The following is an 86600-nucleotide window of genomic DNA, read 5'->3' as shown; positions in this document are numbered from 1 at the left end:
TGTCGCCGGCTGCCCGGACGCCCCCTCCCGCGAAGCGAGAGGGGGCGTCGTGCAACGGGGGAAGCGGCGTAAGCCGCTCAGGGGGAGTTACGCCAATGCAGGCCAGTCGATGTAGCCCTGGGCGCCGCCGCCGTAGTAGGCCTCGTGCGGGGCCACGGCCAGCTCCTTGCCGTGGCGCAGGCGGGCCACCAGATCGGGGTTGGCGATGAAGGGGCGGCCGATGGCCACGGTGTCGATCAGGCCCTTGGCGCGGCGGTCCATGGCCAGTTCCAGGTCATAGCCGTTGTTGCCCATGTAGGCGCCGTCAAAGAGCTTGCGCAGCGCGTCCAGGTCCACGCCGGGCGGCAGTTCGCGCGAGCCGCCGGTGGCGCCTTCCACGACGTGCAGGTAGGCCAGGCCGAAGCGGTTGAGCTGGGGGATGAGGTAGCCGTAGAGGGCCATCACGTCGCTGTCCAGCGGCGTGTTGCCGGCGTTGGGCGTGACGGGCGACAGGCGGATGCCCACGCGGTCGGCGCCCCAGACCTTGGCCACGGTGTCGGTGACTTCCAGCGTCAGGCGGGCGCGGTTTTCGATGCTGCCGCCATAGGCGTCGCTGCGGTGGTTGGTGGAGTCGCGCAGGAACTGGTCGAGCAGGTAGCCGTTGGCCGAGTGCACTTCCACGCCGTCAAAGCCTGCACGCTTGGCGCATTCGGCCGCATGGCGGTATTGCTCGACGATGCCGGGGATTTCGCTGGTTTCCAGGGCGCGGGGCATGGACACCTCGGCTACGCCGTTGGGCGTGAAGGTGACGCCTTCGGCCTTGATGGCAGAGGGGGCGACAGGGGCCACGCCACCGGGCTGCAGGTCCACGTGCGAGTAGCGGCCCACGTGCCACAGCTGGGCCACGATCTTGCCGCCGGCCGCATGTACGGCGTCGGTGACCTTCTTCCAGCCGGCGACCTGTTCCTCGGTCCAGATGCCGGGGGTCAGGTTGTAGCCGCGGCCCTGGGCCGAGATGTTGACGGCTTCGCTGATCAACAGGCCTGCGCTGGCACGCTGGGCGTAGTAGGTGGCGTGCAGTTCGGTGGGCACGCCGTCGTCACCGGCGCGGCTGCGGGTCAGCGGGGCCATGACGAAGCGGTTGGCGAGCGACAGGCCGCCCAGTTGGGTGGGGGAGAACAGATCGGTGTGAAGGCTGTGGTCGGTCATGGTGTGCAGTAGTGGTGGTTGAACAAAAAAGAAGTGGGATAAGTAAGAGGTGTAGGTTTTAAAGTTGACCAGTCGTCTACAAAAAAGACAAATAAAAAGCGGCGGCCAAGCCTGCTCAGCCCAGCAGCCGCTTCGTGGAAACAAGGGCTGCGGCAAAGGGCTCCTCATGCCGGCCCAGCTTGGACAGCAGGGAGGCGCCCAGCCACAGCTGGTACAGCGATTCGGCCAGCGCTGGCGCGTCCAGGTCGGATGTGATGGAGCCGTCGGCCTGGCCGGCGCGCACGCAGTCGGTCAGCCGGGTGATGATGGCGTCGGTGCCGGTGCGCAGCACCGAGCGCATGTCGTCGGACAGGTCGCAGACCTCGGGGCCCAGCTTGACCACGAGGCACTGGCCTCCTGCATGGGCCGAGCACTGGTTCTGCGTCCAATGGCGGAAGTAGGTCATCAGCCGGGAGATGGCCGGATCGGGCGTCTCCATGAGCGCATCGATCTTGGCCAGGTACTCGTCGAAGTACTCCTGCAGCAGGGCCTGGCCGAACTCTTCCTTGGACTTGAAGTAGTAGTAGAAGGAGCCCTTGGGCACGCCCGCAGCCGCAACGACCTCGGCCAGGCCGACGGCCGTATAGCCTTTCTGGGTCATCAACGCCTTGGCCACATCAAGGATGTGCTGGCGTGTTTCCTGTGCGGGTTTCTTCATGGGATCGAAGTCTAACGCAAAAACCGACCAGTCGTCTACAAACTTTGTTCCCGCGTCATTCCGGCGGTCGCAAGGCCTGTGCCGTGTCGGGCAAGTCACCCGGCCGGATGATGCGCGCAAGGCCCATCCTGTCGCTCAGAAAGTCGATCAAGGCCCGGGCGGCGCCGGACTGGAAGCGGTTGGGCATGTACAGCATGAACATGCGGCCCTGGTTGATGCTGAATTCGTAGTCCTGCATGGCCAGCACGACGCGGCCATCCTCCACCTGGCGGCGCACCATGTAGTCGGGCACCAGCCCCACGCCCAGGCCGCCGGTGATGCAGTCGCACAGGAAAGGGTAGCTGCGCGACATCAGCGTGGGCGTGATGTCCAGCTCCTCCAGCGGCTGGCCGTTCCGCGCAATCTGCAGGCGCACCTTGCCGCTTTCGCCGCCCGATGTGATGAGCGGCGTGCGCGACAGCTCGGACGGTGTCTCCGGCAGGCGGTGGCTGCGCAGCCAGTCGCTGGAGGCGCACAGGCTGTAGCGCACCGGCCCCATGTCGCGCGCCACCAGCATGGGCGGCGGGTCGGACATGACGCGGATCGCGATGTCCACGCTGTCCTTGAGCAGGTTGTCGATGAAGTTCTCCAGGCGGATGTCCAGCACCACCTGCGGATGGGCGCGCTTGAACTCGATCAGCCACGGCGCCATGACCAGGTGGCCGTAGCCGGTGGGCACGCTCAGCCCGATCTTTCCCGAGATGTCGTCCGTGCTGCTTTGGGCCAGTTCGCGCACCAGCTCGGTCTCGTTGAGGATGTTGCGCGCATGACGATAGATGCGCTGGCCGACCTCGGTGGCCTCCACGCCCTGGGGCGTTCTGCGCAGCAGCGATGCGCCCAGGGACTTCTCCAGCCGGGCCAGGTGGTAGCTCACGTTGGCCCGCGACATGTTCAAGAACTTTGCCGCCTGGCTCAGGTTTCCGTGTTCGATGATCTGGACAAGGATGTTGAATGCCAGGAGATCCATGCGCTGCAGTCCAAGGGGGTGTCAATATTGTTTGACATGATGTCAACCGCCGCCGCCATTGTCAAAGAGGGTGCGCTGGGCAGAATGGGCCAGCCAGAACACATAAGCATTCAAGGAGACAAGATGGCAGGCATCACAAAAAGACAGGCGTTGGCCAAGGGCATGGCGCTGGGCGCCATCGGCGTGGCTGCGTTCGCATCGCTGTGCGGCGCGGCGCAGGCCAATACCGATACCGGCGCCTGGCCCGACAGGCCGATTCGCCTGGTCGTTCCCTTCCCGCCGGGCGGACCCACCGATGGCGCGGCGCGCGTCTACGCCGAGGCGCTGGCGCGCCAGCTGGGCCAGCCCGTGGTGATAGAGAACAAGCCCGGCGCATCGGGCGCGGTGGCGGCAGGCCAGTTCCGCACGGCAGCGCCTGACGGCTATACGCTGATGATGATGGTCACGCCCACCATCATGGCGCCGCATTTCTTCAAGAACGTCAAGTTCCACCCGGCCACGGATTTCGCCCCGGTCACCAAGATCTACGACCTGCCCAATGTGATTGCGGTCAATGCGCAGTCGCTGCCCAAGGTGACGGACCTCAAATCGCTGTTCCAGTACGCCAAGGCGCAGCCCGCCACGCTGGACTACACCAGCTCCGGGGCGGGCAGCTCGGGCCACCTGAGCATGGAGCTGATGAAATCCGCCAAGCTGCACACCATGCAGCACGTGGCCTACAAGGGCAGCGCGCCCGCCATGAACGACACGCTGGGCGGCGTGGTGCCGGTGATCTATGCGGACATGGTGTCTGCGCTGCCCCATATCCGCAGCGGTCGGCTGAGGGCCCTGGCGGTGGGCACGCCGCAGCGCGTGAAGGCGCTGGACGGCGTGCAGACCATGGCCGAGCAGGGCTTTGGCGGCTATGAGGCATCGTCCTGGGGCGGCCTGGTGGCACCCAGGGACACACCGCGCGCCATCATCGACAAACTCAGCGCCACCTCGCGCCAGCTGCTGGCCACCGACGAGGTGCGCGACCGTTTCGAGAAGATCGGCGTGGCGGCCGCCTACCTCAACCCCCAGGACACCGAGGGCCTGATCCGCAGCGACTACACCCGCTGGGGCGAGGTGGTGCGTACCAACGGCCTGGGCGCGGAGTGAGCCCATGGCCATGAGTCCTATTCCTGCGCAATCCATGTTCCGGCCCCTGCGGGCCGTGCGTTCCCTGGCCGATGTGGAGGCCATCGAAAGCCAACCCATGGCCGGGCTGATCACGGCGCAAACGGTCTACGACCTGTTTTGCAACTCCGCGCGCGAGCACGGCCAGGGCAGGGCGCTGAGCTTTCTGCCCCAGGCCGGCAGCGTGGATGATGCCCGGCACCTGAGCTATGCCGAACTGCTGGGCAAGATCCACCAGACGGCCAACGCCCTGCATGCGCTGGGCATGGGCGCCAGCGACACGGTGGCCATCCTGCTGCCCGGCTGCATGGAGTACCACTTTGCGCTGTGGGGCGGCGAGGCGGCGGGCATCGTGCAGCCCATCAATCCGCTGCTGAGTGCCGAGAAGATCTCTGCCCTGATGCGGACCACGGGCGCGCGCTTTCTGATCGCCTGGGCGGACGAGGACGATGCCGGCATCCGCGAGAAAGTCACGGCGCTGGATGCGGACCTGGCGCATGTGCTCTGGGTCTCGCATGAAGGCCGGGTTCCCCAGGGGGATGGACAGCGCTGGCCCGCCAGCGATCTGAACGCCGCCCTGGCCGCCCAGCCCTCCGACCGGTTGGTGAGCGGGCGCCAGCCCCAGGCCGGCGACGTGGCGGCCTACTTTCATACCGGGGGCACCACGGGTGCGCCCAAGATCGCCGTGCAAACGCATGGCGCCCAGGTCTACACCGCCTGGGCCAGCGTGCAGATGCAGGGCCTGAACACGGCCGACCGCACCATCAACGGCTACCCGCTGTTCCATGTGGCGGGCGTGCTGCCGGGCTCGCTGGCCTGCTTCTCGGCCGGGGCCCACGTCATCATTCCGACCACGGGGCTGTTTCGCAACAAGGCCGTGATTGCCGGCTTCTGGCGCATGGCGGCACAGTGGAAGCCCACGCTGATGTCGGCCGTGCCCACGGTGCTGGCCGCGCTGGTGGAGGTGCCGCTGCTGGGGGCCGATGTGTCCTCCATCCGCTACTTCCGCACGGGCGCCGCGCCGCTGTCGCCCGAGGTGGCGGCGCGCTTCAAGGCGCACAGCGGCTTCCATGTGCACGAGAGCCTGGGCATGACCGAGATGACGGGCATCTCCACCATCACGCCGCCCGGCCTGCACGCAGCGGCCGGACATGTGGGCCTGCGCCTGCCGTTTGCGCGCCTGGCCGTGCGCCGCATGGGGCCGGACGGCAGGCCATCGGACCAGGAAGCGGCGGCCGGCGAAACCGGCATGGTGGTGTTCCAGTCGCCCAATCTGTTTTCCGGCTACCTGGCCGGCATCGAGCCGTCCAGCTACCTCACCGATGACGGCTGGCTGATCACGGGCGACCTGGGCTCGGTCGGCGACGATGGCCTGCTGCGGCTGCGCGGGCGTTCCAAGGACGTGATCATCCGCAGCGGCCACAACATCGATCCGCAGGTGATAGAGCAGGCGCTGGAGCGCCATCCCGCCGTCAAGGCCTGCGCCGCCGTGGGCGCGCCCGATGCCTATGCGGGCGAGGTGCCTGTGGCCTTTGTCGCGCTCCACCCCGGCGCCCAAGCCGATGAGACCGAACTGCTGGCCTTTGCCGCAGCCGGCGTGGACGAAGCGCCTGCGCGCCCGCGCTATGTGCGCATCATCGATGCGCTCCCCACCACCAACGTGGGCAAGGTCTACAAGCCGCGCCTGCGCAGCATGGCTGCGGAAATCTACGCCCGCACCCTGGTGGCCCAGGCGCATGAGCGCATGGGCCTGCCGCTGCCGCCCGCGGCCAGCACCACGCATGCGGAAGGCGAGGGCTTTGTGCTGCGCCCGGCCAAGGCGCACGACAGGCGCCCCTGGGAGCAGGCCGCCGAGGCGCTGGCCTTCACGGGCGAGCCGGTGCGCATCGAGGATGCCGCCTGAACGCTGGGCCGGACCCCATTGCAGCCACTTGGTGAACTGCGCCGGAGCGGTGCGCAATGCGCATAGAATGCAAACCATTCGCATTCAATAATCAATGCGGCGACATGCGGCCGCACCCCACTGCCCAAGCACGTTCATGCCGTCGGCCCGTTGTGGCGCCGATGGCTGTTTTTTTTGTCCATTGAGGAAGCTGCAATGAAGAAACACTGGATTCTTGTCTCCGCACTCCTGGCCGCCAGCGGCGCCAGCCAGGCCCACCAGATCTGGCTGGAACAGCCGGCCGGCGAAACCGCCGTGATCCGCTTTGGCGAGTTTGGCGACAACCTGCGCGAGACATCGCCGGGCCTGCTCGACAAGTTCGGCAAGCCCGTGGCCACCCTGGTGTCTGCCCAGGGCGAGAAGGCCGCCGACGGCCGCAAGACCGGCACCGGCTTTGCGCTGCCCTTCAAGGCCGGCCAGGGCGAAAGCATCGTGGCCGAGGATGCCGGCTATCCGCTGTACACCAGCAAGAAGGGCGAGCAGGAACTGCGCAACTGGTACCACCCGGCCGCGCGCCTGATCACCGGCTTTGCCGCCCAGGCCCCGCGCCTGACGCTGGATGTGGTGCCCTCGGGCAAGGCCGGCGAATTCAAGGTTATCTACAAGGGCCAGCCCCTGCCCAAGGCCAAGGTGGTGCTGACCGTGCAATCGGGCTGGAGCAAGGAAGCCCATGCCGACGAGCAGGGCCTGGTGCAGTTCGACATGCCCTGGAAGGGCACCTACGTGGCCGAAGCCACGCACGACGAGCGCAGCGGCGGTGAGCGCACCGGCCCGAACGGCGCAGAAAAATACGACGGTGTGCACTACGTGACCTCGGTCACCTACGTCAAGCCTGATGGCGTCGCCGCCATCCCGGCCGGCCCTGCAGCCAAGCCCAACAAATAGGCACTGCGGCAGGCACTGCGGTCCTGCACGGTCCGCACCGGCCGGTGCGGGGCACCGGTTTCCATGGCGTCCGGGCCTGCAGGCATACGGGCGCGACGCCAGCCACCAGGCAGTGCTCAGGGCAGGAACGGTGACGACAGCAGCCGCAAGCCGATGGAAAACCACCGCTCCTGCGTGCTGCTGCCCGCGCGGTTGCCGTAGGTGGCATCGACCTGCACATGATTGGGAACCAGCCAGTAGCGCAGGCCCATCTGGTAGAACGGCTTGCCCTGGTTCTGGCCGAATGTCTCGGCAATCAGCCAGGTGCTCTGGCTCAATTGGGCCTCGGTGGCCAGGCCCCAGGTCATGAGGTTGCGATGCGCCTGCGCCGTGCGCAGCCAGCCCACGTTGGTGTGGAAGAACAGCCGGTCATCGCGCAGCGAGAACGTGACGGGCACATAGGCGTACAGGTCTCCCCGGCCCTGGCCCTCGTCATTCGGATGCCGCGCATTGCCCACGGCCAGGCCCCAGCCCCAGCCATTGGGCTGCAGTTCCTTGAACAGGGTCTTGCCCTGGATCACCACATCCGTGGTCCGGCTGCTGCCGTCCTCTCGCGTGCGTGCCGCGCCCAGCGTCAGCTCCAGATTGCCCGTGAAATTGCAGGCCGGCTGGGCCCAGAACTCCGTGCTGTCCTTCTTGGACTTGACCCAGCTTTCCAGCTGGCAGGACTTGGCATCGACGATGCGGGCATCATCCGTGATCATGGGCCGGGCTGCATGGGCCGGGCTGGTGCCGAGACAGGCTGCCAGGCCCAGGGCTGCCGCCGTCCAAAGGGAGTGGGAATTGCGCATGGCCCGCCATCCTAAAGCCGAAAAATGACGCCACCAGAACATTGCTGTGCCAGGAGCGCCACAACAACGGCTGTGCACGGATTTCCCCCATATGGCCCATATGGCCCTATATGCCCTTATATGGCTGGCACATCGAGGCACAGACGCAGACCCGCCATCTGCCCGGGCATGTTGGCCAGCGGCAGCTGAAGCTCCGTCAGCAGCATGGCCTGCTGCATGGGATGCTGAAACGGATAGAACGCCGCCGCACCGCCACGGATGCGCCACTCGTGCGGGCTGGCCTGCAGCCGGGTGAACGTGGCAACCGCCAACGCCGCCACTCCCCAGGGATTGGAGGCCGCGCGGTTGAGCTGCCCATCGCCAAACTGCGTCAGGCACACATCACCGGACAGATCGCGCTGGGGAACTGCGTCCCCGCTGGAGAAATCAGGCCGCTCCAGCCCATCGCACAGCTCCACATGCTCTTCAATCTGGTGCTCGGCGCTGTAGCGAAAGCGCTGCACGGTGTGCCAGCCGATGCGGCGCTCCACGATGTTGCCGTGCAGGTCGTACTGGAAGCGCAGGTCTTGGTAGACAGCGAGCCGGTTGGTGGGCACCTGTTCGCGTTCGTTGCTGGTGCCGCCGCTGCTGAGGTCTCCACCACGGTTGGGGTTGAGCAGGTTGCCTGCGGGGTCGAATGCGAAGGTTTCCAGGTTCCGGCCCGAGGTGGGCGATCCGCCGGCAGCATTTTTCTGGGCGGCAAGGATGCGGCCCAGGGCGTCGTAACGGTACTGGCTGTCGCCGCGCAGGCCGTCGCGCGTGGCGACGAGGTTGCCTGTGGGGTCGTACTGGTACAGGCGGGCGATGCGCTGGCCGGACCGAGCTTGTCAATTCATTTATGCACTGAAATAACAGTGCATGGCCAGGGATTTATGTAATTCTTCTGAAGAATAAAAATAAGGTCATTTTTTATTGTAAAATGAAAGCTGTTCTTTAATGTGAAATATATTTCAAAATTTCATTGTGGCGACATATTTTACTGAAAATAAAATTACTTTTTCAATAAAATATAATTAAGATCTGCTCCATATTTCTGCAAGGCCACCATTTTTTGCATGGGTCGTTATCTTGAAAAGACCATTATTATCGTGGTGATAATGGTATTCTATATCATCTGCCCATCCTGATGCATAGGCTGTTTCTTTAGATGGCAGATTATCAATGGCTTCTATTATATTTATGGAATAATTATTATTTCTTCCAACAATTATACTGACTAAGCTTCCGTCTTTTTCTTTGGATAAATACCCGTAACCATTAAGTCGTGGAAGATTCTTTACAGAATCTTTATATGGAAGGTCAATGTGATGTACATTGGCGATATCTGATGATAAATATTCCCCATATAAACTTGTGGATATAAAGTTGCAAGACTTTTCCTTCGGGGCAATGATTATTGTTGGATGATTATTATTAAATGCTGTTGAGAAATTGCCTTTTTCGATGGCTTCAAAAGGAGAATCATATTTTTTCTTCAGAAGCTTTGGTGAATTGAACCCGTCTATTTCTGAACGATAAGGAATCGGATTAAAAAAATCACCTTTTGAATAACGCCATTCATCGACTTTTGGAAATGATTCAATATGTGCATTTTGTGAAATATTATTAGATGCGTCTTTAAAATTGATCAATAATGTATCTAGGATTTTCTTTATATCTGCGCGTTCATTTATCATTTAAATTTCCTTATAAGCAACAGCAGGAAAAGGCTGCTTTCCAACTACCATTTTCAAGTCGTCGCCCTATATCCTCTAGGGCAGCCTCAACATTGCCTCCTCGCTTTTCAACACCTTTCAGTATCTGGTATATCAGTTTATCGTTCATATCACTGTGCACGTGAGGCCCGGCATGATAGTTTCCCGTGCTGATGCTCGCCGCTTTGCCTGGATGGTTGGCCATCGCAGTCTGAGATGGATTTGTTCCCCATAATCTGGCGCCATTGGATGCGCTGTCTATTCCAATATTATTTCGGCCTAAAATATCTCTGGAATTCTGGACGTGCCTATTTTTTTTGCAATTTTCCTGAACAATATGATGCGGGGTTTGACCTGGTTGAAGTGGGCGACCAGAGTTTCTAAGGTTTCGTCCCAATTTTGCTGCTGTTAAGCCAAGTATGTCCGCCCATATTTGTGGGTTTACGGCAAATATATAAAAATTGGACCCCCCAGCCAACCCAATCGGATCCTGATGCACAAACCTCCCCACCACAGGATCGTAGTACCTGAACCGGTTGTAGTGCAGCCCCGTCTCGCCGTCAAAGTACTGTCCCTGGAACCGTAGCGGTTGTTCCACCAGCGCCAGGCTTTGTACCTCACCCTGGGCGGCCAGGGCCAGCGGGCGCTGGTCGTGGGTGAACACCGCTGCATCGTCCGTGCCGGTGCGCAGGTACTGCAACTGCTGGGTCTGGCCCCAGACCTTGTAGCTGGCGGCCCAGACGATGCGGCCGGCTTCGTCGGTGAGTTCCTGGGGGGCGCCGATCTGGTCGCAGTGGTAGTAGTAGGTGGCGAAGCTGGCTTTGTCCGCTTCTGCCTGTGCGTTGCGGTTTTCCTCGCTCTTCCATTCCGACTCCAGCTTGGCCAGGGGCACGAAGCTGTCGGGCTCGTAGAGGTATTCGCTCAGGCGTGAGCCACGGATTTCTCCGGCGAGCAGGTCGCCGTCGTAGAGGAAGGTGGTGCGCCCGAAGGCATCGTGCTTGTCGATGCGCCGGCCCAGCGCGTCGTAGCGGTAACGCGTGGTCTGGACGGTGGCGGCAGGCTCTGGCTGCGCATTCGATCCGGCGATCTTCGGTTCGGGCCTGTCGTGGTAGCGCGTGACCGTGGATTCGAGCATCTGGTGCTCGGCGCTGTAGCGAAAGCGCTGCACGGTGTGCCAGCCGATGCGGCGCTCCACGATGTTGCCGTGCAGGTCGTACTGGAAGCGCAGGTCCTGGTAGACGGCGAGCCGGTTGGTGGGCACCTGTTCGCGTTCGTTGCTGGTGCCGCCGCTGCTGAGGTCTCCACCACGGTTGGGGTTGAGCAGGTTGCCTGCGGGGTCGAATGCGAAGGTTTCCAGGTTCCGGCCCGAGGTGGGCGATCCGCCGGCAGCATTTTTCTGGGCGGCAAGGATGCGGCCCAGGGCGTCGTAACGGTACTGGCTGTCGCCGCGCAGGCCGTCGCGCGTGGCGACGAGGTTACCTGTGGGGTCGTACTGGTACAGGCGGGCGATGCGCTGGCCGGAGGGCAGGGGAGTGTCCCGGTCCCAGAGGGCCTGGGGTGAAGGCCTGCCGGGCTGACCTTGGAGTGCGCCTTGCTGGCTGACCTTGTGCGAGGTGAGGCGGCCCATGGGGTCCCAGCCATAGCGGCTGGTCAGCGTGCCTTGGGTGCGTTCGATTTCCTGGTGCAGGGCGTCGCGTTCGATGTCGCTGAGCACTTGGCCGTCGGCGAGGATCTGGTGCAGGTGGCCCGAGCCGTAGTAGAGCCATTGGACGTGGCGGCCCCCGGGCAGCCAGCAGTCCGTGCGGTTGCTCAGCGCGTCGTAGGCGTGCCGATAGCTGTAGGTCGCCAGCGCCTGCTCGTCTGCACTGGGCGCCATATGTACCTGGGTCTCTTCCACCAGCCGCGATAGAGCGTCGTAGGCGAAGCGCACATGTGCATCGGGGTTGCTGGCATGCAGCATGCGGCCCAGCAGGTCGTAGCCATAGGTGGTGGTTCCTCCGTCTCCATTACCTGCCGCGTCGCTGCCCACGTGGATCTTGGCGACAAGGCGGCCCAGCACATCCCTGCGAAACAGCGTGCGCTTGGGCAGGGCTGCGTCGGGCCGTGGATCGTAGGGCGTGTCCGGGGGCTGGTGGGCATCGCGCTCGTGCAGTTCGGTCAGTTCGCTGGCGGCGTTGTAGCGGTAGCGCTGTATGCGGCCGTCAAAACCGGTTTCCTCGATCAGGTTGTCTGCGGCGTCGTAGGTGAAGCTGGTGACGGCGCCGTTTTCGTTCTGCAGGGCGATGAGCCTGCCCACGGCGTCATAGCGGTAGCGCAGCGTGCCGCCCAGCGCATCGCGGCGCTCCACGGGCTGGTCCAGGCCGTTGTAGGTGTAGCGGGTGATGGCGCCTTGCGGGTCGGTGTAGGAAAGCAGGTTGCTCTGGGGGTCGTAGGCATAGTGATGTTCGGAACCATCAGCGCCCCACATCCTGCGCAGGCGCCCCAGCGCGTCGTGAAGGTAGCGGGTGGTCTGGCCCAGGGCGTCGGTGGAGGCCACGAGGTTGCCCAGGATGTCCCACGCATAGCGCGTGACCTGGCCCGAGCAGTCGGTGTAGGCCACGAGCTGTCCGGCTTCGTCCCACTGCAGATGGCGGGTTTTGCCCAGCGCGTCTTCTATGGCGACGGGCAGGCCGCGCGTGTCGTATTTCCAGCGCGTGGCGTGGCCGAGCGGGTCCAGGCGCTCGACCAGATTACCCTGGGCGTCGTAGGCCTGCCGCCAGACATGGCCCAGCGCGTCGGTGACTTCTTCGGGCAGGTTGAGCTGGTTGTACTTGAGGCGGGTGGTGGCACCTGATGCGTCCGTGACGGCCAGCAGGTTGCCCTGGCCGTCGAATTGCCAGCGGGTGATGCGGCCCATGGCGTCCCGCGCCTGTTGCGGGTTGCCGGCGGCGTCCATGCGCGTCTCGGATCGGACGGGCTGGCCATCCGGCCCGGGTTCGACGATGGCGATGACCTCATGCCGGGCGTTGTATTCGTAACTGCTGCGCCGGCCCAGGGCGTCGGTGACATGGGTGGTGCGGCGGCCCAGGTCGTAGTCGAAGCGGGTGTCCAGCGTGCCGGGCTCGTCGGTCCAGGTCCGCACGACGCGGCCGCCCGCGTCAAGCCGGCTCCATTCCTGGTGGTAGGTGAAACCGGTGCGGCTGCTGTAGGCCACCATCAGGTGCTGGCGATAGCGATAGTGCGCCACGCCGCCCATGGCATCCGTGGCGGACTGGAGGTTGGCGTGGGCGTCATCCGGGACGTTGCCATCCGTCCCATAGGCATAGCGTGCCAGCAGGCCGCCGACCTGTTCCACGCCGTCGATCACACGGGATTCCAGGTGGATCTCCTGCAGGAGCGGGCCGGAGGGTCCCTGGTCTTCACTCCAGGTGAAGCGCAGCTTGCGGCCAGCGCTGTCGGTCAGTCCCAGCGGGCGGGGCGCGCGGCCATCGATGCCTGTGGCGGTGTAGGCCGGGTAGTGAAGGGTGATGGTGTTGCCATTGCGGTCCACCAGGTGCACCAGTGGCAGACGCCATTGACCGGTGGCCGGGGGGGCGAACAGGTGCCGGGTGCCATCGGCGCTTTCAACGCTCCAGCCGCCTTGCTGGTGGTGGGTGACGGTGATTTTTTCGCGCGGGTCGAAGTGGCTGGTCCCGGCGGCAATCACGGGCAGCTGTATGCGGCGCCCGCGGGCGTCGTAGTAGTGCACCGCATCGTGGACCAGCACCAGTTCGGTGGACAGGGGCGTGCTCCATCCCCATCCAAGCCAGCCAGGACGGCGGTCGCTGGAGCGGTAGTACCGCTGCCAGGTCAGGGCCATGGGGCCGGGCAATTCGAAATCCGTGTCGCGCAGGATCTTGGTGCCTGTGGCAAAGATCACGGGATGGCATGTGCCCAGCTCGCAGGTCGGTGGCGTGGCAATGCTTCCCTTGGAGGCGTTATCGATGATGTTGCCCTGCGTGTTGGGATTGACGCTGTTGTCCGTGCGCTTTGCCACGGGGTTGCGGCGCGATTTGGCGCGCTGGGCGATCTTGCCCAGGACAAAGCCAATGGTGATGGCGACCACGCCATCGGCGATAACTTCGGCGATCTGGTCGATTTTTTCGTCGGTCAGCGGCGGTGTCAGCAGCTCCTGGATTTCCTGGGCGAGTTCGGCGACTTGCTCGGCCGCCTGGGCCATGGCGGCCCCTCCGACGACGAGGTTGACGCCGGGAATGAGCTTGCCTACGAGTTTGAGGGCGGGCCCGATCAGCGCGCTGGGATCGGTCAGGCTTTCTCCAAGGGCCGACAGCTGGCTGGAGAAGGCGCCCGGCAGCTTTTCGATCACCTTCTGCGCCAATTGGTCATACGGCCCGGGCAGCGCCTTCATGGCAAGGCGCATGGCCCAGCCAGGATTGATGACCATGGCGTTGCTTTTGGTCGTGTCGAAGGACCGCACGCTGCCCCGGCTCTCGAACTTGGTATCGCTGCTGTAGCTGGTGGGCTCGGCCGCGCCGCCGACAACGCCGGAACGCACGCCCGCGATACCACCGAGCTTGTCGGGTGTGGCGGGTATGGACTCGAAGCGGCTGCCGGCAACGGCCACGGGGTGCCCATCGATCTTGAGCGTGGCCGTGCCGTTCTTCAGGCCCGGGCCATGGGCCATGTTGAGGATGGGAACCGGTGGTCCCTGGGGCTTGGGAAAGACGGGGTTGATCGGGCCAGGAATCATGGCCGGATTGCGGCCTTCGTGTATGGCTCGGCGGTCGTTGACGTAGGTGGCCATGGATGGACTCAGGACTCTTGGGAAATGGAGGATTGGCGCCGCCCGGCTGCGGAAGATCTTCCTGCCGTGCGGGCATGGCGATTCCAGGTGGCGCTCCAGGCGGCCACGCGGGTGTTCAGCCCGGTGACCGTGAGCAGGCCTGCGTGGCCTGCCAGAGGCGACGGCATGACGGGGTGCGTCAGCCACTGGCGCATCTCATGGAACAGGCTGAGCATGAGAGGCGCCCAGGCCGCGCCCATTTGACCAAGCAGTGCTGCCGGGTCCGGGGCTTGCGGCAGGCCACCCTGTGACGCCAGCGCCGCGGAGAGGCTGGCCAGCTCTGCGCCCCGCCACGACGAGCCATCCATGTCTGACCAATAGGAGTGCAGGGCGTTGACCGGCATGTGCGCTGCCTTCAGCGCACCGTGGCTGGCCTCGATCAGTGCGCGGCCATCGGGCAGGGTGTCGCTGTCCAGGCGTGAGCGTGGCTCGTCTGCAAAGAATGGTGGATAGACCGTGACGAAATCTGCAGTGGCCGGCTTGCGGGACAGCCGTACAAAGGCTGCGCCTTCCGAGGCAATGAAGCCTTCGCAGACGCCGTTGACCTTGGCCCAGCGACGCTGGTAGAGCACGTCCGCGATCTCCGTGTCCACGAAGCTGTCCACTCCGCCGATGATCACTTCGGGCACCGAGGGGTTGTCGTGCATGAAACGATAGGCCTGCGACAGCGCATCGGCGCCTGCCACTGCGCCGCCCGGGTAGACCTTGATGGGCAGGAACTCTGCGGCGAGGTCCAGTGCTCGGGGAAGCTCCAGTGCGAATCGGCCGGCGTCTATCCAGCCCGGCAGTTCAGGCAAGGAGTCGGGCAGTGCCACGAAGAGGGGGATGGGCCGCTGCAGCGGCCAGCCTGCGGCAGGCGCCGGCTGGCCGCGCAACGCTTCGTGCAGGGCAGGGGCTGCGAGCCGGATCAGGCGTTCCGTTCCTTTGCAGGCTGCATCAATGGCTTGCACCCGGGATACGGTGGCACGGTGCTCGGCCTGGCCGGTAATGGCCTGCCGGGTAAAGCTCGACTGGCGAGCAAAGAAGCCGCAGCCGGTCTGCCAGGCCCGGGTCCCGATGGGGGTGCATGCACCAGTGGCCGCGATGACGAGAGGGTTCATGGTTGTGCCCTGCCGATGTTGAATGCCGCACGTTCGATCACGGAGGCCGTGCTGCAGGCCAGGGCCTGAACGACGGCCAGATCGTCGGCCTCGATCCACAGCGCTGCGCCCACGCGTGAGAGGTGCTCCAGATAGAGCAGGTGGCGCAAGGGCGCGCCTACCATGGCCACGGCCTCCTGCAGAACCACTTGCGTGCGGGGGCGTCCGAGACGCAGGGCCGGCCCTGACAGAGGAAGTGCGGCCAAAGCGGCGTCGATGGTGGCGGAGCGGCCCGATGCCTCGTGACCCAAGTCAAAGGCAATGTCGGCGGGTTCTCCTGTGAGCAGGGCCGTGGCGTCAGCCAGGGTGCGGCATGCCTCTTCGTCGTCCCAGGCCGTATGGGCAGCGAGCTGGCGAAGCAGGGGAACGTCTCCCACAAGTGAGGCCGCATATACCTGCAGTCCCCAGGGCATTTGGGGATGCCGGCCTTCCCGCAAGGCGCTTGCCAGCGCATGTCCATCCCTGGCGGCCAGCAGGGCCAAGGCCACGGTGGAATGCGGCATCCGGGCCAAAAGAGTGCGTGCCACAGGCGTTTCCTGCCGGCTGCCCATGAGCGCCAGCGCCAGCAAGGCGGCCTGCGCATCGCTGTCTTGTTGCGTGGCTGCGATGGCCTTGGTTTCATCGCCACGCCCGGTGCATCGCCAATCACACAGGGCCGTCAGGCCGCCCGGCAGACCGGATGTCCATGCAGAGATGGCTTGTGAGAATTCGTCGCTGACAGCCGGCCGGGAAATTGCGAGGCGCTGGAGCAACTGTGCCAATGGCGCGCTCTGCCTGTGCTGTCCCTGGGAGAGCAGCCAGGTGAAGTATTCGGCGACGGTGTTGTCGAAGCAAAACCGCATGGCGTTAAATACCGCGTTCGGCTGGGCCTGGAGATGGGCTCCCAGCGTTCGCTCCAGCCCATCGTGAATGTGCTTGCGTTGCAGGTGCAGGGCTTGCAGGCAGGCCAGCGCGAAGATGCGGGAGGGCTCATCCAGGATTTCAGCGCCAGCTGTTTCGATGGCCTGCTGGCAGGCATGGTCCAGCTCGGGTGCGTGCATCAGGTGCTGCTTCAGGCCGCTCAGCGCCTGCACGATGCTGTCGTCGAACACGGCAAATGCGTCGGGGCGCGACGCGGGACGCTGCAGCAAATGGGAGCGGCGCCAGTACTGGGTTACCAGGGTCCGGGCCATGCGCGCTGCCGGCGGGGCCGACACAGGAATGTCGATGGCTCTGGGAATGGGAAGGTCGATGACGGTCATGATGAAAAGAGCCTGGCAGCCCCCTCGGAAAGAGAATGCATGGGGGACAATGCGCCCCAGGAGGAACCCAAGCGATGCTGGACAATCTGACGCCGTTTGCTGCGGAAATACTGCCGGGACATGGCGCCGACGGCACCCTGTGCTCCACCGTGGTGATCAAGGCCACGCTGGATTTCGAAGGGCGCGCGGTGGCCCAGGGCAATGCAGTACCTGTGTTTCGCGGCGATGAGTTCTTTGGCGCGGAGGGACCCATGGGTGTGGTACGCCACGAGGCCGATATCGCTCCGCTCAAGTCTCGGGTGGATGTGCTGTTCAACGGCTATGCCTACGCTCCTGGTGGCAAGCCCGCTGCCCACTTCGATGCGGGTCTGGCCGTGGGCGGTGAAAGCCGCGTCATAAGAGTCTTTGGCAAGCGGGTCTGGCGCCGACGCCTGGGAGTGCTGCCCCTGGCACAGGAGGTGGAGCCCGCCTTGAAAGTCCCTGTTACCTATAACCTTGCCTTCGGGGGAGCGGATGCCGAAAAGCCGGAGGTATTCCACGGAGCCAATCCGATCGGAGCAGGCTTCAGTGCAGGACTGCCCCGGGAGGGCGAGCCCATGCATCAGCTCGAATGGCCTGACGATCCGGTTCGCTCTGCAGTCGACCGGGTTTCGCCGGCCGGCTTCGGCTGCATAGGCCGTAGTTGGTTGCCGCGTCGCGCCCTCTGGGGCAGCTATACGGGCAAGGAGGTTGACGCATCGCCAGGCCTTCTCACGCGCATGCCGGCTTCGTTTGATCCCGCCGCGTGGAATTGCGCCCATCCCCGGATGCAGTTCAGGCGCGAGCAGGTGCAGCCAGGAACGAAGATCGCCTGGATGAACCTGAGCGCGCAGGGCATGGGCACTACCGTCGTGCCTGCGATCCGGCCGCAACTGAGCTGGGTGCTCCGCGGTGAACGTGGCACTGCACGCCCGGAATTCGACACGCTGATCATCGAGCCCGAGCATGGGCACCTGATCCTCATATGGCGACACACGCTTGCCGCGCATGTGCTCAGTGGTCTTGAAAGTGTTCAGATCCATCTCTGAGCCAGCCTTCAATTGATGCGGACTTCGGCCGCGTCCAGATCAAGCAGATCCCGCGCATCTTGCTCAATCGTTAATGCCACCAGGCGAGCAAGCCCCTGGGCCGTGAGTTTCAGCGTGGCCTGCCCGCAGGCCAGCGTGATGCAGTCCTGCGACTGTAGGTGGATGCTCCTTTGTCCCCATGGCGCCGTGGGTGCGGGTGAGAGCACTGCGGTGATCGTGGCACGCCCCGTCGGCTGGACTGCCAGCAAAACCTCGTCTCCCGGAACCAGAACCGGCAGCAGCACGCCCGCAGGCGCTTGCACCGAAAGTGCGGGATCGTGCGTGTACGCCACCAGATAGAGGTCTTGCCCCAGTACCTCGACGACCTGCCCGGCCAGGAGCTGTACGTTGGACGGCAGGCGTTGCGCCTCATCGACGTCGGATGGCTTGGCAGGAAGGCGTTTTTGTGCGATTGCCATGGGATTTCCTTCAAGCGGGGTTGATGTGGCTGTCAGGGGAGGAAACGGTCACCTTGGAGCTGCCGCTGATGGAGATCGTCTGTCCGTTGACCTGCACGGTGCCGTCGCTGGTCATGCGCAACACGGCCTTGCCGCACTTGATTTCGATGGCGTCACCCACGGTGATGGCCATTTCCTTGCCTACCGTGATCGTCTGCACCTCGCCCACGGTGGTGGCGGAGTTCTTGCCGACCGTCGCCGTATGGTTGTCGGCCGTGTCGTCGGTGCGGTTCTTGCCCACGCTGGTGGACTGGTTCTGACCCACTGAAACACTGCGGTTCATGAGCACCGTCGTGCTCTGGCTCAGCCCCACATTCACCACCATGGCCGCGCCCACGTTGACGTTGTAGGCGGCGCCGATGTTCACCATCTTGGCCAGGCCCACGTTCTGCATGTAGGCCAGTCCGATGGTCTCTGTCTTGAAGCTGCCCACCTTGATCGACCAGTTGTTGCCGATCTTGTCCTTCTCGTTGCGGCCTATGGTCTTGCTGCGGTTCTTGCCGATGGAGATGTTCTCGTCGATGCCAACGTCTTCATTGCGGTTGTCGCCGATGCTGATCTTCTCGTCGTGGTCCACCCGCTCCGTGCGGTTGTTGTGCACGGTGATGGTCTCGTCGCGGTCCACGGTCTCGGTGCGGTCGCGGTGGATGACGCTGGTCTCGTCCCGGTCGATGGTCTTGCGCCGGTCGTTGCCCACCCATTTGTCCTCGTCGTTCTCGACTTCGGTGAGCTGGTCCTTCTGCGCGTGCAGCCAAAGCTGCTCTTGCCCAGCCTTGTCCTCGAAGCGGATGGCGTTGGCGTCGCCCTGGCCGTTCTTCGTGCCCGCGCCCGGGGCGCCGCCCTTGCTCGACCGGGTCTTGATGCCCGATTGCGTGGCGTTGGCCGGCAGTGCCCAGGGCGGCATGTTGGCCGCGTTGTATACGCAGCCCATGACGATGGGGTGGTCAGGATCCCCGTTGAGGAAGTCCACGATGACTTCCATGCCGATGCGCGGGATGTGCACGGCGCCAAAGCCCGGCCCGGCCCAGCTGGTGGCCACGCGCATCCAGCAGCTGGAGTTCTCGTTCATGCCGCCGATGCGGTCCCAGTGGAACTGCACCTTGACGCGGCCGTACTGGTCGCACCAGATCTCTTCGCCTGCGGGGCCCACGACGACGGCGGTCTGCGGGCCCGTGGTACGTGGTTTGGCGGTGATGCGCTGGGGCTTGAAGGGAAGGCTGGTGGGCTGGGCCTGGAGCACGAATTTCTGCACCGAGCCTTCGCCGCTGCCGCCGTCGCTGACGCGCGGGTTCTCCTCGAAGGCATAGTCGACCGCCGTGACCAGGTAGGCCTGGTTCTGGTCGCCGCGCGGATAGTTGTCCAGCGTGAAGGTGTAGCCCGGCGCCATGGCGCGGTGGTTGGAGCGGCCCTGCACCGTGCTCTGGCGCGTGAGGCTTTGCTGCAGGCGCACGCGGATGTAGTCCTCGCCGTCGCCGGTCTCGGTGTAGCCGCCCGGCCATTCGTAGATCTCGTAGGCGTCGTGCGCGTGGCCGGGCGGGTTGCGGCGCATGTTGGACAGCTCGGCGCGGGGCTTCTTGAAGTCGTAGTCGTCGTTGTAGTGCCGGCCAGGCTTGACGCGCTGGTGCAGTTCCCAGGCGTGTATGCATTCCTCGCGCGCCACGGCGGCCTTGCCCGGCGGGTGGAAGGGGATGACGGCACCGCCCTGCAGCGGGTCGTGCGAGGCGATGACATCGTCGCCCAATGTCAGCACATGCTGGCCCGCGCTGTGCTGGTGGTAGTAGCAGATGCCCTCGTGCTCCATGAGGCGCGAGACGAACTGGAAGTCCGTCTCGTTGTACTGCACGCAGTACTCCCAGGTGCGGTAGGAGCGCGTCAGGCGCTGCTGCATGGGGTGGCCGTAGATGCCCAGGACCTCGTTGATGATGTCCGGCACGGTTTTGTTCTGGAAGATGCGGAAGTCGCTGCGGCGCGTGGCCAGCCACAGCCAGGGCGACAGGCGTGCGCGGTACAGGAAGTTGCGGTGCTCGTCCTGGCCGCGCATGCCAAAGGCAGTGACCAGGCCGTCGATGTAGCGCTTGCCGCCGTCCTGGGTCTCCACCACCACGGTGGCGCCCTTGCCCAGCAGGGCCTTGGGGTCGATGCTGTCGTCCTCGCTGAGCAGGTCGATCTCCAGGGCGAACAGATGGCTGATTTCCTCGCGACCCTGCAGCCGGCGCAGCTGCAGCTGGTCTGCCAGGGGGGTGTTGATGGTGACTCTGCGTGTCATGGTGTCGGATCTCGCGGTGCTTGGGGTGGAAGAGGGGTCGGGGCTTCAGGCCTGGATGGCAGGGCCTGGGTGCGCCGGTCGATGAAGGGCTTGCATGGGGTGGCTGGAAGGTCCTTTGCTGCTATCGGGCTGCGTACACCAGTCCCGGACGGGCGCCGTCGGCGTCATCCTGGGCGCCATCCATGACAGGGGCGCTGTCGAAGGACTGGCCCAGCGCAACGAACTGGTAGTTGCCGCGCCGGTCGGTGAAAACCGCCAGGCCGTCCGGCGTCAGGGCTACGTTGAACCAGTCGTTGTCTGTTCCGGGCTGGTCCGGGTCCAGCGTGCGGGATTGGCTCCGGGCCAGCACGCTGCCGGCCAGGCTTGCCTGGTTCAACACCCGGGTCTGCCGGCCATCCGCGCCATACAGCCGCAGCTCCCCGGTGGCTTCGACCTTAACTGGCGTAGCGAGGGCAGCCCGCATCTGGTCGGTGCTGGACGAGCAGCCCGCTGCCGGCGCGCTGGCAGCCATGACTGCACAAGTCACGAAACGGGCGGGGTTCAGGTGCGGTGGCATGGCGGCAAGGGCTTGTGGGTCTAGCGCGACGCCTGCGCGGTGCGGCTGCGATCCAGGTGGAGCACGGCGGCGTCCAGCAGCGGGTCGCCACCGGCCTGGATGGAGGCGGTGAAGGCCGCGTCCACGGGCACGCGCAGGCGCGGGGTCACGCCTTGGGCCTGTGCGGCGGGGTTGTTGCCGCCAGCGGGGCCGGTTTCTGCGAGCAGGGGGACTTGCACGATGAAGCCGGCCGGCAGGTGCACGCGCGTGGCGGGGCCGGTGGCGCCAGCCGTGGCGCTGGTGGCGACGATGTCGGCACGTTGGCTGTGCTGCAGCCAGGCGGCGAACAGTTCGCAGGGGCCTGCGCAGCCCGGGCCGGTGAGCACGGCGATGGGGGCCGTGAAGGGCGTGCCCGAGGCGGCCAGCGGCAGCTGGGCCGGCAGGCCCAGGCCGCCACGGCTGCGCCAGACGCGGGCGGCGGGGTCGAACAGGCGCTGGGCGGCGTCCTGCATGCGCAGCGGCTTGTCGCGTGTGTAGAGCGAGGCCAGCATGTGGGGCAGCAGCTGGTAGGCGTCGTCGCCCCGGTGGGCGCGCAGGTCGATGACCAGGCCCGTGACCCTGGCCTGGCTGGCGGCGGCCAGGGCGCCCTCCCAGCGGCTGAGCTGGCCGGTGGCGCCGTCGGCAAAGCTGTCGAGGGCGATGTAGGCCAGGTTGCCGCCCTGGGCGCTGCGCAGCAGGAAGGAGGCGAGGGCGGGCTCGGCCGCAGGCAGGGCCGTGGTTGCGGCGGGGGCGGCGTCCAGGCGCAGGGTTTGCTCCTGGCTGGCCGAGGGTGTGCCCGCTGCGGTGCGCAGGCTCAGCGTGGCGGGCGTGCCCAGGTCCAGTGCCAGCAGGTCGGCGCGGCGGGCGTCGGCACCGGCGCGCAGCGAGGCGGGGGCAATGCGGTCCAGGTAGCGGGTCGGGCTTTCCCCTTCGATGGCGAGGATGTCGCTGCCGGGCTGCAGGCCCGCCTTGGCGGCGGCAGAGCCTGGCGCCACGCCGGTGATGGCGATGCGGCCGTCCTCGCGCAGCCAGGTGCGCGGCATGGGCAGGTTGACGCTGCCGCGTGCCAGCAGCTGCGGGGACAGGCCCCGGTCTGTGCGGGCAGGCCAGGCCTGGCCGCCGGGCAGCAGAACGCGGTACTGGCCGTCGCCCAGGCGCTGGCCCATTTCTGCCAGGGCCTGGGCCTGCGCGGCGCTGTCGCCGCGCTCGGCGGCGGTCTGCAGGCGCTGGCCGTAGTCGGCACGCAGCTTGCCGGCATCAAAGCCGCTGGCAGAGGCCAGCGGGTGGCGCTCGGCAATGAGGCCGATAAGGGCCTGGGCCGCATCGCCCGCGCCCAGGCGGGACAGGTCGATGTCCTGCGCGGGCTGGACGGCGTGGAAGGCCAGGGCGATTTCCCGGGCGCGGTCGAAGCGCAGGCCCTGCGGCTCCAGCGTGACCACGGTGTAGCCGCGCGGCAGGGTGACCATGGGATCGTCGGCGGTGAACAGGCGCCCGTCGGCGCCAAAGCCGGAAGGGAAGCGCTGCGTGGCATCGCTGGCCCAGACCAGCAGCTTGCCGCCCGTGGGCTCCAGGATGTCGCCGCTTTGGCGCGGCCATTCGGTGCGCACCGAGCTGGCGCGCAGCATGGCGTGCTGCTCTATGGCGTCCAGGCTGCGCCGGCCCGCGCGCTGGGGCACGTCGGCATGGACGGACAGGGCGAAGATGCGCACGCCCCGGCCCCCGGGGCGGGCACGGCCGGTGGACAGGTCATAGGTCGTGCCGTCGGGGTCGCCGGGCAGTTCGATGGCCACGCCGGTGCTGTCGCCGCGCGGCAGGGCCAGCCATTGCGACTTGGCCGGCGCCACATGGGCGGCCTGGCGCTGCACGAGGTACGGCCCCTGGTCCATGAGCGCGACCACGGCCTGGCCGCGCCGGGCGCTGTCCGTCCAGGCGTCGCCCAGCACGGCCATGACGCGGCGTGGGCCGCCCTGGTCGTCCTGCACGGGGGCGGCGCCGGAGGGCGGCGACTGTGTCGCCTCGGGCTGGGCCTGGTTGCGGTCCCACCAGGCACGGGCCTCGTTGGCGGCACCGGTGGCCGCGTTGGTGGCCGTGCTGGCCGCGCTGCGGCCGGCCTCCAGCGCCTGCTGGCCGGCCGTGGCGGCGCCCGAGGCCCGCTGCACGGTGTCGGCCGCCTGGCCGATGGCGCCCAGGTCCAGCGCCTGCGCAGCCGGGGCGGCCAGCAGCGCGGCTGCGATCACGGCCGTGGCGGCGCGTGGCAGGCGGTGCCTTCTCATGCCGGCTCCGCAGCGCGGGTGCGCACGTCCAGCGTGAAGTCGTCGCCGCTGGCGCCGGCATGCAGGCTTTGCAGTTCCTGGCCTTGCACGGTGGCCTGCAGGAAGTGGGTAGCCATGCGCGGCAGCAGGTTCTGGGTAAGGATGCCGTCCACCATGCGCGCGCCCGATTCGACCTCGCTGCAGCGGCGGCGCACCAGGTCCACGGCGGCTTCATCGAAGCTGAACTGCGCGCCGTGGCGTTCCTCGATGCGCCGCTGGATGCGCAGCATCTGCAGCCGGATGATCTGCTCCAGCATGGCGTCGGAGATGGGGTAGTAGGGCACCACCGTCAGGCGGCCCAGCAGCGCGGCAGGGAAGGTCTGCAGCAGCGGCTGGCGCACGGCCTGGGCCAGGCCTTCGGGCGTGGGCGCCAGGTCCGGGTCGCGGCACATGCTGGCGATCAGGTCCGAGCCCACGTTGGAGGTCAGGATGATGACGGTGTTCTTGAAGTCGATGTAGCGGCCCTCGCCGTCTTCCATCCAGCCTTTGTCGAAGACCTGGAAGAACATCTCGTGCACGTCGGAGTGGGCCTTCTCGATTTCGTCGAGCAGGACCACGCTGTAGGGGCGGCGGCGCACGGCCTCGGTGAGCACGCCGCCTTCGCCGTAGCCCACGTAGCCGGGCGGCGCGCCCTTGAGGGTGGAGACGGTGTGCGCCTCCTGGAACTCGCTCATGTTGATGGTGATGAGGTTTTGCTCGCCGCCATACAGGGCTTCGGCCAGGGAGAGGGCGGTTTCCGTCTTGCCCACGCCCGAGGGGCCGGCTAGCAGGAACACGCCGATGGGCTTGCCCGGATCGTCCAGCCGCGCGCGCGAGGTCTGGATGCGGCGCGTGATGGCCTCCAGGCCGTGGCGCTGGCCGATGACGCGCTTCTCCAGCGTGTCTGCCAGCGAGAGCACGGACTGCACCTCGTCGCGCACCATGCGGCCCACGGGAATGCCGGTCCACTCGGCCACGACGGCGGCGACCACGCCGGCATCGACCACGGGCTGCAGCAGCGGGGAATCGCCCTGCAGCTCGGCGAACTGGCGGCGCAGCGCTTCCAGCGAGGCCACGCTGGGGGGCTCGGCAGGTTCGGTTGAGGTGGCTTCGGCGGCCGTTTCCGGTGCCGCAGCGGACGGGTCTGCGGCGGCGCCGGTGGAGAAGACGGGCGACTTCAGGCCCATGAGGGCGGCCTCGGTTTCCAGGATGCGGCGGGCCAGCGCGCTTTCCTGGCCAAAGCGTTCGGCCAGCGTGGCCTGGCGCTCGCGCAGGCCGGCCAGGTCGGTTTCCAGCGCCTGCAGGCGCTCGGCCGTGGGCAGGCCGAGGGCGGCCTCGCGCAGCAGCACTTCCTGCTCTACGCCCAGGGCCTCGATGCGGCGCTGCACGGCTTCCAGCTGGGCGGGCGTGGCATGCAGGGCCATGGCCACGCGCGAGCAGGCCGTGTCCAGCAGGCTGACGGCCTTGTCGGGCAGCTGGCGCGAGGGAATGTAGCGGTGCGACAGGCTGACGGCCGCGGCCACGGCGTCGGCCGCAATGCGCACCTGGTGGTGGTTTTCCAGCTTGGCGGCCACGCCGCGCAGCATGTCCACGGCGCGGGGCTCGTCGGGCTCGTGCACCTGCACCAGCTGGAAGCGGCGGGTCAGGGCCGGGTCTTTTTCAATGTATTTCTTGTACTCGGCCCAGGTGGTGGCGCCGATGGTGCGCAGCGTGCCGCGCGCCAGGGCGGGCTTGAGCAGGTTGGCGGCATCGCCCGTGCCGGCCTGGCCGCCCGCGCCCACCAGGGTGTGGACTTCGTCGATGAAGAGCACGATGGGCGTGGTGCTGGACTGCACGGCGTCCAGCAGGCCGCGCAAGCGGTTCTCGAATTCGCCCTTCATGCTGGCGCCGGCCTGCAGCAGGCCGACGTCCAGCACGCGCAGCTCCACGCCCTGCAGCGGCGGCGGCACATCGCCCTGGGCGATGCGCAGGGCCAGGCCCTCGACCACGGCGGTCTTGCCCACGCCGGCCTCGCCCACCAGGATGGGGTTGTTCTGGCGGCGGCGCAGCAGGATGTCCACCATCTGGCGCACTTCGTCATCGCGGCCCGTGACGGGGTCCAGTTCGCCCGCCTTGGCGCGGGCCGTCAGGTCCACCGTGTACTGCTGCAGCGCACCGCCCTGGCCGGGTGCGGCGCCCGTGGCCTGGCTCGCTTCGCCTGGCGTGCCTTCCAGCCCGCTGCCATCGGCCGCGCGCATGCGTGCCTCGGGCGAGTCGGGCAGCAGGCGGGCGAAGGCGTCGCTGAGCGCGGGCTCGGAGATCTTGTCGAATTCGCGCGAGATGGAGCGCAGCTCATTGGCCAGCGAGCGCGTGCGCACCATGCCCGACAGCAGATAGGCGCTGCGGATCTGGCTGTCGTTGAACATCAGCGTGGCATAGACCCAGCCGCGCTCGATGGCGGTCTCTATGTGCACGGAGAAGTCGCTGATCGAGGTGGCGCCGCGCGGCAGCTGGTCCAGGCGGCGCACCACATCGGCGGCCAGGCGGTCGGAGGCGATGTCGAAGTGGCGCAGGATGCGGATCAGGTCGCAATCGTTTTCCTGCAGCAGCTGGTGCAGCCAGTGCACCAGCTCCACATAGGGATTGCCGCGCAGCTTGCAGAACACGGTGGCGCCTTCCAGCGACTTGAACAGCAGCGGGTTGAGCTTGCCGAAGAGGGATTGGCGGCTGATTTCTGTCATGGGTCTTGGGTGCGGAAAAAGAGTGGATGAATGGGGGCCGGGCATGCCGGCTAGCGGCGGGGGCGGACTTCGACCTTGTGGCCCTTGGCCTGGCACTGCGCCAGCAGCCGGTCGACCCAGGCGCGTTCGACGAGGAAGCTGCTGCCGGTGATTTCCTGCGCCGTTTCACGGACGTCGGCGGCGAGGTGGATGGCCTTGGCTTCGGACAAGGCATCGCCATCCCATTGCGCTTCATCCGGCGATGGTTTGGCGGTGAAGCGGCGCTGTCCCAGATTGGCGATCTGGCCGCCTTCCAGCCAGACCATCCAGACCGACGAGCGCGCAGGGACTGCGCTGCGGTTGTGCTGTTGCACGAAGCAAAAGCGCTGGAGGGCTGAAGGCTTTCCGGGGCCAGTCGATGCCTGGCGGCTCTTCAAATAGATACGCAGGGCGGCTGGAGAAGGAATCAGGGATTGCGCCGGACGCGAGAAATCGGAAGCCCGCCCGCTTTCAGGCGCTGCCAGCAAAGGCAGGGCCGATCCCGCCAGGGTGGCCAGCAGACACCTTGCGAGCAGGCGACGGCCTTGCCTGACACGGCATGGGCCGGGAAAGCGGTTGCGTCCGATATGCGGCATGCGGCTATCGGGCAGGAGTCACTTTGATGGTGCGGCCCTTGGCCTTGCACTGCGCCAGCAGCATGTCCACCCAGGCGCGTTCGACGAGGAAGCTGCTGCCGTAGATTTCCTGGGCCGTTTCCCGCACGTCGGTCGCGAGCTTGATGGATTTCATTCTTGCCAGGCTTTCACCATCCGCTTTGGCGTCTTCTTTCGTCAGCGTTTTGGGCGAATAGAGATGCCAGCCCATATTGACGATCTCGCCGCCATTGAGCCAGACCATCCACACGTTCGGCTCGGGATCGGACGGATGGTCGGGACGCTGCTGCACGAAGCAAAAGGTATTGCTCTGGCGGGCTCTTTGGGTTTCCCAGACTTCATCCTTGAACTTCAGGTATTGCCGCAGCGCAGTCATGGACGCGACTCTTTCCTGCGCAGGCCGAGAGTAGTCGGCAGCCGTCGGCTGGGTTTGCTGGCTGCTGATTTCAGCCGGCGATGCTGGTGGCGGCGATGATTCGGAGGCTTGGGCACCTATCAAGCAGGCGCTCACTGCAATGGCAATGGCAAGGCTGGCCATTGGGAAATGGCGATGCGGTTTCAAAGCGCTTGATCCGGTATGGGTTGGTGACATGGAGTGCCCTCCTTGGTTTTCGATGTGTTTGGGGATCAGTCGCGTTTGCGCAGCCGGGAATGTGTGTAGAACATGTTTCTAGCCAGCGCGGCGTGCTGAATGAAGTCGGCACCGGGAGAGCTGGATTTCGCAGTTCTCCAGGCGAACAGGCCTGTGGGGGTAGGGTCTGGCGGCACCGCGCCGGTGGCAACGTCCAGGGCCGCCTGCACAAAGTCCAGATAGGCCTTGCGTTTGGGATGCAGGCCGTTGTTGGCGTTGTCCACATAGTCGCGGAGGTTCTTGGCAATGTCGGGACCCAGCTTCGGATAGACGTTGAAGCCATGGAATTGGACCGATCCCCGGTCATCCGCCATGACGATGTCCTCGACGCTGGTGGCACCGCGGGCCATGAAGTCTTCAGGCTTTCCGCTTTTCAAGCGGTTCTCGATGACTCGGCGCATCCATTGCATTCCGGTTTTCACGTTGTCGAGATTCCAGGCCAGTGAGGTGTCGCCCGGCGAGACGCTTTCCGCCAGGAACAGCCTTGCCAGCATCCCCTCCGTCGTGCTCTCTGCAGGCAGCGAAATGCTCTTCTCCACCTGCACGGTGATGGCTGCGGGCATGACGCTGAGCCCGCTTCCCTGCACCGCCACGATGCTGAGCTTGGTGAGCCCGGGCTGCTGCGCCACGAAGTCGAATTGCCAGCTGTCGGCGCGGGCGTTGTGTACGGGGGGCTGGGCCGCAAGAATGCTGGGCGCATCGATCCTTGCACCCAGCTTGTAGGTCTTGGCGACGGCCTCGATCTTGACGCGCAGGCGGTTGCCTTCGACCAGCGTCAGCGTGGAAGGAACCGGTGCGTTGTGCGGGAACTTGATCTGTACGGTGGGCATGTGTGCGAGGAGGGAAGTGGTGATTCAGTGGTTCGGTGATTCAGTGGCTCGAGGACTGGGGCCGGGGCCGGGGCGCCGGCCCCGCACGGGCTGGCGGCGCTGGCGCAGCCAGGCTTCGGGGTCCAGGCGGAAGTCGCGCGCGTCCTGTGCGGGCTCGGCGTGGGTGAGCCAGGTGGTCCAGCCCAGCTGGGTGCTGCTGCCCAGCCGGGCGGCAGGCACTTCCTGGCGGCGCAGCACCAGCACATAGTCCCAGGCGTATTCGATGCCCAGGTAGTTGCGCACCCAGTCCACCAGGGTCTGGAACAGTGCGGCCTGGGGCAGCAGCTGCCGGTATTGCTCCAGGCCCAGCGGGCCGAGCACCAGGCGGAACTTGCTTTGCGCATCGGGCACGCGCGAGCCCACGACGGCATCCACTCCCAGGCGCGAGTTGCAGGGGCGGCTTTGCAGCCGGGTCTGCTGCCCGGGTTCCAGCTCCAGGTGGTGCAGGCAGTTTTCTTCCAGCCGCACGGGGATCTGGAAGTAGTGCGACAGGGCCTGGCACAGGCCTTCGGGATTGCGTGTCCAGCGGGTCAGGTGGCCGGCCATGAAGCGCTTGGCGTGGTCGGGCACGTCGTCGCGTGTGCGCTGGCTGGGCAGGCCGGTGCCGATGAAGCTGTCTATGTAGCGGCCGAAGGGGTCCTCGCCGGGGCGGTCCAGCGATGCCGTGGGCTGGGCGTCCGACCAGGCGCGGAACAGCAGCAGCAGCATGCGGTGGTGAAAGATGTCGGAAAAACGCGCCAGCGTGGCGTCGTCATGCTGGCGCAGGCGCTCGCGCACGTATTCGGTGATGTGCGTGGGCAGCGGTCCGTTGGGGCCGTAGAGGCCGAAGTTCCAGACCGTCATGCGCTCGGGCTCGCCGGCGCGCGAGGGCAGGATCTCGGCGATGGTGGCGGGCGCGAAGGCCAGCGACGGGTCCTGGCCCAGGCGCAGCGGTTCGTCCTTGGGGCGCGTGGCCTGGCCCAGGCGCGGCAGGCCGGGGTGGCGCGCCTGCAGGTAGCGCAGGCTGTGCATCAGGTCGAACTGGTAGGGCCTGGCGCTCAGGCGCTGCCAGAACAGGCGCGCCCGAGCGTCCTCGGACGCGTTCGCCTGCACGGTGGGCAGCTCCGAGTCCTGATCGGGCACCGGCTGGGCAAGGGGAGCGTGCGCGGCGTTGCTCATATGCCGGGCCGTTGTCCGGGGCGTGGCGCCCAGTGCGCGACGGGGCCGCGCTGGCGAGAGTGCAGCTGCAGCTCGGTGAAGCTGTTGACGCCCACGTGGCGGGCAAAGAACCGCTCCAGCATGTTGGCCAGGGGCCATGGGCTGACACCGGCCATGGCCGGCTCGTCCACGCTCAGGTGCACGCCCACGCCGCGCCCGTAGACGAGCTGGCGGTGCTGGGGCAGGCGGCGCGTGATGGGCTCGATGCGCATGCCCTGGATGGCGGCGATCTGTCCGGCCAGCTGGTGGTTGCCCAGGTCCAGGTACAGGCGCAGCAGCTCCTGCAGCGTGGCGGCGCCTTCCTCGTCGGACAGGTCGGTCATGGCCAGGTAGTTCAGGCTCAGGTGGGAGATCAGCCGCCAGGTGAGGCCGCCATCGGCCACGGCCGGTATAGGGGCGCTGGGGCCGGCGATGACGCGGGCCCAGTCCACCGGTGCCGACTCCTGAAGGGCAAAGTCGCCGCCCGGCTGGTTGACGCGCATGAGCAGGGGCAGGTCGCGGTTGGTGCACAGGGTATGCATGGACAGCTGCTTGAGCTCGTCGGAGAACGGCGCCTCGCGCTGGTCCACCAGCGAGATGAAGACTTCCGAGCCCAGATACTGCGTGCGCGGGCCGCTGCGCAGGCTGCGTTCGGAAAACAGCCGGGGCTCGCGCCGCGTGGTGAAGTAGGCCTGCTCGGTGGAGTGCAGGCCGTGAGTGGAGGCGTACAGCGGCGCAAATTCACGGTCCTGCGTCTTGCCTTCGTGGTGGCCGGTGACGGCCTGCACGCCGTAGACCTCGAAGTCCAGCGGCCGCATGCGGTCGGCAACGACGTGGTATTCGTGCACGTTGGAGGCCACGTGCAGGCGGTCCGCCGTGTACTCGAACAGGTTGATGGCCGGAATGCAGTGCATCAGCAGCTTGGCCGCGTCGATCTGCGGCTCCAGCGTGGGCGCGGCGCGGCGCAGCAGCAGCGTGATGCCCACGCCGTCGTGGGCAATGCGGCGCATGCTGCGGGACAGGCCGTTGATCGAGAAGAACCGCTGCCGCGCGGGAAACGCGAAGTACTCGTGCAGCAGCCGGTGGCCCTGGAAGGCGCGGTGCGAATAGGGAATCAGGGCCTGTTCGCTGTCATGGCCCTCGGCGCGCAGCGCATCGGGCGGGAGCACGTCCCAGACCTGGCGCGGGTCCTGCGGGTGGTGGACCACGATGGCCAGCGTCTGCGTGTGGATGAGCTCCTGCAGATGGGAAGCGACGACGTCGCCCGCATGGATATACACCCACAGCTGGTCCAGCGCCACCTGCATGCACTGCGAGGCATCCAGCGTGGCCAGCTGCAGCCGCAGGTGGCCGCCGGCCTCGCCCAGCTGGGGCACCAGCGCATGGGGCAGGTCCAGCGCCGGGCCGCCCAGGCGGGCCTGGCGTATCTCCAGCGGCCACAGCGTCAGCGGCCCGCCGGTGCGGAAATCGCAGATGGTCTGCTCTTCCTGCACCTTGTGGGTGCGCAGCACGCTGCCCGAGGGCAGGGTGAATCCATCGACCAGGTTGCCTTCCTTGGCACTGGGCTTGAGCTGGACCACCACCATGGATGGCGTGGGCGCCAGGTAATGGGGGCAGACCATTTCCAGCATGCGCTGGGACAGGCGCGGGAACTCCGCGTCCATCTTCAGCTGGATGCGTGCGCTCAGAAAGCTGAAGCCCTCCAGCAGGCGCTCCACATAGGGGTCGGCCACATCGGTGTCGTGCAGCGAAAGACGGCCCGCGACCTTGGGAAAGGCGGCAGCGAACTCGGCGCCCAGCTCGCGCAGATAGGCCAGTTCGCGGTTGTAGTACTCGACGAGGCGGGGATTCATGGTGTGTGTGGCGGCGTCCGGGCTCAGGCCCTGAGGTTTTGCAGCGAGACCTGGCCCGTCTCCAGGTCCAGGCTGGTCTTGAGCAGCAGCTCCAGCGGATAGGGCATGGACCAGAACTGGCAGCGGATCTCGAACTGCAGCGTGTTGTGGTGGTTGAGCTGCTCGGTGGAGGCCAGCAGCGTCACGGCCAGCGTCTTGGGCAGGATGCGCGGCTCGAAGGCCAGGATGCTTTCGCGGATGCTGCGTTCCACATGGCCCCAGTCCAGCTCGGACAGCAGCTGGCCGGCCAGCGGCGGCATGCCGTAGTTGATGACCGAGCGCTGCACATGCTCCAGCCCCTCCATCTCCACGTGGTCCCAGGCATCACGCGCATTGAGCAGCCAGCCCAGGTCGCGCAGCAGGGCCTCGCGCAGGCGGGATTCGTTCACGAAGACCGCATCGGGCCGCTCGGTGCGCAGATGGGGCTCATGGTCGGTCAGCCGGTCCAGCAGGGCGGGCTGCAGCCGGTCCTTGGCTGCGGTCGCCTGGTTCTGGCGCGTGCGCAGCGTGGGCATGGGGTTGAGGGGACTGGGGCGCATGGCTTGTTTCTTCAGGAACCGGCCGGCCGGGCAGCCGCCAGGGGGTTCACGGGCTCCTTCGCCTTCAACGCCGGGTCTTGGCGGCAGGCGGAAAGAGGGCGTGAACGGGCAGAGAAGATCTGAACGATCTGCTCCTTGTCATCGGTGGACACCTTCATGCAGGCGCAGCCATAGCCGTGGCTGCCATGGCCGGTACGCACCCAGTCACGGTTGGCAAAGCGGGGCCAGTCACCCTGGGCCTGATGGCCGCCCTGCACGCCAACGGTCCAGTCGGTATCGCGATCGGTCAACGAGGCATTGGCGGGCGTGGGGTTGTCGAACCAGCCGCAGCGCAGGGCATTGGCCGGGCCGTGGCTGGAGGCCGATGCAGGGCACGGGCCCAGACACAGCAAGGCAGCCAGCAGCAAGAACGGGCAGCGCAGGGCTTGCGGGGACGCGGGGGCGACTGTTCCGTGCATGGCTTGCTCCGTCATCGCGTGGCGGTGTCCAGCGCCAGCTGGCGCACCTGCAGCATGGGAAAGTCCTCGGAGTCGGTGACCCAGGTGCGCTGGCCGTGGCCGGCGACGTGGCCTGCGGATTCGTCAGGATCGGAGGCATCTGTGTCCAGCGGGCTCCACTGCGTGCGGCGCGACATGCGGACGGCGTCGTCATCGCCGGGCGCCAGCGGATAGCGCGCAGGCATGAAGCCCTGCAGCGCGCCGCCCTCGCGCAGCGTGACCTCGCAGGGCAGCCAGATCAGGTCGCGCAGGTCCTGCACGGGCTCGAATCCGATCTGTGCAATGGCGTCGAAGGGCAGCCAGTAGTAGCTGCCGTGGGCCAGCAGCTCGCACACGGGCCCCAGGCGGGTATCGCTGTCGGCCAGCCATTCGAAGCGGTGCTCGCCCATGTGGCCGGCCGTGGCGGGCGCCTCGTCCAGGGCGCGGGCGCGCAGGTCCTGGGCGGCCGCTCCTTCATGGGCCAGGGCGTCGATCAGGCAGGCCAGCCATTGCGCGGGCTCGCCCATGAGAAAGGGCTTTTTCTTGCCGGCGAAGACCTCGGCGCGCAGCACCTCGCAGCGGATGGCCTCGCGGTAGGCGCGCGCCATGGGCTCGCACGAAGGGTCGAGCTGCGCGCACAGCTGCAACTGCTCCAGCGCCTTTTGCCATTCGCCCAGCACGCACAGCAGCTGGAAGTAGTAGACGCGCAGGGGCGCCGAGGCCGGGGCTTGGCGGATCTGGTCCTTCAGGGCCTTGAGTTGCTCGTCCAGGGAAAGCTGTGAGGTGAAGCTGGGCAGGGGCATGGTGAAAACGCAGGAAAAAGAGAGGGGCGGGGTGCGGCTGCGCCCCGGTCAGTCGTCGTAGGAGCGGCAGCCCCAGCGCACGGCGTCGGGCGCCTCGCCGGCCACATGGCCGATGACGATGCGCGGTGGCGTCTCGTCCAGTCCCTTTCTGAGCGGCATGGCGCGTGCGTACTGGGCGGGCAGTTCGCCGAAACCTTCCAGGTTCCAGCTGCTGCGCACCTGCGGCCGGGCCTTGGTGCGCTGGACCAGCGCCTGCAGGCTGCCCGTGGCGCGCGCCGCGACAATGCTGCCGCTGCCGCCGCGCACGGTGATGGAGGACACCTGCGTGCCATCGATCTCCAGCGGCGTGGCAAACAGGTAGAGCAGGTCCAGGCTTTCGCCGGGCGCGCGGTCCACCACGGTCACGCCCTGCGCGCGCAGGCGCTGGGCCAGCGCTTCGTCGCGGCCATCGGGAAACTCGATGCGGCAATGCAGGGCGTCGGTGAACAGGGTGGTGATGTCCGCTGCCGTGGCAGGTGCGGCTTGCACCGTGGCGCAGGCCGTGCCGGCCAGCAGCAGGGTGAAGAAAGCTTTGGAACAGGCGTTCATGGCGTGGCTCAATGGGCGCATCAGGCGCATCAGGGATGGCGGTAGATCTTGAAAGCGGGCTTGTGGGTGCGGTAGCCGGGGCCTGCCCAGAAGCCGTTCTGCTTGAAGTCCGAGATCCAGACGCTTCCGTCGAACATCTGCATGTGGCCGGCGGGCGATGAGGTGAAGCCCTGCATCACGGCCACATCGCCTTTCTTGTAGCCACCTTCGGGCATGGCGTCGTAGCGTGTGAAGCCGGCGGCCACCAGGCTGGTGCCGTAGTCCTTGGCATCGCGCGTGCGCTGCAGTGCGATGCCGCCAGCGCCGATCGCATCGCGCACATAGCGCGCGCAGTAGCCGGCCGAACTGGCGCGGGCATTGGTCTGCAGGGTGGCGACGGCGTTGTCTACATTCCAGGGCATGAAAAGCCTCTCTGAGTTGGGTCCTGGAGGGGAAAGCTTCTCCAGGCCTGTTTCTTGTTATGGGGCCTGGCCCTGGTGCGAGCGTGTCGGCACCAGGAGCCAGGTGGGCGGACAGTCTTACTTCGCGCCCTGCTTCACGGAAGGCAGCTTGGACACCAGGCGCAGCGACACCGTCAGGCCTTCCAGCTGGTAGTGGGGGCGCAGGAAGAACTTGGAGGTGTAGTAGCCGGGGTTGCCCTCGACTTCCTGCACTTGCACCTCGGCGGCGGCCAGGGGCTTGCGGGCCTTGGTTTCCTGCGAGGAGTTGGCCGGGTCGCCGTCCACGTAGTTCATGATCCAGTCGTTGAGCCAGCGCTCCATGTCGGTGCGCTCGCGGAAGGAGCCGATCTTGTCGCGCACGATGCACTTGAGGTAGTGCGCGAAGCGGCAGCAGGCGAACATGTAGGGCAGGCGCGCCGACAGGTTGGCATTGGCCGTGGCGTCGGAGTCGTAGTACTCGGCGGGCTTGGCCAGCGACTGGGCGCCGATGAAGGCGGCCACGTCCGAGTTCTTGCGGTGCACCAGGGGCATGAAGCCGTTCTTGGCGAGCTCAGCCTCGCGGCGGTCGCTGATGGCGATTTCCGTGGGGCACTTCATGTCCACGCCACCATCGTCGGTGGGGAAGGTGTGGGCCGGCAGGTTGTCCACCGCGCCGCCCGATTCCACGCCGCGGATGGAGGTGCACCAGCCGTAGTACTTGAACGAGCGGTTGATGTTGACCGCCATGGCGTAGGCCGAGTTGGCCCAGCAGTACTTGCCGTGGTCGCCGCTGTCGGTTTCTTCCTCGAAATCGAATTCATCGACCGGGTTGGTGCGCGCGCCGTAGGGCAGGCGTGCCAGGAAGCGGGGCATGGCCAGGCCGATGTACTTGGCGTCGTCGGACTCGCGCAGGCTGCGCCAGGCGGCGTACTCGGTGTTGGTGAAGATCTTGGTCAGGTCGCGCGGGTTGGCCAGCTCCTGCCAGGATTCCATCTGCATGATGGCGGGCGCCGCGCCCGAGATGAAGGGGCAGTGGGCCGCGGCGGCCACCTTGGCCATTTCACCGAGCAGCTCCACGTCCGGCGGGCTGTGGTCGAAGTGATAGTCGCCCACCAGGCAGCCGAAGGGCTCGCCGCCGAACTGGCCGTACTCCTCTTCGTACACCTTCTTGAAGACGGGGCTCTGGTCCCAGCCCACGCCCTTGAAGCGGCGCATGTTGCGGTGCAGCTCCTTCTTGGAGATGTTCATGACGCGGATCTTGAGCATCTCGTCCACCTCGGTGTTGGTCACCAGGTGGTGCAGGCCGCGCCAGGCGCCTTCGAGCTTCTGGTAGTCGTCGTGGTGGATGATGCGGTTGATCTGCTCGGACAGCTTGCGGTCGATCTCGGCAATGATGGCCTGCACCGTCTGGTAGGCATCGTTGGACAGCGTGATCGCCGAGCCCAGGGCCTGCTGGGCCAGCGTCTGCACGGCCGCTTCCACGGCTTCGCGGGCCTGCTCGGTCTTGGGCTTGAATTCCTTTTGCAGCAGGCTGCCGAATTCGCTGCCGGCCAGCGCCTGGGTCGATTGTTCGAGTTGGGTTGCGGTATTCATGACGTGCTTGCCTTCCTGATGTGCTGCCTCAAGCCTCGGATGCGGGGCCCGAGGCCTGCGGGGCAGTGATATTGGGCGCGGCGGCCAGCGACTTGAGCAGCGCAGGGTCCTTGAGCACCTTGCCGATCAGCTCCTCGGCGCCCTGCTTGCCGTCCATGTAGGACAGCAGGTTGTGCAGCTGGGTGCGTGCCTCCAGCAGCGAGTTGAGCGCGCCCACGCGCCGCGCGATGGCGGCGGGGGAGAAGTCCTCCATGCTCTCGAAGCTCAGGTCGATGTTGAGCTTGCCCTCGCCCGTCAGCGTGTTGTCCACCTGGAAGGCGACGCGGGGCTTGATGGACTTCATGCGCGCATCGAAGTTGTCGATGTCGATTTCCAGGAACTTGCGGTCGGCGATCTCGGGCAGCGGATCGACGGGCTTGCCCGACAGATCGGCCAGCACGCCCATCACGAAGGGGATCTGCACCTTCTTTTCCGAACCGTAGATCTCGACGTCGTACTCGATCTGCACGCGCGGCGCACGGTTGCGCGCGATGAATTTCTGACCACTCTTGCCGGTTTTGGTGAGCGACATGCGGGTGTTCCTTTCAAGAAAAAAATAGGTCGCAGAAGTAAAAAGCCTGGAGTCCCGCCTTGCGGCGGACCGAAGGGCTGAGGGCGCAAGAGGCCGTGTGGAAACAGGTGGACGGGGTGGGTGTCATGGGGCAGCCGGCTCCTTGAAAGCGAAGTCCGGGTCCAGCAGATCCGTGCATTCCTCGCAGTAGAGGTAGGCGATGGAGCGCTTGTTCTCCGTCGTCCCCCAGCCGGTGCCGCTGTCGATGGTCAGATTGACCTGGCGGCCGCCCTTGAAGCGCACGACGGCACGGGCACTGCAGCTACCGGTTTCATAGGCATGCGCGTAATTGAACTGGCTGCTGGACTTGGCGTGGCGCAGGAAGTAGCGCGCGCGCTTTTCGTCAATGCGCAGTGAATCGCAATGGATGCGGGGGGCTTCGCTTTTGGCGGTGCCGTCGCGGATCGTGATGCGCTCGATGGCGTTTGCATGCCGTGCACCGGCATCTGCGAAGGCTGGCGTCGAGAGACCCACGCCCAGGGCCATGAAACAGCATTTGGCCTTCATGTCTGCTGCTCCTGCAGGTGGGCGCCCGTGATCACTTCCACCTGGGCCAGGCTGTCGGGCGACAGTTCGCGCAGGATGTCCATGAAGCCCATGCGCATGAAGCGGGCGGCGCGGCGGATGAGCAGGGGGGCGGGGTTGGAGGGCTCGGTGCGCTCCACGAAGGCGGCGATTTCCAGCAACTGGGCAATCGCCTGTTCGCGGTTGCGTGCCGGGGTGTGGGGGGGGCCGGGCGCGGGCTGGGATGCCAGGCCGTCCCCGGTGCCGGCCTGTGCGGCCGGATCGGTTTCAGCGGCCGTGTCGGCGTCGCCTGTGGACTGGGGCAGCCATTGACCGAGGGCCAGCAGCAGCTGGCGCAGGCCGTCGAGCTCGGGCTGCTGGTGGCTGGGCAGGTGCTGTTCGCAGCAGGCACGGATCCGGTCGAGTTCCTGCAGCGCAGGGGTGACGGCCAGCAGGGTTTCGTGGCCCTCGGCATGTGCGCGGGCCGAGGCCATGCGCAATTCGTCGGCGGTCAGGTGCGGCAGGTCCTCGGGCACGTTGCCCCTGGCCATCAGTTCGGCGTCGCGCACGCTGATCTGGCCCAGGGCTCCGCGCAGGAAGTCGGCGTTGCGCAGGTCGCGCACAAAGCCCGTCACGTCCGACAGGGTGCCCAGGGCGTTCATGCGCATGAAGTAGTCGTCGCCGTCCTCGGGCAGGGGGTGGACATGCTCCCAGTGGCGCTCCAGCAGGGCGGCGCACAGCTGCAGGCCCTGCAGCGTGCCGCGCAGGCCGTGCAGGATGGTCCAGGCACGGCACAGCAGCACGGCCACGCGCAGGTCCTTGGTGCGCTGCATCAGGGCCGAGGCCTGGCGCTCCACGTCGCGCCAGTCCGGTGGTTCGGCGGGGATGACGGTGTCGCCGAACTGCTGTTCGACCTTGCCCTGCGCAGCGCTTTCCATGGACTGGAAGTCGTTGTCATAGGTGAGGTCCGGGCCGCAGGGGGGCTCGGCGGAGGTCTCGGTCAGCAGGTCCTGGATATTGGCCATGGGCGGGATTCGATGTGGCTTGGGGTTTGGTGTGCAGGGGCCGTGCGCTCTGTGCGGGTTCAGGCGCCCTTGAACAGCCGGGTGAACAGGCGGCGGTGCAGCACTTCGTGCTGGACCACTTCGTCAGGGGCGTGGCGCGGCGTGGCCGAGATCCACCAGACGGAGGTGGTGGAGCCCGGGCGCATGCAGGCGCGCCAGTCCATGCGCGGCAGGCGCGCGGCGTTGCCTTGCGAGGCGCCCATGTCAAGATCCGCCAGCAGGCTGTGGATGGAGGTGCTGTCCGGCGCGCTGCGCTCCTGCTGGAACGGCCATTGCAGGGTGGCCAGCCGCTCGTCGAGCTGCTGGGCCGACAGGGGCAGGCGTCGCGCGTCGATGAGCGCATCGCGTGCGCCGCTCAGAAAGCGTTCGATGTCCTGGTCCGACGCCGGTATGCCGGAGCTGCCGTCCACCGTGGCCATGATGGCCAGCGGAAAGAGCCTGCCGATGCGGTCGGAGCTGGGGCCGATCACGCCCACCATGGACTGGCCCAGGATGGAGGCAGGGCACAGGAAGAACCACAGCGGCGAGTGCACGAAGCGCGTGGACCAGCCATCGGCCGCATCGCTGCGCAACTGGTCCATGCCGTTGCGCAGCCATTCGTCCCAGCGCATGGTCAGTGCGTGGGGCATGCGCCGGCCGACGAAATCGCCCTGGCTGGGCAGCTTGCCCCACCAGGCGGCGCATGGCCGCTGGACAGTCATGGCGTTCACAGCCGGTCCGGACATTCGAATTCCTCCATGGCCTTGAGCCGGAATGGGTTGAGAACGCTGCTGGTGGTGACTTCCATGCGCAGCTTGCGCCCGTCGATGGTGAAGATGGCCGTGAAGCGCTCGGGCGAGTTGCCCGGCAGGATCTGGGCGCGGTCGAACAGGCGGTGCAGGGCCCAGGGGCCTTCGGTCACGATGCCGGTGTTCTGCGCGCCGGCCGCCGTGATCTGCAGCCGGGCCTGGCCGGTGCCGCGCGTGCCGGGCCAGGAGACGGCCTTGGGGATTTGCGGGCCGTGCTGGTAGCGCACGATCTCGCCGTCCACGTCCAGCACCATCTGGGAGATGGAGGCGTCCATGTCCAGCGGCTTGATCTCCAGCCGGATGCCGGGCGTGTTGCCGCCTGCGCGGAAGAACACGTCGCGGATGGAGGCCGCGCGCTGGAAGGCGGCCAGCGAGGCAGAGCCCCCCACCGGCGTGCCGTCCACACCCTGCTTGAAGGTCCAGGGCACGGTGGAGATGTCCACCATGGTCTGCAGCTGGGTGCGGAAGAACTCGTCCATGGTGCCGCCGGTGGCGAACAGGCGGGCGAAGTCGTCCGTGGTCACGTCGCGCGTGGCGCTGCGCGTGAAGGGGTAGCGGCCCAGGATGGCTCGGCGGCAGAAGTCGCCGATGGTGGCGTTGAGGTTGCCGCCCAGCGTGCTGCGCACGCTGCTTCCCACGAAGGACGAGGTGGAGGTGGCCAGGGCCTCGTACATGCTGTTGAGCGGAGGCGGCACGCGCTTGGCCTCCGAGCGCACCTTCTCCAGCGTGCCGCTCAGCGAGGGAGGCACGCCGCCGCCCTGGATCACCTGCTGGCGCGCCGAGGCGATGACGGCCGCCGCCTCGTTGAGCACCTGCAGGCTGGCGGTGATGGGCGCCGGGCCCGAGCCGTTGCTGGTGGCAAGGCGCCGGTATTCGCGGAAGCGGAAGTCCACGATGTCGGCCTCCAGCGTGCCGGTGGCCAGCATGCCGCCCACGTTCAGCGGCTTGCCGGTCAGGCGGCTGAGCTGGTGCTGTTCCTCGCGGATGCGCTGCAGTTTCTCGCCCAGCCAGCTGCTGGTGCTGCCCGAGCTGCCGCCTTCCTGCTGGTCCGGGCGGCGGGCCAGCGTGGTCTCGCGGGCCACGGCGCGGATGAACTGCTCCAGGCTGGAGTTGGCGGACGAGTACAGGCGGGCCTGCTCGCCGGCCTGCTCCAGCGAGGCCGTGCGTATGGGGCGGATGTCGGCCAGGAAGGTTTCCCACAGGCGCGCGTACTCCATCAGGTACAGGCGCTTGACCTCGTTGGCCAGCTGGCCCGTGAGCACTTCCTGGGCCACGCTGCGCCGGCCTTCGGCCTGGCCCAGCACCCAGGTTTCCTCCTTGGCCAGCAAGGTGGTGACCTTGGGCAGCTCGTGCAGGAAGAGGCCGTGGTAGCCGTCATAGGTGAACAGGCCGCTGATGCCCTGGGTGAGCGGTTTGCCGCTTGCACGCGCAAAGACCTGGGGCGCCTCGGGTCCGCTGGCACGCACTACGCTGAAGTCGGGCGGCAGCTTGTCGCCGGTGTTCAGCAGCTGCTTGAGGCGGCTGTAGGCACGCTGGGCGGGCGACATCTGGGCCAGGCGCTGGCGCACTTCGGCGACCAGGTTGGCGTCGATGGGCTGGGCGGAGACCACCACGCGGCCGTCGATGAGGCGGTCCAGGTGCTCGGACAGCTGGTCCACCAGGCCGGCCTGCACCAGATGCTGGGGCAGGGTGTTTTCCCAATCGCTGCGCAGCCAGGCCTTGACGAAGGTGGCGTCGAAGTGGTCGGGCTCGTAGAGCATGAGATAGGCCTTGAGCGTTTCGTAGCTGGCCTCGGGGCTGCCGGTGCTGACCTGGCGCAGCGAGCGCGCGACATGGCTGCTCAGGCGCGGCAGCCAGGCGTCTTCCAGCAGGCGCAGGTAGGTGGCGTGGGCGGCCGTCTGCACCTTGGGCACCTGCAGCAGGCCCCAGCGCCAGCCCAGCGGGGCTGATTCCTCGAAGCGGCTGCTCTGCGCCACGCGCGCCGCGTGGTTGAGCATGGGCACCAGGGCGACCACGTTGTCGGGATCGGTGGCCTTGGATTCCTCCACGGCCTGGCGCAGCGTGCCGGCGTTGTCGGCCACTTCGTTCAGGTAGCGCTGGTTGTTCTCGTAGCTCAGCGTCCATGCCAGCGCCGCGCCGCCCAGGGCCAGCAGCAGGGCGCACAGGCCGGCGGCCTGCATCAGGCGCAGCTGGCGCTCTTTCTTGGCGTTGCGCCCGGTCAGGCCGGACTCGTTGAACATCACGTCCTTGAACAGCGACTCCAGGAAGTAGCTGCGGCCCTGCTGTGGCACGGCATCGGCCGGCAGGCGGCCGCGCAGCGCAAAGCGGCGCGACAGGGCCGACATCACGCGGTCGAAGGGCATGCCCTCCTGCGTTCCGCTGGTGAAGTAGACGCCGCGCAGCAGCGGCTTTTCCTTGAAGCGCGAGGCGGAGAACGCCGCATCCAGCGTGTCGCGCACCACGTCCTTGAGGCCGGCAAACTGCTGGGGCAGTGCGTAGAGCAGGCTGCGGCGCGCAAGATCGGGCTCGGTCATCAGCCGCTGGGGCAGCAGGCGGTTGATCTGGGCGACCAGGGCGTCGAATTCCTCCATGTACAGGGCGCTGGCGGCCTGCGGGTCGCTGGCGGGCGAGCGCTGGGTCTTTTCGTCATAGGGGTAGGTGAAGCCCCAGACCTGGGCGCGCTCCTCGCGGCTCATGGCGCCGAAGAACTCGTTGAAGCCCGCCAGCAGGTCGCTCTTGGTGACCAGCACGTAGACGGGAAAGCGGATGGTCAGCTCCTCGCACAGCTCGCTCAGGCGCAGGCCGATCAGCTGGGCCAGCTGGGCACGCTCGGTATCGCTGCTGCTGAGCAGCTCCTGCACGCTGAGCGTGACGATGACGCCGTTGACGGGCTGGCGTCCGCGAAAGCGCCTGAGCAGTTGCATGAAGCCCTTCCAGGCAGCCTTGTCCTGCTCCGCATCGCTTTCCTGGGTGGTGTAGCGGCCGGCCGTGTCCAGCAGCACGGCTTGGTCGGTGAACCACCAGTCGCAGTTGCGCGTGCCGCCCATGCCGGGGATGGCGCGCTTGCCGAACTGGGCCGCCAGCGGGAAGTCCAGCCCCGAGTTGATCAGGGCCGTGGTCTTGCCCGAACCCGGCGAGCCGATGATCAGGTACCAGGGCAGCTGGTAGATGTAGCGCTTGTTCCAGCGCCCGAACAGGCCGCCTTCGGTCTGGCCGAAGCGGGTCTTGCTCAGCGTGTCCAGGGCTTCCTTGAAGCGGGACTCCAGCTCTGCCACTTCCTCGGAGCCGGCAGCGGGCGTGCCGTCCGCCTCGCGCGGCGAGGTCAGGCGGGACAGGCCGGTCATGAGGTGCTCGTTCATGCGCTGTGCGCGCCACCATTTCAGCAGCAGGCGCAGGAACCAGAGGATGAACAGGCCGGCGATCAACCACCAGCGCACGGTGGGGCTGCCCAGTGGCTGGTAGGGCTGGATGAAGACGAGGGGGCCGACGAACCAGATGAGCAGGCTCAGGGCCACCAGGCCCAGAAGCTCCAGCATGTAGCGGTTGAACAGCCATGAGGCGATGCGACGGATCATGGGGGTCAGTTCCTGGTCTCGGGTGCGGCAGGCAGGGCCTGCAGTTGCTGGTCACGCTGCTGGGGCGCGACCAGCAGGACGATTTCCACCCGCCGGTTCAGCGCCCGGCCTTCGGCCGTGTTGTTGGGGGCGACGGGGTCGCTGTCGGCACGGCCCTCGGCATGCAGGCGCTGGCGGTCGCGCAGCGAGCCGCCCAGCATCTGGGACACGGCCTGGGCGCGCTCCTGCGACAGGTTCCAGTTGGACGGGAAGCGCGCCGTGCGGATGGGCAGGTTGTCGGTGTAGCCATTGACGATGACCTTGCCCGGCACTTCGTCCAGCGCCGCGGCCACGCGGTGGATGACCTGCACGTAGCGGGGCTTGACGACGGTGGCAGCCGGGTCGAACAGGCCGTCGCCGCGCAGGATGACGGTGCTGCGGTCGGCTTCGTCGCGCACGCTGACCAGGCCTTCGCGGATTTCGGGCTCCAGGAATTGCCGCAGCCGCGGCTTGATGGTGGCCACGGTGGCAGCCGCCGAGGTGCGCGGGAACCGGATCTCGTTGATGGCGGCGAACAGATCATCCGAGCTGTTGGACAGCCGGTAGCTGAACCACAGGTAGATGAAGAACGCCAGCAGCAGCGTGATGGCTGCCGCCACCCACAGCGGCACCATGGCCCAGGGCGGCGAGGCCAGGCGCTGCACGCCGCGCCAGTGCACGGACAGCAGGCTGCTGCGGTCGCCGCGCGTCGATTCGATGAGCTGCAGCAGGCGCGCCTTGAGCGTCTCCAGCTGGGCGCGGCCGTTGTCGATCACGCGGTAGCGGCCTTCGAAGCCCAGCATCACGCAGTAGTACAGCAGCTCGATGAGGTCGATGTGCTGGTGCGGCGTCTGCACCAGCCGGGCCAGCAGCTGGAAGAACTTCTCGCCGCCCCAGGTTTCGTTATGCAGGGCCACGAGCAGGCTGTAGTGAGGCCAGATACCTGCGCTTCCCCAGGGCGTCTGGGCGGCGGTTTCGTCGAGCACGGTGCAGATGCAGTAGCGCGCGCCGATGATGGTTTCCATGGGCACGCCGCTGGCGCCGGCGCGCTGCTCGAACTCGCGTATGTGTTCGAGCAGCAGCTGCTGCAGCGCGCGCGGGTCTTCGTTGGTGACCATGGCGCGGATCTGGGGGATGAGGTTCAGCAGCTGGTTGGCGGCGGCCACCAGCGGGTTGCCGCCGCTGACCACGTCGGGCAGGTTGGAGCGCAGCGGCTCCTGGCCGGCAGGCGCGGGCGAGGCGCTGGCTGCGCCTTCGGCACGGCCCGCGTCGCCGTCTCTCCCCCAGGGCATTTGGTGGCTGATGTTGGAACTGTTCATGTCGGAAGATGCGTCGCGCCGTCAGCGGCGGATGGCCCAGAACTCCAGCTGCAGGTCGGGGAATTCACCGGAGACGTGCATGGCAAGGCCGCCGGAGCTTTGCAGCTGGTTCCACAGGTCGTGCGTGGTGTCCACCTCGAAATAGTTGTAGCCCGCGTGGTAGGGGATCTCGCGCGGGGCGATGGGCAGCGGCCGCAGCGTGACGCCGGGCAGGTGCAGGTTCACCAGGTCGCGTATGCGCTCCACGGGGCCCAGCTTGGTCTGGGTGGGGAAGTGGGTGCGCAGGAATTCCGGCGTGGTCTGGGCATGGGCGGCCAGCACGAAGTCGCAGGTGGTCAGCAGCTCGGTGGACGGGATCAGCGCCACGCGCACGCCGTACTGGCGGTCGTGCAGCGGGATCTGGATGGCGTTTTGCTCCAGCACCGAGGACAGGCTGCGCCGCAGCTCCAGCATCAGTGGCGGAAAGCTGCGCCGCAGGTCGTCGTGGTCGTAGGCGGGCAGCACCTCGGGGCGGCGGCGCTCGTGGTCGAAGGTGGTCAGCTCGGCGGCCAGGCGCAGCAGTTCCTCGAACAGGCGCTCGGGATGGATGCTGCCGGTGCGCACCCAGTGCTGGGCGGCGCCCGTCCAGTGGTTGATGAGCTGCAGCAGCAGGAAGTCGCCGACCTCGCCGATGCCGCCGCGCTCGGGCTGGATCATGCGCTGGGCCAGAACCTCGCCGCGCTGGCGCAGCAGGCCGTGGATTTCCTTGCAGAAGGTATTGAGCACCGAGCTGGGCCCGTTGTTGACCACGGTGGGAATGAAGCCGGGCTCCAGCAGCACGCCTCCGCTGGCCTGGCGCTCGACCACATGGGCCACGGGCAGGCTGACCCAGCCTTCGGTCAGCTCGTGGGCGGGGCGCAGGCTCAGGCGCAGCCGGCCCAGCTGCACCTCGGCGGGCTGGGCGCCCACGTCGTTGCTGTCCGCCACTTCGGTCACGTCACTGAGATAGCGCGCGGGGCTTTGCGTGCCTTCGCCAAAGGTGACCTCGCTGCCCGACAGGCGGCGCAGCGGCAGGGCCAGGTGCACCACCACGTCCTTGAGGTCCTTGCCGATGTCCAGCGGGGTGGGCGCCTCGTCGTCGCCCGGCAGCTGGAACGGCGTGCCGTCGGGCAGTACGCCGTGTGCCGAGCGTATGCCCAGCTTGCCCATGCGCAGCAGATCGGTGTCCAGCTCCAGTTCCGAGAAGCCCCAGAAAAAGGGCTGTCCCGGCAGGCTGCGCGACTGCAGTTGCCGGAACAGGAAGCGCTCCTGCTGCTGGAAGTGCTGGGGCCGAAGGAACATGCCTTCGGCCCAGATGACTTTGCGTTGCCAGACCATGGTGGATAGATGTGCGTTTATTGGGATGCGGGTTGGATGCGCACGGTGACCTCCTCGCGGGTCAGGTGCACCTGGTAGCGCACGGGCTGCAGCTTTTCGGTGGAGCCCATGCCCCACCACCGCCTGCGCAGCTCCACGGAGTTGGGCGCGGCGGCCGAGGCGCGCCAGGTGCTGCGCTCCAGATCGCGGTAGGCGGCGAACAGGCCGAAGGCGCGCACATCGGGGTTGCCCTTGCGCTCAATCACCTGGCGCTGGCCGGGCGCGATCAGGAATTCCTCGCGCCGCACGAAGTCGCTGCCCAGCTGGCCGTCGTCCTTGTCCTGCAGGTCGAAGAAGCCGGCGCGGTCGAAGGCGGCGGAGGCGCGCAGCTCGTAGATGCGCAGCAGCACGGGCTTGGGGATGCCTTCGCGGTCGGGGTTGATGTCCATGTCGGCCACCACCTCGAACACGGCGGCGGGCACGGCCGTGGGCGCCACTTCAGGCGCGCGGCTCAGGGGATTGAGGGAGCCGCAGCCGGCCAGGCCGGTCGCCATTGCCGTGCCCAGGCCCAAGGCGCCCAGCGTTTGCAGCGCCTGACGGCGCGCTTGCGGTACATGCGGTGCATGCGATTTCCACATGGCTTCTCCTGTCTCGATATCAGTCATTGGTGTCACGCGGGCAGATCCACACCGTCAGCGCGCTGAGGTTGTCCTGGTGCGGATTGCCGCTGGATACGACGCGGCCGACCATGCGCTGTATCCATTCGTCGGGGCGCTGGCTCGCGGCCAGCAGCTGCTCCATTTCCGACTCGTGCATGCCCTCCCACAGGCCGTCCGAGCACAGCAAAAAGACATCGCCGGGCTCCAGGGCCACGGCGGCGGAGCGGATGCTGGGCGGCACCTGGCCTTCGGCGCCGATGGCGCCGGCCAGGACGTTGCGGTTGGGCAGGCGGCGCGGGTCGTTCTCTTCGTACAGGCCGGCGTGCAGCAGCTGCTGCACCAGGCTGTGGTCTTCGGTGCGCAGGTGCATGCGGCCTGCGCGGAACCAGTACAGGCGCGAGTCGCCCCAGTGCGCCCACAGGGCGCGGCCCTGCCCGGGGTCGATGCACAGCACCACCACGGTGGCGCTCATGTGCATGCGCGAGGCCGAGGTGGACTGCTGGCCGCTGACGCGGTGCTCCGCCTGGGAAATCAGGGAGGCCAGGCTGGCAGGGGCGAACAGCGGGTTCTCCCGGAAGCCCTCCAGCACGGCCTGGACCGTGAGCTGGGCGGCAAGTTCGCCATGCCCGTGCCCGCCAGCCCCATCGGCCAGGGTGCAGCACAGGCCGCCGGCGCCCAGGTCCATCAGGCCCATGGCGTCTTCGTTGCTGGAACGCCTGCCGCTGTGGGATGCGCTGGCCACCTGGATGCTGTAGCGGTGGCCGTCTCCGTCAAGGTAGGCGATCACGGCTGGCCTTTCACGGACTGCTCGGCGTTTTCGTAGGCCTCGACGAAGGTGCGGCCCGAGAAGGCCATCAGATCGTCCTCGGCATGGCGGCGCAGCACGTCGAAGTTGTGCTTGTAGTCGTCCCACAGCGCAGCCTTGCGGCCATTGGTCAGCAGCTTGTCCAGCAGGCCGGGGTTGGTTTCGGTGCGGCGCTCCAGCTCGGTCGGATCGAACCGGGTCAGGGCCTCGGCATAGGCGGCGCGGATGCCGGCCATCAGGGCCAGCTGGTGCACGTGCAGATCCTGGAAGGCGTCCTGCATGGCGGGCAGCGGCTTCATGAAGCCCGGGAAGGTCTGGTGGACCATCTGCATGAGCACGCCCTCGGAATTGGGCAGGAACTTGAGCGGATTGTTGGCGCCCGTGGCAATGATGGTGACGCCGGCACGGAACTCGCGCTTGATCTCAGAGCGCGCCGCCAGCAGGTCGATGGTGCCCTGCACGGCAATGCGCAGGGCTTCGCCGAAGGTGCGCATGAATTCAGGCGTGACCTCGAAATGGGTCTTGGCCGGGTTCAGGCCCGCGCCTTCCATGAAGGCCGTGGCCAGGGCCTGCAGGTCGGCGTGGGCGGCGCTGGCGGCCGGCTGGGGCTGCACCGGAGCATCGACAGGCGCGGCGGTGCAGGGCAGGGTGCCGACGGGAATGGCGGCGGCGCCCTGGCCGAGGATGCTGGAGGCTGCGTTGAAGTGGACGCTGGAGCTGGAGCTGGTGTTGGCGGGAGCGGCGGCAGCGCTTGCGGCAGAAACGATGGCTGGCGCAGCTTGGCCTGCGCCGGACTGGAAGATGTCCAGGTCCAGCCCGTTGGTGGGCAGCAGTCCGTCGAGCACGACGGGCTGGGCGGGGATTTCGGGGGCTGTCGCGGCAGTGGGGGCCGTGGCCATCGGTGCAGCAACTGGTGCAGCGGCAGGTAAGGGAGCTGGTACGGCAACTGGTACGGCAGTTGGTGCGGCCTGAACCTGTACAGGTTGCTGTGTCTGCGCCGCAGGCGCCAATGACTGCTCCAGGCCGGCCGGCTGGGCCGGCGCCGCTGGCTGCGCAGGCGGCTGCATGCGCGGCAGGTTGAAGGCCTGGCCCAGCTCGGAGCCCCGGCCCGATGCCTGTTGCAGCGGCGCTGCGTCGCCGGGCAGGCCGCCCTGGTCGAACAGCGCGAGCGGATCGAGCTTTTGCGATGCCTCGAAGCACGAAGGCAGGCCGGTATGGGAGGCGTCATGCAGTGCCTCGGTGCTCAGGCCCTTGAGGGGAAGCGTTTGGACCATGCCGTCATGGCGCTGCTGAATCAGCTCGCCCTTGCCGTGCGAGGGCAGGCCGGCCCAGCCTTCTTCCTGCTGCCGAGCCTGCTCGGGCGGCGGTGCAAAGGGGTCGAAATCATTGGGAATCAGCAGCGGGCGGTGCTGCGGCCTGGCCGGCTGCGGCATCGCCATGGCCGCTTGCTCGGGGGGGATTGCACTCTCGGCAGAAGGCGCAGGCGGGGTCTGGATGTCATCCAGGCTCAGCGCCGTCAGGCCTTCCCAGGGATCGGCGATGCCGGCGGCGGCTGGAGGCAGAACGTCTGCCAGTGGCGCAGCTTCTGCCGGCCCCGTTGCTTGCGGCTGCAGGGGGTTGTCAACTGCGGGGGGCTGCTGGATCTGTGGCTGCGGGATTGCCGTGACCGGCGAGGGAACCGATGGCGTTGAGGGTGCTGAGGACGCAGAAGGTGCTGAGGACGCAGAAGGTGCTGAGGGCGTCACAGCCGCTGCAAATGCTGCGCTGGCAGGCGCCGGCACGGCTGCACCGGGCGAGGCCGGTGCTTCGAAAGGGGTGCCCGGCGCCACGGCGGCCAGGGTGTAGGCGCCGATGCGGATGCGCGCGCCCAGTGTCAGGGCCACTTCCTGGCCCGAGCGCACGGGCTGGTCTGCCACCCAGATGGGATCACGCTCGCTCAGGTTCGCAACAAAGGCTCCCTCGGAATCGAGCCTGACCATGGCGTGCACGCGCGCCACGGAAGCGTCCGGATCCGAGATGATGAGCTTGTTCTGGCCACTGCGTCCGATCGTGCCGCCTGCCATGCCGAATACGGCATGCCAGTGGCGGTCGACCGCAACGCCATCGTGGTCCACGACCCTGAGTTCGATTTTGTCCATGGAGTCTTAGGCTAGGCAGTTTTCAGGAAGCGTCGGGGGCCTCGGCAGGCCTCAGGAGGCCTTGCGCGCGGGCGCCGGGCGCTTGTTGCGCAGCGCGGCGCGGGCATTGTTGAATTCCCGGCCCCAGGTGGGATGGCCCTTTTCGGCCTCGGTCAGCTGGAAGGTGGGGTCCAGGGCCAGGGCCATGTCGAAGTGCTGCCGGCAGGGCTTGCGGCGGCCTTCCACGCAGTGGCTGAAGGCGATGTACTTGAGCGCCTTGACCTGGCTGCTCATCGGCAGCTCCTGCGCGGTGGACAGGGGCGTCAGGGCCGTGATGGCATCCTCGTAGCGGCCATCCACGTAGAGCTGGATGGCCTCGACCAGCTCCTGCTCCTTGATCACCACCGGGTCCACGGGCTTGACGGGCTCGACAGGCGCCTGCACCACGGGCGGTGCTGGCTCGGGCTCCACCGGCTTGGGTGCGGTTTCGCAGGCGGCCAGCCCGAAGGCAACGGCAAGGGCAAGGGTCAGGCGCTGGAGGGAGTGAGGGATATGCATGGACATGGTCATCGGGCATCAAAGTCATGGGAAAGGGTCACCGACTGGCCGTCGGTGATGCGGATCACCTGCCGATAGCTCTCGAAGCCGGGGTTGCGCAGTTCCACCGTGTGGGAGCCTGGCGCCAGCTTGAGCAGCACGACGGGAGGGGTGACGCCGGACGGCTTGCCGTTGATCAGCACGTTGGCCCAGGGGCTGACCCTCAGGCGCAGGTTGTGATCTGTCCGTGGCGTCTCAGGCCGTGCGGCCAGTGCGGCGGAGCGCACCGGGGCCGAGCCCGATGTCAGTGCGGTGATCGATGTGATCACGCGGCTGTTCAGTGCAAAGCCGCCGGCCGTGGGCGCTGCGGTTGCCACGCGCAGCCGTTGCGCGGCAGGGCAGCGCTGGGTCCAGCGGTCCTGGGCGCGGCTGTAGGCGTCCCGCCACGGCGTACCCGTGGTCTCGTAGGCCTGCAGCGCAAAGCCGGGGTGGGCGGCGAACGCGGCGTCGAAGGCGGCCTCGCAGCGTGCCCATTCCTTGTGCGTGCAATAGGTGTAGGCCAGGTACTTGTGGGCGGAGGCCCGCTCCATGGGATCCGCCAGCCCGCCAAACAGCGCAGCCTGCAGCGCACGCTCGGCCTGGACCAGGTCGCGCGCCTCGAACAGCGCAATGCCCTGCGCCAGCTGCGGGCGTCCTGCCGAGCCGGTTTGGGCCGGCGCGGCCTCCTCGCATGCCGCCTGGGAATGCGCCAGGCAGGGCAGGCCGAGCATTGCAGTGCACAGCATCCATCGCCAGCGGTGGTTCATCAGTCGAGCCATGCGCCGCGCTCATTCGAAAAGATGGTTCACGGTCACCGACTCGCCCTTGGTGACCGTGATGGTCTTGGTCACCGTAGAGGCCGCACCCGGGTTGCTGATGTCGATGCGGTACTCGCCCTCCGGCAACTCCATCTGGGTCAGCGGCGGGCTGGTCCGTGCCGGGGCGCGGTTCACGGAGACATAGCCCCAGGGCACGACCCTGAACACCACCTTGCCTGTGGCCGCTGCGGGCTTGGCGGGGCGGGCTTCGGTCTTGGGCGGCTCGGTGGGCAACGGCTCGGGCACCGCGGCCACCGTGACGGGGGCGACGGGCGCCCCTTGCTCGGGCTGGGAAGGGGGGAGTTCAGCCAGCGCGGCCTGCTCCGGCGGGGTCATCGGCTGCACCTGCTCCGTGGAGGCCAGCGAGGCCTCGTTGAGCAACTGCTTGAGCAGCGCCTGGGCCTCGGTGCGGTGCTGTCCTTCGGGGAAGCTGTCCAGGTAGTCCTGCAGGCGGGCCAGGCTGGACTGGCTTTGGGCCTGCTGCCAGGCCAGGCTGTCGCGCGCCGCCAGGGTCTTGGCACGGGCCTGGTCCTGGGAATGGTCGTACCACAGCACGCCGCCGCCCGCGATGGCCGCCAGCACCAGGGCGCCGATGGCCATCGGCACGGCCATGCTGCTGCGCCTGACCTTGGGCACTGCCTGGACGGCAGCGACCGGAGGCTGCACCCCTGCGGGCGCGCCCTGAACGGCGGGTGCGGAGGCGGGCTGTTGGGATGCAGGCGCCTGCGCCTGCACCGGGGGCTGCGCAGGCTGAGCGGGGGGCAGTGCCTGGTCGATGTCGATGTACGGACCGTTGTCCAGGCCCATGGGATCGGCGGCAGATGCCTGAGGCGTCATCTGGGGCGCGGCTGCGGCTGCAGATGGCTGGACAGGGCCGCCTGTTGCCAAACCCCCAGGCGCGGTGGGAGCGGGCGGCACCGGTGCGACCGTGGCGACAGGAGGGACCGCAGGCACGGGCATGACCGTGGTCGCGGGCGCTGCCTGCGGCGCTGCTGCAGGAACGAAGATTTCCGTGATCGGCACGAAGCGCGGCGCCTGCACGGCTGCCGACTGGGTGGCCATGGCGGCCTGTACGGACGCAGGCGGCGTGATCGGGATGTAGATGGGGCTGGGTTCCCCCGGCGCAGGCGCTGCCCGGGCGTCGGTGGACAGGCCCAGCAGGCTGCGCAGCTCGGCAATGGACTGGGGGCGATCCTGGGGGCGCACCGCCAGCGCCCGTTGCATGCCCTGCAGGAAAGCGTCGGAGTAGCCCGGGACCTGTTCGGAGGTCAGCGGCTGCATGGGATCGGTGACCATGCGCGCGACCGAGGTGGCCGGGATGCGGCCCGTGGCGGCCTGGTGGATCAGTGCGCCGACCTGGTAGATGTCCGTCCACGCGCCCTGGGGCATGGCGCCGTCGTCCACGTATTGCTCGATGGGCGCAAAACCGGGCTTGAGCACCATGGTCAGCGCCTGGGTCATGTCGCCGATGATGCGGCGCGCGGCGCCGAAATCCAGCAGCACGGGGCTGCCATCGCGCTGCACGAAGATGTTGTCCGGCGCGATGTCGCGGTGGAAGCAGTCCTGCGCATGCAGCACTTCCAGCACGTCCAGCAAGGGGATCAGCAGCGCGCTGAGCCCGGCCTGATCCATGCGGCCGGACGATGCCTTCAGCACCTGGCCCAGCGTCTGGCCCTCGTAGTGGCGCATCACCATGTAGGCCGTGCCGCCGGCTTCGAAGAAGCGGTAGACATGCACCAGGGTGGGGTGGGAGAAGCGCGCCAGCAGGCGGGCCTCGTTGATGAAGCTGCGCAGCCCGGCGTCGAAGGCGCCACGGTGCTGCGAGCGCACATGCACCTGATGGGAGCTTTGCCGTCCGGCCAGTGCCGAAGGCATGTACTCCTTGATCGCGACCTCGCGGTCCAGCGAGAGGTCACGGGCCTTGTAGACGATGCCGAAACCGCCTTCGCCGATGACATCGAGCACGCGGTATTCGCCAATCTGGACACCTGCCGGAAGGCAGTTGGTCGAACATGCTGCTTCGCTATCCATGCAATCCCACCCAAGATGTTGTTTCACACGCTGGCGGGCGAGGTCTGTCGCAGTGCCAGGGTGCCGAATCTGTTCGAGGCCACACAAAGCCGGCATCGCACCGGCAATCTGTCTATGCAACCGCTGGTTTTCCTCGATCAGCCAATTGTCTGAAGCCGGGGGCCAAAGACGAACGTCATGGACTCGTCATGAATACAAGATCGTATTTCAATCGGACTCCGAATGCGGCGTGAGTGTAGCTTGAGTTCTGCAAAAAGCCATGACACGTATCGAATGGATAAGCGATGGATACATTTTTTTTCAGATGTATCGGCCGTAACAATTCAGTCGGGCCAATTGTTTGTATTTTTCCGATCTTATCCACTATCATCGCGGCTCCAACAAAGGAGGGCGGTTCACGACAGTGAGGATTGCAGGCGATTGTCAATACATTCCTTGACCATCCAGGGTATGCGCCGCACTGATCTGAATCACATGTTCAGTGAATCGGTTTCGTGCGCTCTGCCCGGGAGTGGTTTTCCCCTTTGTTCGCGTGTGAACCATCCGATGCAGTCGGTCTATTGGGTTGCATGCGAACGTTTAATCCATTAATTCGAGAGGTGTGCAATGTCCGTTGATATGTTCATGAAGGTCGAGGGCGCCAGTGGCGAATCCCAGGATTCCAACCACAAGGGCTGGACCGACATCGACTCCTTCACCTGGGGCGCGACCCAGCCCAACACCATGGCCAGCGGCGGCGGTGCCGGCGCCGGCAAGGTGAGCTTCCATGACCTGAACGTCATCGCCAAGGTGGACAAGTGCTACCCCGCCGTGCTCAAGCACTGCGCCACGGGCAAGCACCTGGGCCAGGTCGACATCTCGCTGTGCAAGGCCGGTGGCTCGCAGATCGAGTTCACCAAGATCACCCTGACCGACGTCATGGTGACGAACGTGACCGTCAGCGGCGCCAACTCCTCTGACACCGTGACTGTCAACTACTCGTTCCAGGCTGCCAAGGTCAAGACCCAGTACTGGGAACAGACCAACCAGGGCGGCAAGGGCGCCGAGAGCCAGATGGGCTTCAACATCAAGGAAAACCGCGAAGCCTGAGTCTTCTTGCGCAGGCTTGCTGCTGCGGCAAACCCGCGTCGGATGCATCCGGCGTGGGTTTGCCGTGGATGCGCGGGAATATGGCCTCCATCCATCGATGGAGGCTTTCCAGTATGGAAAGCTGGAATCGAGCGGTGGATGGAATATCGGGCAGGACGTGCCTTGTCTCTGCACGCGCAAGGCCGCTGCTAGCAGATTCACATGTCAGTTCCTTGACAGAAAGCCGCCTTCCATTCCTGTCAGAGGCTGAATGCCTCAATATCTTGCAATATTTAACAAATACACAAACCCATGGCCGCAGGCATGGGGAAATTGATGTGCTCGTTGCACCAGGTGTGTGCAGAAACTCTCTGGAAAAAATGGATTGGCGCAAATATGCGCAGGATTACCGCGAGTGGGTTCCTGTTGGTGTTGGTCCAGTCACTTTGAATGCCTGGTGTCGGGGGCTGCCAAACGCTGTGGTGCGTATGGCCTTTGCGGCGGCAAGTCGCGGAGCATACACGAAGATCGGCCGTTGTCGAGGATATTCTTGTAGGTCCAATTATTAAAACGCAATTCGTTTCTTTATTAAATCCCACTGCCAACTTGTGTACAAGAAAGAGTACTAAATGCGTGAATGGACCATTGCCCATTGCCTGATCGCAAATCAGGCAATGGTATTGCTGCTACGGTCGGCGTATACCCTGTCTTCGGCCATGCGCGAGTCCGGTGTCGAAGGCAAGGCCTGGCCCTTCTTCAGGGCTCCGGGCATGTCGTTGCCAGGCCTTGGCGGCGGCCAGCGGCGAGGCCTGCGTGCTCCAGCGGGCGCGGCAGTCGCATGAGCATCGCGGTTGTTTCCTCGCCGGTGTGCGAGACGCGCCAGGGGCCTGCAAGCAGCGCGCATTCGCTGGCTGCGCAGATCTACACCTGCCTGAAGAACGACATCTTCGATTTCCGCCTGCTGCCTGGCGACCGTTTCAGTGAAGGCGAGATCGCCACGCGCATGCAGGTCAGCCGCACGCCCGTGCGCCAGGCGCTGTTCTGGTTGCAGCGCGATGGCTATGTGGATGTGCACTTCAAGAGCGGATGGCAGATCAAGGCCTTCGACTTCAAGTACTTCGAGGATCTGTACGAGGTGCGCACCCTGATGGAGACCAGCGCCGTGGCCAGCCTGGTGGGCGAATCGCTGCAGTCATTGCAGCCGCTGCGCGAAGTCTGGTGCGTGCCCGAGGAGCAGCGCGAGACCGACCCCGCCGTCGTGGCCTCGCTGGACGAGGCCTTCCATACCGGCCTGGTGGCCGCGACCGGCAATCAGGAGATGGCGCGCATCCACCTGGACATTACAGAGCGCATCCGCATCATCCGCCGCCTGGATGTGATCAAGCTGCCGCGCGTCTCGGCAACCTATGACGACCATGCCGCCATTCTTGCCGCCATCGAGGCCGGCGATGCCGCGCTGGCCCAGTCCTGCCTGAAGCAGCACATCGCCGACAGCCGTGCCGAGGTCAAGCGCATCACCTTCTACATGCTGCAGACGGCGCGCGAGCGCTACGGAGCCCTGCAGCAGACGGCTTGATGGTCGGGATGTGTGGAACGGGCCTCTTCGGAGGCCCTTTTTCATGGGCGCACGGGCCGCTGGGCGAAGGCGGGCGTGCATCCGGCCCGGCAAAGGCTGCAAGTCGCGGGTAAGCGGCCCGCTTATCCCTGCATTGCGGCGGCGGCGTCCCGGTAGTCTCCCTGCCAAACCGTGGACGGGCCCTGCGCCCGCACCATCCGCAAACTTACAGGGAAGAGAACATGAGCATCAGAACCGACAACCTGAATGTGCAAAGCCTGTTGGCCCGAGCCCAGTCCAGGCTCAACAGCAGCACCACGGCGCAGACGGCTTCGGACTCGGCCATCAAGAAGAGCGATGCGCAGGCCGGCGCCACGAAGACGGACAGCACCCAGACGGAGACCACCGAAGCGGAGAAAGTCCGCAAGCTGGCGCCTTCGCTGTCCAAGGCACACGAGCGCATTGCGGCCCAGGCCCAGGCGGGCTCGACCTCGCTGTCGGCGCTGGGGCAGTTCAAGTCGTCCCTGGTGGATCTGGCCACGGCGGGCAAGGAGATGGCAGCCCTCACGGCGACCAGCACCACCCAGTCGGTCCAAGGTGCGCTGGAAAAGCTGGTGGCGCGCTACAACGCCAGCGCGGCCAAGGGCAATGCCAGCGCGGCCGCCGGCTCCACCACCGATGTGGGGGCCACCCGCGCGCTGCGCGAGCTGCGTGCGGCCATCATGAGTGTCACGGGCAGCGCGACTTCGCCCAGCCTGGGCAGGATCGGCATCGTCCAGCGCCAGGACGGCACGCTGGCGGTGGACGCCAAGGCCCTGGAAAAGTCCATGGCCACAGATCCCGCAGGCGTGACCTCGGCCCTGGCCGGCATTGGCAAGGCGGTGGAAAACAGCGCCAACGATGCACTGTCCACGGGCAGCCGCCTGAGTTCGTCCATGGCAAGCCTGGGCGACCGGGTCAAGGCGCTGCAGCAGCAGCAAAGCGCCGTGGTGGCGACGGCCGAGAAGCTCGGCGATTCCCTGGTCGGCTCGGCCAACTGGAATCGCATGGTGCTGGACGCCTACCTCAAGAACTAGTTTTCGCCGCGTTTCCGTCCCGCATCCTGTTTCCCCATCATGAAAAATCTGCGCATAGGCCTTCGTCTCGGAGGCGGTTTCACCATTCTTTTGCTGATCATGCTGCTCATCAGTGTCACCAGCATCGTCAGCATGGGGCACATGGCCCGCTCGACCACGGAAATCACCGAGGTAGCCCTGGCCAAGGAGCGGATGATCAGCGACTGGTTCCGCAACATCCACTCGGGTTCGCGCCGCACAACGGCCATTGCCAAGAGCAGCGATCCCTCGCTGGCCACCTTCTTCGCCGAAGACGCAGCCGAGTCCTCGCGCCAGTCCAGCAAGCTGCAGGACCGCATCGAGCCGCTGCTGCAGACCCAGGAGGAAAAGGACATCTGGGTCGAGATCAAGAAGGCGCGCGCCGGCTATCTGGCGGGCCGCGACGTGGTGACCAAGGCCAAGGCCGAGGGCCGCGCCGAAGACGCCGAGCGCCTGTTCACCCAGCAATACCAGCCCGCCACGCAGCGCTATATCGACATGGTCCAGCGCCTGCTGGACATGCAGCGCGCGGCCATCGACAGCTCCGCCGCCGATGTGCTGGTGCGCTTCTCGGCCAGTCGAGCTGCCATCATCACGGTGGTCTCGCTGGCCTTCGTGCTGGGCGCGCTGGCCGCCTGGTGGATCACGCGCGGCATCACCAGGCCGCTGGCCGAGGCCCTGCGCGTGGCGCGCACCGTGGCCAACAACGACCTGACCAGCCGCATCACCGTTGATTCGCGCGATGAAACGGGCCAGTTGCTGCAGGCGCTGCGCCAGATGAACGACAACCTGGCCCAGGTCGTGGGGCAGGTGCGCTCGGGTGCCGACAACATTGCCACGGCTTCGGGCGAGATCGACGCGGGCAACCAGGACCTGTCCTCGCGCACCGAGCAGCAGGCCAGCTCGCTGGAGCAGACGGCCGCTGCCATGGAGGAGCTGACCAGCACGGTCAAGCAGAACGCAGAGAACGCGCGCCAGGCCAATCAGCTGGCCGCTTCGGCGTCGCAGACAGCCGTGCAGGGCGGCAAGGTGGTGGCGGGCGTGGTGGACACCATGGGCGGCATCAGCGAGTCCAGCCGCAAGATTGCCGACATCATCGGCGTGATCGACTCCATTGCCTTCCAGACCAACATCCTGGCGCTGAACGCCGCCGTGGAAGCGGCGCGCGCCGGCGAGCAGGGCCGCGGCTTTGCCGTGGTGGCCGGTGAGGTGCGCGCGCTGGCGCAGCGCAGCGCCTCGGCGGCCAAGGACATCAAGGACCTGATTGCCGACTCGGTCTCCAAGGTGGAGGCGGGCACGCGCCAGGTGGCCGAGGCCGGACGCACCATGGATGGCATCGTGCAAAGCGTGCAGCAGGTCAGCGACCTAGTGGCCGAGATCACCGCCGCCAGCCAGGAGCAGAGCAGCGGCATCAACCAGGTGCACCAGGCGATTTCCCAGATGGACACGGTGACACAGCAGAATGCGGCGCTGGTCGAGGAGGCGGCCGCTGCAACCGGCTCGCTCAAATCCCAGGTGCACCAGCTGGCCGCTGCAGTGAGCGTATTCCGTATCGAGGGCGTGGCGTCCGCTCGTCCGGCGGTGGCCCCAGCCCCGGCCCCTGCCGGGCGTGCACAGCCTGCGGCAGCGCAGATGCGCGCTCCTGCCAGGCCGCTGGCCGCGCCTGCGGCGTCCCCGGGCGCACCCGCCGCCAAGCCTGCAGCCGCCAAGCTGCCGGCCTCCCGGCAGTCCGTGCCTGCCACTGGCAAGGACGATGGGGACTGGACCTCGTTCTGAGCCCGGCCAGGTTACTTGGGGGCGCCCAGCTCGTACTTGGAGCCCTCTCCCTGGCCGTCGGTGATGGCGGCGGCCTGGCCGGCGGCCGGATTCACGCCGCCTGCATCTTCCTTGTTGGTGGCACCTGACCCGCTTGCCGGTTCAGACGCCCGGGCGGGCAGCGGCGCGGCAGCCGGCAACGGCTCATGCGGGTCGCCCTTGGCATGGGGCATGACCTGCTCGGCCGTGATCACGGGCTGGCCCAGCAGGGGCTTGTCCGGTGGCGGCTGGTTGAAGCGCGGCACTTCGGCCATGGGAAATCCCGCGCGCTGCGACGAGGTCTCGCCCGAGCAGGCGGCCAGCGTCAGCAAAGAGCTTGCGGCGACGCCCAGGGCCAGCCGTCTGGCAAGTGTCGTGGCATGCACAAATTCATGGGGCATGGTTGTTCTCCGGTGGTCTATCTTCCGGCCGACATGCTCCCACGCGCCCAGGTCTGGTGGCGTAGGTCCATGCCGGATTCCCGGTCGCCGACCACCGCAATCCTTGCTCAGGGCTGGCTGCCGCTGGCCTTCCACGATCCGTCGGACTGCTTGCAGAACCAGAAGCGCCAGTTTTCCGAGGTCTTTTTCAGGCGCACATCGGCCGACAGCAGGCGGCAGCTTCCGGCCGTCCCGGTCTGCACGGTCTGCTGCGGCTGCAAGGCCAACGTCACGCGCTGGTTGGTTCGGTTCGGGCCGCTGGTCCATTCGGTCACGGAGCCGTCGGCGGCCTCGTTGAGCACCTTGGCCACGGCGGCCTTGGCATCGGGCAGGTCCCTGGCGGGAATGCGCGCGGCGACGGTGTCGTTGAGGAAGATCGAAGCCGCAGCGCTGGCGCTGGTGGACACCAGCGAAGCGGCAGCGGCCAGCGATGCGACGGTGATGGCAAAGGTTTTCATGCAATGGGTCCTGGAAAGTGGGCCGACGCCCGCAGCGGGGTGCCGGAAGGAGAGTATCGGGCCATGTTAACGGCTGCAATGGCGCCTGCGGGCGTCGCGCGCCGCCGAAACCAGCGCAAGCTGCGCCACAGTGCTGCCGAGGGCTGCGCAAAACGTTTACAGTCCTTGGCGGATTTCCCCGTCCCTTCCTGCCAGAAACTCCACTGCATGCCACGATCCTCCCGCAATCAGAGCACCCAGCGCTTTGCCATTCCATGGACACTTGTTGCCGGCTTTGGCGCGGCGGCACTGGCCACCCTGGTCATTGCCTTCGTCAATTTCAGGGCGTCTGAGACGCGAGGCCAGGCCGTGGTGGCCATGGACCGCACGACACTGGCCATGCGCCAGCTCAGCCAGCTCAATGCTTCGCTCAAGGACGCTGAGACCGGGCAGCGCGGTTTTCTGCTCACGGGCGACCCGGCCTACCTGCAGCCCTACCAGCAGGCACGCGATGTGCTGATGCAGCAGCTGGAGGCGCTCAAGGCGCGCACTTCCAATGACTCCGACCAGCACCGGCTGCTGGCGCAGATCGAGGAGATATCGGCCCAGAAGCTGCGCGAGCTGCAGGAGACCATAGACCTGCGCAAGTCCGGCGATCTGGACGCCGCCATGGCCCTGGTGCGCCTGGACGTGGGCAAGAACGCCATGGACCGGCTGCGCGAGCTGATCGACGACCTCTACACGCACCAGACACGGGAGCTGGCCCAGCGTCGCCAGCTGTGGGTGGAGGCATCCACCACCTCGACCTACTATTCCTGGGGCGGCTCCCTCATCCTGCTGGGCCTGATCCTGGCATCGGCCGCGCTGACGGTGCGCGAGTACCGCGTCAAGGCGCGCCAGTCGTGGGTGACGTCCGGTCTTTCCGGCCTGGGGCAGCAGTTGCAGGGAGACCACCGGCTGGAAGACCTGGGCCAGAAGGCGCTGGAGTACCTGGCCAACTATTTGCGTGCCGATGTGGGCGCCGGCTATGTGGTGGACTGCGCCGATGGCGGGTTGCGCCTGTTCGGCGGCTATGCCCTGCCGCGCGAGCGACTGCAGCAAAAGCTGCTGCCCGGCGAGGGGCTGGCGGGCCAGGCGGCCGCGTCGCGCAAGCTGCTGCATGTCAGCGATGTGCCTGCCCAGCATTTGCAGATTTCCTCGGGCACCGGCCAGTCCAGCCCCTTGCAGCTGATGCTGGTGCCCGCCATGGAAAACGGCGAAGTGTTCGCCGTGATCGAACTGGGCTTTCTGCGCCCCGTGGGCGAAGCCGAGCGCAGCCTGCTGGAGCGCGCCTCCGAATCGCTGGCCGTGGCCATTCGCTCGGGCCTGGACCGTTCGCGCCTGGAGACCTTGCTGGAGGAAACGCGCCGCCAGTCGGAAGAGCTGCAAGCCCAGCAGGAAGAGCTGCGCGTGAGCAACGAGGAGCTGGAGCAGCAAAGCCGCATCCTGCAGGAGTCGCAGACCCAGATGGAGCACCAGCAGACCGAGCTGGAGCAGACCAATGCCCACCTGGAAGAGCAGACCCAGCAGCTGGAGTACCAGCGCGAGCAATTGCTGCGCGCCCAGGGCGCGCTGACCGACAAGGCCCGCGAGCTGGAGCTGGCCAGCCAGTACAAGAGCGAGTTCCTGGCCAATATGAGCCACGAACTGCGCACGCCGCTGAACTCCACCCTGATCCTGGCCAAGCTGCTGGCCGACAACAGGCCGGGCAATCTGCAGGCCGAGCAGATCAAGTACGCGCAGACCATCCACGCCGCAGGCAGCGACCTGCTGGCGCTGATCAACGACATCCTGGACCTGTCCAAGATCGAGGCCGGCCAGGTCACCGTGGTCGCCGAGCCCGTGACCATTGCCACTGCGCTGCAGACGCTGATGGAGCCGCTGCGCCCGATTGCCCGCGAAAAGGGCCTGGAGCTGTCCTGGACCGTGGACCCGGGCGTGCCCGCCACCATGCAGACCGATCCCATGCGGCTGGCCCAGGTGCTCAAGAACCTGTTGTCCAACGCGCTCAAGTTCACGGCCAAGGGCTCGGTGGGCCTGCAGGTGTCCTGCGCGCCCCAGGGCATGCTGTCTTTCGCGGTGCGCGATACCGGCATCGGCATTGCCGAGCAGCAGCAGCAATTCATCTTCGATGCCTTCCGCCAGGCCGATGGCAGCACGCACCGCAAGTTCGGCGGCACGGGCCTGGGCCTGTCGATATCGCGTGATCTGGCGGGGCTGCTGGGCGGCACGCTGACCGTCTCCAGCACGCCTGGCCAGGGCAGCGTTTTCACACTGACCGTGCCCGTGAGCCTGGAGTCGGCCGAGTCCGGCCCGGCCACGGCCACGACTGCCGCACCGCAGCCTCAGCCGCAGGGGCTGCGAGAGGCCTTGGCAGCGTCGTCCGTGCCCGTGCTCGCAACGGCCAACGTTGCGCCCGCCGCACCTGCGTTCGCGCCGCCCATGTCGCCTGCCATGGCACCTGCCGCGTCGGCGGCAACGGACGCCCTGCGCAAGAGGGGTCAGAGCGGGCGCCGCATCCTCGTGATCGAGGATGACCTGCGCTTCGCGGACATCCTGTCGGAGCTGGCACGCGAGATGGATTTCGAGTGCGACGTGGCCAATACGGCGTCCGACGGCCTGTCCATGGCGGCCGACAATCAGCCCAACGCCATCGTGCTCGATATCAACCTGCCCGATTTCTCGGGCCTGGGCGTGCTGGACCAGCTCAAGCGCAACCCGGCCACGCGCCACATTCCCGTGCACGTGGTCTCGGTCGCGGACTATTCGCAGGAAGCCATGGGGCGGGGTGCCGTCGGCTACGCGCTCAAGCCCGTCAAGCGCGAGGAACTGGTCCACGCCCTGCAGCGGCTGGAGGCCAAGTTCACCCAGGACCTGCGCCGCGTGCTGGTGGTGGAGGATGACGAGCGCCAGCGCGAGAGCGTGCGCCACCTGCTCAGCCGCAGCGATGTGGACATCGTCTGCGCGGGCACGGCGGCCGCCGCGCTGGATCATCTGCGCGGCTCCACATTCGACTGCATGGTGATGGACCTGAACCTGCCTGACATCAGCGGCTACGAGCTGCTGCAGCGCATGACGGACCAGGACGATGTTTCCTTCCCGCCTGTCATCGTCTACACGGGCCGGGCGCTGTCGCGCGATGAAGAGCAGCAGCTGCGGCGCTTTTCCAAGTCCATCATCATCAAGGACGCGCGCTCGCCCGAGCGCCTGCTCGACGAGGTCACGCTGTTCCTGCACCAGGTGGAGTCGGAGCTGTCGGCCGAGCACCGCCAGATGCTGCAGGTCGCGCGCAGCCGCGAGTCTGCGCTGGAAGGGCGCACGGTGCTGGTGGTGGAAGACGATGTGCGCAACGTGTTTGCGCTGTCCAGCATCCTGGAGCCCACGGGCATCCGCGTGGAGATCGCGCGCAACGGGCGCGAGGCGCTGGAGGCGCTGGAGTCTCGCGGCGCGGCGCAGGCCGGTATCGACCTGGTGCTGATGGACATCATGATGCCCGAGATGGATGGCTACACCGCCATGCGCGAGATCCGCAACCGGCCGCAATGGCGCCGCCTGCCCATCATCGCCCTGACCGCCAAGGCCATGAAGGACGACCAGGAGAAATGCCTGGCCGCCGGTGCCAACGACTACATCGCCAAACCGCTGGACGTGGAAAAGCTGCTGTCGCTGGTGCGGGTGTGGATGCCCAAGTAGCAAGGAGGACGCGATGCCTCAGCTGAAAAATAGCCCCCACGCTCCCCTTGCTGCGCAAGGTCCGCTGCCCCCCAAGGGGGCCGCTTTTCATCTTGGGGCGGCCCGGCGATGAAAAAAGCCCGCACCGCCGACATCGAGCAGCGCCTGCTGATCGACGCCATCTACCACCGCTACCACTACGACTTCCGGGGCTATGCCCAGGCCTCGCTCAAGCGGCGCCTGCAGACGGCCCTGGTGCAGTTCGGCTGCCAGACGCTGTCGCAGCTGCAGGACCGCGTATTGCACGATGCAAGCGTGTTCCCGGCGCTGCTGGAATACCTCACGGTCCAGGTCAGCGACATGTTCCGCGACCCGAGCTATTTCCGGGCGCTGCGCACCGAGGTGGTGCCGCTGCTGCGCACCTATCCCTCGCTCAAGGTCTGGGTGGCCGGCTGCAGCGCGGGCGAGGAGGTGTATTCGCTGGCCATCCTGCTGGAGGAAGAGGGCCTGCTGGACCGCACCCTGATCTATGCCACCGACATCAATCCGCATGCGCTGCGCGCGGCCGAGCAGGGCGTGTTCGACATGTCGCGCGTGGCGGCCTTCACCGACAACCATGCGCGCTCGGGCGGGCACAGCTCGCTGTCGCACTACTACACGGCGCGCTACGGCCGCGTGGTCTTCGACAAGGGGCTGCGGGAGCACATGGTGTTCTCCGACCACAGCCTGGCCACCGACAGCGTGTTCGCCGAAATGCACCTGGTGTCCTGCCGCAACGTGCTGATCTATTTCGAGCGCGAGCTGCAGGACCGGGCGCTGGGCCTGTTCCGCGATGCGCTGTGCCATCGCGGATTCCTGGGGCTGGGCTCCAAGGAGTCGCTGCGGTTTTCAGGGCATTCGGAGGCCTTCGAGGACTTCGTGCTCGAGGACCGCATCTACCGCAAGAAGGCCGGGCTGTGATGCCCGTGATCACGAACACACCCGCCTCCGACGCCGCCACAGCCTACGAGGCCATCGTGATCGGCGGCTCGGCCGGCGCGCTCGATGCGCTATCGGTGGTGCTGCCCGCGCTGCCGGCCAGCCTGCGCGCCTCGGTGCTGGTGGTGCTGCACCTGCCGCGCGATCGCCGCAGCCTGCTGGCCCAGCTCTTCGGCCCGCGCTGCGCCGTGCCGGTGCGCGAGGTGCAGGACCAGCAATGGATCGAGCCTGGGTGCCTGTACTTCGCCCCGGCCGACTATCACCTGCTGGTGGACAGCGGCCCCCGGCTGGCGCTGTCGCTGGATGCGCCCTGGCATTTTTCGCGGCCCTCCATCGACGTGCTGTTCGAGTCCGCTGCGGATTGCTATGGCGAGCGGCTGCTTGCGGTGCTGCTGTCCGGCGCCAATGACGACGGCGCGCAGGGCATGGCCAGCGTGCACGCCGCCGGTGGCCTGGCCGTGGTGCAGGCGCCCGACGGCGCCCGCATGCCCACCATGCCGCTGGCGGCGCTGGCCCGCGTGCCGCAGGCCCAGGCGCTGGCGCCCGAAGGCATTGCCTCCCTCATTGCATCGCTGCACCGCCAGGGAAGGCTTTGAATGTCCAGCCGGCACGCCCCCACAAGACTAAATACCGAGAGAGAATCCATGCCCCATACAGATCGCGTCAAATGCTTGATCGTCGATGACATCGCCGAGAACCTGATCGCCATCGAGGCGCTGCTGCAACGCGACGGCATCGAATTCCTCAAGGCCCAGTCCGGCCCCGAGGCGCTGGAGCTGCTGCTCAACCACAGCGACGTGGCCCTGGCCCTGCTGGATGTGCAGATGCCCGAGATGAACGGTTTCGAGCTGGCCGAGCTGATCCGCGGCAGCGAGCGCACGCGCCATATCCCGCTCATCTTCATGACGGCCGGCTCGCGCGAGCACAACTGGCAGTTCCGTGGCTATGAGAGCGGCGCCGTGGACTTCCTGTACAAGCCCATCGATCCCCACATGCTGACCACCAAGGCCAATGTGTTCTTCGAGCTGCACCAGCGCAAGCAGGCACTGGCCCATCAGTTGCAGGAACGCACCGAGGCGCTGCGCATCAACGAGATGTTCATGGCCGTGCTCAGCCACGACCTGCGCACGCCGCTGCAATCCATCAAGGCCGCCGCCACGTTGCTCACGCGCCAGCCCGATACGGGCAAGGTGGCCAGCATGGCCGAGCGCATGCTCAGCAGCAGCCAGCGCATGTCGCGCATGATCGAGGACCTGCTGGACGTCACCCGCATCCGCCAGGCGGAAGGCCTGCCGCTGTCACCGCGGCCTACCAGCTTGCAAGCGCTGCTGCAGCGCACGCTGCAGGAAGTGGAGACGGGTTTTCCGCAGCGGCGCCTGGACAGCGAGATGCTGGGCAATCTCGATGGCACCTGGGATGGCGAACGCCTGTGCCAGGTGCTCACCAATCTGGTGGGCAACGCCATGCACCATGGCGATCCGGCGCAGCCTGTGCAGGTGACGGCCGATGGCAGGCAGGACCATTGCGTGGTCATCACGGTGCGCAACGGCGGCACCATTCCTGCGGAGCTGATGCCCACCCTGTTCAACCCGTTTCGCGGAGGAGAGCGCAAGCCGGGCCAGCACCAGGGCCTGGGCCTGGGGCTTTTCATCGCGCACCAGATCGTGCGTTCGCACAACGGGCGCATCGATGTGCACTCCGCCGATGGCGTGACCAGCTTCAGGGTGGAGTTGCCGCGCGAGATGGCAGCGGGAGGCTCCAAGGCCGTGCTGTGACGGCGGGAGCCGATGGACCGGCAGGCCGGTCTCGGGAAAATGGGCTCAGTGGACGGGCCTGGTGTGCAGCGCTTCCTGTATGGAGTCCAGCAGCGTTTCCAGGTCCTCGATCTCGAAGGGCTTGAGCAAGGTCCGCACCTGGGGACCCCAGGCGGCCGGGTAGGGCCCCAGATCGTAGCCGGAGCACAGGATGATCCAGCGCTGCGCATCGGCCTGCAGCAGCTGCCGCGCCAGATCGGTGCCGGACAGGCCCGGCAGACTGACATCGGAGACCACCACGTCGAAAGGCTGGCCCGCATCCAGTTCCAGGGCCTGCTCGGCAGTGGCGCAACTGGTCACGAAACGGGATTCGCTCTCCATCAGCAGGCCAATGGTTTCTCGCAGGTCGGCATTGTCTTCAACGTACAGGATTCGCATATCTCTTTGTTGCAGTGCGTCATGCTGCTATCAAAAAGGCAGCATGGACGAGGGCTGATCATCCACACCCGCCGCCCTCCATCACGTAGGACAGCATGCAAACTTGGTCGACGGTTGCCTTCTGTGCGCGCCAGGCGATGGATTGTGCAATACAAAGGCAAGTCCCACGAACGGCCTGTGCGATCTCAAGTCTGGGCAGTGGGCAGGGGATCCAGCACATGCCTTTGCACGGGCAGGAATTCACCGGCCTGCCGCGAATAGTCCCAGCGCGTGAGCTGCCGGCGCCAGTCCTGGCCTGTGGCGCCATCCCGATGCTCCAGGGTGAACAGGCTGTTGGGCGCATGGGCGCGCAGCCGCACCGAGACCGCGGTGCCCGCCTGCGCTGCCCACAGCCCGGGCAGGGGCTGGACCAGGCCGGGGTCATGCCCATGGCCCGAGAGCACCAGTTGCGCTCCGGCATCGCGCCAGCGGGCCAGGGCCTGCGCGGCGCGGTGAGGACGGTGGCTGCGGTCCTCTTCGTGGGCCGCAGCCAGCGGGTGGTGGCTGACGACGATGCGCCAGTCGGCGGGGCTGGCCTGCTCCAGGCGCTGCGCCACGTGCAGGATCTGCCCGGCCGACAGGCTGCCGCGCTGGTGGCGCCACCAGCGTGTGGTGTCCACGCCGATCACGCAAAAGCCTGGCACGGCGCACCAGGGCTGCAGTTCGGAATCGATCCAGCGCACATAGCGGTCGTGGGCGTGGCCACCCAGCCGTTCCCACCAGGCGAGCAGCGGCAGGTCGTGGTTGCCGGGCACCACCAGTCGCCGGGGCACGGAAAGGCTGTCGAGAAACTCCCGCGCCTGGGCAAATTGCGCGGCCGTGGCGCGCTGGGTCAGGTCGCCGGAGACCACCAGCAGCGTTACCGGCAGCCGGGCCGCCAGTCTGGCCACGGCGGCGCACACGGCCTGATCGTGGGCGCCGAAATGCAGGTCCGACAAATGCATGAGCAAGGCCATGGGCGCTCCTTGTTCCTCATTCGGCGGTCAGGAGGAGGCGGGCTCTGCCGGGGCAGGCACCACCAGCCACAGCGGCTTCTCGCCCAGGCGAAAGCGGATGGGCGGTGCCATCCATTCGCGTTCGCCATCGAAGGCCACCTTCATGCGGCGAGGACGCCGTCCTGCAGGCTCCGCCACCAGCTCGGTACAGGCCAGGCTGGCGACGGCATCGTCCTGGGCCAGCCGTCCCATCACCGCATTCCAGACCACGCGCGCCGGGGCCTCGCTGGCCTGGGGCAGCAGCAGCACGGCGGCCAGATGCCGGCCATCGGCCACGGCGCGGGCCTCGTCAATCCCCACGCGCTCCAGCTGCAGCGGGTTGTTGCCGACGAACAGGGTGGTGGCCAGGTGCTCCTGCTGCTGCAACGGCGCATCCCGGTCGGGGCGCAGGGCCACGCGCCAGCGGCGCACGCTGCCGCCGCGCAGGATGCTCCAGATGGAGGCGGCAATGGCCACCAGCCGGGTGCGGCCGAAGCGGGTGGACGCGCGTTCGCGTTCGTCGAGCAGGCGGGGGTACAGGCCCAGGCTGGCGTTCACCAGGAAAAGCCGTTCGTTGACCAGGCCCACGTTCACGGCCCGCATCTGGCCGGCCTGCAACGCCTGGAGAATGTCCTGCACGGCCTGGGCCGGCTCCAGTGACAGCGCCTGCTCGCGGGCGAAGTAGTTGAAGGTGCCCAGCGGCACCACGCCCATGGGCACGCCACGCGACCAGGCGGCCGAGGCCACGGCATTGATGGTGCCGTCACCGCCGGCGGCCACGACCAGGCCGCCGTCCCTGCGGGCACTGTCCACGGCGCTGGCGGCCAACTGCACGATGTCGGCCCTTGCGCCCGGCACATGCCAATGCACGCTGCGCTGCTGCAGCGCCGGCACGCCGGTCAGGCGGGCGCGCAGCTGCTCCAGGTCGGCGCCGGGGCGCAGCGGCACGATCAGGTGGATGGGGCCGGCGGGATCAAGCCTGGGCGGCTGGTTGTCGCAAGATGAGGGCGTCATGGAAGGAAGCGGGCTGGAACAGGCGCCGATTGTTCCGTGGATGGCACCTGCCGGTGCACCGGATCATGCAAGCGGTGCGCGTCAGCCAAAGCCGATAGTCTGCGGGCTGCTGACTGTACCTGTTCACTCGCGCCAGGGGGCGCGGTAGTCCAGCATCTGCGCCAGCGGCACGGGCCGCTCGAACAGATAGCCCTGCGCATGCTCGCAGCCGAGCTCGTGCAGCAGCTGCGCCTGGGCCTGTTCTTCCACACCTTCGGCGACCACCTTGACGCCAAAGCCCTGGGCAATGCGCAGCACGGCGGTCACGATGGCCTTGTCGGACTCGGAAGCCGGCAGCTGGCCCACAAAGCTCTGGTCGATCTTGATGCAGTCAAAGCGCAGGCGGCTCAGGTAGGCCAGGGACGAGTAGCCGGTGCCGAAGTCGTCGATGGCGATCTTCACGCCCAGCGCGCGGATGGCGGCAATGCGCTGCAGCGTGGCGTCGCTGTCGTCCAGCAGCATGGACTCCGTCAGCTCCAGGGTCAGCACCCGGGCGGGCAGGCCGCTGGTGGCCAGCGCCTGCTCCAGCGTGCAGGCGAAGTCGGACTGGATCAGCTCGCGTGCCGACATGTTGACGTGCAGCTCGAAGTCGGCCGGCAGGTGTGCAAGGTGCAGGGCAATATCGTGCGCCGCCGTGCGCAGCACCCATTCGCCGACGCTCAGGATCAGGTCCGACTCCTCGGCCACCGGGATGAACACGCCCGGCGGCACCCTGCCGCGCGTCGGGCTTTCCCAGCGCACCAGGGCCTCGGCACCCACCATGCGGCCCGTGGCCAGATCCACCACGGGCTGGTAGAAAACGCGCAGTTCGTTGCGCTCCAGCGCCTGGCGCAATTCCATGGCCAATTGGGTGCGGCCCAGCATTTTCTGCGCCAGGCTGGGCTCGAACAGCAGGAAGGGGTGCGAGCCGCGCTGCGCCTCACCCAGCGCAATGCTGGCGTTGCGCAGCCACTCGGGCAGCGCGCCCGGCAGCAGCTCGCCGCTGACGGCGCCCGCGCAGGCGCGCAGCACGATGTCGTCCTTGCCCACGGAAAATGGCTGGTCGAAGATCTCCAGCAGATGGCGGCATTTGTCCTGTACCTGCAGCGGCGTGCACTCGTGCAGCCACAGCACGGCGAATTCATTGCTGGCCGTGCGCGCCAGCAGGGCCGGAAATTGCAGATGGTGGTTGAGCAGCCTCTCTGCCACGGCCCGCAGCAACTGCTCGCCCGTGCCATGGCCCACATCGTCGCGCACGCTGCGGAAGTTCTGCAGCTCCAGCAGGCACAGCGCGGCAGGGACGGGCGCGCCGGCGTTGGCGGCCGCGTCGGCCTGCTCGATCAGGCCGGCGCGCGTGAGCAGCTGCGTCAGGCTGTCGTACTGCAGCAGGGTGCGCATGTGCTCGAAGGATTCCTGCAGCCGCTGCGCCATGTTGTGGAATGCCGAGACCAGGGACGAGGTTTCCACCACGGACGTGTCCGGCAGCGCCTTCACCGCGCTCCAGTCACCCTGGGCCAGGCGGTTGGCCGCGTCGGCCGTCACGGCCAGGGGGCGCAGCGCCCTGCGCAGGCACCACAGGCCCAGCGCCAGCCCCAGCAAGGCCAGGCCGAAAGCCAGGAAAAGGGTCTGGCGGCTGTCCTCCCGCATGCTGCTGACCAGATCGGACTCGGGCTGCAGCACCAGGATCCGCCAGTCGATGCCGCGCACATCGTGGAAGGGGGTGACCTGCCCGTGGTAGATCTGGCCCTGCTCCGTGAAGCTCAGGTTGATGACACGGTCAGGGCCTGTCCGGGCTGGCGTCGAGCCCTCGCGCGCATGCCCGGGCAGGTGCTCGGGAAGCCGGGCTGCCAGCGAGCGCAGCGCCAGGTCGGGGCTTTCGGACAGGCGCAGGCGCACGGGCGGGTCGTAGGGGCCTTCGCGGCGTTTCAGCACCGACAGCTCGGAGGAGTGCGCCACCATGTAGCCCTGCGCATCGACCACGGCGATATGGCCATTGCCGCGCAGGGGCTCGTCGCGCAGAAAGCGGTTCATGCTGCTCAGCCGCACATCGGCGGCCAGCACGCCGGCCAACTGGCCGGACACACGCACCGCAGTGGCTGCGGAAATCGTGGCATCACCCCGGTCCCCCGTCACCGTGTAGATGGGCGACCAGTGCGGGCCGTCTTCGCGAATGGCGGGCTGGTACCAGGGACGCACGCGGGGGTCGTAGCCGGCAAGGCTGGACATGGGCGGGCCCGGCTGCAGTCCCTCGAAAATCTGCAAGGTTCCCTGGGTGCTGTGGTCCTGAAGAATCAGGCGGTAGTGGCCATCGGGCTCCAGCCGCACCCCCGTGTATTCGCCTTGCACGCCTCCAAAGCTCAACAGGCTGATCTGGTGGTGCTGGGCATAGAGCTCGGTGAATGAGCGTGTCAGATAGCCATAGATGGGCCGCAGGTCTCCGGGGGTGTAAAGCGCCTGCCGGGCCACGGTCTCGGCCAGGGCCTGCTGCACGCGCAGCGGAGTCTCCAGATAGTCGGCCAATTGGTGGCGCGTGGTGGTGGACAGGGAGTCGAGCAGCCGCAGGCTTTCGCGATTGATGAGCTGGTCCACCTGGCGCTGCTGCCAAGCCGCCAATAGCCCGGCCGTGACCACAAACACCGCAATGAAGGGGGCCGTGACTGCCGTGCGAAGTGAGAGCCGAAAGGCGGGCATGCAGAGGTTTCCGTAGCGTGCGCCGGGCAGCCAAGGGCCGGGTCTGCCTGCGACAGCGGCCATTGTGCAGTGCCTCGGCAGACTTTCGCGGCAGCGGTCGCCCCTGTGCAGGAGCTCTCCCGTGGGTGATAGGAAAAATTGTCGATAAATGATTTTCAGTAGAAAAAATGAATACTGAACGGGCATTTGCAGCGATGCAAAGGCATGGTCAGGGCGTCTGCAATGCCTTCCATTGCGGCACTCCTTTTACATATCCGTTTACAAATTGATCTTCATTACATGTAGACATCACATGTAATGGTCGCTATGGTATCCGCATGGAACAAAAGACATCAGCCCACTACCAGCGTCTGCACCGGCAACGGCTGCGCGAGCAGGGGCTGGTGAAAAAGGAGGTCTGGATTCTTCCAGAGTACGGTGCTGCATTGCAGCAATTGGAAAAGCAAATGCGCGTGTCCGGCTTGCAACCGGATTCAATGGTTCTCATCCACAAGGAGGGCAGCATGGACAACAGCAGACAGGCATATCGGGATATTCACGCCTTGGCGGGCGATCTGCAGCAATCAACGCTGGTGCAGGGCGGCCGGCTCCATATCGAGGTGCTTGAAGGCGCGGACGCCAGTCTGCTCATCAGCCTGCCCGAATTCGGCGATCTGCCGGTCCACGTGGCCCTGTCGGGCGACCAGCTCGTGGTGGAGGCCTTTCTCTGGCCCGCCGACCAGGTGCACGACCGCGCCGGCCTCAACGAGCAGATGCTGCGCCTGCAAAAGCTGTTTCCCTTCACCACCATGGCGCTGGAACCCCAGGCCCATGGCGGCGAGGGCTATGTGATGTTCGCCGCCCTGCATGCCAGCAGCAGCGAGGGCGACATCATTGCCGAAATCCTCACCCTGGCCGACAGCGTCATCCAGGCCACCGAGGCGCTGGCCCACTATCTGACCCCTGCGCCGGTGCCCGCGCCAGTGCAGGCCTGAAGCCTGCCCGTTGAAGACACTGAGCCCCAAGGAGATCATCATGACCATCTGGAACAAGCTGGTGACCGCGTTGCGCGGCGCAGCGCACGAGGCCGGCGAGGCGGTGACAGACAGCCAGGCCCTGCGCATCCTGGACCAGGAAATCCGCGATGCCGACAGCGACCTGAACAAGTCCAAGGAAGCGCTGGCCGACATCATGGCCAAGCAAAAGCTGGCGGCCGGCAAGCTCAAGCAGACCCAGGAACGCATTGCCGAGTACGAGGGCTATGCCGTCAAGGCGCTGGACACCAGTGACGAGGCGCTGGCGCTGGAAGTGGCCGGCAAGGTCTCCGTGCTGGAGACGCAGCGCGACGAGGAGCAATCCCAGCTGGATGCCTACACGCAAAGCGTGGAGCAGCTGCGCGTGGCCATACAGACGGCGCAAACGCATATCAAGCGCCTCAAGCAGCAGGCCGACACCGTCAAGGCCACGGAAAGCGTGCAGCGCGCCCAGGCCACGGTGGCCGGCCGCTATGCAGGATCGCAGACGCGCGTGCAAAGCGCGCTGGATTCGCTGGAACGCATCAAGCAAAAGCAGGCCGAGCGCGGTGCGCGCATGGAAAGCGCGGCCGAGCTGGCGCGCGACAGCAGCGAAGACGCGCTGGATGCCAAGCTGCGTGCCGCCGGCATCACGACCCAGGCGGGCAATGCGCAATCGGTGCTGGAACGCCTGAAGGCGCAGCGCGCAGCCGCTGGCGGAAAAAGCGCTTGATGCGCGGCCGTGGTCCGGGCAGGCCGCGTCGTGCCCGCCGTCCTGGCTGCCGGGTTTGAAGGGAGGAGATAAAACATGTCTGCATTCCTGCAATACGCGTTCGGCTTTCCGACCTTCATCTTCGGCGCCTTGCTGCTGTTCATGCTGCTGTACTGGCTGATCGCCATGCTGGGCCTGCTGGAGGTGGACTCGCTGGACCACTGGGTGCTGTTCGACGGCAGCGACCATGCGCACGGTGTGGAGCATTCGGCCAGCGCGCTGGCCGGGCTGCTGCTCAAGGTGGGCCTGGGCGGCATTCCGCTCACGGTCATCCTCACCGCGCTGTTCCTGCTGTCCTGGCTGGCTTCCTATGTGCTGTGCCATTTCGTGCCCATGCCCCAGGGCTGGACCCTGGTGAACCTGCTGACCGGCACCTTGGTGGCCGTGGCGGCTGCCGTGCTGGGCTTTGCCGCCACGGTGCTGGTGCTGCGCCCGCTGCGGGGCATCGTCAACAAGGTGGCGCCTGCAGAGGAGCCCAAGGTGCTGCTGGGCCGCACCGGCCTGGTGCGCAGCGCCGTGGTGGACGGCACGCAGGGCTACGGCAGCGTGGAGGACGGCGGCGCCGGCCTGAACGTGCAGATGCGCTCGCCCGAGCGCGCACTGGGCCGGGGCACCGAGATCGTGCTCATCGAGCACCTGCCCGAGCACAACGCCTGGCGCGTGGTCAGCAAGGCCGAGTTCGACGGCACCGAGCTGCCGCGCTAGCTCCAGGAATTTCCAGGAATTCCTTCCTATTCGTTCCCATTGATTCCCATTGGCCCGGGCGCCCGTGCGGCGGGCGCGGCCTTTGCGTTTTTCAGCGTTTTCACAGATAGCAATTCACAGGGGAGATTCGCATGAACATGAGCAACATGGAGTGGTACATCGTCGCCGGGGTGGTGATCGGTTCCGTCTTCGTCGTCATCCTCGGGCTGTTCGCCCTGGTCAAGGCCTTCTATATCAAGGTCCCGCAGGGCACGGCGCTGATCATCAACGACACCACCTCGCAGCCCAAGGTCAAGTTCACGGGCGGCCTGGTGCTGCCGGTGATCCACAAGAAGGAATTCATGCAGATCTCGCTGCTGACGCTGGAGATCGACCGGCGCGGCAAGGAAGGCCTGATCTGCCGCGACAACATGCGCGCCGACATCACCGTGGCCTTCTACCTGCGCGTCAATGAAACGGCCGAGGACGTGCTCAAGGTGGCCAAGGCCATCGGCGTGGACCGGGCCTCGGACAAGACGGCCGTCAACGACCTGTTCAACGCCAAGTTCTCCGAGGCGCTCAAGACCGTGGGCAAGCAGATCGAGTTCGTGAAGCTGTTCGAGAACCGCCAGGATTTCCGCGACCAGATCATCCATGTCATCGGCAACGACCTCAACGGCTATGTGCTGGAGGACGTGGCCATCGACTACCTGGAGCAGACTCCCAAGTCCTCGCTGGACCCCAACAACATCCTGGATGCCGAAGGCATCCGCAAGATCACCGAGCTGACGGCCAACCAGAACATCGTCACCAACGAGCTCGAGCGCAACTCCGACCTGGCCATCACCAAGAAGAACGTGGAGACCAAGGAAGCCATGCTGGCGCTGGAGCGCCAGCAGGCCGACGCCGAGGCCCGCCAAAAGCGCGAGATCGCCACCATCCAGGCCCGCGAGCAGGCCGAGACCCAGAAGGTGCAGGAAGAAGAGCGCCTGAAGGCCGAGCAGGCCCGCATCCAGACCCAGGAGCAACTGGACATCCGCGAGGAAAACCGCCAGCGCGAAGTGGCCGTGGCCCAGCAAAACCGTGAGCGTGCGGTGGTGATCGAGGTCGAGAAGGTCACGCGCGCCAAGGAGCTGGAGATCGTGGCCCGCCAGCGCGAGGTGGAGCTGCAGCGCATCGAGAAGGAAAAGGCCATCGAGGTCGAGAAGGCCAACATCGCCAACGTGGTGCGCGAGCGCGTGGTGGTGGAAAAGTCCGTGGCCCAGGAAGAGGAGCGCATCAAGGAAGTGCGCGTGGTCTCCGAGGCCGAGCGCATGAAGCAGGTCACCGTGCTGACTGCCCAGGCCCAGGCCGAGGAAGACATGGTGCGCCAGGTCAAGAAGGCCGAGGCCGAAGAGGCTTCCTCGCGCCACAAGGCCGTGGAAGTCACGACCATGGCCCAGGCCGAGCTGGAGGCGGCCAGCAAGACCGCCGAGGCCAAGAAGAAGCTGGCCGAGGCCATCGAGGTCGAGCGCGCCGCGCCCGGCCTGGCCGATGCCAAGGTGCGCGAAGTCACGGCCGCCGCCCTGGAAAAGGAAGGCCTGGCGCAGGCCAGGGTGATCGCCGAGAAGATGATGGCCGAGGCCAAGGGCCAGCAGGAAAAGGGCCTGGCCGAGGCGCGCGTCATCGAGGCCACGGCCGACGCCAACGAAAAGCAGGGCCTGGCCGATGCCAAGGTGCTGGAAGAGCGCCTGCTGGCCCAGGCGCGCGGCGAGGCCCAGGTGGGCGCGACCAAGGCCTTGGTCACCCGCGACGTGGGCACGTCCGAGGCCGATGTGCTGCGCGACAAGCTCTTCGCCGAGGCCAAGGGCCTGACCGAGAAGTTCACCGCGCTGGCCTCGCTGTCCGACCAGGCGCGCTCGCATGAGGAGTTCCGCATGCAGCTGGAGAAGAACTTCGAGCAGGCGCTGGCCGCCATCGAAGCCAACAAGAGCGTGGCCAAGGACCAGTCCGAGGTGCTGTCGGCCGCGCTCAGCAAGGCCAACATCGACATCGTGGGGGGCGAGGGCGCCTTCTTCGACAACTTCGCCAAGGCGCTGTCCGTGGGCAAGGCCGTGGAAGGCGTGGCGGGCAAGAGCCCCATCGTGCAGGACCTGATCGGCAAGTTCCTCAGCGGCAAGGGCGGCGCATCGCTGCTCAACGCGCTGGGCGACGGCAAGGGCCTGCCGCCCACGCAGAGGGTCGACTGAACGGTCGATTCAACGGCCGACTGAACGGGGCGGCCGCCCGGCCGCTCCCTCCGCCGGCTGCCCAGCCTCCCGCATCCGCCTTCGTCTTCGCCTGCCTGCCCGCCCGTCTGCCGGCCGGCGGGGAAAGGCGTGAATGGTCCCTGACACGCGAAAGCCCGTGACGCCCATGTCCCAACCGTCCCCATCGTCCACACCGTCCTCACCGCCCCTCTCCCCCGACACTGCCGCCTCCGCCGTGGACCAGGCAGTCGCCAGCGGCGGCTCCTACGAAGTGCTGGCCAAGCGCCTGGACGGCCAGGGGCAGGCGCTGGAGGCGCTGGTGCGCCAGCTCAACGAGGAGCGGCTGGAGGAATTCGGCCGCAGCCAGATGGAAGTCATCGGGCGCATGCGCGTGCGCACCGAAAACAACTGCCTGGGCCGCGACATCGCCCAGGTCGGCGGCTACCTGCTGTTCGGCTACAACGTCTTCATGGGCCTGAAGCAGTCCACGCGCGTGGAAGACGTGTTCGGCCTGTACCGCCTGCACGAGGGAGAGCAGGGCTACGAGGTCACTCCCGTGGACCTCAAGGACAGTTTCCTGGGCATACAGAGCTTCGTGCAGGACTTCCAGGAGCTGTACGCCTACTACAAGAACACGCGGCTGATGCAGCTGGCCGTGCGCGACGGCAAGCTGCTGGCGAGCTTCCAGATCGGCGAGCGCCTGTCCGATGTGCGCGTGTTCCGCTGGTCCGTGCCCGTGGACGGCCAGCCCATACGCTACATAGACAACCGCGGCGAGCGCGACATCGAACTGCCTGCGCCCCATGACTTCGAATGGCAGCGCGCCGGGCGCGAGCAACTGGTGCAGGGGCGCCACCCGCACATCAACGTGCTGGACAAGGTCTTCGTCGAGACCCTGGGCGGCACGCTGACCATCAAGGTCGAGAACAACACCAACGACGGACTGGGCATCTACAGCGAGCCCGTGCAGGAGAAGAACCAGTCGCTGGACGACGCCGTGTTCGAGTACGCCGCCGTCGGCAGCCTGATCCTGCTGAAGATCCTGCCCTACCGCGAAGAGCAGTGGCGCTACCTGATCTTCAACACCGTCTCCCGCCAGGTGCTGCGCATGGATGCCATCGGCGCGGCCTGCATCCAGCTGCCGCAGGACCACGGCATCATCTTCCCGGGCGGCTACTACCTGCAAAGCGGGGAGAACCGCTCGTTCGAGCAGAACATGCAGGGCATGCGCTACCGGCGCAGCATCCGATCGCCCAACGGCGAGGACGTGCTCTACGTGTTCTACGAGCCCGAGAGCGGACGCATGGCGCTGTTCAAGTACAACCTGATCGAGCGCGCCCTGCAGCCGCCCATCATCGGCCACGGCCATGCGCGCATGGACGACGGGCGCATCGTCATCTTCGCGGCCGAGAGCAACGAAGCCTCGCGCGTGCACCCCATGCAGGTCTGGCGCACGCCTTTCGCCTCGGACGACTACGCGGCGCGCCAGCCGCAGCGCGACAGCTTCCTGGGCCGCATAGGCAATGCCGAGCTGGTCAGCGGCATCTCGGACCTGTACAGCGTGCGCAAGGAAATCGCGGCCACCGAGGTCTCGCTGCCGCGCTACGAGCGCCTGATCGACGCCGCGCGCCGCCTGTTCGAGCGCTACCACTGGCTGGGCGCGCCGCAGCTCAAGGGGGTGCACGAGACCCTGCTGGGCATCGTCGCCACGGGTGATGCGGTCATCGACGAGTACGAAAAGGTCGAGAGCATCCGAAATGCCTCGGCCAAGGCCATGGGCGAGGTGTCCGGCCGCCATGGCCGGTTGCTCAAGCAGTTGCGCCTGGCGGACTGGAAGGGCATTGGCGAATACGTGGATGCGCTCACCCAGCTGGGCCAGCTGCGCGGCCAGCTCATGGCCACGCGCGACCTGCGCTATGTGGACCAGGCCGCCATCGACACCATGGTGCAGGGCGTCAACGAGGCCCAGGCCGATGTCTCCCAGCGCACGGCCGCCTTCATTGCCACCGACGAGGCCATGCAGCCCTATGCCGAGCAGCTGCAGGCGCTGGACCAGGCTGCGCAGGCGGCAGCCACGGTGGCGCAGATCAACCAGCCGCTGGCGCGCATGGCCGACATGGCGGCCGCGCTGGACATGCTGTCCGAGCTGATGGGCAGCCTGTCCATCGACGACGCCACGCAGCGCACCCAGGTGGTGGACCGCATCTCGGCCGTCTACGCGCGCCTGAACCAGGTGCGTGCACGCGCCGAGCAGCGGCGGTCGGGCCTGGGTGGCGCCGAGAACGTGGCCCAGTTCGCGGCCCAGCTGGCGCTGTTCTCGCAAAGCATCGTCAGTGCCCTGGGCCTGGCGCAGACGCCCGAGAAATGCGACGAGCAGCTGGCGCGTCTGCTGGTGCAGCTGGAGGAAATCGAAAGCCGCTTCGGCGAGCACGAGCAGTTCCTTGGCGACATCATGGCCAAGCGCGAGGAGGTGCTGGAGAGCTTCGAGGCGCGCCGCCAGTCGCTGCAGGACGAGCGCCAGCGCAAGGCGCAGGGCGTGCTGGACGCGGCGCTGCGCATCGTGCAGAGCCTGCCCAAGCGCACCGAGAAACTGGCCAGTGCCGACGCGCTGCATGCGTTCTTTGCAGGCGATCCGCTGATCGGCAAGCTCAAGGAGCTGTCCCAGCGCCTGCGAGAGCAGTTGCACGACCCGGTCAAGGCCGACGATATCGACGGCCGCGTCAAGAACCTGCGCGACCAGGCGTTTCGCGCGCTGCAGGACCGCAGCGAGCTGTACGAAGGCGGCGGCGCCATCATCCGCCTGGGCCGCCACCGCTTCAGCGTGGGCAACCAGGAACTGGACCTGACCCTGCTGCCGCGCAACGGCGCATTGTTCCTGCACCTGGTCGGCACCGAGTATTTCGAGCCCGTGGACAACCCCGAGCTGGCCGCTTTGCAGGCCTACTGGGATGCCTCCACGCCGGCCGAATCGGCAGACTTCTATCGCGGTGAATACCTGGCCCTGGAAGTGGTGCAGGCCGCACGCCAGCGCCGTGACGGCTGGAGCGAGGCCCGGCTGGCCCAGTTGCTGCCCGACGAGGCGGCGCTGACCCAGGCCATCCGCGAATTCTCCGCGCCGCGCTACCGCGAAGGCTATGAGCGCGGTATCCACGACCATGATGCGGCCCGCATCCTGCAGGTGCTGCTGCCCCTGCGCGATGCCGCCGGCGTGCTGCGCTTTGCGCCCGACGCCCGCGCGCTGGCCCTGCTGTTCTGGAGCGCACAGGCCCAGGTGCAGCAGCCGCAGCTGGCTGCCGCCATGGCGCAGTGGCCGCTGCGCGCCCAGCAGGCCCAGGCCATGCAGCAGATGTTCGGCAGCGAGGCCGAGCAGCTGAGCCTGCGCGCCGACATTGCCGAGCGCCTGCGCGCCTATGCCGACGAGCGGGGCCTGCTGCGCGACCTGCTGCCAGGACAGGCGGCGCCCGCAGACAGCGATATCGACAGCCTCATCCACGGCGCCGCCGACTACCTGCAGGCCGAGCTGGCGCAAAAGGCCGTGCGCTTTTCCTTCTCCAGCTACAGCCAGTCGGCCATTGCCGCACTGCAGGCCGCCGTGCAGCAGCAGGCCCAGCCGCTGCAGCGCTGGGAGGAAATGCAGGCCTACTGGCAGGGCGAGGACCGGCACGACAAGCCTTTGGCGCCGCTGGACCAGCGCTGGCGCAGCGCGCTGCACTGGCTGCAGACCGCCTGTCGCGCGCTGGACGACGGGCAAGGGCACGCCTGGCTGGCCTATTGCGGCGAAGCCGCCGCCTGGCTGTGCTGCGCCGGCCCACTGCCCTGCAAGGTCAGCAATGTGGACCTGCGCCATGAAGTGCCGGGCCTGCTGGGCCAGCATCCGCGCATTGCGGACGGCCGCATGTGGCTGCAGATCGACGACCTGGGCCAGCGCGCCGCGCGCCATTTCCGCAGCTTTGTCCCCGAATTCGGCCGCTACCAGGCGCTGCGCCAGCAGCTGCTGCAGGACTGGCGCTCGCGCGTGCGGGTGGACGAATTCAAGGCCCGGCCGCTGTCGTCCTTTGTGCGCAACCGGCTCATCAACGAGATCTACCTGCCCGTGATCGGCGACAACCTGGCCAAGCAGATCGGCGTGGCCGGCGAGAACAAGCGCACCGACCAGATGGGCCTGCTGATGATGATCTCGCCGCCCGGCTACGGCAAGACCACGCTGATGGAGTACGTGGCCAACCGCCTGGGCCTGATCTTCATGAAGATCAACGGCCCGGCGCTGGGCCACTCCGTGCGCTCGCTGGACCCGGCCCAGGCGCCGGACGCCACGGCGGCCAAGGAGCTGGAAAAGCTCAACCTGGCGCTGGAGATGGCCAACAACGTGATGCTGTACATCGACGACATACAGCACACGCACCCCGAGTTCCTGCAGAAATTCATCTCGCTGTCGGACGGCACGCGCCGCATCGAGGGCGTGTGGAAGGGGCAGACCCGCACCCACGACATGCGCGGCAAGCGCTTTTGCGTGGTCATGTCGGGCAATCCGTACACCGAGTCGGGGGAGGTCTTCAAGATCCCCGACATGCTGGCCAACCGTGCCGACATCTACAACCTGGGCGATGTGCTGGGCGGCATGCAGGAGGTGTTCAAGCTCAGCTATATCGAAAACAGCATGACCTCGAACGCCGTGCTGGCGCCGATGGCCACGCGCAGCCTGCAGGACCTGTACCTGCTGCTGGACAAGGCGCAGGGCAGGGATGTCTCGGGCAACGCGCTGTCGCACGACTATTCATCGGCCGAACTGCGCGAGATCGAGGCCGTGCTGGCCCGCATGGTGCAGGTGCGCGAGCTGGTGTTCAAGGTCAACCAGCAGTACATCCAGAGCGCCGCGCAGGACGACGGCTACCGCACCGAGCCGGCCTTCCGGCTGCAGGGCAGCTACCGCAACATGAACAAGCTGGCCGAAAAAATCACCCCGGTGATGAACGACCAGGAAATGCAGCAGATGCTGGCCGACCACTACCAGGGCGAAGCGCAGATGCTGACCACGGGCGCCGAGGAGAACCTGCTCAAGCTCGCCGAGCTGCGCGGGCAGATGAGCGACGAGGACAGCGCCCGCTGGCAGCAGATACGCCAGCAGTTCCTGCGCCGCCAGGCCGCAGGCGGCGCCAATGCCGACGCTGCCACGCGCGTGACGGCGCAGCTGGTCGATCTGGTCGCCGCCACGCGCGAGGTGGCCCAGTCGGTGGCCCAGCCCCAGCAGCAGGCGATGCAGGAAGGCGCCGCTGAACAGTCCCAGCTCCTGCAAGCGCTGCAGGCACTGCTGGCCCGGCTGCTGCAGACGCAAAGCGCCGCAGGCGACTCGCTGCACGGCATACGCGAGCTGATGGCGCAAAGGGCGGCCAGCGAGCCCGTCGGCACCCAGGCCGGCACCCCGTCGGAGGTGCAGGCCGCCCAGGACCGTCAGGCCCTGGTCCACATGCTGGGCCAACTGCTGACCCGGTCGCTGGCCCAGTCCCTGGAGCCCGTGGTCACGCACCTGGACCAGGCCCGCCGCCAGCAGCTGGGCCTGCACCGCGTGCTGATGCAGGTGGCCACGCGCATGCAGGAGCAGATCGACGCCCAGCGCGCGGGCCGCCCCGTGCCGGCTGCGGGCGCCATACGCTCCGAGGAAATCGACAAGGCCTTCGAGCGCATGCAGCGCGGCGACGTGCCGCCTGCGGCCTAGGCGCTGCGCCGGGGCAAAGCCGGGGCAGGGCACATCGGCAAAGGCTGGGGCGCCTTGCTGGCGCTGCCTTTGCATGGGCCGGGGGCCCTCGCACGTCTGCATGCGCTGATCCGTCATCGGACAACCCGATGTCCCGGACGTTGGACCATCACCTACAACCCGGGGCGCGTCCCGAACCGATGCTTGGAGTGGCGTGTCCGCAGCAGTGTGCACGCCCCACGAAGAGCCAACACGATGGACGCCCCATGGAACACAACACCCAGCTTTCCGTTTCGCGGAGGGACCTGCTGATTGCAGGTGCCTCCACGGCTGCGGCAACGGCCGTGCCTCGATCGGCCGGCGCGCAAGTGCAGCCTCCCTCCATCCCCGAAGGGGTCCAGCTGCCCGTCACCCTGCAAGTCAACGGCAAGGAACACCGCCTGGACCTGGACACCCGCACCACGCTGCTCGACGCCCTGCGCGAGCACCTGCACCTGACTGGCACCAAGAAAGGCTGCGACCATGGCCAGTGCGGGGCCTGCACGGTGCTGGTGAATGGCCGGCGGGTTGTGTCCTGCCTGAGCCTGGCCGTGATGAACCAGGGCGCCGCCGTGACCACCATCGAAGGCCTGGGCACGCCGCAATCCCCGCACGCCATGCAGGCCGCCTTCGTGCGGCATGACGGATTCCAGTGCGGCTACTGCACGCCGGGGCAGATCTGCTCTGCCGTGGGCGTGCTCGACGAGATCCGGCAAGGCATGCCCAGCCATGCCAGCGAAGACATCGTGGCCCAGCCCCTGGTGTCGGCCCATGAACTGCGTGAACGCATGAGCGGCAACCTGTGCCGCTGCGGGGCATATTCCAACATCGTCGATGCAATCACCGAAGTGGCAGGGGAGGGGCGGACATGATTGCCTTCACCTACGAACGCGCCCAGTCCCCCGCGCAGGCTGCCGCCGCCGTGGCGGCCCGGCCGGGCGCCCGCTTCATCGCCGGGGGCACGAATCTGCTGGACCTGATGAAGCTGCAGATAGAAACCCCCGTGCATCTGGTCGATGTCAACGGCACCGGCATGGATACCGTGGAGCCCACCGCGCAGGGCGGGCTGCGCATAGGCGCGCTGGTGCGCAACAGCGACCTGGCCGCCCATGCGCGCGTGCGGCGTGACTACGGCGTGCTGACCCGCGCCCTGGTGGCCGGTGCCTCGGGCCAACTGCGCAACATGGCCACCACAGGCGGCAATCTGCTGCAGCGCACGCGCTGCCCGTATTTCTACGACACCAATATGCCGTGCAACAAGCGTGTGCCGGGCAGCGGCTGTTCGGCCATTGCCGGCGTGAGCCGCCAGCATGCGGTGATCGGCGGCAGCGAGGCCTGCATTGCCACCCACCCCAGCGACATGGCCGTGGCGCTGCGCGCGCTGGATGCCACGGTGGAGACCGTCCAGGCCGACGGCAAGGCCCGCGTCATCCCCATTGCCGACTTCCACCGGCTGCCCGGCAGCACGCCGCATGTAGAGACGGCCTTGCAGGCCGGCGAACTGATCACCTCCGTCACCCTGCCGCCGCCGCCGGGCGGCACGCACATCTATCACAAGGTGCGTGACCGCGCTTCCTATGCGTTTGCGCTGGTGTCTGTGGCCGCCATCGTGCAGCGCGACGGCAGCGGGCGCGTGGCCCTGGGCGGCGTGGCGCACAAGCCGTGGCGTCTGGAGGCTGCCGAAGCGTTGATGCCGCAGGGCGCCAAGGCCGTCACCGACCGCCTGCTGGCAGGCGCCCGGCCCACGCACGACAACGCCTTCAAACTCACGCTGGCCGAGCGCACGCTTGCCTCCGTGCTGGACCAGGCCAGGAACTGACGCCATGAAATTCGACACCCCCGCAACGGTCAACCCCATTGACCAGCTCAAGATCATCGGCCAGCCGATGAACCGCATCGACGGCCTGCTCAAGACCACCGGCACGGCGCCGTATGCCTATGAGCGGCATGACGTGGTCCAGCACCCGGCCTATGGCTATGTGGTGGGCTCGGCCATCGCCAAGGGCCGCATACGCAGCATCGGGCTGGCGCAGGCAAGCCGCGCGCCCGGCGTGCTGGCCATCGTCACCGCACAGACCGCTGGCAAGCTGGGCCAGGGCAAGATGAATACCGCGCCGTTGCTGGCAGGCCCCCAGGTGGCCCACTACCACCAGGCCGTGGCCCTGGTGGTGGCGGAAACCTTCGAGCAGGCGCGCGCTGCCGCGCAATTGGTCCGTGTGGACTACGAGCCCGTGGCTGGCGCCTATGACTTGGCCAAGGCCAGGGACTCCGCCGTGCCACCCGACAGCATCAATGGCGATGCGCCGGACACGGCCATTGGCGATTTCGACGGCGCCTTCGCTTCGGCCCCCGTGAAGGTGGACGCCACATACACCACGCCAGACCAGTCGCACGCCATGATGGAGCCCCATGCCACGCTGGCCGCATGGAAGGGCGACCAGCTCACGGTATGGACCTCGAACCAGATGATTGCCTGGGGGCAGGGCGAGCTGGCAAGGACGCTGGGCATTCCCAAGGACAAGGTGCGCCTGGTCTCGCCATTCATTGGCGGCGGTTTTGGCGGCAAGCTGTTCCTGCGGGCCGATGCGCTCTTGGCCGCACTGGGGGCGCGCGCGGCAGGCCGCCCGGTCAAGGTCGCACTGCAGCGCCCGCTGATGGCCAACAACACCACGCACCGCCCGGCCACCATCCAGCGAGTGCGCATCGCGGCAGGGCAGGATGGCAGGATCACCGCCATCGGCCACGAAAGCTGGTCGGGCGACCAGCCCGGAGGATCGGCGGACGGTGCCGTGGACCAGACCCGCCGCATGTATGCCGGCACCCATCGCATGACTGCCACCCGCCTGGCCGTGCTGGACCTGCCCGAGGCCAATGCCATGCGCGCCCCCGGCGAAGCCACGGGCCACATGGCGCTGGAGGTTGCCATGGACGAGCTGGCGGAAAAGCTCGGCATCGATCCCGTGGAGCTGCGCATCCGCAACGACACCCAGGTGGTGCCGGACAGCGGCAAGAAGCCGCAACCCGAGGCGAAGGAGGGCACCCCTGCCCAGGAGCACAAGCCGTTTTCCCGCCGTGAGTTCGTGCAGTGCCTGCGCACGGGCGCCGAGCGCTTCGGATGGAGCCAGCGCAATCCCCAGCCGGCCCAACGACGCGAAGGGCGCTGGCTGATCGGCCTGGGCATGGCCGGCGCCTACCGTGGCGCGCCTGTCATGAAGTCCGCCGCCCGCGTGCGCCTGGACAGGCAGGGCATGCTCACCGTGGAAACCGACATGACCGACATCGGCACGGGCAGCTACACCATCATTGCCCAAACGGCGGCCGAGATGCTGGGCCTGCCGCTGCAGCAGGTGCGCGTGCGGCTGGGCGATTCCGGCTTTCCCGTGTCTGCCGGCTCGGGCGGGCAATGGGGTGCGGCCAGTGCCACCTCCGGCGTCTATGCCGCCTGCGTGAAGCTGCGCGAGGCCGTGGCGCGCAAGCTGGGCATGGACCCGGCGACGGCCGAATTCTCGGATGGGCATGTGCAGGCGGGCGGCAAGCGCCGGGCCCTGGCCAGCGCTGCCGGCGACGGCGACCTGACGGCCGAGGATGCCATCGAATTCGGCGTGCTCGACAAGAAGATGCAGCAGTCCACCTTTGGCGCGCACTTCGTGGAGGTCGCCGTGGACGCCTTCACCGCCGAGGTCCGCGTGCGGCGCATGCTGGCCGTTTGCGCGGCCGGCCGCATCCTCAATCCCAAGACGGCCCGCAGCCAGGTCATCGGCGCCATGACCATGGGCGTGGGAGCGGCCCTGATGGAGGAGCTGGCCGTGGACACGCGCCTGGGCTTGTTCGTCAACCACGACCTGGCGGGCTATGAGGTGCCCGTGCATGCCGACATCCCGCACCAGGAAGTGATCTTTCTGGACGAGGTCGATCCCATGGCCTCGCCCATGAAGGCCAAGGGTGTGGGCGAGCTGGGCATCTGCGGCGTGAGCGCGGCCATTGCCAACGCCATCTACAACGCCACCGGCGTACGCGTGCGTGACTATCCGGTCACGCTCGACAAGCTGCTGGCGGGGCTGGGGAGGCTGGCATGACAGGGGAGTGCACCTGAGGCAGCCCGCTCAGGCCCTGGATTCTTGATGAACGAAGGCCGGTCACCTCTGGGTGGCCGGCCTTTTTGCATGTAGCCATCAATAGAACGCATAGCTTGCGCGTCCGTCGGCATTGGCCTGGAGAGGCTAGCGTGGAGATACTTTTTGCACTGGGAAATGTCGGCGCTGTGCACTCCGAACACAGGCCGCCCCGGTTTCCCTACAACAGAACCTGGCCTGGGTGCAAAGCGCCTGCCAGGGCAAAGAGACAACCTGCTCCGACAAGGACTTGTATGAAAGATATCCGCAAGACGATGGACGAGGGCGCCATGGCGCCGTTCCAGTGGCTCGCCGTGGCCATCTGCATCCTGCTCATCATGCTGGACGGCTTCGATGTGCTGGTGATGGCCTTCACCGCCTCGGCCGTCGCTGCCGAGTGGAAGCTCAACGGGGCGCAGCTGGGCGTGCTGTTCAGTGCCGGGCTGATCGGCATGGCCATAGGCTCGCTGTTCCTGGCGCCCGTGGCCGACCGCCGTGGCCGGCAACCCGTCATCGTGCTGTGCCTGGTCGTGGTGTCCGTGGGCATGCTGCTGTCTGCCGCAGCGCGCAGCTATGTGGAACTGGCAGCCCTGCGCGCCATGACGGGCGTGGGCATTGGCGGCATGCTGGCCAGCGTGGGGGTGATCACCTCGGAGTATTCATCGAACAAATGGCGCAGCACGGCGATTGCGCTGCAGGCCACGGGCTATCCGATTGGCGCCACGCTGGGCGGGCTCATGGCCGCCTGGCTGCTGGCACACCATGGCTGGCGCTCGGTCTTCGTGTTCGGCGGCCTGGCCACGGCGCTGATGGTGCCCATCGTGCTATGGCGGCTGCCGGAGTCGGTGGACTTTCTGTTGGGCCGCCGCCCGGCACGTGCGCTGGAAAAGCTCAACCGGCTGATGGCGCTGATGGGCCATCCTGCCTTGCTGCAGCTGCCTGCACGGGCCGGCGGCGAAGTCCGGCAGGGCAACACCGTGGCTGCCCTGTTCAGGAACGGCCTGGCGCGCCCCACGCTGATGCTCTGGGCCGGCTTCTTCCTGCTGATGTTCAGCGTCTATTTTTCGCTGAGCTGGACGCCCAAGCTGCTGGTGCAGGCCGGCCTGTCGGCACAGCAGGGCGTGACGGGCGGCGTGCTGCTCAACCTGGGAGGCATTGCCGGCGGCAGCCTGTTCGGCCTGCTGGCAGTGAAGGTGAGGCTGCGGCATCTGGCCATGGGCAGCCTGCTGCTGAATGCCTTGTTCACCGCGCTGTTCGGCCTGGCCTCGGCCAGCCTGGGCTGGGCGTTTGCCGCAGCGGTGGGCGTGGGCGTGTTCCTGTTCGCCTCCATGGCCGGGCTGTACGGGCTGGTGCCGGCCACCTATCCGGCCCAGGTGCGCGCCACCGGCATGGGCTGGGCCATAGGCATTGGGCGCATAGGCGCCATCGTGGCGCCCACCATGGCCGGCCTGCTGCTGGACGGTGGCTGGCAGCCTGCCTCGCTGTACTACGTCTTTGCCTTGCCGCTGATTGCCGCTGCGCTGGCCGTGTGGGCCACGGGCGCCGGCCGCGCCCTGGCGCCGGGGGGTGGCGCGCTGCGAGCGCCTGGTGCTTGATCCTTGAACCCCTATCCGTGAGCACGCGCCCGAGCGCCCGAGCGCCCGAGCGCCCGAGCGCCCGAGCGCCCAAGCGCCCAAGCGCTCAAGCGCAGGAGAAACACTTCCATGGCATTGGACAAACCCTATCTCGACGTACCGGGAACCACGGTCTTCGACGCCGAGCAATCCCGCCAGGGCTACTGGCTCAACCAGTTCTGCATGTCGCTGATGAAGGCCGAGAACCGTGAGCGCTTTCGGGCTGACGAGCGCGCCTATCTGGGCGAATGGGCCATGACGGCCGAGCAAAGACAGGCCGTGCTGGACCGCGACCTGAACCGCTGCATTGCGCTGGGCGGAAACATCTACTTCCTCGTGAAGATCGGCGCCACCGACGGCGTCAGCGTGCAGAACATGGTCTCGACCATGAGTGGCATGAACGAGGAGGACTACGGCCAGATGATGCTGGGCGGCGGACGCAGCATCAATGGAAACCGCTACCTGCATGAGCAGGAACGACAGGAAAAAGGCATCTGATGGCACGCATCACCGCATCCGTCTACACCTCGCATGTGCCCGCCATCGGCGCGGCCATGGACCTGGGCAAAG

The 86600-nt window shown here is 66.9% G+C and carries 67 protein-coding genes; 23 read left to right on the top strand and 44 right to left on the bottom strand.

Annotation, left to right across the window (positions count from 1 at the left end):
- Nucleotides 1–87: 87 nt before the first annotated feature.
- The 3 genes from DTS01S_RS13770 to DTS01S_RS13760 all read right to left on the bottom strand — a co-directional run bounded on the left by DTS01S_RS13770 (nt 88) and on the right by DTS01S_RS13760 (nt 2891).
- Complete coding sequence (locus tag DTS01S_RS13770; RefSeq protein ID WP_047327287.1) at nt 88–1188, bottom strand: alkene reductase; 1101 nt, start codon at nt 1186–1188, stop codon at nt 88–90.
- Nucleotides 1189–1303: 115 nt separating this feature from the next.
- A complete protein-coding gene (locus tag DTS01S_RS13765; RefSeq protein ID WP_012205713.1) occupies nt 1304–1885 on the bottom strand; it encodes a TetR/AcrR family transcriptional regulator in 582 nt (193 codons plus the stop codon).
- Between the two features lie 55 nt (nt 1886–1940).
- Nucleotides 1941–2891 carry a LysR family transcriptional regulator gene (locus DTS01S_RS13760; RefSeq protein WP_013802329.1) on the bottom strand — a complete coding sequence of 317 codons (951 nt, stop codon included), beginning with the start codon at nt 2889–2891 and terminating at the stop codon, nt 1941–1943.
- Nucleotides 2892–3014: 123 nt separating this feature from the next.
- On the opposite strand from DTS01S_RS13760, the gene DTS01S_RS13755 reads away from it, so the two are divergent.
- From DTS01S_RS13755 to DTS01S_RS13745, 3 genes are all read left to right on the top strand, one after another.
- Nucleotides 3015–4031 carry a Bug family tripartite tricarboxylate transporter substrate binding protein gene (locus DTS01S_RS13755; protein ID WP_061287882.1) on the top strand — a complete coding sequence of 339 codons (1017 nt, stop codon included), beginning with the start codon at nt 3015–3017 and terminating at the stop codon, nt 4029–4031.
- 4 nt (nt 4032–4035) lie between these two features.
- Nucleotides 4036–5952 (top strand): AMP-binding protein, encoded by a 1917-nt coding sequence (locus tag DTS01S_RS13750; protein ID WP_061287881.1) that lies wholly within the window; start codon nt 4036–4038, stop codon nt 5950–5952.
- Between the two features lie 195 nt (nt 5953–6147).
- A complete protein-coding gene (locus DTS01S_RS13745; RefSeq protein WP_016447013.1) occupies nt 6148–6876 on the top strand; it encodes a DUF4198 domain-containing protein in 729 nt (242 codons plus the stop codon).
- A gap of 116 nt (nt 6877–6992) precedes the next feature.
- Here the strand turns inward: DTS01S_RS13745 and DTS01S_RS13740 are convergent, their stop codons facing one another.
- The 6 genes from DTS01S_RS13740 to DTS01S_RS13720 all read right to left on the bottom strand — a co-directional run bounded on the left by DTS01S_RS13740 (nt 6993) and on the right by DTS01S_RS13720 (nt 16641).
- Nucleotides 6993–7706, bottom strand: a complete 714-nt coding sequence (locus tag DTS01S_RS13740; RefSeq protein WP_017405129.1) for a hypothetical protein — start codon at nt 7704–7706, stop codon at nt 6993–6995.
- Nucleotides 7707–7822: 116 nt separating this feature from the next.
- Nucleotides 7823–8302, bottom strand: a complete 480-nt coding sequence (locus DTS01S_RS31050) for a hypothetical protein (protein WP_061287880.1) — start codon at nt 8300–8302, stop codon at nt 7823–7825.
- Between the two features lie 456 nt (nt 8303–8758).
- Nucleotides 8759–9421, bottom strand: coding sequence for a hypothetical protein (locus tag DTS01S_RS30460; RefSeq protein WP_139223831.1), 663 nt, complete (start codon nt 9419–9421; stop codon nt 8759–8761).
- A gap of 10 nt (nt 9422–9431) precedes the next feature.
- A complete protein-coding gene (locus tag DTS01S_RS13730) occupies nt 9432–14222 on the bottom strand; it encodes a DUF6531 domain-containing protein (protein ID WP_082774914.1) in 4791 nt (1596 codons plus the stop codon).
- Between the two features lie 8 nt (nt 14223–14230).
- Nucleotides 14231–15361: a hypothetical protein gene (locus DTS01S_RS13725; protein WP_061287879.1), complete on the bottom strand. Its 1131-nt coding sequence runs from the start codon at nt 15359–15361 to the stop codon at nt 14231–14233.
- The gene (locus DTS01S_RS13720) at nt 15358–16641 is read right to left on the bottom strand and encodes a hypothetical protein (RefSeq protein WP_061287878.1); all 1284 of its coding nucleotides are present in this window, start codon (nt 16639–16641) and stop codon (nt 15358–15360) included. Before DTS01S_RS13720 ends, DTS01S_RS13725 begins: the two co-directional genes overlap by 4 nt.
- A gap of 74 nt (nt 16642–16715) precedes the next feature.
- Between DTS01S_RS13720 and DTS01S_RS13715 the strand changes: the two genes are divergently transcribed.
- Entirely contained in the window at nt 16716–17708 is a 993-nt protein-coding gene (locus tag DTS01S_RS13715) for a DUF2169 family type VI secretion system accessory protein (RefSeq protein ID WP_061287877.1), read from the top strand.
- An 8-nt stretch (nt 17709–17716) separates the two neighbouring features.
- Here DTS01S_RS13715 and DTS01S_RS13710 read toward each other — a convergent pair whose 3' ends face one another.
- The 29 genes from DTS01S_RS13710 to DTS01S_RS13570 all read right to left on the bottom strand — a co-directional run bounded on the left by DTS01S_RS13710 (nt 17717) and on the right by DTS01S_RS13570 (nt 51893).
- Nucleotides 17717–18166 (bottom strand): hypothetical protein, encoded by a 450-nt coding sequence (locus tag DTS01S_RS13710; RefSeq protein ID WP_017405412.1) that lies wholly within the window; start codon nt 18164–18166, stop codon nt 17717–17719.
- A 10-nt stretch (nt 18167–18176) separates the two neighbouring features.
- Nucleotides 18177–20471 (bottom strand): type VI secretion system Vgr family protein, encoded by a 2295-nt coding sequence (locus DTS01S_RS13705; protein WP_061287876.1) that lies wholly within the window; start codon nt 20469–20471, stop codon nt 18177–18179.
- A gap of 121 nt (nt 20472–20592) precedes the next feature.
- Complete coding sequence (locus tag DTS01S_RS13700; RefSeq protein WP_254787948.1) at nt 20593–20982, bottom strand: hypothetical protein; 390 nt, start codon at nt 20980–20982, stop codon at nt 20593–20595.
- A gap of 65 nt (nt 20983–21047) precedes the next feature.
- Nucleotides 21048–23318 (bottom strand): S41 family peptidase, encoded by a 2271-nt coding sequence (locus tag DTS01S_RS13695; protein ID WP_061287875.1) that lies wholly within the window; start codon nt 23316–23318, stop codon nt 21048–21050.
- Nucleotides 23315–26056 carry a type VI secretion system ATPase TssH gene (tssH, locus tag DTS01S_RS13690; protein WP_061287874.1) on the bottom strand — a complete coding sequence of 914 codons (2742 nt, stop codon included), beginning with the start codon at nt 26054–26056 and terminating at the stop codon, nt 23315–23317. The genes DTS01S_RS13695 and tssH overlap by 4 nt, the downstream gene beginning before the upstream one ends.
- Before the next feature lie 50 nt (nt 26057–26106).
- Complete coding sequence (locus DTS01S_RS13685; protein WP_254787947.1) at nt 26107–26562, bottom strand: hypothetical protein; 456 nt, start codon at nt 26560–26562, stop codon at nt 26107–26109.
- Between the two features lie 112 nt (nt 26563–26674).
- On the bottom strand, nt 26675–27280 hold the full coding sequence (locus DTS01S_RS13680) for a hypothetical protein (RefSeq protein WP_254787946.1): 606 nt from the start codon (nt 27278–27280) through the stop codon (nt 26675–26677).
- Between the two features lie 35 nt (nt 27281–27315).
- Nucleotides 27316–28149: a hypothetical protein gene (locus tag DTS01S_RS13675; RefSeq protein ID WP_061287872.1), complete on the bottom strand. Its 834-nt coding sequence runs from the start codon at nt 28147–28149 to the stop codon at nt 27316–27318.
- A gap of 24 nt (nt 28150–28173) precedes the next feature.
- Nucleotides 28174–29346, bottom strand: coding sequence for a type VI secretion system baseplate subunit TssG (tssG, locus tag DTS01S_RS13670; RefSeq protein WP_061287871.1), 1173 nt, complete (start codon nt 29344–29346; stop codon nt 28174–28176).
- Entirely contained in the window at nt 29343–31217 is a 1875-nt protein-coding gene (gene tssF, locus DTS01S_RS13665) for a type VI secretion system baseplate subunit TssF (protein WP_016446993.1), read from the bottom strand. The genes tssG and tssF overlap by 4 nt, the downstream gene beginning before the upstream one ends.
- Nucleotides 31218–31240: 23 nt before the next feature.
- Complete coding sequence (gene tssE / locus DTS01S_RS13660; RefSeq protein ID WP_016453373.1) at nt 31241–31795, bottom strand: type VI secretion system baseplate subunit TssE; 555 nt, start codon at nt 31793–31795, stop codon at nt 31241–31243.
- Nucleotides 31796–31806: 11 nt separating this feature from the next.
- Nucleotides 31807–32253 carry a DUF4087 domain-containing protein gene (locus DTS01S_RS13655; RefSeq protein ID WP_061287884.1) on the bottom strand — a complete coding sequence of 149 codons (447 nt, stop codon included), beginning with the start codon at nt 32251–32253 and terminating at the stop codon, nt 31807–31809.
- A gap of 11 nt (nt 32254–32264) precedes the next feature.
- Nucleotides 32265–33074 (bottom strand): type VI secretion system accessory protein TagJ, encoded by an 810-nt coding sequence (locus DTS01S_RS13650; protein ID WP_047328072.1) that lies wholly within the window; start codon nt 33072–33074, stop codon nt 32265–32267.
- A 48-nt stretch (nt 33075–33122) separates the two neighbouring features.
- A complete protein-coding gene (locus DTS01S_RS13645; RefSeq protein WP_254787944.1) occupies nt 33123–33662 on the bottom strand; it encodes a hypothetical protein in 540 nt (179 codons plus the stop codon).
- 29 nt (nt 33663–33691) lie between these two features.
- Complete coding sequence (locus tag DTS01S_RS13640; RefSeq protein WP_013802359.1) at nt 33692–34063, bottom strand: hypothetical protein; 372 nt, start codon at nt 34061–34063, stop codon at nt 33692–33694.
- Nucleotides 34064–34180: 117 nt separating this feature from the next.
- The gene (tssC, locus tag DTS01S_RS13635; protein ID WP_016446990.1) at nt 34181–35674 is read right to left on the bottom strand and encodes a type VI secretion system contractile sheath large subunit; all 1494 of its coding nucleotides are present in this window, start codon (nt 35672–35674) and stop codon (nt 34181–34183) included.
- A gap of 28 nt (nt 35675–35702) precedes the next feature.
- Nucleotides 35703–36245: a type VI secretion system contractile sheath small subunit gene (gene tssB / locus DTS01S_RS13630; RefSeq protein WP_012205675.1), complete on the bottom strand. Its 543-nt coding sequence runs from the start codon at nt 36243–36245 to the stop codon at nt 35703–35705.
- A 123-nt stretch (nt 36246–36368) separates the two neighbouring features.
- Nucleotides 36369–36791 carry a hypothetical protein gene (locus DTS01S_RS13625; RefSeq protein WP_061287869.1) on the bottom strand — a complete coding sequence of 141 codons (423 nt, stop codon included), beginning with the start codon at nt 36789–36791 and terminating at the stop codon, nt 36369–36371.
- On the bottom strand, nt 36788–37813 hold the full coding sequence (tssA, locus tag DTS01S_RS13620) for a type VI secretion system protein TssA (protein ID WP_061287868.1): 1026 nt from the start codon (nt 37811–37813) through the stop codon (nt 36788–36790). The genes DTS01S_RS13625 and tssA overlap by 4 nt, the downstream gene beginning before the upstream one ends.
- A gap of 59 nt (nt 37814–37872) precedes the next feature.
- On the bottom strand, nt 37873–38577 hold the full coding sequence (gene tagF / locus DTS01S_RS13615; protein WP_016453379.1) for a type VI secretion system-associated protein TagF: 705 nt from the start codon (nt 38575–38577) through the stop codon (nt 37873–37875).
- A complete protein-coding gene (gene tssM, locus DTS01S_RS13610; RefSeq protein ID WP_017405328.1) occupies nt 38559–42215 on the bottom strand; it encodes a type VI secretion system membrane subunit TssM in 3657 nt (1218 codons plus the stop codon). The genes tagF and tssM overlap by 19 nt, the downstream gene beginning before the upstream one ends.
- Before the next feature lie 5 nt (nt 42216–42220).
- Nucleotides 42221–43552, bottom strand: a complete 1332-nt coding sequence (locus DTS01S_RS13605) for a DotU family type VI secretion system protein (protein WP_016446985.1) — start codon at nt 43550–43552, stop codon at nt 42221–42223.
- A 21-nt stretch (nt 43553–43573) separates the two neighbouring features.
- The gene (gene tssK, locus DTS01S_RS13600; protein WP_016453380.1) at nt 43574–44908 is read right to left on the bottom strand and encodes a type VI secretion system baseplate subunit TssK; all 1335 of its coding nucleotides are present in this window, start codon (nt 44906–44908) and stop codon (nt 43574–43576) included.
- Nucleotides 44909–44925: 17 nt separating this feature from the next.
- Entirely contained in the window at nt 44926–45525 is a 600-nt protein-coding gene (gene tssJ, locus DTS01S_RS13595; RefSeq protein WP_016446983.1) for a type VI secretion system lipoprotein TssJ, read from the bottom strand.
- Nucleotides 45526–45544: 19 nt separating this feature from the next.
- Entirely contained in the window at nt 45545–46333 is a 789-nt protein-coding gene (locus DTS01S_RS13590) for a PP2C family protein-serine/threonine phosphatase (protein WP_046240040.1), read from the bottom strand.
- A complete protein-coding gene (tagH, locus tag DTS01S_RS13585; RefSeq protein ID WP_061287867.1) occupies nt 46330–48489 on the bottom strand; it encodes a type VI secretion system-associated FHA domain protein TagH in 2160 nt (719 codons plus the stop codon). The genes DTS01S_RS13590 and tagH overlap by 4 nt, the downstream gene beginning before the upstream one ends.
- Before the next feature lie 51 nt (nt 48490–48540).
- On the bottom strand, nt 48541–49026 hold the full coding sequence (locus DTS01S_RS13580; protein ID WP_223275220.1) for a TssQ family T6SS-associated lipoprotein: 486 nt from the start codon (nt 49024–49026) through the stop codon (nt 48541–48543).
- An 8-nt stretch (nt 49027–49034) separates the two neighbouring features.
- Nucleotides 49035–49823, bottom strand: a complete 789-nt coding sequence (locus DTS01S_RS13575; protein WP_061287866.1) for a PEGA domain-containing protein — start codon at nt 49821–49823, stop codon at nt 49035–49037.
- 9 nt (nt 49824–49832) lie between these two features.
- Complete coding sequence (locus tag DTS01S_RS13570; RefSeq protein WP_061287865.1) at nt 49833–51893, bottom strand: serine/threonine-protein kinase; 2061 nt, start codon at nt 51891–51893, stop codon at nt 49833–49835.
- A 606-nt stretch (nt 51894–52499) separates the two neighbouring features.
- Between DTS01S_RS13570 and DTS01S_RS13565 the strand changes: the two genes are divergently transcribed.
- The 5 genes from DTS01S_RS13565 (at nt 52500) to DTS01S_RS13550 (ending at nt 57386) form a co-directional block, all read left to right on the top strand.
- Entirely contained in the window at nt 52500–52982 is a 483-nt protein-coding gene (locus tag DTS01S_RS13565) for an Hcp family type VI secretion system effector (protein WP_016446977.1), read from the top strand.
- Between the two features lie 608 nt (nt 52983–53590).
- Nucleotides 53591–53803 carry a hypothetical protein gene (locus tag DTS01S_RS30455; RefSeq protein ID WP_139223830.1) on the top strand — a complete coding sequence of 71 codons (213 nt, stop codon included), beginning with the start codon at nt 53591–53593 and terminating at the stop codon, nt 53801–53803.
- The gene (locus DTS01S_RS13560) at nt 53800–54537 is read left to right on the top strand and encodes a GntR family transcriptional regulator (RefSeq protein ID WP_034367171.1); all 738 of its coding nucleotides are present in this window, start codon (nt 53800–53802) and stop codon (nt 54535–54537) included. The genes DTS01S_RS30455 and DTS01S_RS13560 overlap by 4 nt, the downstream gene beginning before the upstream one ends.
- Before the next feature lie 221 nt (nt 54538–54758).
- A complete protein-coding gene (gene fliD, locus DTS01S_RS13555; protein WP_034367174.1) occupies nt 54759–55592 on the top strand; it encodes a flagellar filament capping protein FliD in 834 nt (277 codons plus the stop codon).
- Between the two features lie 39 nt (nt 55593–55631).
- Nucleotides 55632–57386, top strand: coding sequence for a methyl-accepting chemotaxis protein (locus tag DTS01S_RS13550; RefSeq protein ID WP_061287864.1), 1755 nt, complete (start codon nt 55632–55634; stop codon nt 57384–57386).
- Nucleotides 57387–57397: 11 nt separating this feature from the next.
- Here the strand turns inward: DTS01S_RS13550 and DTS01S_RS13545 are convergent, their stop codons facing one another.
- Complete coding sequence (locus tag DTS01S_RS13545; RefSeq protein WP_034367181.1) at nt 57398–57805, bottom strand: hypothetical protein; 408 nt, start codon at nt 57803–57805, stop codon at nt 57398–57400.
- A 107-nt stretch (nt 57806–57912) separates the two neighbouring features.
- A complete protein-coding gene (locus DTS01S_RS13540) occupies nt 57913–58302 on the bottom strand; it encodes a hypothetical protein (protein WP_061287863.1) in 390 nt (129 codons plus the stop codon).
- Between the two features lie 207 nt (nt 58303–58509).
- Between DTS01S_RS13540 and DTS01S_RS13535 the strand changes: the two genes are divergently transcribed.
- The 4 genes from DTS01S_RS13535 to DTS01S_RS13520 all read left to right on the top strand — a co-directional run bounded on the left by DTS01S_RS13535 (nt 58510) and on the right by DTS01S_RS13520 (nt 64745).
- Nucleotides 58510–62013, top strand: coding sequence for a response regulator (locus DTS01S_RS13535; RefSeq protein WP_034367184.1), 3504 nt, complete (start codon nt 58510–58512; stop codon nt 62011–62013).
- A gap of 108 nt (nt 62014–62121) precedes the next feature.
- Nucleotides 62122–62952, top strand: coding sequence for a CheR family methyltransferase (locus DTS01S_RS13530; protein WP_016446970.1), 831 nt, complete (start codon nt 62122–62124; stop codon nt 62950–62952).
- Nucleotides 62952–63566: a chemotaxis protein CheB gene (locus DTS01S_RS13525; RefSeq protein WP_061287862.1), complete on the top strand. Its 615-nt coding sequence runs from the start codon at nt 62952–62954 to the stop codon at nt 63564–63566. Before DTS01S_RS13530 ends, DTS01S_RS13525 begins: the two co-directional genes overlap by 1 nt.
- Nucleotides 63567–63614: 48 nt before the next feature.
- Nucleotides 63615–64745, top strand: coding sequence for a hybrid sensor histidine kinase/response regulator (locus tag DTS01S_RS13520; protein WP_016446968.1), 1131 nt, complete (start codon nt 63615–63617; stop codon nt 64743–64745).
- A gap of 45 nt (nt 64746–64790) precedes the next feature.
- Here DTS01S_RS13520 and DTS01S_RS13515 read toward each other — a convergent pair whose 3' ends face one another.
- The 4 genes from DTS01S_RS13515 to DTS01S_RS13500 all read right to left on the bottom strand — a co-directional run bounded on the left by DTS01S_RS13515 (nt 64791) and on the right by DTS01S_RS13500 (nt 69898).
- A complete protein-coding gene (locus tag DTS01S_RS13515) occupies nt 64791–65162 on the bottom strand; it encodes a response regulator (protein ID WP_016446967.1) in 372 nt (123 codons plus the stop codon).
- A 185-nt stretch (nt 65163–65347) separates the two neighbouring features.
- A complete protein-coding gene (locus tag DTS01S_RS13510; RefSeq protein WP_016446966.1) occupies nt 65348–66157 on the bottom strand; it encodes a metallophosphoesterase family protein in 810 nt (269 codons plus the stop codon).
- Nucleotides 66158–66184: 27 nt separating this feature from the next.
- The gene (locus DTS01S_RS13505) at nt 66185–67189 is read right to left on the bottom strand and encodes a diacylglycerol/lipid kinase family protein (RefSeq protein ID WP_016446965.1); all 1005 of its coding nucleotides are present in this window, start codon (nt 67187–67189) and stop codon (nt 66185–66187) included.
- 123 nt (nt 67190–67312) lie between these two features.
- Nucleotides 67313–69898, bottom strand: a complete 2586-nt coding sequence (locus DTS01S_RS13500; protein WP_437438705.1) for an EAL domain-containing protein — start codon at nt 69896–69898, stop codon at nt 67313–67315.
- A gap of 503 nt (nt 69899–70401) precedes the next feature.
- Here DTS01S_RS13500 and DTS01S_RS13495 point away from each other — a divergent pair.
- The 10 genes from DTS01S_RS13495 (at nt 70402) to ligA (ending at nt 86528) form a co-directional block, all read left to right on the top strand.
- On the top strand, nt 70402–70872 hold the full coding sequence (locus DTS01S_RS13495) for a YjfI family protein (RefSeq protein ID WP_223275219.1): 471 nt from the start codon (nt 70402–70404) through the stop codon (nt 70870–70872).
- A gap of 40 nt (nt 70873–70912) precedes the next feature.
- Nucleotides 70913–71623 carry a PspA/IM30 family protein gene (locus tag DTS01S_RS13490; protein ID WP_061287883.1) on the top strand — a complete coding sequence of 237 codons (711 nt, stop codon included), beginning with the start codon at nt 70913–70915 and terminating at the stop codon, nt 71621–71623.
- 75 nt (nt 71624–71698) lie between these two features.
- Nucleotides 71699–72367: a hypothetical protein gene (locus DTS01S_RS13485; RefSeq protein ID WP_016446961.1), complete on the top strand. Its 669-nt coding sequence runs from the start codon at nt 71699–71701 to the stop codon at nt 72365–72367.
- Between the two features lie 131 nt (nt 72368–72498).
- On the top strand, nt 72499–74574 hold the full coding sequence (locus tag DTS01S_RS13480; RefSeq protein WP_061287860.1) for a flotillin family protein: 2076 nt from the start codon (nt 72499–72501) through the stop codon (nt 74572–74574).
- Between the two features lie 166 nt (nt 74575–74740).
- Nucleotides 74741–80287, top strand: a complete 5547-nt coding sequence (locus DTS01S_RS13475) for a DNA repair ATPase (protein ID WP_254787942.1) — start codon at nt 74741–74743, stop codon at nt 80285–80287.
- Between the two features lie 245 nt (nt 80288–80532).
- Nucleotides 80533–81177, top strand: coding sequence for an aldehyde dehydrogenase iron-sulfur subunit PaoA (paoA, locus tag DTS01S_RS13470; protein ID WP_017405591.1), 645 nt, complete (start codon nt 80533–80535; stop codon nt 81175–81177).
- The gene (locus tag DTS01S_RS13465) at nt 81174–82124 is read left to right on the top strand and encodes an FAD binding domain-containing protein (protein WP_016446957.1); all 951 of its coding nucleotides are present in this window, start codon (nt 81174–81176) and stop codon (nt 82122–82124) included. Before paoA ends, DTS01S_RS13465 begins: the two co-directional genes overlap by 4 nt.
- A 4-nt stretch (nt 82125–82128) precedes the next feature.
- On the top strand, nt 82129–84381 hold the full coding sequence (gene paoC, locus DTS01S_RS13460; protein WP_017405592.1) for an aldehyde oxidoreductase molybdenum-binding subunit PaoC: 2253 nt from the start codon (nt 82129–82131) through the stop codon (nt 84379–84381).
- A gap of 290 nt (nt 84382–84671) precedes the next feature.
- Nucleotides 84672–86012, top strand: a complete 1341-nt coding sequence (locus DTS01S_RS13455; protein WP_017405593.1) for an MFS transporter — start codon at nt 84672–84674, stop codon at nt 86010–86012.
- A 108-nt stretch (nt 86013–86120) separates the two neighbouring features.
- Nucleotides 86121–86528 (top strand): protocatechuate 4,5-dioxygenase subunit alpha, encoded by a 408-nt coding sequence (gene ligA / locus DTS01S_RS13450; RefSeq protein ID WP_061287858.1) that lies wholly within the window; start codon nt 86121–86123, stop codon nt 86526–86528.
- The last annotated feature ends 72 nt before the right edge of the window (nt 86529–86600 follow it).

This window comes from Delftia tsuruhatensis NBRC 16741 (genome assembly GCF_001571325.1).
Lineage (GTDB): Bacteria > Pseudomonadota > Gammaproteobacteria > Burkholderiales > Burkholderiaceae_C > Comamonas > Comamonas tsuruhatensis.
The sequence above is the reverse complement of the archived record's forward strand: the minus strand, read 5'-3'. Positions and strand labels throughout refer to the sequence as shown.

Coding starts and splice junctions, on each gene's coding strand:
- tssG (WP_061287871.1), bottom strand. CDS start 29,346: ATGAGCAACGCCGCGCACGCTCCCCTTGCCCAGCCGGTGCCCGATCAG.
- DTS01S_RS13490 (WP_061287883.1), top strand. CDS start 70,913: ATGACCATCTGGAACAAGCTGGTGACCGCGTTGCGCGGCGCAGCGCAC.
- DTS01S_RS13715 (WP_061287877.1), top strand. CDS start 16,716: ATGCTGGACAATCTGACGCCGTTTGCTGCGGAAATACTGCCGGGACAT.
- DTS01S_RS13520 (WP_016446968.1), top strand. CDS start 63,615: ATGCCCCATACAGATCGCGTCAAATGCTTGATCGTCGATGACATCGCC.
- DTS01S_RS13495 (WP_223275219.1), top strand. CDS start 70,402: ATGGACAACAGCAGACAGGCATATCGGGATATTCACGCCTTGGCGGGC.
- tagF (WP_016453379.1), bottom strand. CDS start 38,577: ATGTCCGGACCGGCTGTGAACGCCATGACTGTCCAGCGGCCATGCGCC.
- DTS01S_RS13745 (WP_016447013.1), top strand. CDS start 6,148: ATGAAGAAACACTGGATTCTTGTCTCCGCACTCCTGGCCGCCAGCGGC.
- tagH (WP_061287867.1), bottom strand. CDS start 48,489: ATGGACAAAATCGAACTCAGGGTCGTGGACCACGATGGCGTTGCGGTC.
- DTS01S_RS13645 (WP_254787944.1), bottom strand. CDS start 33,662: ATGAACGCCTGTTCCAAAGCTTTCTTCACCCTGCTGCTGGCCGGCACG.
- DTS01S_RS13680 (WP_254787946.1), bottom strand. CDS start 27,280: ATGTCACCAACCCATACCGGATCAAGCGCTTTGAAACCGCATCGCCAT.
- DTS01S_RS13560 (WP_034367171.1), top strand. CDS start 53,800: ATGAGCATCGCGGTTGTTTCCTCGCCGGTGTGCGAGACGCGCCAGGGG.
- fliD (WP_034367174.1), top strand. CDS start 54,759: ATGAGCATCAGAACCGACAACCTGAATGTGCAAAGCCTGTTGGCCCGA.
- DTS01S_RS13655 (WP_061287884.1), bottom strand. CDS start 32,253: ATGCACGGAACAGTCGCCCCCGCGTCCCCGCAAGCCCTGCGCTGCCCG.
- tssF (WP_016446993.1), bottom strand. CDS start 31,217: ATGAATCCCCGCCTCGTCGAGTACTACAACCGCGAACTGGCCTATCTG.
- tssH (WP_061287874.1), bottom strand. CDS start 26,056: ATGACAGAAATCAGCCGCCAATCCCTCTTCGGCAAGCTCAACCCGCTG.
- ligA (WP_061287858.1), top strand. CDS start 86,121: ATGGCATTGGACAAACCCTATCTCGACGTACCGGGAACCACGGTCTTC.
- DTS01S_RS13535 (WP_034367184.1), top strand. CDS start 58,510: ATGCCACGATCCTCCCGCAATCAGAGCACCCAGCGCTTTGCCATTCCA.
- DTS01S_RS13750 (WP_061287881.1), top strand. CDS start 4,036: ATGGCCATGAGTCCTATTCCTGCGCAATCCATGTTCCGGCCCCTGCGG.
- DTS01S_RS13525 (WP_061287862.1), top strand. CDS start 62,952: ATGCCCGTGATCACGAACACACCCGCCTCCGACGCCGCCACAGCCTAC.
- DTS01S_RS13475 (WP_254787942.1), top strand. CDS start 74,741: ATGTCCCAACCGTCCCCATCGTCCACACCGTCCTCACCGCCCCTCTCC.
- DTS01S_RS13705 (WP_061287876.1), bottom strand. CDS start 20,471: ATGACACGCAGAGTCACCATCAACACCCCCCTGGCAGACCAGCTGCAG.
- DTS01S_RS13540 (WP_061287863.1), bottom strand. CDS start 58,302: ATGAAAACCTTTGCCATCACCGTCGCATCGCTGGCCGCTGCCGCTTCG.
- DTS01S_RS13710 (WP_017405412.1), bottom strand. CDS start 18,166: ATGGCAATCGCACAAAAACGCCTTCCTGCCAAGCCATCCGACGTCGAT.
- DTS01S_RS13740 (WP_017405129.1), bottom strand. CDS start 7,706: ATGCGCAATTCCCACTCCCTTTGGACGGCGGCAGCCCTGGGCCTGGCA.
- DTS01S_RS13570 (WP_061287865.1), bottom strand. CDS start 51,893: ATGGATAGCGAAGCAGCATGTTCGACCAACTGCCTTCCGGCAGGTGTC.
- DTS01S_RS13675 (WP_061287872.1), bottom strand. CDS start 28,149: ATGCCCACCGTACAGATCAAGTTCCCGCACAACGCACCGGTTCCTTCC.
- DTS01S_RS13760 (WP_013802329.1), bottom strand. CDS start 2,891: ATGGATCTCCTGGCATTCAACATCCTTGTCCAGATCATCGAACACGGA.
- DTS01S_RS30460 (WP_139223831.1), bottom strand. CDS start 9,421: ATGATAAATGAACGCGCAGATATAAAGAAAATCCTAGATACATTATTG.
- DTS01S_RS13640 (WP_013802359.1), bottom strand. CDS start 34,063: ATGCCCTGGAATGTAGACAACGCCGTCGCCACCCTGCAGACCAATGCC.
- tssB (WP_012205675.1), bottom strand. CDS start 36,245: ATGTCGCTCACCAAAACCGGCAAGAGTGGTCAGAAATTCATCGCGCGC.
- tssJ (WP_016446983.1), bottom strand. CDS start 45,525: ATGTGGAAATCGCATGCACCGCATGTACCGCAAGCGCGCCGTCAGGCG.
- tssE (WP_016453373.1), bottom strand. CDS start 31,795: ATGCGCCCCAGTCCCCTCAACCCCATGCCCACGCTGCGCACGCGCCAG.
- DTS01S_RS13720 (WP_061287878.1), bottom strand. CDS start 16,641: ATGACCGTCATCGACCTTCCCATTCCCAGAGCCATCGACATTCCTGTG.
- DTS01S_RS13500 (WP_437438705.1), bottom strand. CDS start 69,898: ATGCCCGCCTTTCGGCTCTCACTTCGCACGGCAGTCACGGCCCCCTTC.
- DTS01S_RS13545 (WP_034367181.1), bottom strand. CDS start 57,805: ATGCCCCATGAATTTGTGCATGCCACGACACTTGCCAGACGGCTGGCC.
- DTS01S_RS13550 (WP_061287864.1), top strand. CDS start 55,632: ATGAAAAATCTGCGCATAGGCCTTCGTCTCGGAGGCGGTTTCACCATT.
- tssM (WP_017405328.1), bottom strand. CDS start 42,215: ATGATCCGTCGCATCGCCTCATGGCTGTTCAACCGCTACATGCTGGAG.
- DTS01S_RS13480 (WP_061287860.1), top strand. CDS start 72,499: ATGAACATGAGCAACATGGAGTGGTACATCGTCGCCGGGGTGGTGATC.
- DTS01S_RS13485 (WP_016446961.1), top strand. CDS start 71,699: ATGTCTGCATTCCTGCAATACGCGTTCGGCTTTCCGACCTTCATCTTC.
- tssA (WP_061287868.1), bottom strand. CDS start 37,813: ATGGCCAATATCCAGGACCTGCTGACCGAGACCTCCGCCGAGCCCCCC.
- DTS01S_RS13510 (WP_016446966.1), bottom strand. CDS start 66,157: ATGGCCTTGCTCATGCATTTGTCGGACCTGCATTTCGGCGCCCACGAT.
- DTS01S_RS13700 (WP_254787948.1), bottom strand. CDS start 20,982: ATGGCTGCCAGCGCGCCGGCAGCGGGCTGCTCGTCCAGCACCGACCAG.
- paoC (WP_017405592.1), top strand. CDS start 82,129: ATGAAATTCGACACCCCCGCAACGGTCAACCCCATTGACCAGCTCAAG.
- DTS01S_RS13650 (WP_047328072.1), bottom strand. CDS start 33,074: ATGCCCCTGCCCAGCTTCACCTCACAGCTTTCCCTGGACGAGCAACTC.
- tssK (WP_016453380.1), bottom strand. CDS start 44,908: ATGGTCTGGCAACGCAAAGTCATCTGGGCCGAAGGCATGTTCCTTCGG.
- DTS01S_RS13530 (WP_016446970.1), top strand. CDS start 62,122: ATGAAAAAAGCCCGCACCGCCGACATCGAGCAGCGCCTGCTGATCGAC.
- tssC (WP_016446990.1), bottom strand. CDS start 35,674: ATGAATACCGCAACCCAACTCGAACAATCGACCCAGGCGCTGGCCGGC.
- DTS01S_RS13565 (WP_016446977.1), top strand. CDS start 52,500: ATGTCCGTTGATATGTTCATGAAGGTCGAGGGCGCCAGTGGCGAATCC.
- DTS01S_RS13455 (WP_017405593.1), top strand. CDS start 84,672: ATGAAAGATATCCGCAAGACGATGGACGAGGGCGCCATGGCGCCGTTC.
- DTS01S_RS13515 (WP_016446967.1), bottom strand. CDS start 65,162: ATGCGAATCCTGTACGTTGAAGACAATGCCGACCTGCGAGAAACCATT.
- DTS01S_RS30455 (WP_139223830.1), top strand. CDS start 53,591: ATGCGTGAATGGACCATTGCCCATTGCCTGATCGCAAATCAGGCAATG.
- DTS01S_RS13725 (WP_061287879.1), bottom strand. CDS start 15,361: ATGAACCCTCTCGTCATCGCGGCCACTGGTGCATGCACCCCCATCGGG.
- DTS01S_RS13575 (WP_061287866.1), bottom strand. CDS start 49,823: ATGGCTCGACTGATGAACCACCGCTGGCGATGGATGCTGTGCACTGCA.
- DTS01S_RS13730 (WP_082774914.1), bottom strand. CDS start 14,222: ATGGCCACCTACGTCAACGACCGCCGAGCCATACACGAAGGCCGCAAT.
- DTS01S_RS13605 (WP_016446985.1), bottom strand. CDS start 43,552: ATGAACAGTTCCAACATCAGCCACCAAATGCCCTGGGGGAGAGACGGC.
- DTS01S_RS13580 (WP_223275220.1), bottom strand. CDS start 49,026: ATGCATATCCCTCACTCCCTCCAGCGCCTGACCCTTGCCCTTGCCGTT.
- DTS01S_RS13770 (WP_047327287.1), bottom strand. CDS start 1,188: ATGACCGACCACAGCCTTCACACCGATCTGTTCTCCCCCACCCAACTG.
- DTS01S_RS13765 (WP_012205713.1), bottom strand. CDS start 1,885: ATGAAGAAACCCGCACAGGAAACACGCCAGCACATCCTTGATGTGGCC.
- paoA (WP_017405591.1), top strand. CDS start 80,533: ATGGAACACAACACCCAGCTTTCCGTTTCGCGGAGGGACCTGCTGATT.
- DTS01S_RS13625 (WP_061287869.1), bottom strand. CDS start 36,791: ATGAAGGCCAAATGCTGTTTCATGGCCCTGGGCGTGGGTCTCTCGACG.
- DTS01S_RS13505 (WP_016446965.1), bottom strand. CDS start 67,189: ATGACGCCCTCATCTTGCGACAACCAGCCGCCCAGGCTTGATCCCGCC.
- DTS01S_RS13465 (WP_016446957.1), top strand. CDS start 81,174: ATGATTGCCTTCACCTACGAACGCGCCCAGTCCCCCGCGCAGGCTGCC.
- DTS01S_RS13755 (WP_061287882.1), top strand. CDS start 3,015: ATGGCAGGCATCACAAAAAGACAGGCGTTGGCCAAGGGCATGGCGCTG.
- DTS01S_RS13695 (WP_061287875.1), bottom strand. CDS start 23,318: ATGAGAAGGCACCGCCTGCCACGCGCCGCCACGGCCGTGATCGCAGCC.